General features: G+C 57.5%; 112 protein-coding genes, 1 tRNA gene and 1 pseudogene. 73 read left to right on the top strand and 41 right to left on the bottom strand.

Annotation, left to right across the window (positions count from 1 at the left end):
• Positions 1 to 86 precede the first annotated feature (86 nt).
• The 4 genes from VEH04_06785 to VEH04_06770 are packed head-to-tail and all read right to left on the bottom strand — an operon-like array spanning position 87 to position 5,414.
• Positions 87 to 848 (bottom strand): type II secretion system protein, encoded by a 762-nt coding sequence (locus VEH04_06785; GenBank protein ID HYG22473.1) that lies wholly within the window; start codon positions 846 to 848, stop codon positions 87 to 89.
• Between the two features lie 13 nt (positions 849 to 861).
• Complete coding sequence (locus VEH04_06780) at positions 862 to 1,581, bottom strand: PEP-CTERM sorting domain-containing protein (protein ID HYG22472.1); 720 nt, start codon at positions 1,579 to 1,581, stop codon at positions 862 to 864.
• Between the two features lie 57 nt (positions 1,582 to 1,638).
• The gene (locus VEH04_06775) at positions 1,639 to 2,286 is read right to left on the bottom strand and encodes a response regulator transcription factor (GenBank protein HYG22471.1); all 648 of its coding nucleotides are present in this window, start codon (positions 2,284 to 2,286) and stop codon (positions 1,639 to 1,641) included.
• Positions 2,283 to 5,414, bottom strand: a complete 3,132-nt coding sequence (locus VEH04_06770; protein ID HYG22470.1) for an ATP-binding protein — start codon at positions 5,412 to 5,414, stop codon at positions 2,283 to 2,285. Before VEH04_06770 ends, VEH04_06775 begins: the two co-directional genes overlap by 4 nt.
• Positions 5,415 to 6,076: 662 nt before the next feature.
• On the opposite strand from VEH04_06770, the gene prsK reads away from it, so the two are divergent.
• The 3 genes from prsK (at position 6,077) to VEH04_06755 (ending at position 10,571) form a co-directional block, all read left to right on the top strand.
• Positions 6,077 to 8,188, top strand: coding sequence for an XrtA/PEP-CTERM system histidine kinase PrsK (prsK, locus tag VEH04_06765; protein ID HYG22469.1), 2,112 nt, complete (start codon positions 6,077 to 6,079; stop codon positions 8,186 to 8,188).
• The gene (gene prsR / locus VEH04_06760; GenBank protein ID HYG22468.1) at positions 8,188 to 9,573 is read left to right on the top strand and encodes a PEP-CTERM-box response regulator transcription factor; all 1,386 of its coding nucleotides are present in this window, start codon (positions 8,188 to 8,190) and stop codon (positions 9,571 to 9,573) included. The genes prsK and prsR overlap by 1 nt, the downstream gene beginning before the upstream one ends.
• A 440-nt stretch (positions 9,574 to 10,013) precedes the next feature.
• Positions 10,014 to 10,571, top strand: coding sequence for a VPDSG-CTERM sorting domain-containing protein (locus VEH04_06755; protein ID HYG22467.1), 558 nt, complete (start codon positions 10,014 to 10,016; stop codon positions 10,569 to 10,571).
• Positions 10,572 to 10,645: 74 nt separating this feature from the next.
• Here VEH04_06755 and VEH04_06750 read toward each other — a convergent pair whose 3' ends face one another.
• From VEH04_06750 to gatB, 3 genes are all read right to left on the bottom strand, one after another.
• The gene (locus VEH04_06750; GenBank protein ID HYG22466.1) at positions 10,646 to 10,945 is read right to left on the bottom strand and encodes a YdcH family protein; all 300 of its coding nucleotides are present in this window, start codon (positions 10,943 to 10,945) and stop codon (positions 10,646 to 10,648) included.
• Positions 10,946 to 11,199: 254 nt separating this feature from the next.
• Positions 11,200 to 13,218 carry a SpoIIE family protein phosphatase gene (locus VEH04_06745; protein HYG22465.1) on the bottom strand — a complete coding sequence of 673 codons (2,019 nt, stop codon included), beginning with the start codon at positions 13,216 to 13,218 and terminating at the stop codon, positions 11,200 to 11,202.
• Positions 13,219 to 13,228: 10 nt separating this feature from the next.
• Complete coding sequence (gene gatB, locus VEH04_06740) at positions 13,229 to 14,713, bottom strand: Asp-tRNA(Asn)/Glu-tRNA(Gln) amidotransferase subunit GatB (GenBank protein HYG22464.1); 1,485 nt, start codon at positions 14,711 to 14,713, stop codon at positions 13,229 to 13,231.
• A gap of 159 nt (positions 14,714 to 14,872) precedes the next feature.
• Between gatB and VEH04_06735 the strand changes: the two genes are divergently transcribed.
• From VEH04_06735 to VEH04_06700, 8 genes are all read left to right on the top strand, one after another.
• Positions 14,873 to 16,357, top strand: coding sequence for a Gfo/Idh/MocA family oxidoreductase (locus VEH04_06735; protein ID HYG22463.1), 1,485 nt, complete (start codon positions 14,873 to 14,875; stop codon positions 16,355 to 16,357).
• A 238-nt stretch (positions 16,358 to 16,595) separates the two neighbouring features.
• Positions 16,596 to 17,648, top strand: a complete 1,053-nt coding sequence (locus VEH04_06730; protein HYG22462.1) for a helix-turn-helix domain-containing protein — start codon at positions 16,596 to 16,598, stop codon at positions 17,646 to 17,648.
• Positions 17,649 to 17,672: 24 nt separating this feature from the next.
• Complete coding sequence (locus VEH04_06725; protein HYG22461.1) at positions 17,673 to 17,861, top strand: hypothetical protein; 189 nt, start codon at positions 17,673 to 17,675, stop codon at positions 17,859 to 17,861.
• Between the two features lie 112 nt (positions 17,862 to 17,973).
• The gene (locus VEH04_06720) at positions 17,974 to 19,635 is read left to right on the top strand and encodes a PAS domain S-box protein (protein HYG22460.1); all 1,662 of its coding nucleotides are present in this window, start codon (positions 17,974 to 17,976) and stop codon (positions 19,633 to 19,635) included.
• A gap of 16 nt (positions 19,636 to 19,651) precedes the next feature.
• On the top strand, positions 19,652 to 20,104 hold the full coding sequence (locus VEH04_06715) for a response regulator (GenBank protein HYG22459.1): 453 nt from the start codon (positions 19,652 to 19,654) through the stop codon (positions 20,102 to 20,104).
• Positions 20,105 to 20,117: 13 nt separating this feature from the next.
• Positions 20,118 to 21,566 carry a response regulator gene (locus VEH04_06710; GenBank protein ID HYG22458.1) on the top strand — a complete coding sequence of 483 codons (1,449 nt, stop codon included), beginning with the start codon at positions 20,118 to 20,120 and terminating at the stop codon, positions 21,564 to 21,566.
• The gene (locus VEH04_06705) at positions 21,529 to 22,215 is read left to right on the top strand and encodes a response regulator transcription factor (GenBank protein ID HYG22457.1); all 687 of its coding nucleotides are present in this window, start codon (positions 21,529 to 21,531) and stop codon (positions 22,213 to 22,215) included. The genes VEH04_06710 and VEH04_06705 overlap by 38 nt, the downstream gene beginning before the upstream one ends.
• 56 nt (positions 22,216 to 22,271) lie before the next feature.
• A complete protein-coding gene (locus VEH04_06700; GenBank protein ID HYG22456.1) occupies positions 22,272 to 23,942 on the top strand; it encodes a cellulase family glycosylhydrolase in 1,671 nt (556 codons plus the stop codon).
• Positions 23,943 to 23,962: 20 nt separating this feature from the next.
• Here VEH04_06700 and VEH04_06695 read toward each other — a convergent pair whose 3' ends face one another.
• From VEH04_06695 to VEH04_06680, 4 genes are all read right to left on the bottom strand, one after another.
• A complete protein-coding gene (locus tag VEH04_06695) occupies positions 23,963 to 24,595 on the bottom strand; it encodes a response regulator transcription factor (protein HYG22455.1) in 633 nt (210 codons plus the stop codon).
• A complete protein-coding gene (locus VEH04_06690) occupies positions 24,592 to 26,844 on the bottom strand; it encodes a histidine kinase (GenBank protein HYG22454.1) in 2,253 nt (750 codons plus the stop codon). Before VEH04_06690 ends, VEH04_06695 begins: the two co-directional genes overlap by 4 nt.
• Before the next feature lie 58 nt (positions 26,845 to 26,902).
• Positions 26,903 to 27,709 carry a DUF1559 domain-containing protein gene (locus VEH04_06685; GenBank protein HYG22453.1) on the bottom strand — a complete coding sequence of 269 codons (807 nt, stop codon included), beginning with the start codon at positions 27,707 to 27,709 and terminating at the stop codon, positions 26,903 to 26,905.
• Positions 27,710 to 27,799: 90 nt separating this feature from the next.
• Positions 27,800 to 30,655, bottom strand: coding sequence for a DNRLRE domain-containing protein (locus tag VEH04_06680; GenBank protein ID HYG22452.1), 2,856 nt, complete (start codon positions 30,653 to 30,655; stop codon positions 27,800 to 27,802).
• A 190-nt stretch (positions 30,656 to 30,845) separates the two neighbouring features.
• Between VEH04_06680 and VEH04_06675 the strand changes: the two genes are divergently transcribed.
• Complete coding sequence (locus VEH04_06675; protein HYG22451.1) at positions 30,846 to 35,192, top strand: autotransporter-associated beta strand repeat-containing protein; 4,347 nt, start codon at positions 30,846 to 30,848, stop codon at positions 35,190 to 35,192.
• Between the two features lie 75 nt (positions 35,193 to 35,267).
• Here the strand turns inward: VEH04_06675 and VEH04_06670 are convergent, their stop codons facing one another.
• On the bottom strand, positions 35,268 to 36,053 hold the full coding sequence (locus tag VEH04_06670; protein HYG22450.1) for a TlpA disulfide reductase family protein: 786 nt from the start codon (positions 36,051 to 36,053) through the stop codon (positions 35,268 to 35,270).
• 221 nt (positions 36,054 to 36,274) lie between these two features.
• Here VEH04_06670 and VEH04_06665 point away from each other — a divergent pair, with 221 nt between their 5' ends.
• On the top strand, positions 36,275 to 37,099 hold the full coding sequence (locus tag VEH04_06665) for a hypothetical protein (GenBank protein ID HYG22449.1): 825 nt from the start codon (positions 36,275 to 36,277) through the stop codon (positions 37,097 to 37,099).
• Between the two features lie 129 nt (positions 37,100 to 37,228).
• Positions 37,229 to 38,725, top strand: coding sequence for a mechanosensitive ion channel family protein (locus tag VEH04_06660; GenBank protein ID HYG22448.1), 1,497 nt, complete (start codon positions 37,229 to 37,231; stop codon positions 38,723 to 38,725).
• Positions 38,726 to 38,739: 14 nt separating this feature from the next.
• Here VEH04_06660 and VEH04_06655 read toward each other — a convergent pair whose 3' ends face one another.
• Complete coding sequence (locus VEH04_06655; protein ID HYG22447.1) at positions 38,740 to 41,946, bottom strand: family 78 glycoside hydrolase catalytic domain; 3,207 nt, start codon at positions 41,944 to 41,946, stop codon at positions 38,740 to 38,742.
• A 166-nt stretch (positions 41,947 to 42,112) separates the two neighbouring features.
• On the opposite strand from VEH04_06655, the gene VEH04_06650 reads away from it, so the two are divergent.
• Positions 42,113 to 42,736 carry a hypothetical protein gene (locus VEH04_06650; protein ID HYG22446.1) on the top strand — a complete coding sequence of 208 codons (624 nt, stop codon included), beginning with the start codon at positions 42,113 to 42,115 and terminating at the stop codon, positions 42,734 to 42,736.
• Between the two features lie 7 nt (positions 42,737 to 42,743).
• Here VEH04_06650 and VEH04_06645 read toward each other — a convergent pair whose 3' ends face one another.
• Positions 42,744 to 44,090 (bottom strand): DNA methyltransferase, encoded by a 1,347-nt coding sequence (locus VEH04_06645; protein ID HYG22445.1) that lies wholly within the window; start codon positions 44,088 to 44,090, stop codon positions 42,744 to 42,746.
• Positions 44,091 to 44,273: 183 nt separating this feature from the next.
• Between VEH04_06645 and rpsP the strand changes: the two genes are divergently transcribed.
• From rpsP to rplQ, 33 genes are all read left to right on the top strand, one after another.
• Positions 44,274 to 44,522, top strand: a complete 249-nt coding sequence (rpsP, locus tag VEH04_06640) for a 30S ribosomal protein S16 (GenBank protein HYG22444.1) — start codon at positions 44,274 to 44,276, stop codon at positions 44,520 to 44,522.
• Positions 44,523 to 44,534: 12 nt separating this feature from the next.
• Positions 44,535 to 44,774 (top strand): KH domain-containing protein, encoded by a 240-nt coding sequence (locus tag VEH04_06635; protein HYG22443.1) that lies wholly within the window; start codon positions 44,535 to 44,537, stop codon positions 44,772 to 44,774.
• A 32-nt stretch (positions 44,775 to 44,806) separates the two neighbouring features.
• Positions 44,807 to 45,478, top strand: a complete 672-nt coding sequence (trmD, locus tag VEH04_06630) for a tRNA (guanosine(37)-N1)-methyltransferase TrmD (protein HYG22442.1) — start codon at positions 44,807 to 44,809, stop codon at positions 45,476 to 45,478.
• Positions 45,479 to 45,510: 32 nt separating this feature from the next.
• On the top strand, positions 45,511 to 45,891 hold the full coding sequence (gene rplS / locus VEH04_06625) for a 50S ribosomal protein L19 (GenBank protein ID HYG22441.1): 381 nt from the start codon (positions 45,511 to 45,513) through the stop codon (positions 45,889 to 45,891).
• Positions 45,892 to 46,120: 229 nt separating this feature from the next.
• Entirely contained in the window at positions 46,121 to 46,429 is a 309-nt protein-coding gene (gene rpsJ, locus VEH04_06620; GenBank protein ID HYG22440.1) for a 30S ribosomal protein S10, read from the top strand.
• A gap of 6 nt (positions 46,430 to 46,435) precedes the next feature.
• Positions 46,436 to 47,143 (top strand): 50S ribosomal protein L3, encoded by a 708-nt coding sequence (rplC, locus tag VEH04_06615; GenBank protein ID HYG22439.1) that lies wholly within the window; start codon positions 46,436 to 46,438, stop codon positions 47,141 to 47,143.
• A 13-nt stretch (positions 47,144 to 47,156) separates the two neighbouring features.
• Positions 47,157 to 47,783, top strand: a complete 627-nt coding sequence (gene rplD / locus VEH04_06610; GenBank protein ID HYG22438.1) for a 50S ribosomal protein L4 — start codon at positions 47,157 to 47,159, stop codon at positions 47,781 to 47,783.
• Between the two features lie 45 nt (positions 47,784 to 47,828).
• Complete coding sequence (gene rplW / locus VEH04_06605) at positions 47,829 to 48,110, top strand: 50S ribosomal protein L23 (protein ID HYG22437.1); 282 nt, start codon at positions 47,829 to 47,831, stop codon at positions 48,108 to 48,110.
• 371 nt (positions 48,111 to 48,481) lie between these two features.
• Positions 48,482 to 49,336 carry a 50S ribosomal protein L2 gene (rplB, locus tag VEH04_06600; GenBank protein ID HYG22436.1) on the top strand — a complete coding sequence of 285 codons (855 nt, stop codon included), beginning with the start codon at positions 48,482 to 48,484 and terminating at the stop codon, positions 49,334 to 49,336.
• 55 nt (positions 49,337 to 49,391) lie between these two features.
• Complete coding sequence (rpsS, locus tag VEH04_06595) at positions 49,392 to 49,673, top strand: 30S ribosomal protein S19 (protein ID HYG22435.1); 282 nt, start codon at positions 49,392 to 49,394, stop codon at positions 49,671 to 49,673.
• A gap of 3 nt (positions 49,674 to 49,676) precedes the next feature.
• Positions 49,677 to 50,009, top strand: coding sequence for a 50S ribosomal protein L22 (rplV, locus tag VEH04_06590; GenBank protein HYG22434.1), 333 nt, complete (start codon positions 49,677 to 49,679; stop codon positions 50,007 to 50,009).
• 12 nt (positions 50,010 to 50,021) lie between these two features.
• Complete coding sequence (gene rpsC, locus VEH04_06585; protein HYG22433.1) at positions 50,022 to 50,702, top strand: 30S ribosomal protein S3; 681 nt, start codon at positions 50,022 to 50,024, stop codon at positions 50,700 to 50,702.
• A 22-nt stretch (positions 50,703 to 50,724) separates the two neighbouring features.
• Complete coding sequence (gene rplP, locus VEH04_06580) at positions 50,725 to 51,147, top strand: 50S ribosomal protein L16 (protein HYG22432.1); 423 nt, start codon at positions 50,725 to 50,727, stop codon at positions 51,145 to 51,147.
• A 14-nt stretch (positions 51,148 to 51,161) separates the two neighbouring features.
• On the top strand, positions 51,162 to 51,359 hold the full coding sequence (gene rpmC / locus VEH04_06575) for a 50S ribosomal protein L29 (GenBank protein ID HYG22431.1): 198 nt from the start codon (positions 51,162 to 51,164) through the stop codon (positions 51,357 to 51,359).
• Positions 51,360 to 51,444: 85 nt separating this feature from the next.
• Entirely contained in the window at positions 51,445 to 51,747 is a 303-nt protein-coding gene (gene rpsQ / locus VEH04_06570; GenBank protein HYG22430.1) for a 30S ribosomal protein S17, read from the top strand.
• Between the two features lie 11 nt (positions 51,748 to 51,758).
• Positions 51,759 to 52,124, top strand: coding sequence for a 50S ribosomal protein L14 (gene rplN / locus VEH04_06565; protein ID HYG22429.1), 366 nt, complete (start codon positions 51,759 to 51,761; stop codon positions 52,122 to 52,124).
• Positions 52,125 to 52,126: 2 nt separating this feature from the next.
• Complete coding sequence (rplX, locus tag VEH04_06560) at positions 52,127 to 52,405, top strand: 50S ribosomal protein L24 (GenBank protein ID HYG22428.1); 279 nt, start codon at positions 52,127 to 52,129, stop codon at positions 52,403 to 52,405.
• A 62-nt stretch (positions 52,406 to 52,467) separates the two neighbouring features.
• On the top strand, positions 52,468 to 53,010 hold the full coding sequence (gene rplE, locus VEH04_06555) for a 50S ribosomal protein L5 (protein HYG22427.1): 543 nt from the start codon (positions 52,468 to 52,470) through the stop codon (positions 53,008 to 53,010).
• 8 nt (positions 53,011 to 53,018) lie between these two features.
• Positions 53,019 to 53,288, top strand: coding sequence for a 30S ribosomal protein S14 (rpsN, locus tag VEH04_06550; GenBank protein ID HYG22426.1), 270 nt, complete (start codon positions 53,019 to 53,021; stop codon positions 53,286 to 53,288).
• Between the two features lie 86 nt (positions 53,289 to 53,374).
• A complete protein-coding gene (gene rpsH / locus VEH04_06545; protein ID HYG22425.1) occupies positions 53,375 to 53,761 on the top strand; it encodes a 30S ribosomal protein S8 in 387 nt (128 codons plus the stop codon).
• 41 nt (positions 53,762 to 53,802) lie between these two features.
• The gene (gene rplF / locus VEH04_06540; protein ID HYG22424.1) at positions 53,803 to 54,339 is read left to right on the top strand and encodes a 50S ribosomal protein L6; all 537 of its coding nucleotides are present in this window, start codon (positions 53,803 to 53,805) and stop codon (positions 54,337 to 54,339) included.
• Positions 54,340 to 54,374: 35 nt separating this feature from the next.
• Complete coding sequence (rplR, locus tag VEH04_06535; GenBank protein ID HYG22423.1) at positions 54,375 to 54,740, top strand: 50S ribosomal protein L18; 366 nt, start codon at positions 54,375 to 54,377, stop codon at positions 54,738 to 54,740.
• A 23-nt stretch (positions 54,741 to 54,763) separates the two neighbouring features.
• A complete protein-coding gene (rpsE, locus tag VEH04_06530; protein ID HYG22422.1) occupies positions 54,764 to 55,444 on the top strand; it encodes a 30S ribosomal protein S5 in 681 nt (226 codons plus the stop codon).
• 84 nt (positions 55,445 to 55,528) lie between these two features.
• Positions 55,529 to 55,996: a 50S ribosomal protein L15 gene (gene rplO, locus VEH04_06525; GenBank protein HYG22421.1), complete on the top strand. Its 468-nt coding sequence runs from the start codon at positions 55,529 to 55,531 to the stop codon at positions 55,994 to 55,996.
• A gap of 12 nt (positions 55,997 to 56,008) precedes the next feature.
• Positions 56,009 to 57,424, top strand: a complete 1,416-nt coding sequence (gene secY / locus VEH04_06520) for a preprotein translocase subunit SecY (GenBank protein ID HYG22420.1) — start codon at positions 56,009 to 56,011, stop codon at positions 57,422 to 57,424.
• Between the two features lie 36 nt (positions 57,425 to 57,460).
• Positions 57,461 to 58,240, top strand: coding sequence for a type I methionyl aminopeptidase (gene map, locus VEH04_06515; GenBank protein HYG22419.1), 780 nt, complete (start codon positions 57,461 to 57,463; stop codon positions 58,238 to 58,240).
• Positions 58,201 to 58,428: a translation initiation factor IF-1 gene (locus VEH04_06510; protein HYG22418.1), complete on the top strand. Its 228-nt coding sequence runs from the start codon at positions 58,201 to 58,203 to the stop codon at positions 58,426 to 58,428. Before map ends, VEH04_06510 begins: the two co-directional genes overlap by 40 nt.
• Complete coding sequence (gene rpmJ, locus VEH04_06505) at positions 58,425 to 58,538, top strand: 50S ribosomal protein L36 (GenBank protein HYG22417.1); 114 nt, start codon at positions 58,425 to 58,427, stop codon at positions 58,536 to 58,538. The genes VEH04_06510 and rpmJ overlap by 4 nt, the downstream gene beginning before the upstream one ends.
• A gap of 3 nt (positions 58,539 to 58,541) precedes the next feature.
• The gene (rpsM, locus tag VEH04_06500) at positions 58,542 to 58,937 is read left to right on the top strand and encodes a 30S ribosomal protein S13 (protein ID HYG22416.1); all 396 of its coding nucleotides are present in this window, start codon (positions 58,542 to 58,544) and stop codon (positions 58,935 to 58,937) included.
• A gap of 8 nt (positions 58,938 to 58,945) precedes the next feature.
• Positions 58,946 to 59,533, top strand: coding sequence for a 30S ribosomal protein S11 (gene rpsK, locus VEH04_06495; protein HYG22415.1), 588 nt, complete (start codon positions 58,946 to 58,948; stop codon positions 59,531 to 59,533).
• A gap of 33 nt (positions 59,534 to 59,566) precedes the next feature.
• Positions 59,567 to 60,175 carry a 30S ribosomal protein S4 gene (gene rpsD, locus VEH04_06490; protein ID HYG22414.1) on the top strand — a complete coding sequence of 203 codons (609 nt, stop codon included), beginning with the start codon at positions 59,567 to 59,569 and terminating at the stop codon, positions 60,173 to 60,175.
• A gap of 158 nt (positions 60,176 to 60,333) precedes the next feature.
• Positions 60,334 to 61,353 carry a DNA-directed RNA polymerase subunit alpha gene (locus VEH04_06485; GenBank protein ID HYG22413.1) on the top strand — a complete coding sequence of 340 codons (1,020 nt, stop codon included), beginning with the start codon at positions 60,334 to 60,336 and terminating at the stop codon, positions 61,351 to 61,353.
• A 13-nt stretch (positions 61,354 to 61,366) separates the two neighbouring features.
• Positions 61,367 to 61,810 (top strand): 50S ribosomal protein L17, encoded by a 444-nt coding sequence (gene rplQ / locus VEH04_06480; GenBank protein ID HYG22412.1) that lies wholly within the window; start codon positions 61,367 to 61,369, stop codon positions 61,808 to 61,810.
• 51 nt (positions 61,811 to 61,861) lie between these two features.
• On the opposite strand, the gene VEH04_06475 is transcribed toward rplQ, so the two are convergent.
• Genes VEH04_06475 through cutA form a run of 4 tightly spaced genes read right to left on the bottom strand, consistent with a single transcriptional unit; the run spans position 61,862 to position 63,972 of the window.
• The gene (locus tag VEH04_06475; GenBank protein HYG22411.1) at positions 61,862 to 62,203 is read right to left on the bottom strand and encodes a zinc ribbon domain-containing protein; all 342 of its coding nucleotides are present in this window, start codon (positions 62,201 to 62,203) and stop codon (positions 61,862 to 61,864) included.
• A gap of 29 nt (positions 62,204 to 62,232) precedes the next feature.
• The gene (locus VEH04_06470; GenBank protein ID HYG22410.1) at positions 62,233 to 62,817 is read right to left on the bottom strand and encodes a GNAT family N-acetyltransferase; all 585 of its coding nucleotides are present in this window, start codon (positions 62,815 to 62,817) and stop codon (positions 62,233 to 62,235) included.
• 49 nt (positions 62,818 to 62,866) lie between these two features.
• Positions 62,867 to 63,616, bottom strand: coding sequence for a hypothetical protein (locus tag VEH04_06465; protein ID HYG22409.1), 750 nt, complete (start codon positions 63,614 to 63,616; stop codon positions 62,867 to 62,869).
• A 59-nt stretch (positions 63,617 to 63,675) separates the two neighbouring features.
• Entirely contained in the window at positions 63,676 to 63,972 is a 297-nt protein-coding gene (gene cutA, locus VEH04_06460) for a divalent-cation tolerance protein CutA (GenBank protein HYG22408.1), read from the bottom strand.
• 59 nt (positions 63,973 to 64,031) lie between these two features.
• On the opposite strand from cutA, the gene VEH04_06455 reads away from it, so the two are divergent.
• The 6 genes from VEH04_06455 (at position 64,032) to VEH04_06430 (ending at position 68,188) form a co-directional block, all read left to right on the top strand.
• On the top strand, positions 64,032 to 64,523 hold the full coding sequence (locus VEH04_06455; GenBank protein HYG22407.1) for an SET domain-containing protein-lysine N-methyltransferase: 492 nt from the start codon (positions 64,032 to 64,034) through the stop codon (positions 64,521 to 64,523).
• 176 nt (positions 64,524 to 64,699) lie between these two features.
• Entirely contained in the window at positions 64,700 to 65,020 is a 321-nt protein-coding gene (locus VEH04_06450) for an RNA-binding protein (GenBank protein HYG22406.1), read from the top strand.
• A gap of 104 nt (positions 65,021 to 65,124) precedes the next feature.
• Positions 65,125 to 65,568, top strand: coding sequence for a hypothetical protein (locus tag VEH04_06445; GenBank protein ID HYG22405.1), 444 nt, complete (start codon positions 65,125 to 65,127; stop codon positions 65,566 to 65,568).
• Positions 65,569 to 65,610: 42 nt separating this feature from the next.
• Complete coding sequence (gene trxA, locus VEH04_06440; GenBank protein HYG22404.1) at positions 65,611 to 65,943, top strand: thioredoxin; 333 nt, start codon at positions 65,611 to 65,613, stop codon at positions 65,941 to 65,943.
• A gap of 75 nt (positions 65,944 to 66,018) precedes the next feature.
• Positions 66,019 to 67,035: a type II secretion system F family protein gene (locus VEH04_06435; protein HYG22403.1), complete on the top strand. Its 1,017-nt coding sequence runs from the start codon at positions 66,019 to 66,021 to the stop codon at positions 67,033 to 67,035.
• Position 67,036: 1 nt separating this feature from the next.
• On the top strand, positions 67,037 to 68,188 hold the full coding sequence (locus VEH04_06430; protein ID HYG22402.1) for an aminotransferase class V-fold PLP-dependent enzyme: 1,152 nt from the start codon (positions 67,037 to 67,039) through the stop codon (positions 68,186 to 68,188).
• Here VEH04_06430 and VEH04_06425 read toward each other — a convergent pair.
• From VEH04_06425 to VEH04_06405, 5 genes are read right to left on the bottom strand one after another with little or no spacing between them, the layout of a single operon-like run.
• Positions 68,175 to 69,167: a metal ABC transporter permease gene (locus VEH04_06425; GenBank protein ID HYG22401.1), complete on the bottom strand. Its 993-nt coding sequence runs from the start codon at positions 69,165 to 69,167 to the stop codon at positions 68,175 to 68,177. The two genes, VEH04_06430 and VEH04_06425, sit on opposite strands and share 14 nt — an antisense overlap.
• Positions 69,164 to 70,624 (bottom strand): iron chelate uptake ABC transporter family permease subunit, encoded by a 1,461-nt coding sequence (locus tag VEH04_06420; GenBank protein ID HYG22400.1) that lies wholly within the window; start codon positions 70,622 to 70,624, stop codon positions 69,164 to 69,166. The genes VEH04_06425 and VEH04_06420 overlap by 4 nt, the downstream gene beginning before the upstream one ends.
• Positions 70,621 to 71,451: a metal ABC transporter ATP-binding protein gene (locus VEH04_06415; GenBank protein ID HYG22399.1), complete on the bottom strand. Its 831-nt coding sequence runs from the start codon at positions 71,449 to 71,451 to the stop codon at positions 70,621 to 70,623. The genes VEH04_06420 and VEH04_06415 overlap by 4 nt, the downstream gene beginning before the upstream one ends.
• 6 nt (positions 71,452 to 71,457) lie before the next feature.
• Entirely contained in the window at positions 71,458 to 72,303 is an 846-nt protein-coding gene (locus tag VEH04_06410) for a transporter (protein ID HYG22398.1), read from the bottom strand.
• Between the two features lie 17 nt (positions 72,304 to 72,320).
• Positions 72,321 to 73,268: a zinc ABC transporter substrate-binding protein gene (locus tag VEH04_06405; protein HYG22397.1), complete on the bottom strand. Its 948-nt coding sequence runs from the start codon at positions 73,266 to 73,268 to the stop codon at positions 72,321 to 72,323.
• A gap of 194 nt (positions 73,269 to 73,462) precedes the next feature.
• Here VEH04_06405 and VEH04_06400 point away from each other — a divergent pair, with 194 nt between their 5' ends.
• The 3 genes from VEH04_06400 (at position 73,463) to argF (ending at position 78,720) form a co-directional block, all read left to right on the top strand.
• The gene (locus VEH04_06400; GenBank protein ID HYG22396.1) at positions 73,463 to 76,327 is read left to right on the top strand and encodes a glycoside hydrolase family 9 protein; all 2,865 of its coding nucleotides are present in this window, start codon (positions 73,463 to 73,465) and stop codon (positions 76,325 to 76,327) included.
• A 163-nt stretch (positions 76,328 to 76,490) separates the two neighbouring features.
• Positions 76,491 to 77,783 (top strand): acetylornithine transaminase, encoded by a 1,293-nt coding sequence (locus VEH04_06395; protein HYG22395.1) that lies wholly within the window; start codon positions 76,491 to 76,493, stop codon positions 77,781 to 77,783.
• A 37-nt stretch (positions 77,784 to 77,820) separates the two neighbouring features.
• Positions 77,821 to 78,720 (top strand): ornithine carbamoyltransferase, encoded by a 900-nt coding sequence (gene argF / locus VEH04_06390; GenBank protein HYG22394.1) that lies wholly within the window; start codon positions 77,821 to 77,823, stop codon positions 78,718 to 78,720.
• Between the two features lie 20 nt (positions 78,721 to 78,740).
• Here the strand turns inward: argF and VEH04_06385 are convergent, their stop codons facing one another.
• Positions 78,741 to 80,261 carry a mechanosensitive ion channel domain-containing protein gene (locus VEH04_06385; protein HYG22393.1) on the bottom strand — a complete coding sequence of 507 codons (1,521 nt, stop codon included), beginning with the start codon at positions 80,259 to 80,261 and terminating at the stop codon, positions 78,741 to 78,743.
• Positions 80,262 to 80,880: 619 nt separating this feature from the next.
• On the opposite strand from VEH04_06385, the gene typA reads away from it, so the two are divergent.
• Both typA and VEH04_06375 read left to right on the top strand, forming a co-directional pair.
• Positions 80,881 to 82,737: a translational GTPase TypA gene (gene typA / locus VEH04_06380; GenBank protein ID HYG22392.1), complete on the top strand. Its 1,857-nt coding sequence runs from the start codon at positions 80,881 to 80,883 to the stop codon at positions 82,735 to 82,737.
• 111 nt (positions 82,738 to 82,848) lie between these two features.
• Entirely contained in the window at positions 82,849 to 83,379 is a 531-nt protein-coding gene (locus VEH04_06375; protein HYG22391.1) for an acyloxyacyl hydrolase, read from the top strand.
• Between the two features lie 4 nt (positions 83,380 to 83,383).
• Here VEH04_06375 and VEH04_06370 read toward each other — a convergent pair whose 3' ends face one another.
• From VEH04_06370 to VEH04_06350, 5 genes are all read right to left on the bottom strand, one after another.
• Complete coding sequence (locus VEH04_06370; GenBank protein ID HYG22390.1) at positions 83,384 to 83,836, bottom strand: response regulator; 453 nt, start codon at positions 83,834 to 83,836, stop codon at positions 83,384 to 83,386.
• Positions 83,811 to 85,100, bottom strand: a complete 1,290-nt coding sequence (locus tag VEH04_06365; GenBank protein ID HYG22389.1) for an ATP-binding protein — start codon at positions 85,098 to 85,100, stop codon at positions 83,811 to 83,813. Before VEH04_06365 ends, VEH04_06370 begins: the two co-directional genes overlap by 26 nt.
• Positions 85,075 to 86,580, bottom strand: a complete 1,506-nt coding sequence (locus tag VEH04_06360; protein HYG22388.1) for an ATPase domain-containing protein — start codon at positions 86,578 to 86,580, stop codon at positions 85,075 to 85,077. Before VEH04_06360 ends, VEH04_06365 begins: the two co-directional genes overlap by 26 nt.
• 116 nt (positions 86,581 to 86,696) lie before the next feature.
• Complete coding sequence (locus tag VEH04_06355; protein ID HYG22387.1) at positions 86,697 to 87,581, bottom strand: hypothetical protein; 885 nt, start codon at positions 87,579 to 87,581, stop codon at positions 86,697 to 86,699.
• Positions 87,581 to 88,309, bottom strand: a complete 729-nt coding sequence (locus VEH04_06350) for a sugar transferase (GenBank protein HYG22386.1) — start codon at positions 88,307 to 88,309, stop codon at positions 87,581 to 87,583. Before VEH04_06350 ends, VEH04_06355 begins: the two co-directional genes overlap by 1 nt.
• 313 nt (positions 88,310 to 88,622) lie before the next feature.
• On the opposite strand from VEH04_06350, the gene VEH04_06345 reads away from it, so the two are divergent.
• Both VEH04_06345 and VEH04_06340 read left to right on the top strand, forming a co-directional pair.
• Positions 88,623 to 89,099: a (2Fe-2S)-binding protein gene (locus VEH04_06345; GenBank protein HYG22385.1), complete on the top strand. Its 477-nt coding sequence runs from the start codon at positions 88,623 to 88,625 to the stop codon at positions 89,097 to 89,099.
• Positions 89,096 to 91,297 (top strand): molybdopterin cofactor-binding domain-containing protein, encoded by a 2,202-nt coding sequence (locus tag VEH04_06340; protein HYG22384.1) that lies wholly within the window; start codon positions 89,096 to 89,098, stop codon positions 91,295 to 91,297. The genes VEH04_06345 and VEH04_06340 overlap by 4 nt, the downstream gene beginning before the upstream one ends.
• 73 nt (positions 91,298 to 91,370) lie before the next feature.
• Here the strand turns inward: VEH04_06340 and VEH04_06335 are convergent, their stop codons facing one another.
• From VEH04_06335 to VEH04_06320, 4 genes are all read right to left on the bottom strand, one after another.
• Positions 91,371 to 92,747 (bottom strand): ABC transporter permease, encoded by a 1,377-nt coding sequence (locus VEH04_06335; protein HYG22383.1) that lies wholly within the window; start codon positions 92,745 to 92,747, stop codon positions 91,371 to 91,373.
• Positions 92,744 to 93,454 (bottom strand): ABC transporter ATP-binding protein, encoded by a 711-nt coding sequence (locus VEH04_06330; protein ID HYG22382.1) that lies wholly within the window; start codon positions 93,452 to 93,454, stop codon positions 92,744 to 92,746. Before VEH04_06330 ends, VEH04_06335 begins: the two co-directional genes overlap by 4 nt.
• An 11-nt stretch (positions 93,455 to 93,465) precedes the next feature.
• Positions 93,466 to 94,662 (bottom strand): efflux RND transporter periplasmic adaptor subunit, encoded by a 1,197-nt coding sequence (locus tag VEH04_06325; protein HYG22381.1) that lies wholly within the window; start codon positions 94,660 to 94,662, stop codon positions 93,466 to 93,468.
• A gap of 154 nt (positions 94,663 to 94,816) precedes the next feature.
• On the bottom strand, positions 94,817 to 95,218 hold the full coding sequence (locus VEH04_06320; protein HYG22380.1) for a c-type cytochrome domain-containing protein: 402 nt from the start codon (positions 95,216 to 95,218) through the stop codon (positions 94,817 to 94,819).
• 162 nt (positions 95,219 to 95,380) lie between these two features.
• Between VEH04_06320 and VEH04_06315 the strand changes: the two genes are divergently transcribed.
• The 3 genes from VEH04_06315 to VEH04_06305 all read left to right on the top strand — a co-directional run bounded on the left by VEH04_06315 (position 95,381) and on the right by VEH04_06305 (position 97,405).
• On the top strand, positions 95,381 to 95,767 hold the full coding sequence (locus VEH04_06315; protein ID HYG22379.1) for a hypothetical protein: 387 nt from the start codon (positions 95,381 to 95,383) through the stop codon (positions 95,765 to 95,767).
• Between the two features lie 80 nt (positions 95,768 to 95,847).
• Positions 95,848 to 96,708 carry a J domain-containing protein gene (locus VEH04_06310; GenBank protein ID HYG22378.1) on the top strand — a complete coding sequence of 287 codons (861 nt, stop codon included), beginning with the start codon at positions 95,848 to 95,850 and terminating at the stop codon, positions 96,706 to 96,708.
• A 49-nt stretch (positions 96,709 to 96,757) separates the two neighbouring features.
• Entirely contained in the window at positions 96,758 to 97,405 is a 648-nt protein-coding gene (locus VEH04_06305) for a hypothetical protein (GenBank protein HYG22377.1), read from the top strand.
• A 3-nt stretch (positions 97,406 to 97,408) separates the two neighbouring features.
• Here VEH04_06305 and VEH04_06300 read toward each other — a convergent pair whose 3' ends face one another.
• The gene (locus tag VEH04_06300; GenBank protein ID HYG22376.1) at positions 97,409 to 98,560 is read right to left on the bottom strand and encodes a deoxyguanosinetriphosphate triphosphohydrolase; all 1,152 of its coding nucleotides are present in this window, start codon (positions 98,558 to 98,560) and stop codon (positions 97,409 to 97,411) included.
• A gap of 34 nt (positions 98,561 to 98,594) precedes the next feature.
• Positions 98,595 to 99,830, bottom strand: coding sequence for a 4-hydroxy-3-methylbut-2-enyl diphosphate reductase (locus tag VEH04_06295; GenBank protein ID HYG22375.1), 1,236 nt, complete (start codon positions 99,828 to 99,830; stop codon positions 98,595 to 98,597).
• 191 nt (positions 99,831 to 100,021) lie between these two features.
• Between VEH04_06295 and VEH04_06290 the strand changes: the two genes are divergently transcribed.
• Together VEH04_06290 and VEH04_06285 are read left to right on the top strand one after the other, a co-directional pair.
• Positions 100,022 to 100,099 (top strand) — tRNA-Pro (locus VEH04_06290).
• 33 nt (positions 100,100 to 100,132) lie between these two features.
• A complete protein-coding gene (locus VEH04_06285) occupies positions 100,133 to 100,684 on the top strand; it encodes a hypothetical protein (GenBank protein HYG22374.1) in 552 nt (183 codons plus the stop codon).
• Here VEH04_06285 and VEH04_06280 read toward each other — a convergent pair.
• The gene (locus VEH04_06280) at positions 100,668 to 101,627 is read right to left on the bottom strand and encodes a LysR family transcriptional regulator (GenBank protein ID HYG22373.1); all 960 of its coding nucleotides are present in this window, start codon (positions 101,625 to 101,627) and stop codon (positions 100,668 to 100,670) included. The genes VEH04_06285 and VEH04_06280 overlap by 17 nt on opposite strands.
• A gap of 378 nt (positions 101,628 to 102,005) precedes the next feature.
• Between VEH04_06280 and VEH04_06275 the strand changes: the two genes are divergently transcribed.
• Complete coding sequence (locus tag VEH04_06275; protein HYG22372.1) at positions 102,006 to 102,344, top strand: P-II family nitrogen regulator; 339 nt, start codon at positions 102,006 to 102,008, stop codon at positions 102,342 to 102,344.
• Between the two features lie 225 nt (positions 102,345 to 102,569).
• Positions 102,570 to 103,775 (top strand): ammonium transporter, encoded by a 1,206-nt coding sequence (locus tag VEH04_06270; GenBank protein ID HYG22371.1) that lies wholly within the window; start codon positions 102,570 to 102,572, stop codon positions 103,773 to 103,775.
• 156 nt (positions 103,776 to 103,931) lie between these two features.
• On the opposite strand, the gene VEH04_06265 is transcribed toward VEH04_06270, so the two are convergent.
• A complete protein-coding gene (locus VEH04_06265) occupies positions 103,932 to 105,344 on the bottom strand; it encodes a choice-of-anchor tandem repeat GloVer-containing protein (GenBank protein ID HYG22370.1) in 1,413 nt (470 codons plus the stop codon).
• 189 nt (positions 105,345 to 105,533) lie between these two features.
• On the opposite strand from VEH04_06265, the gene VEH04_06260 reads away from it, so the two are divergent.
• From VEH04_06260 to VEH04_06245, 4 genes and pseudogenes are all read left to right on the top strand, one after another.
• Positions 105,534 to 106,343, top strand: coding sequence for a penicillin-binding transpeptidase domain-containing protein (locus VEH04_06260; protein HYG22369.1), 810 nt, complete (start codon positions 105,534 to 105,536; stop codon positions 106,341 to 106,343).
• A 259-nt stretch (positions 106,344 to 106,602) separates the two neighbouring features.
• Positions 106,603 to 107,283 carry a GDSL-type esterase/lipase family protein gene (locus tag VEH04_06255; protein HYG22368.1) on the top strand — a complete coding sequence of 227 codons (681 nt, stop codon included), beginning with the start codon at positions 106,603 to 106,605 and terminating at the stop codon, positions 107,281 to 107,283.
• A gap of 70 nt (positions 107,284 to 107,353) precedes the next feature.
• The gene (locus VEH04_06250) at positions 107,354 to 107,719 is read left to right on the top strand and encodes a hypothetical protein (protein ID HYG22367.1); all 366 of its coding nucleotides are present in this window, start codon (positions 107,354 to 107,356) and stop codon (positions 107,717 to 107,719) included.
• Between the two features lie 69 nt (positions 107,720 to 107,788).
• Positions 107,789 to 109,275: pseudogene (locus VEH04_06245) on the top strand (FumA C-terminus/TtdB family hydratase beta subunit).
• 138 nt (positions 109,276 to 109,413) lie between these two features.
• Here the strand turns inward: VEH04_06245 and rpiB are convergent.
• A complete protein-coding gene (gene rpiB, locus VEH04_06240; GenBank protein ID HYG22366.1) occupies positions 109,414 to 109,890 on the bottom strand; it encodes a ribose 5-phosphate isomerase B in 477 nt (158 codons plus the stop codon).
• 72 nt (positions 109,891 to 109,962) lie between these two features.
• On the opposite strand from rpiB, the gene VEH04_06235 reads away from it, so the two are divergent.
• On the top strand, positions 109,963 to 110,346 hold the full coding sequence (locus VEH04_06235; GenBank protein ID HYG22365.1) for a DCC1-like thiol-disulfide oxidoreductase family protein: 384 nt from the start codon (positions 109,963 to 109,965) through the stop codon (positions 110,344 to 110,346).
• A gap of 106 nt (positions 110,347 to 110,452) precedes the next feature.
• Here the strand turns inward: VEH04_06235 and rfbB are convergent, their stop codons facing one another.
• The 3 genes from rfbB to rfbA are packed head-to-tail and all read right to left on the bottom strand — an operon-like array spanning position 110,453 to position 113,355.
• Complete coding sequence (gene rfbB / locus VEH04_06230; protein ID HYG22364.1) at positions 110,453 to 111,487, bottom strand: dTDP-glucose 4,6-dehydratase; 1,035 nt, start codon at positions 111,485 to 111,487, stop codon at positions 110,453 to 110,455.
• 27 nt (positions 111,488 to 111,514) lie between these two features.
• Positions 111,515 to 112,474 carry a sugar nucleotide-binding protein gene (locus tag VEH04_06225; GenBank protein ID HYG22363.1) on the bottom strand — a complete coding sequence of 320 codons (960 nt, stop codon included), beginning with the start codon at positions 112,472 to 112,474 and terminating at the stop codon, positions 111,515 to 111,517.
• Positions 112,471 to 113,355, bottom strand: coding sequence for a glucose-1-phosphate thymidylyltransferase RfbA (gene rfbA, locus VEH04_06220; GenBank protein HYG22362.1), 885 nt, complete (start codon positions 113,353 to 113,355; stop codon positions 112,471 to 112,473). Before rfbA ends, VEH04_06225 begins: the two co-directional genes overlap by 4 nt.
• Positions 113,356 to 113,594: the final 239 nt, after the last annotated feature.

The following is a 113,594-nucleotide window of genomic DNA, read 5'->3' as shown; positions in this document are numbered from 1 at the left end:
AACATGGTTTGGAATTGTGCGATGGAGAGCCGTTATCGCTTATTTTGGGATAGGCTGCCAGCCTGCCAAATGTATGGTTTTTGGCTTTAGTAAAACGCAGTCGTATTCCCGTAGTATTGCCACTGGATCTGCTTGAAAGGCCGGGTTTCCACGTGCCCGTCGGCAAAAGCGAGGTTGACGGACAAGACCTTGTTGCCAATCGAATGCCCGGCGCCGGCCCGCGCAGTGTCCTTCTGTTCCCCGGGTGCAAAGCAATAATCTGTCAGGATCGGCTGAATCGCGGCGCTGGCATCCTCGATCCGGGTTGGCCAGCCATTGGTCAGTCGCGCGTTCGCCCCGGGAGCCGGAAACAGCACGCCGCCACTCCTCCGCGGAACCCACCAGGCATGGTTGAGGATGGCGAACGTGTTGTTGAAGCGGGACGCAAGATATCGATTGAGGTCGTTGATGGATGTGATCGGCCGGTTCAATGTGGATTGGGACCAGCGGTTGGCTTCATCGAATTCCGCGGGCCGCGTCGGACAAAACCAGAGTGGGGCTGTCAGGCCATAGGGCTGCAGGCCTGGCGCCATGTCGATCGACACGTCCCATGCATTCCGGCCGGACCCTGGCACAGGGTACGAAGGGAACCTGCCTTGCTTGTCATCGCCCGCATACATGCTCGTGACGATGCCCCATTGGCGATAATTCGAGGTGCAGCTGATTTCCTTCGCCTTGAATTTCGCGCGTGAGAGTGAGGGCAACAGCATTGCAGCGAGCACCGCAATGATGGCAATCACTACCAGCAGTTCAATCAGGGTGAAGGCCAGGCGGTTTTTCAGGACCACGCCGTTGAGCAATGGATTCACGATCTTCAAAGGATTAGTTCAGGCGCCGACGCAAGAACAGCAGCGCGCCAGCGGACAGAAGGCTCAACGCGCCGGGTTCAGGAATCGCCGCAATGGTGTAGGGGAGGACACCCGACCCCGAATCGTAGGGAGCACTGTTCCATGACAGCGGGGCGTTGCTGCCCAAGGCGTCGAGAACGTTGTCGCCACCTGAAGTTGAGGAATAGATGTCGAAATTGAAACTGTCGCCAGGGCTGAGTCCGAGCGCTGCGTATTCGAGCGAGATCGTCACAGCAGTCGTGTCAACGGCAGCAGTGATGTTGAACGGGTTTGCTCCGCCCGTGGACGTGACGGCATTCCACGCCGCGCCATCCCAACTGTAGAGTGTCGCGCCGGCAGGATTGCCGCCGCCGTTGTTCAACCAGTTCCCGATGAAAAAATTCATTCCGCCGCTGCTCATCTGGATGTCTTTTCCCCAACCGCCAGGGCCGCTGATGTTGCCACTTCCAGCCGCCGCCGTATCGAAGCCGATGAGGTGCGTTGCCCAATCATTTCCAGAAACCGACGGATCGGAAGCGAGATTGATCGTGAACGTCAGCACGCTGGCATCGTTGTTCACGGTTGCTGAAGTCATGTCCAGAAAGCCGGATCCCCCAGTAAAATCACCAGTGGCGTCCGGGTAACTGGCGGCGGACGCGAGGGAGATGGAGCAGGCGAGCGCGGCTGCCGACAAAGAGGCGGTTGCAGGTTTCATTGGCATCAGACTATCGCCGCCTGCCGCGTGGCGCATAGCCTCACAAATGTGTGGTTCTCAGTTGCCCGAACGCGCCGAGTGGAACTTGAGCGCAGCCTCCGTGCGCGAGCGAACATGGAGCTTGTGGTAAATGTGACGCAGATGCCAGCGCACCGTTCCGTCGCTGACGCCGACGCGCTCAGCGATTTCCTTGTTTGAAAAGCCCTGCGCTAGAAGCTCGAGAATCTGCGTTTCGCGCTTCGAGAGTTCCTCGACTTCCGCCGCGGCGGCCACCGGTTCCTGAAACGAGAAAATCACCTTCCGCGCAATTTCCCGCGACATCGGCGCGCCCCCCTGCCGGACTTCCCGAACGGCCTGCACCACCTCGTCAGGACTGCAGCGTTTCAGAAGATAACCACAGGCGCCAGCGCGGAGAGCCTTGAAGATGCGATCGGTGTCTTCGTAAACCGTTACCATGATGATTTGGAGCGCGGGCAGCATTTGCTTCAGCTGCGCGGTACATTCAATGCCAGACATGCCCGGCAATTGAATGTCCATCAGCACCATGTCGGGTTGATGTTTTGGAATGGTTTTCAGCGCTTCCTCGCCCGTGGCGCAGACGCAGACGCATTGGCATTCGGGATCGCCCTGGACAAATTCCGCGAGGCTCTCTCGAATAATCCTGTTGTCCTCCACGATCGCGATGCGTGTGACTCCGGGTTTCATAGTGTCGGCAGCGAGAATTCAAGCACCGTGCCTGCGGGACTGGTGCTCGCCATCCTGAATGAGCCACCCATTCGCTGCATGCGATGGCTCATGTTCGCCACCCCGTCCATTCCGTCCGCGCGACCCTCAGCGGGAATGCCGTGGCCATTGTCCGCGATTCGGAGTTCCAGCCGTCCAGCAACGATCCGAATGGCGATTGTCACCTCAGATGCATCCGCGTGGCGGACCACGTTGTTCAATGCTTCCTTGAACGCAAGAAACAATTGATGGCGCACGCCGGAGCTGACCACCTGATCGCCTGGACTGCCGCCATCATCAAGGCGCCACGAAATCCCCGCGAGCCCCAAAAAACGATCGGCGTAGAGCGAGAAGTAGCTGATCAACGAAACGAGGGAATCATGCTTCGGATTCATCGCCCATACGATTTCATCCAATGCCGTGACCAGTTCCCGTGCGCGCGCGCTCATCTGTTCCAGGTATGCTGCGCGGCGTTCCTCAGGCGCCGTCGCAGAGCGTGAACGGGCGGCGAGCATTCCGATTTCGGTGATCCCGGAGCCCAGTTCGTCGTGCAGGTCGCGCGCGATGCGTGAACGTTCCTGTTCCATCTCGCGCTGATGTTCGACACGCTGCCGCTCCTGGATTTCTGCGCCCAACTGCACGGTGCGCTGTTCGACTTTGCGATGCAATTGAGTGATCCACAGCATCGTTGCCGCCAGTCCTGCCAGCAGCGCGCCAACAATGATCAGCAAGCGTTCCAAAGTCCACCAGGGAGGGCGCGCCAGGATGGCAATGGCATTGGCATCCATCACCAGGAGTTCAAAAGACGAGATCGCCGGTTCACCCGCCCGGGTTCCGCGCTGTGCCACGTACACGCCTGTCAGCGCCAGCCGGCTTCCTGGATCCAGCGACGGCAACTTTGCCTGGCTGGCGATTCGGGCGAGGAAAGTGCGGATCCCACTTTGCATTTCGAGCAGCCACTCCTCAGGCGTTTTTCGAACATCCACGAGAGTTCCCTCAAGTCGAACGAGAGTCGCATCAAGCTGGGCGTGCAGGACGTTGTCGGAACGCAAGGTCGTCGGCGCGGCAAGTGGCGCCGTGCCGATCTTGCGGATGAACGCCTCATGGAGCAGGGGCGCCGCACCTGATACATCGGGAAATCCAACGGCCTCGACAAGATCGCCCGCTGCATGTGCTACGGGCGATCGGCTGATGAGCCGGATTCCGTAACCTCCGTTGGAGATGTACGCCTCGTTGCCGCGGGCGTAGAGGATTTGTCCTCCGACCTTGACCCGCTGGAACGCGCTGGCTTGAGGGTCAAAGAGGCGAAGCTCGGGCGCAGTTTTGGAGGGAATCGAAAAGAGGTCCTCAGGCGCGGCAGCGTCGACGGTTATGGTTGCAGCGTAAATCCGAACCTCGCCTGGCCGCACCTGATGCGTGACATAATCCCACGATGCGAACAGGCAGCCGCGAAGGCGGATGAGTGCGTTCTCGCAGGAGCTGAGATGGTTGGTGTCATCGCTCGCGAGACGCAGATCCACATGCACGATTCCGCCCTGGGTTCTCATTGAAATGCCATTGGATTTCACCTCCGTCACGATTCCCTGCATTTCGACGAACTGAGCGTCCAGACTGCCGTTTATTAGTTGATCCCAATTAGGCCGCACGGGTTCCGGCGTCAGCGCGCTGCCAAGCGTTCGGACGCGTCGGGCGTTCACGACCGGGGCGAACAGGCTGGGGTCCGTAACGCCTTCCACCTCCAGGAATTCGTTAAGCTCGGGTGCGAACGGCCGGCTGTCGGAGAAGTCGACGACGTAAATACCGCGTGACGCGTCTTGCAATGTGAAAGCCTGATGTTCGGGCAACACGGATGTTACAACGCCGCGCAGGTGAACGGGATAGCCCCGCTGGGCCTCATCGCGTTTCAGGCGATGCACTTCAGCAGCCGTGGTGAGAATGGGTAACTCCCCTTCGCGAGACACAGCTGCGAACTTCGCGCCGGTTTGCGTTGGAGAAACAATGCGAATGGATCGTCCGTTTGAAACCAGCATGGCACCCGCGAGAACCTGTTCGTCCGCGGAGTGCGTTTGTTGGCAGACTCCTGTCACCTCGACGCGGCGGTTTAATAATGCTGCGGGTGAAAGTCCGTTGGCATCGGCAACGTTCACCCGCATTTGTCCCGTGCCCGCTTGCAATTCGAAGATCATGCCCGTGCCCTGTTCGGCCGCGAAAACCACGGTCCCCGTGGACCGCGCCCATATACAGTCCTCGGAAACCGGCTGACCCGGAATAATTTGGATGGGAATGGGAAACGTCGCTTCGCCGATTGGGGTGAGCGTCACCGTCGGACCGCCGACGCGAAGGCGGCTTCCATCGTCGGATCGCAGCCAGAACGTGTAGACGCCCTCCTGTGCCGCGTGGAGAAAGCCAGAAAACGTGATTGCGGCATGTTCGTGGCGGGTGCGGATACTAATGTCGAATCCGTCCGCGACGCCCGAAGCGATTGCGGGAAGTGAAGCGAAATCAGGCAACGATTCCCAGTTGCCTTCGAAGCATTGGTAGCGAACGCCATGGGTGTTGCTGCCAATCGCATTCGTCGGATCGATTGCATGGTGTAGAACGTCGTACGGAAGCGGCTCGCGAGCGAATCCCGGTCCCGCCCATTCCAGCCGAAGGTCAGCGCCTTCAACCCCATTGAACCATTCAAGGCGGATAGGCTGCATTCCCGATCGCAGGAACACCGTGCCGGATTTTTCGACAACGGCGTGAACTCCGTCATTGTTGATGATCGGGCCGGCGGTGCCGAACCGAAAACCGGATCGCGTTCGCAACACGGTAGTTTGGCCCTGAAGCCGAATCGCTTGCCCGGAGTGCAGCGGGTATTCGTGTTCCAATTCCAGTTCGCGCGCACCGCTGGAATCGTGGAGCACAAAACGGGTGTTTGACGTATCAGCCCAAAGCACGGTTCCCGACAGGGATATAGCAAGAGCGTTTGTGGGTCCGTGGGCAACCGCGGCGGACAGCTCAGAGACGCGGGTCAACAGAGGAGCATCGCTCTGCGCGAATGCGTTGAAGACCGGCAAACACGCCACGAGGCTGAACAACTCGTTCCGGAGATTCAGCGCGCGCACGATTGCAGGATAGCGGGGACCTCGATTCAGGCAATCTTGGGATTGTGGAGTTTCAGCGCGGTTAAAACTTTTTTAAGATTTTTTGAAAGTTCCGTGAAACCGGCCCGTATATAGGCCACGAGCGGGCGGCATGGGGAGATGTTGGCAGGGGGGCGAGGAGAAACAACATTGTTGCCGCCTGCTCATACAACTTCGGTTCGGTTAAGACAGGATCAGAGTTGCAGAATGCTGGTGCGGTTCTTGAGCTTGGAACAGATTTCACGGTGGTTCCGGACGCCAGGCTCAACCCGCACCGGCATTCAATTTTTCGCCTCGGAATTTCCCCGTTGAATGGGCAGCCATTGGTCCGCCGTTGTCCTACCCCGCTGAGTAGGCTTCCACGCATGAGACTTAGGCACCTTGTTCAATCCAATTCGCATCGCACAGGACGGTTGATCGCCACCTTTGGCAGCGCGGCCTTGATCCGAAGCCGCCGGGGATGGCATTTGGAGGGCGGTTCGAGGTCGGATCGCCTGGAAGCGCGCGAATGGATCAGTCTATTTCTTCATGAGGCGGTGGTTGGCGACGACACACAATGCCCGAGGACGCGTCGGTAGCGGCCCAATTCGTGCTGGTTTTTGCGGTTCGCCCCGCCCATTCTTACGCGGGACTAAAAACCAACGATGACTAGCACCGCGACGGTATCCCTGGCGAGCGCTCTGGTGAGCGGGTTGCTCGCTTTGGCGGTCATTGTTCGCGGGCGGCGCTCTCCGGCGAACTGGCTCTTTTGCGGCGGGATGGTTGGATTGGCCTGTGACAGCCTGTTTTTTGGATTGAGCCACCGGTCGGCCGCGCCCGATGAAATCCTCTTCTGGCACAAACTTTCCTTTGCTTCCAAGGCCATTCTGCCCGGGCTTTGGCTCGGCTTCAGCCTCACGTATTCCCGTGGAAACTATCGCGATTTTCTGACGCGATGGCGTTTGCCCTTGATGCTGGCGTTCTTTCTTCCTGTCGTGCTGGTAACCGCATTCTGGGACGATCTCATCCGCGAACTGAAGCTGACGGAGGATGGGCGGCCGTATTGGCTCGGTTGCGGGCTTTCGGGAAACGCGTTGCACGTCGTGCTTCTCGTTTCCCTGGTCGTTGTCTTGATGAACCTCGAAAAGACGTTCCGCACTGCTGTCGGCACGCTGAGGTGGCGTATCAAATTCGTGGTTCTCGGCCTGTGCGTGATCTTCGGCGCAAAGATCTATACTGCGAGCCAGGCGATGCTCTATTCGGCGGTTTTGCTTTCGTATTCGGGAATTGAGGCGGCAGGTTTGATTATCGGCTGCATCCTGATCGCGGTTTCCTATATTCGCGCGGGGCGCACAGAGATCGACGTCTACCCTTCGCATGCGGTTCTTTACAACTCGATCACGATAGTCGTTGCAGGCGTTTATTTGCTGACAATCGGTTTGCTGGCAAAACTCGTCGCACAGATCGGTGGCGATACCGGTTTTCCCGTCAAGGCGCTGCTTGTGTTGCTGGGAATCGTCGGGCTTGCCCTGGTTCTCATGTCTGACAGGGTGCGTCAGAAAATGCGGCATTTCGTAAGCCGCCATCTGCAACGTCCGCTTTACGATTACCGCACCGTCTGGAAAAGCTTCACCGAGACGACCATTTCACGCGTGGAGGAAAATGACCTGTGTAATGTGGTCGTGCGGTTCACGTCGGATCTTTTCCAGGTGCTTTCAGTGACGATCTGGCTGGTGGACCGCGATCGTGATGTGCTGGTTTTTGGATCGTCCACTTCCCTGCAGGCCGAAGAGGGGCGTCGCCTGGCGCCGCAGGCCGGAGACACGGGTCCAGTGCTGGAAGCTTTTAGGAATCGGCCCGAGCCGGTGGACATCGATTCGACCAACGAAAATTGGGCGGTCAGCTTGCGCAGCCTTACGCCAGGAGAATTCCGGAAGGGAGGGCATCGGGTTTGCGTTCCTGTGATTGCGGGGGGAGACATCCTGGGCCTGATCAGCATTGGAGATCGCGTGAGCGGGGTTCCGTGGTCGGTGCAGGACACGGATCTTTTGAAGTGCATTGCAGACCAGACAGCGGCGTGCTTGCGTAACATCCAGCTGTCGCATCGGCTGATGCAGGCGCGCGAAATGGAGGCATTTCAAACGATGTCAGCCTTTTTCGTCCATGACCTGAAGAATACGGCGTCGACGTTGTCCCTCATGTTAAAGAATCTTCCTGTTCATTTTCATGATCCTGCGTTTCGGGAAGACGCGCTTCGCGGCATTGGCAACACTGTCACCCATATCAACAGCCTGATCGAGCGCCTGACCATGCTGCGCCAGCAGCTGGCAATTCATCCCGCCCCGTGCGAGGTGAACGCGATTGTCACCCAGACGCTGCAGGGATTTTCCACCGATACGAGCGGTGTCCGCGTCGTCACTGACCTTGGATCCGTTCAGCCTGCGCTTCTGGATCGGGAGCAGATCCACAAGGTGATTCTCAATCTGCTGTTAAACGCGAGGGAGGCTTTGGCGGCAGGCGGGGAGATTCGCGTGGAAACACGCCAGCAAAATGGTTGGGCCGTGATCGCGGTGACCGATAATGGGTGCGGAATGAGTGAGGAATTCATGCAGCGCTCACTGTTCCGGCCGTTTCAAACAACGAAGAAGCGGGGGATTGGAATCGGGATGTTTCAAAGCAGGATGATTGTCGAGGCCCACAAGGGCCGCATGGAAGTTCAAAGCTCGGAAGGCAGGGGAACCACGTTTCGTGTGCTCCTGCCCAGCAACGCACAATGATGAAGCCGAAATTACTGATAGTTGACGATGACGAAAGCATTCGGACCCAGATGAAATGGGCGCTGGCGGATGAATATGAAGTAACCCTGGCGGAAGACCGTCCCACCGCGATTGATGCGTTTCGGGCGACGAGCCCGATGGTGGTGCTGCTCGACCTTGGCCTGCCGCCGCGCCCCGCAAATCCGGACGAAGGATTGGAAACGCTTTCTGATCTGCTGGCCATCGATCGATTCACCAAGGTGGTCATTGTCACGGGTCAGAGCGAAAAGGAGAACGCGTTGCGCGCGATCGGGACTGGTGCCTACGACCTGCTTTGCAAACCCGTGGACATGGATGAACTCAAGCTGCTCCTGAAACGCTGCTTCCACCTGACCCAGTTGGAACGTGAGTTTCACCAGGTTCAAGCAGCAGTTTCGACGGACGGATTTGAGGGCATGCTGGGGACGAGTTCCGTGATGCAGAGCGTGTTTGCCTCCATTCGCAAGGTTGCGACGACCGATGTCCCCGTGCTGATCCTGGGTGAGAGCGGTACTGGCAAGGAAATGATTGCGCGCGCAATTCACCAGCGCAGCGGCCGCCGCGGCGGGCCATTCATCGCCATCAATTGCGGTGCAATTCCTGAGAACCTCCTGGAAAGTGAATTGTTCGGACACGAACGCGGGGCCTTCACGGGCGCGCACGTCCAACGCAAGGGGCGCATCGAGCATGCGGACGGCGGAACGCTGTTTCTGGATGAAGTGGGCGAACTGCCGTTGCCTCTGCAGGTGAAGCTTCTTCGTTTCGTCCAGGAGCAATCGATCGAGCGGATTGGCGGGCGCAGCACCATTCACGTGAATACGCGCGTTGTGGCGGCCACCAATGTGGATCTTAAAAAGGCGATGCTGGAGGGAAAGTTCCGTGAGGATTTGTTTTACCGTCTCGCGGTCGTGTCGGTGAAACTTCCCCCTCTGCGTGAGCGCATTAATGACATTCCCGTGCTGGCCAAGGCATTCCTGCAAAAGTTTGCCAAGCAACAGAACCGCAACTCGCTGGACTTCAGCGCCAAAGCCCTGCGCGCCATTCAATGTCATCTCTGGCCCGGCAACGTGCGCGAACTCGAAAACAGAGTGAAGCGTGCTGTCATCATGGCGGAGGGACGATACGTCGGCCCTACAGACCTGGAACTGATCGATGATGCAGCGCCGACCACCGGTTTGACCCTGAAGCAAGCACGTGAAAATGCCGAGCGCGAGGTCGTCCTCGCCGCGATGCAACGTAGCGGCGGCAAAATCAGTCGCGCTGCTGAGGAATTGGGAATCAGCCGGCCCACGCTCTACGAGTTGCTGGAAAAGTTGGGAATTGATCGCGGCAATTCGGAAGAAAAGGTCGAGGAAAAGGAGTCCTGACCGAATGCCGACGCATCCGTCCGGCGTCTGCGATGCCTCGGTTTGACCGCGTTCACGCACGATCTCCGTAATCTCCGGGTTTTGCGGCGTAGAAATACAGAGGCAAAAACACAGTAAAAGCCCTGAGTATCAACAACTTACGTCGCAAAAAGTGTAAAAAACCCCAGAATTCAGGCTGAACTTGTAAGTGTCTGATAATGCGGGAGTTGCGTTTTTTTCTGAACGGAAAACGTCGGGTTAGCTCACAAACACGGGAAACGCCCCTGGTGCGTCTCGCACCCGTTGGGTTCTGCTTTGGCTTCGCTTGTTGTTCCCAATCAACAACATACGTCGTATGGCAACCCAGCAGCTCCTTCTTTATTTCCCGATTGGCACACCTGCTGCGAGGAAGGACCGTGGAATCATCGTGCAAACCGCACGAGGAAAGTGGAACGAAAACTATGGAACTAAAACGGATTTTCAGCGTCGCTGCGATGGGGTTGGCGATCAGTTTGAATGTGCAGGCCTTGACCGTCACCCCGGCTGGCGCGCTGCAGCAATTCAACGGCAGTGAAACCACGCCCCTTACCGCGGGTGACTTTGCCAGCATTATCGGACCCGGGGGTGTCGATCTCTACGTGCAACCTCTTGGAGGAAGCGCCGACGGCTGGTTCAAGGATTCATACCAGACGCAGTTCATACCCGAGCTCAATCCCACAGGAGCCATTGTGAGCCTTATCGGCGGCCAAAGCTCAATCAGCGGATATGACAGCTTGTACCTGTATGTGAAGGATGGAGATCTCGGCGAACCCGCCTGGTACCTGTTCAACATCACCGGCTGGAATGGAGTTGAAAGCCTTGAGCTCGACAGCTTTTGGGGCGGCCGTGGGGGTTCCATCACTCACATCGGCATCTTCGGAACCGGCGGAAACTCCGTCCCTGATGGCGGCGCGACATTGTTGTTGCTCAGCGCAGGACTCGCCGGAGTGGCATCCCTGCGGCGGTCCTTGAAGCTTTAAGAGCTTTTCGTGGTGGTGGGTAAAGGCCGTTGGGGTTTTCCCCGACGGCCTTTTTCTCGCGCGCGGGCGTCAGCTCATGTCGCTCGTGGTGAAAACTGCGCGGAAGCTGCGGTCGTGTTTATTGGCAGTCCGACGATCGGCGCGTGGCGGATCAAGTGATAGATGTAATCCTTGAGCTTTGCCCGGCGCATTTTCATTTCTTCTATTTCCTGGTCCGTCGCAAAATCAATGTCTTCTTCAATGCGATAAATGGCGTCATCCAGCCGATGGTACTCGTCATAAATATGCCGGAAATGTTCATTCGAACTTTTCAATCGGCGAACCGCGTCGCGATATTCAGGAAATTCACGGAGGATGGGATGATGCAGGTCCATGGGATGTGTGCCTTTCGTTGTTGAGGTGAGTGGATGAATGCGCCTGAAGAGACTCGGCGACAAAGGGCGGGGCAGAAGGACGTCTTGGAGGAGAGCCGGTTTGCCGTAAGCACCCGGCTGGTAGACACTTTTCAACGTGTCGCTTCAGGTCCATTCGCGGAACCGTCCTTACGATTCCGAAGTGATCCTAGCCCACAATAAAGGACAGTAAAGGAGTCCTTTCAACTTTTACGAGGGGGCGGGGCGGCATTCCCTCAGCCTTCCGCCTCTCCAACGCGCACCACTTCAATTCCCACCAGGCAAACATCGTCGGCAAAACGTCCGTCTGCCGAGAACTTCTCGACGTGTTTGATCAATCGGTCAAACAGGACCGAGGCCGGCAGCTTGATGTGCCGCTGGATTTCCTCCGTCAGCTGCCCCTGGCTGTAGAGTTCCTGATCAGAACCGTGAACCTCATACAAGCCGTCGGTGAACAGCAAAATGAGATCGTCGGGGGCGAGCCCAACTTCCGACGTTTGATAGCTCGCCTGTTGAAAGAGGCCGAGTGCCGGCTGACTCTTGCCTCCCACATTCACGAGCGTCTCGACCCGGTTCTCGCGGCGCCGAAGGTGCAGCGGCTTGGGATGTCCCGCGTTGGTGTAACGCATGCGCCCGGCGCGGTAATCGGCGACGAGATAAAACGCAGTAGTGAGCAAGGGCGTGCCAGCATGCTTGAGAATCGAATACAAATCGCTGTTGAGCTTCGTCATGAACTCGCCCGGATCGGCCCCAAGCGGTTTCAATTCCTCCACGAGGGCGCGAATCATCGCCGTGACGAGCGCAGACCGGACACCGTGCCCCGCCACGTCGCAGATGAAGACCATCGCCTCGTGGCTCGAGAGCGATGAGATCGAGAAGAAATCTCCGCCCACGGCACCTGTCGGTAGGTAGCGATGAGAAAATTGCAGGGCGCTGTCGGCGGCCGACGCGCTGCGCGGGAAGACAGGATATTGTTGGGGCAGCATCGTCAACTGGATTTCCCGGGCCATCGTGAGGTCCTCTTCCAGTTGCCGGTTCTTCTCGCGCAACGCTTTTCGACTGCGGGCGAGCAGTTCGTTGGATTTGCGAATTCGCTCCTCCGCCATCCGCTGCTCCGTGATGTCCCAGAAGATTCCCTGCAAGCCGATGATTTTCCCATCTGGCCCGTACAAAGGTGTCTTCACGACCTGCGTGATTTGCTTCTTCTGTCCGATCGGGTGGTGCTCCTCGATGATTTCGCAGGTCTGGCCAGTCTCCATCACACGCCAGTCGTCACGCCGATACTTTTCAGCCATCTCAGGCGGGAAAAAATCGAAATCGGTTTTGCCGATGATGTCCTCAAGCCGGCAGTTGTAGTGACGGCAGTACTGCTGGTTCGCGAAGGTGAAACGTCCCTGGAGATCCTTGCGAAAAACATTCTGGGGCATCGTCTCGACGAGCGAATGATATACGGATTCGGAGCGGCGGAGATCTTCCTCGGCCTGCCGCCTCTGGGTGATGTCCTCAACCGTTCCCTCAAAATAAAGGATCTTTCCCGAAGGATCGCGAATGGCCCGGCAATTCTCCGAAATCCAGATGATGCTCCCGTCCTTGCGATAAATCTGTGATTCGAAGCCCGACAGAGTGTCGTGCTCCTGCATCAGGCGGACAAACTCGTCACGACGCCCTTCCTGAACATAGAGAGTTTCGGCGATGTTCGTCAGGGATTCAGCCAGTTCGTCCGGGCTGGAATAGCCATAAATCCTGGCAAGGGCCGCGTTGGCGAGGAGGTAGCGGCCTTCCGGCGTGGTCTGGAAAATTCCCTCAACGAGATGATCGAAAATTCCATGGTATTTCTGCTCCGCCGCCAGCAGGCTGAGATCCATGCGATGCCGTTCGATTGCGTATCGAATGGATCTTTCCAACCAACCACATGTGAGCTGATCTTTCACGAGGTAATCCTGGGCGCCCGCTTGAACGGCTTCCACTGCAACGGTTTCGCTGTCGGCATTTCCCGCGGCGATGATCGGCAGCCTCGGTGCCTGGGCTTTCAGAAGTGAAATATTCGCCAGACCGGCACCATCGGGAACGGCGACATCGAGGACAATTACATCGAACTGGTTGCGGTTCAGGACCGAAAAACCGGCATGCAGATTGGGCGCCGAGGAGAGCTCAGCTGAAATGTCGCGCGCCTGCTGCAGCATCTCGGTGATGGCGCGGGTAAATCCTGGATCATGCTCGATGAGCAGGATTTTGAGTCTTTGCTGATGCGACATACAACACCGGCTACGCCTCTTTCAATTTGCGTTCGAGGATTTCGCCGACCACGGATGGGTTCGCCTTTCCCTTCGAGAGCTTCATCACCTGGCCCTTCAGGAAGTTGAGTGCGGCGGCCTTGCCTGCTTTGAAATCTGCAGCGGGACCGGGATTCGCCGCAATGGCGCTATCGCACAGTTCCTCAATTGCGGCGGTATCACTGACCTGGGCGAGTCCCTGTTCCTGAACAATGACTTCCGGAGCTTTCCCCGAAGCAAACATTTCGGCAAACACCTGCTGGGCCGCTGAATTGCTGATGGCCTTGGTTTCCACCATTCCGATCAGCGCGAGCAATGCCTGCGGCTGAAATTTAAGCGAATCCAAACCGGAGAAGCGGACATCTGCACATTCCACTCCCATTGCGGATTGTTCCGCGAGTTCCTTCTGGTTGAGCTCGCCGAGTTTCGCCTGGAGATTGTTAATGATCCAGTTCGCGGCGAGTTTCGGATTCTTTGCCGATTTCGCGATGCCTTCAAAAAAGTCACCCAATGCCACGTTGCTCTTGAAGACCTCCGCGTCGGTGGCGGGCAGGCCGTAGGTGCTCATCAATCTCTGTTTCCGCGCGAGCGGCAGCTCAATGACGCGACGCGATACCTCCTCGAGCCATGACTCTGATGGCTCCAACGGCATCAGATCCGGATCGGGAAAGTAGCGGTAATCATGTGCGTCTTCCTTGGTGCGCATCTGCTCAGTCACGCCCGTGACGTCATCCCAGCGGCGGGTGGATTGAATCAGCTTTTCACCACGCTGCACGGCTTCGATCTGCCGCGGAATCTCGTGCTCAAGCGCTCGCCGGACTCCCGAGAAGCTGTTCATGTTCTTGATTTCGATTTTCGCGCCGAGTTCTTTGGAACCTTTGGGCCTGACGCTGACATTGACGTCGCAGCGCACCATTCCCTTTTCCATGTCGCAATCGCTGATGCCACCTTGGACGAGGATCTCCTTGAGTGCATTCAGGTACGCATAGGCCATGTCGGCGCTCGTAAGATCCGGTTCCGAGACAATCTCCATCAGGGGCACGCCAGCGCGATTGAAATCGACCCCGCTGTTGCGCTCGTAGTGCGTGCTCTTTCCGACGTCTTCCTCGAGGTGAGCGCGGGTGATGTGCACGCGCGCAACTCCGCCCGCAAATTCAAAATCCACATGTCCGCCGCTCGTCGAAGGGCGGTCGTACTGCGTGATCTGGTAGTTCTTGGGCATGTCGGGATAGAAGTAGCTCTTCCGATCAAACTTGGCGAAGCGCGGAATCTGGCAGTGGAGCAGGTACCCGGTCAGCACCGTCAGGCGGAGCGCTTCGTCGTTCGGCACGGGCAGTACTCCAGGGAGGCCGAGGCACACAGGACAGACATTCGTATTGGGTGCAGCCCCGTATGCGTTGGGGCATCCGCACCACATCTTGGACCTGGTCTTCAGTTGAACGTGAGTTTCCAGGCCGATGACGGCTTCGTATTCCATAGGACGGCGAAAGCTTAAGCAGCGGCGGCGGCAGATGCACCGGAAATTTGCGCCGGGCGCGCTTCCCTTTTTTCATCCATAAATGCAGCCCCGTGGCACGAAACCAGATTGACCATGAACGCGTCTTGCCGGTTACAGTTCCGCATCAACCATACTGATATGACATCCGGCTCCAATTCCAACGGCATCAATCGACGGCAATTCATCGCCACGACCTCCATCGCGGGCGGCGGCGTTCTGCTTGGCGCGTCGGCGCTCGCGCAGTCGAATCCCACGATCACTTCTTCGCCACGCCGGAAGCGTTATGCGCTGGTCGGGGTCGGCGGCCGCTCGGGGATGTACCGCGACGCGGTGCTGCGCACGTATGCGGAGCACTGTGAGATGGTGGGTTACTGTGATGTGAACCTTGGCCGCTTGCAGCTTGCGCAGGCGCGGTCGCGAGCGGCTGCGAACGTGGAAGTCCCGATCTTTGAAGCAAAGGATTTCGACCGCATGATTCGTGAGACGAAACCCGATGTCGTGATCGTCACCACCAAGGATTCCGCGCACGATGAATATGTCATTCGCGCGATGGAACTCGGGTGTGATGCCATGACCGAGAAGCCGATGACGACTGACGAGTCGAAGTGCCGCGCGATCCTCAAGGCGCAGCGCAAGACCGGGCGCAAATGCACCGTGACTTTCAACTACCGCTATTCCCCCCATCGCACCCAGGTGAAGGATCTGCTGATGAGCGGAATCATCGGCGATATCCTTTCGGTCGATTTCCATTGGCTTCTGGACACGGTGCACGGCGCGGATTACTTCCGTCGCTGGCACAGCCGAAAGGAGAATTCCGGCGGCTTGATGGTGCACAAGGCAACGCATCACTTTGACTTGGTGAACTGGTGGTTGTCAGCTGTGCCGACGACGGTGTTTGCGAACGGCAAAAGGGACTTCTACACGCCGCAGATGGCAAAGCGAATGGGTCTCCAGAGTCATCATGAACGCTGTCTGACCTGTCCCGAGAAGGACAAATGCACCTTTTACCTCGATCTCCGCGCCAACCGCAATTTCCGCGAGCTCTATCTGGAGAATGAGAAGTATGACGGATATCACCGCGACCAATGCGTGTGGCGGCCGGACATAGACATTGAAGACACAATGAATGTCGTTGTGCGTTACAACACGGGCGCAACGCTCAGCTATTCCCTCAACGCCTTCAACGGTTGGGAAGGCTACCGCATCGCCTTCAATGGAACCAAGGGCCGGCTCGAGCACGGGATCCAGGAAAAGGTTTATGTCTTCGGCGATGGCTCAACACCGGGCGCCGTTGCCAAGGAGGGAACTTATATCCGGCTGTTCCCCCTCCGGGCGCCGGCGAGAGAGGTCGAGCTTTGGCCTTCCGGCGAAGGCGGTCATGGCGGCGGAGACCGCGTGATGCTTGACGATCTGTTCCTCCCGCAAAAGCCCGCGGACAAATACCTCCGCGCAGCCGATCATCGGGCGGGGGCCTATTCGATCCTGACAGGTGTCGCGGCAAACCGCTCGATCCGCAGCGGCAAACCAGTGGAAATCTCCGGCCTCGCCGGTGACATCGCCCTGCCTGACTACGCGCCAATGCCTTCGCATCGCCAGCCTTTGCCGATGCCCCCGCGTTCTTAACCGGGTTAGACCACAAGATACGGTCAGGATGTGATGGGCCGACGTGGAACATTCCGCGCCGGCCGGCGCGGTTTTCCTTCTGTTGAATCACAGATCGGCACAAGCAGCTGCCTGCTATTTTGGCTTGGGTCCCGAGGGTGAGTAGGGGAAACTCCTAGTCTCGTTAAGCCTTTGTGCCAATGTGCAAACAGGGGGCGTCCCAATTGTTGTTTTTGCGTGGTATCCCTAATTTGCTGTCATGCAAACAACAATTGTACGACAAGAAACGCTCGGTCAGGCAGAACCTGCTGAGGTCCGGAAGGACTCGGTGCTTGGCCTTCGTCCGGAACTCAGGCCAGTAGAGAGCGGTCTTCGTCGGGAAGCCGCCTTCAAGTCAAAGAGCCCGTATGCCGCTCCCGGCAATGGCACTGGCAACGGCAATCGCGCCCTGGTTGAGGCGCTGGCGAATTCAAGAATCTACCAGGAGTACGAGCGCGCATTCAGCGATGCCACGGGCCTTCCAGTCGCCCTGCGCCCGGTGGAATCCTGGCAGCTGCCGCATCACGGCAAACGGAATGAGAATCCATTCTGCCAGATTCTGGCCCAGAAAAGTCGCGCCTGCGGGGCATGTCTGCAGGTGCAGGAAGCTCTTTCACAACGGTCGACAATGGAGCCTCAAACCATCGCATGCGCTGTCGGCATGTGCGACACCGCCGTCCCGGTCCGCCTGGGCGACAAAGTGATCGGATTCCTTCAGACAGGGCAGCTGTTCCGCAAGAAGCCCACGCCCGCGCAATTCGCCCGCGCCGCCAAGCTGGTCGCCAGCTGGGGTGTCGAGGCGGATCTCCAGACCCTGCGCAAAAGTTATTTCGAAACGAAGGTTGTTCCGGCCCGGCAGCACGATTCCGTCGTCAAGCTCCTGTCCATCTTCGCGCAGCATCTGTCGATGCTCAGCAACCAGGTCGTTGTTCAGCACGAAAATGCCGAACCGCCCGTAATTACGCGCGCCAAGGAATTCATTCACGAGCACCAAACCGAGGAACTTTCGCTTGGCCAGGTCGCCCGCGCGGTGAACACCAGCACGTTCTATTTCTGCAAAATGTTCAAGAAGGTGACTGGGATTAATTTCACCGATTACCTTTCCCGCGTGCGCATCGAAAAAGCGAAGAACCTGCTGCTGAACCCAAACCTGCGTGTGAGTGAGATCGCGTTCGAAGTCGGGTTCCAATCGCTGACGCACTTTAATCGCGTGTTCAAGAAAATCCTCGGCCAATCGCCCACGGAGTATCGCGCGCACCTGCTGGGCAAGTGACTCAGGCAGGGCAGTTGCATCCCTATGAACAAGACCAGCAAGCAGATGAAACCCGACCCCAATTTGCCCCTCGCCGTTCCGGTTTACGTCCAGTGTGGCGGCGAGCGTTTCCTTGCGTATCGCGATCAAACCAATGTTTGGCGCGCATTTCCTTCAGGGCAGATCCTGCGCGGACAGGTCCATCGGGTACCCTACCAGGAGCCGTTTCAATAACAATTTGGGCGCGCGGAAGGCGCCCGTCCCCCACATCCCTCCTAAAGCCACGAGCGGAAGCGTTCGTGGCTCTTTCTTTTTTCCACTGGATGCTTATCGTCACCACGCCCATATGACGCACCCGCCAATGCCGCCATCGGATTATTCGAAGCTTTCCCGGATCGAACTGATTGAACGTTTGAAGTCGCTGGAAAGCCGGGAGAGCGCCATCCCGCCGAGCGACGTCCGGCAACGGCTCGCGGGCACCGAACTTTTCGACAGTGAGGAACGACTGCGCGCAATCCTCGACACAGCCGTTGAGGGAATCATCACCATAGACGAGCGCGGTACCGTCGAATCGATGAACCGTGCCGCAGAGAAACTTTTCGGATATGACGCGCCCGAAGTCATGGGCCGCAATGTCAGCATGTTGATGCCGTCACCCTATCGCGAAGCGCACGATGGCTACCTGGAACGCTATATCCAGACAGGTCATGCCAGGATCATTGGCATTGGTCGTGAAGTGGTTGGGCTGCGGAAGGACGGCAGCCAGTTTCCGATGGAACTTTCCGTGAGCGAAGTGCGGCTTGCGAAACGGCGTTTATTCACGGGTTTCGTACGCGACATTACCGAACGGAAGGAAGCAGAGAAGCGACTCTCTTACTACGCCGCGATCGTGGAATCGACTGAAGATGCGATTGTCGGCAAGAGCCTGGATGGGATTATCAACAGTTGGAACCGCGGTGCAGAGGCGCTGTTTGGATACGCCCGCGAGGAAGCTCTCGGACAGCCGATCTCCATGATCATTCCCGAGGATCGGCTCGGTGAGGAACAGGCCATCCTGACGACGATCAGGCAAGGTCTGCCCATTGAGAGATTTGAAACTATACGCCGCCGCAAAGATGGTGTTCTCATCAATGTTTCAGTCACGATTTCTCCGATCCGCTCCCCCGACGGCAAGATCATCGGGGCGTCGAAGGTCGCGCGGAACATCACGGATCGAAAGCGCGCCGAAGCCCGCCTCGCATCACTCGCCCAGACATTGGCGGAGAAGAACCGTGAATTGGAAACCATCGTGTATATCGCGTCGCACGATCTTCGATCGCCGTTGGTGAACATTCAGGGCTTCAGCCGCGAATTGTCGCATGCGTGTGAAGGCCTGCGGATGCGCCTCTCGACCGAGGCCCCCTCAGACGCCGACCGTGCGGAAGCGCAGCGCTTGCTGCGTGATGACATTCCCGAGGCGCTCGAATATATCCAGGCCGGCGTAACGAAGATCGACAGCCTGCTTTCGGGATTCCTCCGTTACTCCCGCCTCGGAAGGGTTGCCCTGAAGGTCGAAGCGATCGACATGAATGAGCTGCTCACAGGAATTATCAATGCGATGGAATTCCAAGTAAAACGTGATGCGGTAAACCTGAACGTGGAGCCCCTCCCGCCGTCCGAGGGAGACGCGACCCTGATCAGCCAGGTGTTTGCGAATCTGCTGGAGAACGCCATCAAGTACCGAAGCCCCGACCGTCCCTGCAGGATTGTGGTGAGCGGCACCGCAAACGCGGACGCAACGGTATACAGTGTCAGCGATAATGGCATCGGCATCGCCCAGGAACATCAGGCGAAGGTGTTTGAAATCTTTCATCGCCTGAATCCAAACCACAGTGAAGGCGACGGACTGGGATTGACGATCACCCAGCGGATCATGGAGCGCCACGGCGGCCGCATTTGGATTGAGTCAGCTGCAGGAAAGGGTTCCACATTTTTTGTTTCCCTGCCGAGAGCAGCGCAGGCACAGTAACGAGAGCCATCCACCTATGACGCTTGCTCGGGAAATGATGATCTTGATTGCTGAGGATGACGCGGGCCACGCCCGATTGATTGAAAAAAACCTGGCCCGGGCAGGATTGCACAACAGTTTTCAACGGTTCGACAACGGCCAGGCATTGCTCGATTTTCTTTTTCACCGCGGCGCTGGCCCCCACCGCCTTCCCGAGGCGCCGTACTTGATTCTCCTCGATATTCGCATGCCTCAGGTGGATGGCGTTGAGGTGCTGCGCCAGGTTAAAGGCGATCCGGAATTGCGCCGCATTCCGGTTATCATGCTGACCACCACGGACGACCCGCGGGAGGTGGAACGCTGCCATGACATCGGCTGCAGCAGCTATATCGTCAAACCCGTGGACTACGACAAATTTGCCGAGGCGATCAAAAGTCTTGGTCTTTACATCTCGCTCGTGCAGGTGCCGGAAGTGGGCAGCGGCAAATAACCGTTTACCGGTTATGCAAGACGCGACGCGCCAGCATTTGATTCTCATCGTGGATGATGATCGGGGTCTGTTGCGCCTGATCCAAAAAGCGCTGGAGCGCGGAGGATTTCAGACCGCCACCGCTGCCTCGGGCGAAGAGGCTCTGGCCTGGCTGTCCAGCCAGCGGGCGGATCTGCTCGTGCTCGACCTCAAGCTTCAGGACATGGAGGGCAAGGAATTGATCCAACGCCTCGAAACCCTGGAGCGTTCCTTGCCGTTTGTCATCATCACGGGGCAGGGGGATGAGCGCGTGGCGGTGGAAATGATGAAACGGGGCGCGCGAGACTACCTCGTGAAGGATGTCCGGTTCCTCGATTTTGTTCCCGAGGTCGTGGGGAATGTGGTCGAGCAACTCGAGACCGAACGGCGGCTTGCAGCGGCCGAGGAACGGGTGAACCTCGTTCAAAGCGTAGTCATTCAAGGGTTCAGCGCCGTCCTCATCGCCAGCGCCGAACTTCCAGACCTGCAGGTGCTGTTCGTCAACCCCGCCTTCGCCAAATTGACCGGCTACAGCCCGGACGAGGTGGTCGGACGCCCGCTCAACCGTTTGAAAGGATTAAGCGCAGTTCACCAGCGCCTGATCCATGGGATCCCCCCCGACCGCAGTTTCGATGAGGAAATCTCGGCATACGACAGTGCTCAAGGCGAGCGCTGGGTTGAGCGGCGCATCAGTCCTGTCAGAGATCGATCGGGCCGGATCACGCACTGGCTTGTCATCCTTCGTGACATCACAGAACGCAAACGCCTCGAAAAGGAAATCCTGGAGATCAATGACCGTGTGCAGCGGCGCATCGGGCAGGATCTCCATGATGGCTTGTGCCAGCAGCTTGCAGGAGTCGAGTTGATGTGCGAGGTGCTGGAACAGAAAGCCGCTGCCAGGTCAAAAAGCATCGCCACCCGATTGGGCGAAATCGCGGGCTACGTGCGGGACGCCATCAGTCATGCGCGGCTTATGGCGAGAGGATTGTCGCCGATCGTGCTTGAGTCGGAAGGCCTGATGTCCGGCCTGCAGGAACTGGCGTCGAACACTGAAAAGATTTTTGGGGTGGAATGCCGTTTCGAGTGCGGCGTTCCTGTTCTTGTTAATGACCACGCGATGGCTACGCACATTTTCCGCATCGCGCAGGAGGCCGTATCGAACGCGATTCGGCACGGGAAGGCGTCGCGTTTGTGCATCCTGCTGGAGTCGCATCCCGGAAAACTTTTGATGATGGTCACCGATAATGGACGCGGGTTGCCAGCGGCGCCCGCGGGAAACGGCATGGGTCTTCGCATCATGCAGTCCCGGGCCTCTATGATTGGTGGGAATTTGACCGTGGAAAACAGATCCGAGGGCGGAGTGCGCGTGACATGCACGATTGCTCTCGCCAGCGCCTCAACGCAACATGAGCAGAGTGGCTCCCAGGAAAACGCAAAAGGTTAGGAAGCGAATCGTCATCGTGGATGATCATCCCATGATGCGCCAGGGGCTCGCGCAGTTGATCAATAACGAACCCGACCTCATTGTGGCCGCCGAGGCTGACAACGCGGCCCAGGCGCTTAGCCAGGTGGGAATGCAGACCCCCGATCTGCTCATTGCCGACATTTCTCTTCCCGACAAAAACGGGCTCGAGCTCATCAAGGACCTTCGCGCGATGCATCCTGCGATCCTGATCCTGGTGGTGTCCATGCATGATGAAGCCCTTTATGCGGAGCGCGTCCTTCGTGCCGGCGGACGGGGCTACGTGATGAAGCAGGAAGGGGGGAAAAAACTCATGGAAGCCATCCGTCAGGTGCTGGAGGGCAAGATTTACGTCAGCGAAAAGATGTCGGCAAAAATCCTCGAGATCTTTTCCGGGCGTCGGGATGGAGGCGGCGGTTCGGGGGTGGGGCGGCTTTCTGATCGCGAGTTTGAAGTGTTCCAGATGATTGGCGAAGGAAAAGGAACGCGCGAAATTGCAGATCACTTGCATCTCAGTGTGAAGACCGTTGAAGTGCACCGCGCCAATATCAAGGAGAAGCTGCAGTTGAAGACTGCGACCGACCTCGTCCGTTACGCAGTCCGATGGATCGAAGCCGATGGGGCAACGTGAAAAGATCCCCTCGAACGAGGGATGCAGAACCTTTGGCGCGGGCGCATGCTTTCCTAGTGAAACTTATAATTTCCTTTCGGCGCCATAAACTGCCGTCCACAAGTGCTCCGCTCTTTTTAGCGGTCGTGCTGCTGATTCAGGCGTCCCTGGGGGACGGAATTGCGGCGCAACTCACATTTCTGCGGACGCACGGGCACGACATCATCAACGAACGGGGCGAGACGATTCTGCTTCGGGGCGTGGGTCTCGGGAACTGGATGCTGCCTGAAGGATATATGTGGAAATTTGGCAGGGACGGCGATCGGCCGCGACGCATCGAGAAAATGGTTGCTGACATGATCGGCGACGAGCCGTCCCAGCATTTCTGGGAGGCTTTTCGCCGCAACTACATCACGGAAGCCGACATCCGACGAATTGCCGATCTCGGATTTAATTCCGTCCGGCCCGCCTTGAATGCCCGATTGTTCCTCACTGAAACCGGCCCGCCAGTTCGCGTGGAAGAGGGTTATCGATTGCTCGACGACTTGGTTGCATGGTGCCGGAAACACCAATTGTATGTGATCATCGACATGCATGGTGCCCCGGGTGGCCAGACGGGACAGAATATCGACGACAGCCTGGATGATCAGCCGAGGCTGTTCATGGATACTCACTATCAGGATCGCCTGGTGGATCTGTGGGTTTCCATTGCGAACCGATACAAAAATGAACCTGCTGTCGCCGGTTATGACCTGCTGAACGAACCCTTACCCGAACGCACGGGCGCGGCTGCCAAATACAAACACCTGGTCGAGCCGTTGTATCAGCGGATCACGCGCGCCATTCGCGAGGTTGATTCGCGGCACATGATCATTCTCGAAGGCGTTGATTGGGCCAATGACTGGTCGATCTTCACGAAGCCCTTCGATGATAACCTCGTGTATCAATGTCATTATTACTGTTGGGACACGCCCGCGGTTGTGAAGAACATTGATCGGTATGTGCGACATCGCGAACGTCTGAACGCGCCCGTCTGGGTGGGGGAAACGGGCGAACGCGATGGCGGGATTTATTGGGCGACCACGGCGTATTTTGAAGCCAACAACATTGGCTGGTCGTTCTGGCCGTGGAAAAAAGTGGATTCAGCCAATGCGCCGTTCTCGATTCGCCGGCCGCAGCATTGGTCGGAGCTTGTCGCATATTCTCAGGGCGGGAAACGTCCTTCCCGTGAAGTTGCCCAAGCGGCACTGGACGAACTGATCTTGAACCTGCGAATTGAAAACTGTGATTTCTTTCCGGGCGTGGTGAACTCCATCCTGCGCCAGACCCCCGCGCGAATTGAAGCTGAGAACTTCGGATTCGGCGGCGCCGGCGTGTCTTACCATGTCCGCGATCGCTCGACAAAATCTGCCCACTATCGACCCGATCAATCGGTGAAAGTCACTGCGGCCAAACCCGAACAAAGGAGTTCCGATGTTTACGTCACTTTGTCAGAAACGGAATGGACTTCGTATTCGATTCACAACCGGAACAAAGGAACCTTCGACTTGATCGTGCGAGCCCGCGCTCCTTTCGGAGCGGGGGTAGCAACGCTTGTCCGGGATGGCCGCTCGTACCCGCTTCGATTTGAGTCGAAGGATTGGACAGAGCTCAACCTGGGCAAGGCACCGTTTGATAGTGGCTTGCAATCTCTGAAGTTGGAAGTGAAGCGGGGACTGCTCGATTTCGATTGGATTGATGTGCGGTGAAGTGACGCCGAAATGGGACGTTATCCAAGCTGGATGATCCCGCGTTGCAACGCGGCCGTGACCGCTTCGGTGCGATCTGCAACGCGCATTTTTCCGAGGATATTCTTCAGGTGATCTTTGACCGTATGTTCGCTGATCCGCAGCACCTCGCCGATTTCCTTGTTGGCCAGGCCTTTCGCCATTTGCTGGAGGACCTGCACTTCCCTCGGGGTAAGTTCCTCGAAGAGGTTCCGTGAAGCCAGGCGCGTGGCAATCTCGCGTGGAATCCATTTCTGCCCGGATGCCACAGCCCGCAACGCCGGAATCAGCTTGTCGCCCGTTGTGTTCTTCAACACGTAACCGCGCGCACCAGCCTCGATCGCGCGATGAATGTCGGTGTCTCCGTCAAATGTGGTGAGCATTAGAACACGCGCGTCAGGAAACTTCTCGCGGATTTCACGTGTGGCTGCAATGCCGTCCTTCACGGGCATCCGCAGGTCCATCAGGACGAGATCTGGCCGCAGCCGGTTGAACATTTCGATTGCCTGCTTTCCGTCGGCAGCCTCGCCCACCACCTGCATATCCGGTTCCGTATTCACAAGAGCGATCAGCCCCATGCGAACAACAAAGTGGTCGTCAGCGACCAGCACCTTGATTCCGGGCTTATCGTTCATGAGGCGAGCGGGGCGATGAGAGCGTCCTCCACTGTCACATCGGGGCTGACGGCAACTTGGACGGACAGCAGCGTGCCAGCGCCGGGTGCGCTTTCGATGTTCAATTCCCCTCCGAGCCGCTTCACGCGTTCGCGAATGCCGAGAAGTCCAAAATGTCCTTCAGCCGGCCCCGCGCATTCTTCTTGCAGGAAACCGCGCCCGTTATCGCGAATCCGCATTCCCACGGTGCGCGGACCGTAATCGAGTTCGATCTCGGCGTTGGACGCCTGGGCGTGCTTGATGATGTTGGTCATGGCTTCCTGAGCAATTCGAAGCAGGTTGTCCTCGATCGTTTCCGGGAGCGGCCGAACGCGTCCCTTGGCGCACACTTCAAAATGGATCGATGTTCCATCAGTCAATTGCCGCGCGCTCGTAATCAGCGCGCCGGAAAGATCAAATTCTTCCAGCGCACGCGATCTCAGATCCCAGACTGAACGGCGGATGTCCACCTGGCTTTGGGAGAGGAGATCCCTCGCGAGCTCGAGGTGGCGGTTTGCCACCTGCGGTTTTTGTTCAAACAATTTGGCTGTGGTATCGAGCTGCAGGGCGATTCCGGTCAGGGATTGTTCCAAGGTGTCATGCAATTCCTGCGCGAGCCGCGTGCGCTCCGACAGCACGGCTTTATATTGCAGTTCGGATTCCTTGCGCGCGGTGATCTGGAACTTCAATTGGGCGGTGCGTTCCTTTACGCGCTCCTCCAACAGGTCGTGAGCCTGCTGGAGTGCGTCCTGCGCCGACTCCCTGTCGCGAACCAATTGCCTCAGCACGGCGTTGCGCTTCGATACCATCAATGACCATCCGACGGCTCCGATCAAGACAACGAGGAGCAGACTCACCCCAATCAGCATTCGCTGAGGCGTCAACCAGTTCGGCTTCTCAACAATCCGGAAGCTCTCGGGACTGGGAAGCAACAGTTGCAGCGATTGCAGCTTCTTGTCTTCCCCATTTTCCGTGAAGCAAATCCCCGTGACCTCGACGGCGCTTCCCAGTGGAATTCCCATCAGGGGATTTTCGCTGTCTGGCGATTCCGCTTCGGCTGTGAACACCTGATCCTCGTGCTGCAGCATGAGGACGGTGCGCGACCAATGCCGTCCATTTCCGCGCGGCCTGCCATGGCGTGTGCTCCGATCCAGCAGTTTTGCCGTCAGCCGAATGAGATCGGCATGATGCAGGCCGGCCTGGATCTCCGCCATTGTCACCGACTTCGGCTCGGCGGGCGCATGCGGATCGCCGGTCAGCCGGAAAACCGCATCCTCCAGGACAGGCAGGAAGTGATCAAAATCGGCGAAGCCCGCGATTTCAACCACATCCCCGATTTCAAAATTCTGCGGTTGGCGGCTGCGGACGTGCAATCCCGCGGTGCCATCCTCAATGAAGAGATCCTCGCCCGGCCGCTGGAAGGTGACGACCCCCTTCACGTGCATCCTTTGGCCGGGAGCAACGTTTCGGCGATACTGAGCGACGCTCTTCAGCGGGAGGATATCTTCGTCGAACGGGTCAACAGCTTCGACTTCCTCCACGATGAAATCGGACTCCTGCGGAATAAAGAGCACGACCGAAAGCATGTGGCGCAGGGTTGCATTGAAAGAGGCTGCGGCGGTTCCGCGCACCCGGACTCTCGCGCCAATCAAGGGCTGTGAATTGAGTGCTGCCGACGCCTTGGGATAGACATGCAAACGGTAGCCCCCAGACGCCAGATAAACATCGAGGTGGGTTTTTCCAGGAATGACAGATCGGACGATCCCCTCGATTTCAACGCGCTGACCATCTTCAGCGCCAGCCATGACGCGTTCGATGGGAACGCGGCGGGCCTCAGGCAGCGGCGCATTGCCGCGAGGCTTCCATTTCGGGCTCGTTACAATGGGCGCATAGGAGCCAGGATGGGTCACGCCGGTGACTTCCACCACGTCACCCGGCTGCGGCGCGGGAACGATGCGATTGCCGACAAACACGCCGCTGGTTTCATCCTGCACGAAGAATTTGCCATTCCAGGTTGGCTCCGCGGCGGTTACGACTCCCGTGATCCGAACTGGAATTTTCTGCGCCGCCGCGGCAGCGTCGAGCGACAGAACCTGGGCGGCGTTGGTGAGGGTTTCGGCAGGGGCTGTGGATGAAGAGGCGAGGAAAAACCAGGCGAGCGCGAGTACAGAAATGACGGAACGGAAAAGGGGCTGCTTCGTTCGCGCGGAAGTTGTTGCACCTGGGATCATGGACTGAGGAGGTCACAGTGTTGCAACAAACCGCTCTTGCCAAGCTTCAAAGCCGCATTCAGAACCAACTCCACCGGTTCTGGGTCCACCGGCACCAGGAATTCATGTCGCGGAATTGCCGCCATTCGACGTGTTGGTCCATGAACAGGATGTTGCCTCCCGCGGGCATTCGTCCAGCCATGTGGCTGCTGTTGTAGCCGCGTGGCAGTTCCGTGGGATTGACTGTCAAGACGCTCACGAACTTGTCCTTTCGCGTGCCCGCGCCTTCCGATACGACGACATCCGTCACCAATTCGGTTTCGGCAACCGTATAGAAATTGGTGTAGACGTTTCCAAGCCGCGTCAGGAACCCCTTGCGCGCGCCAAGCGCTGGATTCGACGGGGGAGGGCCAAACGACGTCCCATAAGTTTGCGTTCCGTCGCGGCTGATCAGCCATTGGTAACTCGTCACGCGGGAACCGTTGGAATAGTTCCACCAGAAGTCCGCATCGCGAACCGTCGTGAAGCCGCCGGGACAATAAACAATTTTCCGCTGCGCCCCGGAAGCCGCCAACTGATCGGCCATGTTATGCGTGAGGTCCCACACAGCTGAACCTGTTCCCGGATCGCTGGATAACCTTCGCGGCAATTGGTTGCGATGCTCGTCAGCGTACATCTGAATTCCCAGCCCGATCTGCTTCAGGTTGCTGATGCAGTTGGTGCGCTTCGCCTTTTCCTTGGCTGTCGCCAGCGCCGGCAACAGCATTGCCGCGAGGATTGCGATGATTGCAATCACGACGAGGAGTTCAATCAGGGTGAACGCCCGCCACAAGGCGTGTCGGAACTTGGATCGGATGACGATAATCGGCGGGGTCGCGATTCTCATAAGAGTGATGTCACGACCTTAGCAAACGCCGAAACGGCGGCATCCCTCTTTCGGGGGAGAGCTAACAACGATCAGTCGAAGCGATCGAGTTCACAGCTGGTTGTTGTTGAATCGAAGAATTACGCTGAAGCGATAGAAACGCTGCGATTCGTCCGCGCGAGGTATGATCGCGGCAACTCGGACGGTATCGTCGAGAGCTTCGAGAAGGTTGAATTGCACACCTTCGGCCGGCAACCATGGAGCGTGCAGTGAGGAAGCTGTTTCGATCACGTAAAAGCTCCCGGGCGGCCAGCGCCTCCGTTGTGGATACGTTAATACGAGACCCATCGCTGTAGCCTCCAGGCCCAAAACAGAAGGCGGATCAGGTACAAATGGATTGAGGCCAAACAGATACTCAGCCGCGTTCGTCCACGCATCTGCATCGGGATTCTCTGCTGGAGTGCCTGCGCCTTCCAGGTGGTTCGTCCAATCGAGATAGGAGAATGCCGCATTGGTCCAAATCAATTCGAGCCGGGGACCTGGGAGGTCAGCCGACTCTCTTGACGCAAAGGAATAAACCGTGTCGGATGGCGCGGAGGAAATCAGAAGTCCGAAGCGAAATGCCAGGAAGCCCTCGGGATCAGGCTGCGCAGATGCCGACACATCGATCCGTTCCAGGCTGTTCTCGGCAGCTGCCCAATCAGCGAGGACATCGCCTATGACAGGCTGGTTGTTCCACGTGATTGAATCCTCCAGCCATGTATTGGTCACTGAATGCAGCGCAAGTCTGAGTCCTTCAGTTGGCGGCGCTGTCCGCGCCGCGAGTTCCAGGACAGCGCGGTCATATTCCGTACGCGGAATTCGAAAGTTCAGGAAGCTGCACCGGTTGAATCCCGGTGTGGAATGCTGTTTGAGGTGGAGTGTTGGTTCTGAGCCGAAGTTGTCATCGGCAAAGGCGCCGTCGCGCACGTAAGCGTCGGCTTCCGGAGAATACGACGCCGACCGTTCGGTTTCGGCCGGAAGCAGGATCACACGGATTCGCGCGGAACTGCTGAATCCGTTTGCGCTTACAGTGGCCTCGAGATCATTCGTTCCTCGGGCGGAAAACGTAACTTGCGGCGCGGGGGAATTCACATTCGAGAATAAAACAGTTCCGTCCGCGGCCACCACACGCCAATGGACATCCAAATCCGCAGCGTTCACGTTGGTTCCCCCCATCGAAACCGTTAGCGGCAGAATCAGGCTGTTGGTTGGAAAGCCGAGGATTCGCGGTTCGCCAAGGGACGCGCGGGGCCCGGTCAATCGGCGGGCGACCTGATCCTGATATAAGGAATAAGGCTCGAGAGTTTCGCCTGTTCCAGCGCCTTCCACGTGATCCACTGGAAAACATTTGCTGCCGCCGAACGTGCCGAGCGAGACCCCGGTGCGTGAGCCTTGGGTGCCAATCACATAGCCGTAACGGCTCTGTTCCGACTGCACGACGTGGGCTGCGCCACTTCCGATGCCGCGTGTGTTCCAGAACACGCTGTGTGCTGCCGTGAGATTATGCAGTGGAGCGCTGCCGTAGGGGCGATAGCGCGCCTCCCAGACGCTCGAATCACCTGTGCAGGCATCGATCAGGTTGGCATGACTGAAATGCATGTGGTGATCGCTGTTGCGGCCCGACGTGGCCTGTGACCCTGTGAGGCCGGTCTGATGCCCGGTATCCTTGTCGATGCATCGGTTGAATACGTTTCCAGTTGCAGCCATTTGCGACAGGACAAATCCGTGCCGTGTGAACGTGGCGCGACAATCCTGGAGCAGAATCTCGCTCGAATTGCTGAGTCGGAACATGTAGCCGTTTCCGCCGCCTCCGCCGTATTGCGATCGCTGCAAATGACAGTTCGTGAGCGTAACCTGTGTGCAATCGTTGATGAGGATCCCATTGCTAAGCAGGTGGCATGTGGCTGTGTTGCCGGGGGGCTGGAATGTTGAGACATTTCGAATCCACGAATCCCGCGCGCGCACCAAACGAATCGCAAACGAGTCGTGAACGTCGTGCCCCGCAGTCCCGGGAATTGTGTAATCACTTTCGTTCCACCCGATGCCCGCATGCTGAACATTACCGATGGAGAAGTTCTCCAGGCCGGTCCCTGTGATCGGACCCGAATTAAGGCGCGTCACTCTCGCGTTGTCGCGGGTCTTCAGATAGTAACGAGTCGGCACGTTCAGCGTCAGTGTGGAATTCTTGTGGTCCACTGCGATGATCTGTCGAAAGTAAGCGATCCCGCGCAGGCTATTCGCATAGCCAAGCCAGGATGTTTCACTGTGTTCCGTCACCCAATCGTCCGTCGCATCCGCGCGCAAGGTGATCCATTGTCCTGCCGCGAATCCCGCCGTGCTGGCCATTGGAATCATCGTGGTTGGGCCGAGGAGATCGCGTGAGAGGGGCACGGGCGGATTTCCTGTCGCATAGAATCCGGCGCCCGAGGGGCCGTTGATCAGCAGGATGCTTTTTCCCCGCATGTTCGTGGCGGTGTTGAGAACAAATGTTTCCGTCGTGCCGGCGCCTCGGAGAACGATGTTGGATGAGTTGATGCGCAGCGCGTAAGTGTTCGGGCCCTGCGGGCTGACTGCATACACACCAGCCGGAAGCCACACAACTCCCCCGCCGGATGCCTGTGCCGCATCAATGGCTGTTTGGATCGCGGCGGTGACATTCGTTTTTCCGGTCTTATCCGCCAGAAACGGCGCGGCCGTGACGTCAAAAATCGGCCCGCCAATTTCCGGCAACGGTTCAGTTCCCGCTCGAAATCCGGCATAGGAGAAATCCTGGATCATCTTGTTGGTCTCGAAGCGCAGGACATTATCTGGAGCGCTCCAATCCGCCGGATACAACACACTGCGCCACGCATGGCTTGAGCTCGCGTGGACTAGAAGGCAGAAGATGAAAATGAATCGGCAGGCAAGCTGGCGGCTTCGTCTCATCGGACTGGGATGGTCGGGACGTTGCTGTTGCTGGGATTCATTCTGCATCACGACATGAAATCACTTCCCGCTTCGACAGGCATCCCTCCTATGGGGGATGCTCGCAACGCACCCCTCGAAAGAGGGATGAGTCGGCCAATCAGCTTTACTAGACTTGCGACACTCCTTCAACAGCCCGGTTGAACAACATATGAAACATTCCCAACTGTCCTTCCGAATTATTGCAGCCCTGCTTGTCGTGTGGTTGGCCATTCCTCCGCTTAATGCGGCCACCACAACATGGAACGCCGCTGGCGGCAACTGGTCCGCCAACGCGAATTGGGATACTCTGCTCGCACCTGAACCGCCGGACGACGTTCGATTGATGAACATAGGAACAGGAACACCCAACGTCGTTGACACAGCACGGACGGTTAACTCGCTGCTCTACGGACAGGACAATCAGGAAACTCACACCACGACGATCGACGCAGGCGAAATTCTCTCTGTCAACCGCGGCAACGCAGGAGATGTGTTGTATGTCGGAAGCACCAGTGCGGCTATCACCTCTGGAACGCTGACACCCGTTACGATTGAAGGCACTGGAACTTTGTCGCTGTCCGGCAGCGGCGACCTCGTGGTCCGGCAGGGTCACTCCACGGCTGGCGCGCATCGGGCAACGCTGGATTTGTCGAACCTGGACAACTTCAACGCTGCGATCGGCCGGCTCCTGGTTGGCCAGGCGACGGCAGGAGCTGCGGTGAATCGCCCGACCGGTACTCTGATCCTCGCCCGCACGAATCACATCACGCTTTCCGGCGGATCGCCTCAGGTCATGGTGCAGGACTCAGGCTCCAACGCGAACGGCGGCACGGCATCAGTTCTGACGTTTGGCCAGGAGACGATCCTGAATGGCGACGTCATGCGCCTTGGCGGGCAGAAGGGAAATGCAAATCTGAACTTTAACGCCGCCTTCACCGCACCTTCGCTGAAAATTCGAAACGCCGATGGTGAGAGCCGTTCCAGTATCATCGATTTCGGCTACAACGGGGCCGCGAACAGCGGCAACAATACCGTGTGCATCGCTGATTTTTCCGCAGGCACGATCGATATTGCTGCGGATCTGATCAACATCGCCATCGGCAACCCCGGGCCGTCGTCAGGAACCTGTTCTGGAACGCTCACTTTCGGCGCCGGCATTGTCGACGCAAACACGATGGAGATCGGTTTTGGAATTGCAACAGGCGCCAATGGAGGGGTGACGGCTGTCGTGAATGTCGACAACAATTTCGTTTTTCCCCAAGCCGCACGGCTCGTCGTCAACAACACGCTTCGGCTCGCGCGTACCAATGGCGGCACCGGTGCTGTCAACGGGACCCTGAACATCAATGGCGGCGTGGCGGCGGCGAATGCGATTGTGGCTGGCGGGGGCAACAGTGTCATCAACGTGAACCCCGGCGGCACACTGGTTGTTTCGAACACGGCGGGCTCGCTCACGACGCCGATCCGCACAATGAGCGTGAGCGATGCGACGCTTGAACTTCCTGCCTCGAATGGGGGCGCCGCCGTCGCAGTTCAGAACTTCAATGCGGGCGGCAGCCAGAATGTGATCAATGTTCTCGCCGTGCCCCCGATTGCTTCTTATCCCGCCACGTTTACGCTCATCGCCTATCAATCCGGCGTCAGTGGCAATTTTGTTCTCGGCACACTTCCCGCCGCGAGTCCGGCTTACAGCGGGGTACTGCTGGACGCTGGCAACGGTCTCGTCACGCTGCAGTTGAACTCTGGTCCGGTCGTGGACCTCTCCATGCGGTGGACGGGTGCGGCCGATGCAACATGGGATTCCGCAACTCCGAACTGGCTGTATCAGGGCAGCGCGTCTGCGTTCTTCGCGGGAGCGGCTGTCACGTTTAATGACTTGGGGCTGCAGCCCGATGTCGTGCTGGCCGAAGCGCTCTCGCCGGGCAGCATCAATGTCAGCAATATCTCGACGACTTATACCTTCACAGGGCCCGGTAATATTGCAGCCGCCGGATCGTTGATGAAGCGCGGTTCCGGCACTCTTGTGCTCGCGAACCAGGGCGTTGATCATTTCGGTGTCGTTTCGATTCTTGCCGGCACGTTGCAGCTCGGCCTCGGCGACGTCGATGGCGGTCTCAGTGCCCTGAGCATAACGAACAATTCTTCCCTGATTATCAACCGCAGTGGAAACCTCGCCTTGAGCAGTGCCATTACAGGGACAGGGACATTGACGAAGAATGGCAGCGGCACGCTCGTGCTTTCGGGGGCAAACGATTACAGCGGCGCGACAGTTGTGAATGGGGGGACGCTGCAACTCGACCAATCCACCGCTGGTGGCGGGTCCGTGACAGCTGCAACGGGAACGGTTCTTTCCGGCAGCGGCGTTGTAAACGGATTGACCACGGTTGCGGGTGAACTTGCTCCTGGAAACGCCAACGCTCGAGGATCGTTCAAGGCCCATGGCGGCCTGGTTCTTCAAAGTGGCGCAACCGCGACCTTTGACCTGAGTGCCTCGAATCCCTCTGACCCTGCGGCTAACGACTCCGTGGACGTCGTCGGCAACCTCACTGCCAACAACAACGTTATTCGTGTCAACTTCAATGGCGCGCCCGCCAATGGTGCCAGTTACCTGCTGTTCACCTACACAGGGACGCGTTCCGGCTCGTTTAATCCAGTGGTCACGGGAACGCACATCCCCGTTGCGCTGGATTACTCCAATCCCGGATCGGTGTACCTGAATGTGACCGGCGATGGTGGAACGGTGTTGAAGTGGAACTCGCAGGCGGGCGGCACGTGGGATGTGCTCACGGCTAACTGGTTGAACCTGGGCAACAACCAGGCATCGGCATTCTTTGCGGGCGACGCGGTGCTCTTCGACGATACGCCAGGCGTGAACACCGTGATCAGCATCGCCGAAGGACTCAGCGTTGCACCGGTAGCGATCACCAATGATTCGGCAGCGAACTTCTTCACGATCGGCGGGCCCGGAAGAATCAGCGGCGCGACAGCCATTTTCAAACAGAACACCAGCACGCTGTCGCTCGGCGGAGCGAATAATTTCACGGGACTTGTTGAGATTGAAGGCGGCGTGTTGCGCACCGAAACCGACACCGCGCTTGGAACCGCAGCTGGAGGAACAACGGTCCATGATGGAGCCACTCTCGATTTGAACGGCCGCAATCTGGGTGGTGAAGTGATCACCGTTTCCGGCGCGGGAGCGGATGGCCAGGGCGCGCTGGTCAATAACAGCACGGCCCAGGCGCAGGCGGTGCGGCAGGTCATTCTGGCGGGTGACACCGTGTTTGGCGGCAGCGGCCTTTGGGCCATCAACAACGGCGGCGGCGCTGCGGCGCTCAGTACGGCGGGAAACCCTTACAAGCTCACGAAGACGGGCGCAAGCCAGATCAACCTCGCCCAAACCGCGATTGATCCAGCTCTCGGCGATATCGAGGTCCTCCAGGGAACGCTCGAGTTTTCCGGCCTGACCTCGACGATGGGAGATTCGTCCAAGACGTTGACTGTTATGGACGGAGCGACTCTGGCTTTCGCAAATGGCGCTGTCGTCTGGAACAAGCAATTCGTGCTGAACGGCAATGGCATCAACAACACGGTTAATAATGGCACGGGCGCCAACACTACCCTCGACGGACCCGTGGAAGTTCACGGAACAGCGCTCTTCAATGTCGGTGGAACTGCCCTTGCGGTTTCGGGAAACATCACAGGTGACGGCGGCATCACGAAGGCTGGCAACTCACCCATGATCCTGTTCGGCGAAAACACTTTCACAGGTGAAACCCGCGTCAACAGCGGCGCCCTGCGATTGAATGGGACTGCCGCCCTGACCACCAGTCCGGTCGTAACGCTTGCGGCCGGGGCCACATTGACGTTGACGGGGCGTGTGGATTCCACCTTCACGGTCGCCAACGGCCAGGTTCTCCGCGGGAACGGCGTGCTCAATGGACATGTGGTTGCGAACGCAGGCTCCATGGTATCACCAGGATTGGATGGGATCGGCGCTTTGACGATCAGCAATTCAGTCACGCTTTCGGGAGCGGTTGAAATGGATTTGGACGAAGCATCGGGAACAAATGACGTGCTGCGTTCCAATACAACCATTACGTACGGAGGAACCCTCAATCTCATTGTTCCGGGAACGCTCGCGTCGGGCAGCAGCTTCAAGTTGTTCGATGCTGCGAGCTACTCGGGTTCCTTCAGCAGCATCACCCCTGCGATACCTGGCCCAGGTTTGGTTTGGGTGACGTCAAACCTTGCAGTATCGGGCACGCTGGCCGTTGGTTCTTCCGCGTTGCCGCAAATCAGCGGCACCTTTTTGCAGGGAGGCAGCCTCGTGTTCAACGGATCGAATGGCGTTCCGTCGGGAACCTATCACGTGCTGGCTTCGACAAACCTGGCAACCCCGCGCGCGGACTGGATCAGAATGGCAACCAACACGTTCTCGGCGAACGGCACCTTCTCGTTTACGAATTCGCTCTCGCCTCAGATGCCACGCCGGTTCTTCCTGATCGAACTGCCCTGATCACCTATCGTTGGATTAACAGCTGCGGAGTGTCGATGACGAGACACTCCGCGGCGATCCATGTTTGAACGTGTATTATTTTTCCCGCAGCAGTTCCTGAATGCGTATTTGGAATTCCGCGGCGCCGGCTTTCACGTTGTCGAAACGCAGGTGTCCGTTGCGATCCAATAGAAGCATGTGCGGAACGCCGATGATTCCGAACTCCCTGGCCAATCGATTGCCGGCCTGGCGCTGGCCATCGAAATATTGCGGCCACGTGATTTCCTGGCGTTTTAAGAATCTGTCCAACGCCTGTTGATTTTCGTCGCAACTCACGCCGATGATCTCGAATCCAGCCGCGTGGAACTTCTCATAGGCAGCTTTGACCTTCGGCAGATCCACGATGCAGGGCCGGCACCAGGTCGCCCAGAAATCGATCAACACCACCTTGCCCGTGAGCTTTGCCAGGTCGACCTCGCTTCCATCCAATGCCGTGAAACGCATTTGCACCGGTTTTCCTAGAAGGCTCATTCGGTTGAGGACGCCTTGGGCGCGCACGCGGAATGCTTCGGGCGCCGGGCTTTGGATCAACGCTTCCGCAAGTTGTCGCGCTTTTGCGGGATCGACAGGCTGGTAGTGGTTAATCAACGAGAGAGACGGATCGTAGCCAGCAGCCTCGGACGGAAAATCCTTCTGCAGCGCGGCAACTTCTTTCTCGAACTTTAGCCAGTCCACAACTTCGGAACGCCGGATCTTCATCACCGATTCCAGTCGCGAGCCGAAGGATTCGTCCGCCGCTCTCAATTCTGCAATCCCACAGATGCAACAAAGGATGATGGCAGGCGCGCAGGTGCGACGAAGGAACCGGGTTGGGCTGATCATGGCTATCACATAAACCCAGTTGGCAAGGTGCTCAAGCGATTCTGTGCGGCTGAAATCTGGACGCTGCTGTTGCGGGAAATTGTGAATAATATTTCATTGACCCCGTTCGGCGCTTCTGGTTGGGTTCGTGCGGTTCGGGGGCAAGGGTTACCTCAACGCTGCGGCAAGCGCAGCAGGGACAGCCGCCTGAAACAAACAACAAGGGAATCAAAGGGAAATATATGAAACGCACATTCGTGCTTCTGCTCACCATCCACATCACATCGACTGCAATTCACCTGCACGGAGTTCCACTCACCGACGCAGAGGTTGTCTACACACAGAACTTCGACACTCTGGCGGAGTTTGGGCCGGGACAAACCTGGGTGAACAACACTACGATCCCTGGCTGGCATCTCTTCAAACAAACGCTCGCGCCAGCCACACTCTACAATTCGACGCCAGGCACCAGCAGTACGGGCACTTTTTACAGCTTCAGCACCCGGGAAACTTCGGATAGAGCGCTGGGTTCGATCGGCTCGGGAAGCTTTTGGGGATGGATTGCGGCGTCATTTCAAAATGCGAGTCCCTCAACGTTTACATCCGTCACGCTCAATTGGAATGGCGAACAATGGCGGAATGGTGGAGCGCTCGTGCCGCAAGCCATGAATTTTGAATATGGCTTCGGGCAAACATTTGAAACGGTCAGTTCCTGGATGGCTCCGGGCGGCTCCTTCGATTGGATGTCGCCCGTGTTCGGCGGGGCCGCGTCTGCGGTGGATGGAAACGCGATCGGCAAGGTTCCCAATGTCGGCGGAGAATTAACCGGCCTGACGTGGGAATCCGGAGACACGCTGTGGGTGCGCTGGATCGAACGAGACGACTTGAATGGCGACCACGGCCTGGCCATTGATGACTTCTCACTCATTCCGCACGTGGCTGCTGCGCAAGCTCCAAGCACGGTTCCTGATTCACTGCCATTCGAGGTGGCTGGTTGCGCCCTGTTGGGAGTGGTCGCTGCCGGTTCAATGCGAGTTCGAAATGAAACAATGACGCTGGGATCGTGACCCGATTGCGCGCCCGGGTATCGGTTTCGGAAACCGGGCCCGGGCGTTCGGTCTGAATGCAAGAAGGTCGCTGAACTGCCACAAGCGTGAGGTTGAGGTTGCGGCGGGCCTTCATTAGGCTTCTGCGCAATGGCCGAACTCAGCGAAGTCTCGAAAAACGTCCTGCTGCTGCTTTCCGTTCCCGGCCTGTACTGCCTCCTCGTCCTGCTGGGCCGCCGTCTTAAACGGGTCCATCGCGTCGACTTGGGGTGGATGTATCACGTCTTCAGTCTCGCGCTTGCGATTTGGATTCCCGCGGCGTTGCTGGATGTTCATTGGACTTCGCGGCGCGAAATTCTGGCGGTTGTCGTCCTGACGGTGCCGTTCTTCATCAATGCGCTGGTCAAGCGCTACGTGTGGGAGGTTCGCTTCAGCCAGCGCCGGGAAACACGGGTGCCGAAGCTCGTGAGCGACGCCACCGCCCTCGCGATTTTCATGGTCGCAATCCTGGTTGTCCTGCGGGTGCTCTACGATGTGAAGATCCCCGGCTTGCTCGCAGGTTCGGGAATTGTCGCGATCATCCTCGGCCTTGCACTCCAGGACTTGCTCGGGAACATCATTGCTGGCTTTGCCATTCATTTTGAGCAGCCGTTCAAGGCGGGTGACTGGCTGCAGGTGAACGAGCACCGCGCGCAAGTGATGGAAATCAACTGGCGCGCAACACGGCTTCGAACGCGCGACGCCGTTTATCTCGACATTCCGAACCGTGAGCTGGTGAGGCAAACGATCGTGAATTATCACTACCCGGATTCGTTGCATTCACTCCGCATCTCGGTTCCGATCGATTATGGCGCTCCGCCGTCGCGAGTGAAGGAAGTGCTTCACCACGCCACTGCGAATGCCAAGGGGGTGCTGCCGGAGCCGCGCATACGAACGTTCCTGAAGGACTACCGCGAATATTACGCTGAGTATGAGATCCAGTTCTGGATCAATGATAACGCCTTGTACAACGACGTGCGCGATGCAGTGCATACGAACGTTTGGTATGGGTTGCAGAGGCACGGGATAAAGATCGCCCTTCCCGTGCGGACCGTAAGGATTGAACGCCCGTCAAGATCGCGCGAGCTGGAAATGCAGACGGCCGCGCGCGGCATTCTGCGCCAGCAGCAACTGTTCAAGTGCCTGTCAGATGAGGAACTTGATGCATTGCTGCCGCGCGGCCGCATCGTGCATTTCGGACAGGGCGAAAAGTTGATTGAACAGGGCGACGAAGGCCAGTCGATGTTCATCCTCGTCGAAGGCCAGGCAAACGTCATGGTGGAACGGAATGAGTTTCAGACTCAAGTGGCGTCCCTCTCGTCAGGGGATTGCTTTGGGGAAATGTCATTACTGACAGGTGAAAGGCGCAGCGCCACGGTTGTCGCAACGAAGGATTGCGAAGTCGTGGAAATCAGCAAGGCAGTGGTCGCAAAGAGCCTCAAGTCAAATCCCGAGCTCCTGCACAAGCTGAGCGAACTGCTAGCCCAGCGTCAGATGGAGAACGAGGGCATCATCGCAAAACAGACCGAGACCCATGTGCTCCACGCCACACATGCCGCCTATCGGGAAACATTCGTTGATCGTCTTCGCAAGTTCTTCCAGATGTGAGGGAGCGGGCGATGTCACTCGCTTCCCATCAGATCCGCTGCGGGAAAGGAGAATCGATACTTTCCCGCCTCAAGGCGGACTCGGGTGCCCGCTGTTTGTGATCGCAAAGGTTTTCCGGATTCCCGAACGCGGCCGGCTTCCAAAGGCAGCTCAAACGTTGCGGAAGAATTCGGCGGGACTGTGACATCGTAGTCGATTTGGTTCCCTCTGATCCGCCAGTGCGATGAGATGGTTCCATACGGCGTCTCCTGTGCGGCTTTGATATACCGAAGTCGGGGGGTGAATTGTGGGCGCAGGAAGAAATGCCGGTAACCGGGCTGGTTGTCGTCCCGATGGATCCCAGCCCCGCTGGAGAACAACCATTCGCCGACTGCTCCGAACGAGTAGTGATTGAAGGAATTCATCGACGAATCCTGAAACCCGCGTTCCGGCGTCCAGCCGTCCCAGCGTTCCCAAATTGTCGTGGCGCCGTTCTTCACGGAAAAGAGCCATGACGGATATGTATCATTCAGAACCAGCCGCCATGCCAGATCGGGCCGGCCAATCTGCGTTAGCACCGGACAGATCAAGCCGACCCCCACAAAGCCCGTTGTCAAATGGCCGCTGGTTTCGATGTTCCGCGCCAGGCGGGCTGCCGCATCGGCACGCAGGTGTTCGGGCAGAAGGTTAAATTGCAGCGCGAGAATGTAGGCGGTCTGGCTATCGCCCCGGACAATTCCGTTCGACGAAACAAAAGCGCGATTGAATGCGGCAACGATGTCTCGATGCAAGGTTTCATATCGAGCGGCGTCGTCAGGTTTTCCCAAGATCGAGGCCGTTCGCGCCGCGATGGAGGCGGAGTTCGCGAAGAATGCCGTTGCCACGACGTCGACGGGTGTTCGCTGCGGCGCAAGGTGGTCTCCCACGCCACCGCTGCGGATGAGATCGCTTGAACTTTCACGACTGAATTCAACCCATCGCACCATGTTGGTATAATGGTTTGCAAGAAATGCAGTGTCCCCATACGACTGATACATCACCCATGGGACGATGACGCCCGCGTCGCCCCACACTGCCCACGAATTGTTCTGGTTCGCGCGGGGAATCACCGTCGGAATTTCGCCGCGGGAACCCTGGGCATCCGCAACGTCAATCAGCCATTTGCTGAAAAATCCAGCCACATCAGCGTTCCGGGCCGCGGTCGAAGCGAACACCAGCGCGTCGCCGGTCCAACCCATCCGCTCATCTCGTTGCGGACAATCGGTCGGAACACTCAGGAAGTTGCCGCGCTGGCTCCAGACGATGTTCTGATAAAGCCGGTTGAGATTCGGATCGGAACTTTCCCAGCGGCCATTGAAAGGTGTGTCGGAACTCACGGCGACGGCGCGAATGGCATCGGAGGATAGGCGCCTGCCAGGAAAGCCGGTGATTTCAACGTATCGAAAGCCATGAAACGTGAAGCGAGGCTCAAATGTTTCGCGCCCTGACTTGCCATTGAGGATGAACGTGTCAGTGGAAAGTGCAGGGCGCAGATTTTCGACGTAGAGCCCGCCATCAGCGTCGAGCATTTCGCCATGGCGTAGCACGATGGTCGTGCCGGCGGGGCCGTGGGTTGTAAGGCGAACAAACCCGACGAGATTCTGCCCGAAATCCACGATCCACCTGTCGCCTCGCCGCTTGATTTCTCTAGGGGCGAGTTCCATCACGCGCCGAACAGGCGGACCGACTTGAGGGGACAATGGGATATCGTGTTTTTCCACCTCCGCACGGGCCCACGAATGACCGTTGAACAGCGGCTCATCCCAACCAGGCTGCGCAAGGCGCGCGTCAATCGTCTCGCCCCACTGCATGTCCGAGCCGGCGATTTGTCCAGCGCCGGCTTTCCACGAGGCATCCGTTGCGATCACTTCTGTAGAACCGTCGGAGTACGTCAGTTCCAGTTGCGCGGCAAAGGCCGGACGCGATCCGTATTGGGCCAAGCCCATCCACCCGACGCGGCCAGCGTACCAGCCATCGGTCAGAACCGCCCCGATTGCATTGCTGCCACGAGAGATAAAACGAGTTACATCGTAAGTCTGCATCATCACGCGTTGCTTGTAGTCAGTCCAACCGGGATTCAGCAGCGAGTCGTGAACACGCCTTCCGTTGATTGAAACGTCATAGGTGCCAAGCGCCGCTGCGTACAGCCGTGCTCGCGCGGGCTGGCGATTCGCCTGGAAATCCTTTCGGAAGTAGCGGGCAGGCCCGATCGTGTGATCAACGAATTGCGAGGGATTGGCCGCATACGTTCCATGCACGATTGCCGGCGCCCATTCTGAATCATCAAATCCGGGCGCGAACCAGTTCGTCGGGGGATTGATCGCCGCTCGCCACGACTGGCCCATGCCTTCCAGCGTTTGGCCCGTGTTGAACTCGATCTGGCTGCCGTCCTCCAGTTCAACAACCCCCCGCGCCGCGATGGCATTCCGGCCTGGTCCCTGTAGATTGCGTCGAACTGCGCCGCGGACCGCGGCTGACCCAATGCCTATGATGTTCGTTCCGGGACGCAACTGTTCTCCAACATCCGCATGCAATGGCGCTGTGCGGCTGCTGCTGCCCTGGCGTGTGGCATTTCCGTTCGCGAAGATCGTCAGCAGTCCGTCGCCTGCTGCGTCAATGCTCGCGCGCCGGACGACTGCCCCCTGCGGGAGAACAAGCGACAATCGCGCGGAGGCCGATTGGGATGCTGTTGATCCTCCGCTGATCCACGAAGCGCTGGTCATGAGGGTCCCGAGAATGTCATGTCGAGGAATCTCGGAAGTGATCCAGTGCGCGTGCCATTCGCTTTTTGGTTCGAGAAGGCCGAGCTCAAAATAGGCAGCGTCGCTCCAGGCGGTCGGCCGATTGTTCTTGTCCCACACGCGGACCTTCCAAAACACGCGGTCGCGGGATTTGAGCATGGGGCCGCGCCACGGAACGAGGACAGATTGGTCCGAGATAACTTGGCCGGAGGTCCACAACAATGCGGCGTCCCGCTGCAAGGCATCGACAGAATCCGCTGCGCGAATTTCGTAAGCTGTTTGAACTTCGCCGCGGCGCGAGGACCGGAGTTTCCATGAAAGGCGGGGTTCGCGAATGCCGATGCCGATCGGATTCTCGGCGTGTTCGCATCGGAGTTGTTCCAGCCGAACAGCAGCGTCAAGGGTTGAGACGAGAAGCAGAAAGAAGCAAAGCCAGCCGCCCAGACGGATCGGTGAATGCATGCGCATAGAAGAACAGAATCATTCAAGGGAACAAGCAGTTCCTGCAGATGCTTTGGCCGTTAGAGCAATGTGCATACAGTTGATAACCGGCCGGAGTGGTTCGGGAAGTTTCGCGATGGACTTGTTTCAAATAGGTGCAAGCTTGCATGCCTGAACCCGCAATGGAATGTCATTCATGAAAGGTTTCGCGCGTTGTGTGATCGCCGTGTTCGGCAGCATTGTCTTCCTCGCTATCCTTGTGTTTACAACGGGGTGCGGGACTGTTGTGAGACATTCTCCAGGCACGCCAGGCGCAGCGGCGAATTTGCCCCGCACCAACGCACACCCGATGGCCGGGCAATGGCATACCGTTGAAATCAAGCCGCGCCGTGAGCACGACATTTGCACGTGGCAAAAATTCAATCCGGTGTGGTGGTTGAAGAATATCGATGATCCGGCTCCGCCCGCGTGGTACCGACCCGGCGAGGGCGGAAGGGAATTCAAATGGGCGATGCGAAATCCATTTCACAACTTCACGTTCTACGTGATCGGAATCGCGGACAAACATCATGAGCGCAGCGGCCGTTACCCCCGGGGCCATCGGAATCCAAACGGCGGCTGGCACTTCTCCGCCGCGAGGCACCGGTTCATCTGGCTGCCATTTGTGGCATACAACCGCCCGAAATTCGATTCGTACTTTGGGTGGCGGCCGCGTGGGAATTTCGGGGTAAAGATCAACTTCAGATCCGAGCCGCGACCCTCTCTCAACCGAGGGAGAAACGGGGAGGCGATCCGTGCTCCGGCAACGTGAGCGCGCGTCAGCTTCGCTTTCTAAATACCACGATCCGGTTCGTGTTGGTTCCCTTGGACATATTGTCCACGCCCCAGCAGTTCGCAGTCTTTGTAAACTGCTGGTCGTTGATCATGATGAGCAACGGTTCCAGTCCTGCGGCAAGTCCGCACGGCAGGACCGCTTCCTCGAGCCGCGTTGCGCCGCCGTGCACTTCGCCGACTTCAAATGCCACGTGGCCGCCGGGCTTCAAGACCCGTTGCAACTCCCGAAAAACGTCCGTCATCGCTGCCTGCCAAACGCCGATTTTTTTTGGGGTTGTAATCGAGACATTATCGGGATCGATATCTGCAAACCAGCAGCGCAGCCAGTTGTCGGTGGCATACTGAACGATATCCAGGAACGGGGGCGAAGTGACAACAAGCGTGATGGATTCGGAGGCGAGATCCCGTGTGGCGGCGGCTGGCGAAGTCAGCAGACGCGCTGAATCCGCCACTGACGAAAGCATCCGACGTACTTCTGGCGTGCAATCGCTCAGCAGCTGTTTCGACTTTTTCAGTAGGATGGCTGTCACGTCCCGCGGTGGCGGAACCTGGTTCCGCTTTGCGTTGATCTTCAACTGCGATTTTACTGAAACGGCCTGGTTAGGCGGCAGCGTGTAAACGGAAAAGAATCCCGGGGAGTGGCCCGTCAGTCGGTTGAGCGAAACCATCTCCAACCAAGCGTCGATCGAATCGAATCCTCCGCTGGCGCGTTGCTGTTTGAAGTATTTTCGCAAAGCGCTGATCCCTCTAAGCGTGTCTGGATGGTAGAACACGAGGAGTTCCTCAGGCATTTCACCCGCATCAGACAAATCAATTTCGCTGACCCGTTTCGCGATATCGGAAAGAGTGGGCGGACGCAATCGCGGCGCAGTCATCAGCACCGAGAGTGGGTTGATATCATTGCCGGAGGGGATTCGCCCCAGCAATGCGGCCTCGACAGGCGTGGTGCCGCGGCCCATGAAAGGATCATAGACCGCGTCGCCAGGCTGAGTCAGCCGCGCGATGAAAAATCTCGGCAATTGTGGTTTGAAGCAGGCACGATAGGAGATTTCATGCAATGAATTGGCCTGTCGCTGGCGCGCGGTCCAGAACTCGTTGACGAAAGTGGGAACATGATGCTTTCGGGATTCCGTTTCAATTGAAGTCACGAGGGTGCGCGTCGCCTCTCCAAACTCGCAAAAGCGCGCGAGTTGGTCTGCCAGGCTCTGGCCCGGCATTTCGGTGGTGACGACTGGGGCGGAGCGTTCCTGGATCTTCCGTGGGGGTAGAGCATCCAGGCCAAGATTCAGTTCGAGGTTGGCGCTCGATGAAAATTGTGGGTTCGACTGCAATGGGGGCGACACCCGTGCATAACAAACGGCGGGGCTCGGGGATGCAAGGAATTTTGATAGAAGTGAGAATCAAATGAGGACTTGCAATGCCTTGTGGCCGGGACTAGGCTCCTCGCTCCTTTTTGGAAATGCCTGATAGGCTTGGCGGCAGCAGCCGTTTGTTCCGGAAAACCAGTATATTTTATGTCAGTTAAAATTCGCATGAAGCGCATCGGCGCGAAGAACACTCCGGTGTTCCGCATTGTCGTGGCCGACAGCCGGAGTCCCCGCGATGGCAAATTCATCGAGGAAATCGGCGTTTATCACCCGTTGAAGCAGGGTGACAATTTCACTTTGAACATGGACCGCGCCAATTACTGGATCAGCAAGGGCGCGCAGCCGAGCGACACCGTCGCGAGCTTCATCAAGAAGGCTGGCAAACCTGCAGCTTAACCCTGCCGGGGAATGCAAGCCTTTCTCGAATACATCGTCAGGGGGCTCGTGCAGAACCCGGACGCGGTGACGGTGACTCCGGTGGAGAAGGAGGGCACTACGATTTATGAGCTGCGGCTGGATCCAAAAGACGTTGGCAAAATCATTGGCCGGCAGGGCATGACGATCAATGCGATCCGTTCGTTACTGCTGGCGGGAAGCGCGAAAAACGGGGTGCGCTGCACGTTGGAAATTGTGGAAGACCGGGCGTAGGTTTCGCCGCTCGCGCTTCGAGCGGATGCCCTGTGAAAATTGATGTCCTGACTCTGTTTCCGGCGATGTTCGCCGGGCCGCTTGATGAAAGCATTGTCAGGCGTGCGCGGGAAGCCGGGTTGCTGGACCTGACGATTCACCAGTTGCGGGATTTCACGCACGACCGGCATAAGACCGTGGACGATCGCCCGTTTGGCGGCGGGCCTGGGATGCTGTTAAAGCCCGAACCGATTTTTGAAGCGGTGGAAGCGATTGCGCGGCAGGAAACGCGGGTGATTTTAATGTCGCCATCCGGCCGCCCGTTCACGCAGGCAATCGCACGGGAGATGGCTCTGCTCGACGATCTGCTGATTGTTACGGGCCATTATGAGGGATTTGATGAACGCATTCGCGAGGAGCTCGCGGACGACGAGTTATCGATCGGCGATTATGTGCTGACGAATGGAGCACTGCCGGCGATGGTCGTGATTGATGCGGTGACGCGGTTGCTCCCGGGAGCGTTGGGCGATGCGGATAGTTCAAAAGACGAATCGTTCAGCCACGGGTTGCTGGAGTATCCGCAGTGGACGCGGCCGGCAGAGTTCCGCGGCATGAGAGTTCCAGACGTGCTCCTATCGGGAAATCACGCGGAAATCGCGAAGTGGCGGGCCGAGCAGGCGGCGACACGTACAAAGACGCGCAGACCGGATTTAACGGGCAGCTGAATGCAGCGGCCAGAAATGAAACGAGTGACTTTATGAATCAGGCATTACAAGAAAAAATCGAATCAGAACAGTTTCGCAAGGATGATGCGAAGTTTGAAGTGGGCGATTCCGTTCGCGTTCACACGAAGGTCGTGGAAGGTGACAAGGAGCGCATTCAGATTTTCTCGGGCGTGGTGATTGGCAAGCGCGGTCGCGGCCTTAACGAGACTTTCACTGTTCGCCGCATCAGCTATGGCGAAGGAGTGGAGCGCGTGTTTCCGCTGCATTCGCCGCGCGTCGACAAGATTGATGTCGAGCGGCAAGGATCCGTGCGCCGCGCGAAGCTTACTTATCTGCGCAAGCGGCTAGGCAAGGGTGCAACGCTGGTGAAGGAAAAGACCGCGAAAGCGCAACCAGCGGCAGCAAAGGCCTGATTTCTTTTTGGATTCAAGCGCAAGAGCGAGGCTGCGGCTTCGCTCTTTTTCTTTGAACCGGGACGCGCGTGCCCGTCAGCAACGGCGCTGACAGGTGAAAACATGCGCTTCGGATAGTTCCACAAAATTCTTCGAAAAACGTATTGCACTGAAAAAGCTCATTGCTATATTTCACGCCCGCTTCGGAACCTGAGGCGGACTTAACCATTAACAGACAATTGTTCTTTGTATGGCTGGACAACGTATTCGTATTCGCCTTAAGGCCTTTGACCATCGTGTCATTGACCAATCCGCCCGCGACATCGCGGACACGGTAAAGCGCACAGGCGCCCGCGTCGCAGGACCGATCCCGCTTCCCACACGCGTCGAACGCTTCACAGTTCAACGCTCTCCGCACTCTGACAAGAAGTCGCAGGAAACTTTCGAACAACGCACCCATAAACGGCTCATCGATATCATCGAGCCGACCGCGAAGACCGTGGACGAGCTGAAGAAGCTCAACCTGCCGGCCGGTGTGGACATCACCATTAAGATCTGAGCTGTTATGCCAATTGGACTTTTAGGAAAGAAACTCGGCCACACCCGCGTTTATGACGCAAACGGTGTGTTGATTCCCGTCACCGTCGTGCTCGCAGGGCCGAACCGCGTGCTTCAGGTCAAAACACAGGCGAGCAAGGACGGCTATAACGCCGTGCAGCTCGGCTTTGATGACCAGAAGGAACAACGCCTTGCCAAGCCGCTTATCGGCCACATCAAGAAGCACAACGGCGTTGCTGTGAAGCGCATCAAGGAATTCCGCAACTTCTCCAAGGAAGTTAAAGCGGGCGATGTGCTTGGACCAAACCTGTTCGCCCCGGGCGATTACATTGACGCGATCGGCGTCACCAAGGGCCGCGGTTTTGAAGGTGTTGTCGCCCGCCACGGATTCCGCGGGGGTGATTCAACGCACGGCGCAAAAGGGTGGCATCGCCGCTCCGGCGCCATCGGCCAGCGCCTGTTTCCCGGAACCGTCATGAGGGGCATGAAGATGCCCGGTCACCTGGGCCAGGTGCAGCGCACCACGCAGAATCTCGAGGTGGTGCAAGTCCGCGAAGCTGAGAACCTGATATTGATCAAAGGCTCGATTCCCGGAGCTGAAGGCGATTACGTCATCATTCGCGAATCAAAGAAGCGCCCGAAGGGTTGGAAGCCAGCGGTGGCAGCCGTCGGCAAGAAAGACACAAAGAAATCCGCTGCCGACAAGAAGAAGTAACTGAGGCGTTGCCATGAAGATTACAGTTAAAGACATCAAAGGACAAAGCCAGGGCGAGCTGGAGGTAAACTTCCAGCTGATCGAAGACGGCCGTGGCACGCAGGCGGTTCACGACGCGGTTGTCGCTTATCAGGCGGCGCAGCGCAGCGGAACGGCATCGACGAAGACCATGGGTGAAGTGGCCGGGACCGGTAAGAAGCCGTGGCGTCAGAAGGGCACCGGCCGCGCGCGCGCCGGTTCATTCGCATCTCCGCTTTGGCGTGGCGGTGGCGTGGTGTTCGGACCCAAACCCCGCGACTTCTCGAAGAAAGTGAACGCGAAGACGAAACAGCTAGCCCTGCGAAAGGCTCTGAGTGAGCGCTTGAAGGCGGGAGATGTGGTGATCGTGGACGACCTGAAGCTCGGTTCCGCCAAGACCAAGGAATTCATCAATGTGTTGAACGCGCTGCAACTTGACGGCACCACGCTGGTTGTTGCGCACGGCGAGGACAAGAACCTGTCACTCGCGTCACGGAATATCTCGTTTGTTTCGGTAACGACCAGCGACACGCTGAATACGTACGACGTTCTGCGGCCCGACAAGCTGGTGTTCACCAAATCTGCGTTCGAAAAAGTCGGCGCGCGTTTGAACAAGGAATGAACGGCGAATCGGTAAGCCAAAAGCCAGAAGCGCAAACAAACTGTTATGAATTCGTTCGAGATAATTAAGACCGTTCGCCTGACGGAAAAGGGGACGCGGCAGGGTGATTCCTTCAACCAATACACGGTTGTGGCAGATCGCCGGGCCACAAAACCGCAGATTCGCGCGGCCGTCCAGGAATTGTTCAAGGTCAAAGTCCTCAAAGTGAACACGCTGAACGTTCGCGGCAAATTCCGCCGCCAGCGCACCGCACAGGCAGGCCAGTCCTCCAATTGGAAGAAGGCGATCGTCACGCTGAAGGAAGGCGACAAGATTTCGCTGACCTGATTGAGTTGATTCATGGAAGCGCGAAGTTGAAATGCTTCGCGCTTCTTTATTCGGGGCGCAGTTCCCAGTAGATGCTGCCTCGAAGCGGTGGATGCAGCAGGAGCCCAGGGTGGCAAGGCGGGAACTTTCGAGGGTTGTGACCGCCCGGCCTGTTTGGTTTTGCGATAGATTGCCGAGTTGGAGAAAGGTTCAAACTTTTTTTAAATATCTATTGCACGGAATGAGGTGTTTACCTATATTCCCGGCTCCGTTCGCCCGACCCGGGCACGGACAGCGTGACCTGCGGAACCGATAACTGATTTCCCAACCGGGACAGGACTGATGGCTCCGCTCTCCAAGTAGCTGACTTGGTTGGTAACTGATTTGATTTTATGCCAGTTAAGACATTTAGACCGTTGACCCCGTCAACGCGATACGTAACGTTCGCCGATTTCAGCGAAATTACGAAGACCAAGCCCGAAAAGAGCCTGGTTGAGATTCGCAAGAAAACGGGTGGACGCAATCATTACGGACGTGCCACGGCGCGTGGCATTGGCGGCGGACATAAGCAGAAACTCCGCATCGTGGATTTTAAGCGTCAGAAACATGGTGTTGAAGCTACGGTTTCCGCGATCGAATACGATCCCGGCCGCACAGCACGGCTGGCACTCCTCCAGTATACGGACGGTGAGAAGGCATACATCGTTGCTCCCAATGGTTTGAAGGTGGGTGCGAAACTTTCCAGCGGCCCCTCCGCTCCCCCTGAAATCGGCAATGCACTTCCGCTGCGGGCGATTCCGGTGGGCATCGCCATTCACAATATTGAATTGACCCCGGGCCGCGGTGGACAGATGGTTCGCACCGCTGGTGGTGCTGCAACCCTGATGTCGCGCGATGAAGGCTATGCGCAGGTGCGTTTGCCTTCGGGTGAAATTCGCAAAATTCACGAGAACTGCTACGCCACGATCGGCCAGGTTGGAAATACCGAGCACGAGAATGTGGTCCTGGGCAAGGCGGGCCGCTCGCGCCATCGCGGCATTCGCCCGATCAATCGCGGTGTCGCTCGTAATCCAGTCGACCATCCGAACGGCGGCGGCGCGGGCAAATCGAAATCGGGCGGCGGCTGGCAACAGTTGACTTCGCCTTGGGGTCTCATCGCAAAGGGCTATCGCACGCGGGAGAAGAAGAAATACTCGAACCGGTTCATTCTGGTGCGCCGCGACGGCCGCCCCATGAAGAACAAGTAGGCCTGACGCGAACCGGCGAAACATCAATCGTAAATCGTAAATCGTAATTTTCCGTATGGGACGCTCCATCAAAAAAGGCCCGTTTGTAGATTTCCACCTGCTGGACAAGATCCAGAAGGCCAAGGAAACGAAATCGAAGTCGCCGATCAAAACCTGGTCGCGGCGTTCGATGATCACCCCTGAGTTCGTTGGCCTGACCTTCAACGTTCATAACGGCAAGGTTTTCAATCCAGTTTTTGTAACGGAAAACATGGTGGGACACCGGCTGGGTGAATTCTCCCTGACGCGCACGTTCAAGAAGCACGGCGCGCACACAGCCAAGGCGGAAGCGAAGTAGCCTATGCAAGTTCAAGCAATTACGAAAAACATCCGCATGTCCGCGCAGAAGATGCGCGAAGTGGTGCGCCAGATTCAGGGATTGCCTGCCCTTCAAGCACAGGCTGTCCTCGCCGTGGTTCCCCGAAAGGGCGCCCGGTTTGTGGCCAAGACATTGAAGTCGGCCATCGCCAACGCGGAAAACAACAACCAGGCCAAGCCGGAGGCGCTCGTGATCAAGGAAGCCGTCGCGCAAACCGCAACCAGCTACAAGCGCTTTACGCCGAAAGCCCGCGGATCCGCGGGTCCGATCATCAAGCGGAACTGCCACGTGAAGATCGTTTTAACCGACGAATAATCCAGATTTGCTATGGGTCAAAAAACTAATCCAGTCGGTCTCCGCATTGCAGTCAACAAGGACTGGCGCTCCAAGTGGTATGCCGGAAAGAAAGAGTTCGGCAAGCTGCTGACGGAGGACCGTCAGATCCGCGAGTTGTTGAAGAAAAAGCTCGAGACCGCCTCTGTTCCCAAGATTTTGATCGAGCGCGCCGCGAATCGCTGCCGCATCACGATCCTGACAGCCCGTCCTGGCGTCGTCATCGGCCGAAAAGGTGCCGAGATCGACAAAATCAAGGAAGAGCTCAGCAAGATGACGGGCAAGGAAATCTACGTTGACATCGTTGAGATCAAGCAGCCTGAAACCGACGCGCAGCTGGTTGCCGAGAATGTCGCCCTGCAGCTTGAACGCCGCGTTTCGTTCCGTCGCGCGATGAAGAAGGCGCTGCAGACGGCCAAGGACTTCGGTGCCGAGGGCATCAAGATTCGCTGCGCCGGCCGGCTTGGCGGGGCCGAGCTCGCCCGCGTTGAACAATATCATTGGGGCCGGGTTCCGCTGCACACGCTGCGCGCCAACATAGATTACGGTTTTGCTGAGGCACTGACCGTTTATGGAAAGCTGGGTGTGAAGTGCTGGGTCTGCAAGGGCGAGAACAAGCCAACCCGCGCACAACAGCCGTCCGCTCCGCAACCGGAAGCATTGCCGGTGAAGTAACTTTGTAGAAGAGAGATTCGATATGCCTTTACAGCCAGCAAGAGTTAAGTTTCGGAAGATGCACCGCGGCAACCGCGCAGGACTTGCCTATCGGGGCAGCACGGTGGCTTTCGGCGAATACGGTTTGATGGCCCTCGAACGTTGTTGGATGGATTCCAAGCAGCTCGAAGCCGCCCGCGTCGCCATTGCCCGCAACATGAAGCGCCACGGAAAACTGTGGATCCGGGTGTTTCCCCAGAAGTCATTCACGAAGAAGCCTTTGGAAACGCGAATGGGTAAGGGCAAGGCCCCGCTGGAAGGCTGGGTGGCCGTGATCCGTCCTGCGAACGTGTTGTTCGAAGTGGACGGAGTGACCGAAGCGGTAGCTCGTGAGTCCTTGCGGCTCGCCGCGACCAAGCTGCCGATCAAGACCAAGTTTATCGCCCGTCATCAGGCGACGGCGTAAGGGGCAAAGAGTTTATGAAGATGTCTGAAATTCAAGACCTGTCGCTGGTGGAGCTGGCGGCCAAGGGCCGTGATCTGCGGCAGGAGATTTTTAACCTGCGTTTGCAGCAGGCCAGCGCTCAGCTCGAGAAGCCGGCCCGCCTGCGCACCTTGCGCCGCGACATCGCACGCATCGAGACGCGTATTTCCCAAATGCGGAGCAAAGCGGCATGAAAAGCGAGTGAAGCAGTGAAGCGTGGAGCGCGGAAGCATACGCCGCGGCCACAGCACTCCCTCACTCCATCACCACAATTTTAACATGGCTGAAGAAACGAAAACTTTGGAACTCGCTCGCGGCAATCGCAAGGAACGCGTCGGCGAAGTGATTTCTAACAAGATGACCAAGACCATCGTGGTTCGCGTGGAACGCCGTTTCCCGCACCCGAAGTTCAAGAAGGTGGTCACAGGTTATAAGAAATTTTACGCGCATGATGAAAAGGCCGAGGCAAAGGTCGGCGATCGCGTGCGCATTGAGGAGACGCGTCCGCTGTCTAAGTTGAAACGCTGGCGTCTGGTGGAAGTGGTTGAACGCAGCTCCGGTGTTGCACCGGTGGCCGCCTGATTTAATTCGTTATGTTGCAGATTCGTTCTCATTTGGATGTTGCCGACAATACCGGCGCAAAAGTCGCCTGGGCAATCGGCGTCCTGGGCAAAAACCAGACGTATGCCCACGTCGGCGACGTGATCAAGGCACACATCAAGGACGCCGCCCCTGATGGCACCGTCAAGAAGGGCGACGTTGTCGATGCAGTGATTGTGCGCACCAGGCAGGCGATCCGTCGCAGCGATGGCTCATATCTGCGTTTCGACAGCAACGCGATCGTCATCATCGACAAGGAACTGAATCCGCGTGGAACTCGCATCTTCGGACCTGTTGCCCGGGAATTGCGCGAGAAGAAGTTTATGAAGATCATTTCGCTCGCTCCGGAGGTAATTTGAGTATGCAACGATTTCATGTGAAGAAGGGTGATGAAGTGGTCGTGATCGCGGGCGCCGAAAAGGGCAAGCGCGGCAAGGTCATCTCCATTGAGGCGGCCAAACAGCGCGTCATTGTCGAAGGCGTCCAGATGATCAAGCGCCACACACGCCGCACGCAACAGAACCAGCAGGGCTCGATCGTGACACGGGAGGGTACCGTTCACATCTCGAACGTGATGAAGGCTGATGCCTTTGATGCGCGGGCCGGCAAACGCTCGGCTGCGGCACCCGCCAAGGCCTGAGTGGTGACAATTTAAGCAGCATAAGAATTTAGAGTTACGGCAATCACCGTGACGAAGACGAAATGAAAGCCAGACTTTACGAAAAATACGTCAACGAGGTGGTCCCCGCGTTGAGAACGAAGAACAACTACGGCAACGTCCATCAGATTCCGCGGTTTGAAAAAATCGTCGTGAACATGGGTGTCAGCGCCTCCCTGGAAAAGAGTGCGATCGATGACGCGGCCAAGGATCTCGCTGCGATTACAGGCCGCAAGCCCGCCATCAGCAAGTCGCGGCACAGCATTGCGAACTTCAAACTGCGCGAAGGCCAGCCGATCGGTTGCCGGGTGACGTTGCGCAAGGATGCGATGTACGAGTTTTTCGACCGTTTGGTTGCGGCGGCACTGCCCCGCATTCGTGATTTCCGCGGCCTCTCACCCCGGAAATTCGACGGACGCGGCAATTATACGTTTGGTGTCTCGGACCAGACGATCTTCCCTGAAATTGAGCTCGACAAGATCAAGCGCACGCAGGGGATGGACATCACGATCGTGACCACGGCGCAGACGGATGCAGAAGCCTTGGAGTTGTTGAAGATGATGGGCATGCCGCTGGCTGAAAAATAAGAATTTTTATGGCGAAGAAATCATGGTTGGAGCGCAACAAGCGCAAGTCGGAAACGGTGAAGAAGTATGCGGCGTTGCGCGCCGAGCTGAAGGCAAAGCGTGATTACGCCGGCCTTGCGAAACTCCCTCGCGATGCCAGCCCAACGCGCGTGGTGAACCGCTGCGCGATGAGCGGCCGCCGCCGCGGCTACTGGCGAAAGTTTGGTTGCTCGCGCATGACGTTCCGGGAAGCCGCATTGAACGGCCTGGTTCCGGGAGTGACGAAGGCGAGCTGGTGAGAAGATGAACGGAATACTGGGCCCGGATGGCGAGCGACAGGAAGGAATGCTCGCGAAAGCCGGAACCCAAGACTCCATCTGAATTTATGATCGACCCGATTTCTGACATGTTGACCCGCATTCGCAACGCCCAACGCGCGTTGCTGCCGGCGGTCGAAATTCCGCACTCCAAAGTGAAGGAGAGCATCGCCCACATCCTGAAAAAGGAAGGCTATGTCGCGGAAGTCGCCGTGGACGGCAAGGGATTCAAGACCCTGAAGCTGAAGTTGAAGTACCAGGGCAAGAAGAGCGTCATCGAAGGCATTCGCCGTGTGAGCCGCCCGGGTCTTCGTCATTACGTAGGTGCCACTGAGATTCCACGCGTGCGCAATGGCCTCGGCATTGCCGTGGTATCCACGCCGGAAGGCGTGATGACTGGCAACTCGGCCCGGAAGAAAAATCTTGGTGGAGAATTGCTGTGTTACGTGTGGTAAGCGGCTCCCGCCTGAGCAAGAGCCAAAACTGAATTGATTTTATGTCGCGAATTGGAAAACAACCGATTGCTGTTCCTCCGAAGGTCAAGGTGGAGGTCAAGGGCCAGCAGGTTCTCGTGGAAGGTCCGAAAGGCAAACTGGCCTTCGATCTGCCCCACCGCACCAGCTTGAAAGTCGAGAATGGAAGCATTGTGGTCAGCCGCAACGGCGACGACGCCCAGGCCAAAGCATTGCACGGACTGAGCCGCGCCCTCGTCAACAATATGGTCAAGGGCGTCAGTGAAGGATTCGTCAAGAAGCTCGAAATCCAGGGCGTCGGATTCAAAGCCGCCGTGCAGGGAAACGTGGTTAATCTGAACCTCGGTTTCTCGCATCCCATCAATTATCCAATCCCTGCGCAGATCAAAGTGACGGTCGAAGAAAACACCAAGGTGACGATCGAAGGGCCGGATCGGCAAGTGGTCGGCCGTGTGGCGTCGGAGATTCGCAGCTTTTACCCGCCTGAACCCTACAAGGGCAAGGGTGTGCGGTATGCTGGCGAACATGTCCAACGCAAGGAAGGCAAGACCGTCCAATAACCATTACAGCCACGGCAAATCCGTGGCGCTACACGATGAGAACAGACAAGAAGCAGAGATTGGCGCAGCTCCGTCATTGGCGCGTGCGAAAGAAAGTGAACGGAACCACTGAACGCCCCCGCATGAGCGTGCGGTTCACGAACGAGCACATTTACGTGCAGTTCATTGATGACATCAAGCGCGTTACTGTGGCTGCGGCGGCAACGACCGCGAAGGCGACCCCGGATCGCGAAAAGATGGGTGCAAATGTCAGCAGCGCCAAAGCCATCGGCACACTTGCAGCCAAGGCAGCGATCGACAAGGGAATTACAAAGGTCGTGTTCGACCGCAGCGGTGCCCGTTATCACGGCAAAGTGAAAGCGCTGGCTGATGCCGCACGCGAAGCGGGTCTGCAGTTTTAACGTTTAACCCGAGAGAAGATATTGTGGCTGAAGAAACCAACATTGTAGAAGGCGCGGGCGCCGAGCAGCAGCAACCGCAGGCGCCACAGGCACCGCAAGCGCCGCAGCAAACCCAACAAAGTCACCAGCATCCGTATCAGCGGGGTGGGGGACGCGGCCAGGGTCGCGGGCGACGCAAACCGCCCGAGGACTCCGGCGGTCAGGGCGGGGAAGAGTTAATGGAGAAGGTTGTCTTCATTAACCGTTCCGCCAAGGTGGTCAAAGGCGGCCGCCGCTTCAATTTCAGCGCGCTTGTAGTGGTCGGCGACCGCAAGGGCAAAGTCGGCGTCGGTCTCGGCAAGGCTGGCGAAGTGGCTGACGCCATTCGCAAAGGCGGCGAGGACGCACGCAACCATATGGTGCCCGTGTCGCTCAAGGCAGCCACCATTCCGCACGAAGTGTTTTCCCATTACTGCGGAGCCAAAGTTCTCCTTCGTCCTGCGTCACCGGGAACTGGGATCATTGCCGGCAAAACGGTGCGGGCAGTCCTGGAATCCGCGGGCGTAAAGGACATCCTGAGTAAATCGCTCGGATCCAAGAACGCGGCAAACGTGGTGAAAGCGACGCTCCATGCGTTATTGAGCCTCCGACAGGCCGAGGACATTTACAAGGGTCGTGGCATTGAAATGCGGAAGGCGGCTCCCCAGGTGCCCGTTGCGTCTTAACCTGGCAAGTGCGTTCCGCGGCCGCGTGTTCCGTGTTCGGAACAACTCGCGGAGTGTGGGACCGAATTGAGAATCTAAGATTTTATGCGTTTACATGATTTGAAACCCCGTCCAGGCGCGAAGCATCGTCGCAAGCGTCTCGGCCAGGGTGAATCCAGTGGCCGCGGCAAAACCGCCGGGCGTGGTGGCAAGGGCCAGACGGCCCGTTCAGGCAGCTCCATCCGTATCGGGTTCGAAGGCGGCCAGATGCCGCTCATCCGCCGCATTCCAAAGCGCGGCTTCAACAATACGCGGCACGCGACCACTTATATTCCGGTCAACCTGGAATCGTTGAATGTGTTTGAGGACGGCGCCCGCGTGGACGAGGCGGCAATGAAGAGCGTCGGCCTGGCGAATGGCCCCGGCGCCGGGATCAAGATCCTTGGAAACGGCGAAGTGACGAAGAAGCTCTCCGTCAGTGCTCATGCGTTCAGCGCTGCTGCCAAGGCAAAGATCGAGGCCAAAGGCGGCACCTGCGAAGTGATTGGCAAAGTGGAATCCACCAAGGCTTAGTCTTAGGCGCCCATGATTGCCAATATCGCGAACACGTTCAGCAACTGCTTCAAAATTCCGGAGCTGAAGTCGCGGATCCTGTTTACCGTGATGATCCTGGCAATCTGCCGGTTGGTCGCGTACATCACGATTCCTGGTTTGGACGGAACCCGGCTGGCCGAATTCTTCTCGCAGTTGGCCGATCGTGGTGCGGGTGTTCTCGGCCTCTACAGCATGTTCACGGGTGGCGCGTTGCAACGTTGCGCGGTCGGATCGCTCGGGATCATGCCCTATATCAGCGCCACAATTATCGTGCAGCTCCTGACGGCCGTGTACGGCCCTTGGAGCAAGCTGGCGCGCGAGGAAGGCGGACGCACCAAGTTGATCCAATACGGGCGCTATTTGACCCTGCTGCTTTGTGTCGGCCAGGGAATGGCAATGGCGATTGGCTGGGAGAATCCTGAGGCGGTGTTTCAGTCGGCCGAGATTGGGCGTATAGTGTTGTTCCCTGACAGCTGGATCTGGTGGTATCGCATTCAGACGACCTTGATTCTCACGTGCGGAACCATGTTGTTGATGTGGCTCGGCGAACAGATTACCGAGCGGGGTATCGGGAACGGCATCTCGTTGATCATCACGATCGGTATCCTTGCCGAAATTCCGTCAGCGATCCAAGGCTTGCGTGACCTGTTCTTTGCTTCTGGCGACACTGAGGCGCGAGGCAACATTGGACACGCGATTGCGTTGCTGCTTCTGCTTGCAGGCGTGATCGCGGGTGTGATCGCCATCACCCAGGCGCAACGGAAGATTCCAGTCCAATACGCGCAGCGCGCGGTCGGCAGAAAAGTGTATTCTGGCGGAACCTCGTTCATGCCTTTGCGGGTGAATTACGCGGGCGTAATGCCGATCATCTTTGCGCAGGCTATATTGATGTTCCCGCAAAAGATTTTCTACACGCTGGGCCAGAGCCTCCGCGACAGCACCAGTGCGAGTGGCAAATTCTTTTCGGAGATGTTTTCCGCGATCGGCAATGCGCTCGATCACAACAGTTTTTGGTACTTCCTGCTGTATTCGCTGATGATCCTGTTCTTCTCCTACTTCTGGGTGGCCACTCAATTCAATGAATTGCAGATTGCCGACGACCTGAAGAAAAACGGCGGATACATCCCAGGTGTTCGACCCGGCCAGGCGACTTCGGATTACCTGCATAATGCGATGAGCCGCATCACGCTGGCAGGCGCCATCTTCCTGCTGGTGATCGCAATCATCCCGATGATTCTGGCGACCCAGATGGGTATTTCGTATCAGGTGGCCCAGTTTTTTGGAGGCACCAGCATGCTGATCGCCGTCGGCGTCGTTTTGGATACCATGCGCCAAATGGAGTCCCATCTTCTCATGCGCCATTATGATGGTTTTCTGAAGAAGGGCCGGGTCAAGGGCCGCATCTGAGATCCTGTCTGGCCGGTTTGCGGTCAAGCTCCGAAAATGATTGTTCTCAAGAGCGAGCGGGATTTGGAAGCGATGCGGCCTGCATGCACCATCGCAGGTACAGTGCTGAACGATGTAGCGGCTTTCATCAGGCCGGGTTTGACAACCCGGGAAGTGGATGATTTTGCCGCAGAGCGTATCCGAAGCCACGGCGCAAAAAGTGCGTTTCTCGGGTATCGAAAATATCCGTGTCACATCTGCATCTCGGTGAACGACCAGGTAGTCCATGGTCTGGCAGGTGACCGGCAGTTGAAGCTCGGGGACATTGTGAGCCTCGACGTTGGTGTCATTTACAACGGATTTATCGGGGACACGGCAAGGACGGTAGCGGTCGGGGGATGCGGGGTTCTTGGACAGAAGTTGATGGACGTGACCCAGAAGTCATTGTTCGAAGGGATCGCCCAGGCTGTGCCCGGGAAGCGCGTGGTGGATATATCCCGGGCGATTCAGGTTTATGTAGAGCAGAACGGCTTCAGCATTGTGCGGGAGTTTGTGGGACACGGGGTGGGACGCTCGATGCATGAAGAGCCGCAGATTCCGAATTTTGACGAGCGGAAGAAGCGTTCGCCGGAACTGCGGCCTGGAATGACGCTGGCGATTGAGCCGATGGTAAATGCGGGGCTGCCAGGCGTAAAAATCTTGAATGATGGCTGGACAGTGGTCACTCAAGATGGTTCATTGTCCGCTCATTTTGAGCATACCGTTCTGGTGACGGACGGCGAGCCGGAGATCATGACATGGCCGGAGCAAATGCCTTCCAGGTTGAGGGCATCGTGACCGCGGTGCTCCCGAAGCAGTTGTTCCGGGTCAGGCTTGCCAATGGCCACGAGCTGACGGCTTACGCCTTGGGCGCCGCCAAACGAACGTTCGCGGCGCGGGCCGGAGACACAGTGAAGTTGCAGATGTCGCCCTACGACTTGTCGGAAGGGCGAATCGTCGTCGAAACGAAGACAGATTTACAATGAAAGTTCGAGCATCAGTAAAAAAACTTTGCGAAAACTGCAAAGTGATCCGGCGCAAAGGCGTAATTCGCGTCATTTGCAGCAACAAACGCCACAAGCAACGGCAAGGTTAATTTATGGCACGCATCATTGGTGTAGAAGTCCCGCCAAACAAGCGCATCGATATCGCGCTTCGCTACATTTACGGCATCGGCGCGAAGAACGCAGTCGATATCCTCGCGAAGGCGCAGATTGACCCGAGCGTTCGCGCGAAGGATTTGACGGAAGCCCAGCTTTCGCAAATCGTCCACGCGATTCAGGAAGGGAAGTATGTCATCGAAGGCGATCTGCGCCGCGAGATCGGCATGAACCTCAAGCGTTTGCAGGGAATTAAATGCTACCGCGGCATTCGTCACATGCGCGGCCTGCCTGTCCGCGGGCAACGCACACAAACCAATGCCCGCACGCGCAAAGGACCACGGAAGACTGTCGGCGTGCAACGTAATCCGAACGCGAAGACTGGTATTCACTGATTTTTGTTATGGCTGAAGAAACGAAGAAGAAAGCACCCGCTCCCAAGAAAGAGGGCAAATCTGAGGGAGCTGCTGCTGCTGAGGAAACAAAAGTGACCAAGAAGGCGCCTGCCGCTGATGCTGCCACTGCCGCGCCTGCTGCTCCCGCAGCACCGGAAGCACCGGTCGCAGCCGCGGCTCCCACGGCCGCCGAATTGCTTGCCGACGATCTGGCAGGCAAGAAGATTGTCAAGGCCAAGGGCGCCAAGAATATTTCCGTTGGCATCGCGAACATCCTCGCCACGTTCAACAACACCCAGGTCACCATCACTGACATGCATGGAAACCTGCTCGGATGGTCCAGTGCCGGCCGGGTGGGATTCAAAGGGTCGCGGAAAAGCACCGCTTACGCCGCCCAGCAGGTGGCGCAGGACGCCGCCCGCCAGGCCATGTCGCACGGCATGAAGGAGGTCGAAGTGCGCGTGAAAGGTCCGGGTTCCGGCCGTGAATCGGCAATCCGGGCGCTGCAGGCGATCGGCCTGGAAATCACCACAATCAAAGACGTGACTCCGGTGCCTCACAATGGCTGCCGCCCGCGCAAGAAGCGCCGCGTGTAGTCGTAAACTGTAAATCGTTAATCGAAATTTTCTATGGCTCGTTACACAGGTCCTCGCGTTCGAATCAGCCGCCGCTTCGGAATCCCGATCTTCGGCCCGACCAAGTATCTCGAACGCCGCAATTACGGCCCGGGCATGCATGGCCCGAAGTCCCGCCGCAAGCATACTGACTACGGTCTGGGGCTGATTGAGAAGCAGAAGCTCCGTTATTTTTATGGCTTGCTTGAACGTCAGTTTCGTGGCGTTTACCAGAAAGCGCTGCGCCGCCGTGGCGTGACCGGTGAGCACATGCTGCAGATTCTCGAGACACGCCTCGACAACGTTGTGTTTCATCTCGGTTTCGCGAGTACCCGTGCTGCCGCCCGCCAGCTTGTGACCCACGGTCACGTGCAGGTCAACGGCCGCAAGGTCAACATCCCGTCCTACGCCCTGAAGGTGAATGACGTGATCACCATCAAGAGCACCAATGTTTCGCGCCAGCTTGCGACGAAGAACCTGGAAAGCTCCACCAGCCGGTCCATTCCGGATTGGTTGTCCCTCAGCAAGGATGACCTGAAGGGCGTCGTGATGCGCATTCCGACTCGTGATGAGATCAACCCGATCGCGAACGAACAGGCTGTCGTCGAATTTTATTCCCGCTAGTTAACTGAACGGGGTGACGGGTTTTGCAACGCCGGGCTGCCTTTTCGTGGCCGCCCCGGCGCTTCATACTCAAACGCTCCAGAAACAATTATACGGATTGCGCCAGCCAGCGGGAACATACTCTGGCGCAATCAGATTAAAATTGTTGAAAGGATAATATGCCAGTACGTCTAGGACGTTTTGAAATGCCCAAGCGGTTGACCAAGGAAGAGTCTACCGCGACCGAAACCTACGCAAAATTCATTGCTGAACCATTTGAAACCGGCTACGGCCATACGGTCGGCAATTCGCTGCGCCGCGTGTTGCTGTCGTCGCTCGAAGGTGCTGCGATCACTTCCATCAAGGTCGACGGCGCGATGCATGAGTTCGCGACAGTCGATGGCATCGTTGAGGATGTCACTGAGATCGTTTTGAACCTGAAGAAGGTTCTCTTTCGCGCGCACACCCGCGACCCGCAGACTCTGCTGCTTTCCGTGAACAAGGAGGGCGAAGTGACTGCGGCGGACATCCAGCTTAACCAGAACGTTGAATTGGTTAACCCGAATCAGCACATCTGCACGCTCGACAAAAAGAAGAAGTTCGAGATGGAACTGGAAGTGAAGATCGGCCGTGGCTTTATGCCCGGCGACGAGAACAAGAAGCCGAATCAGGCCATCGGAGTCATCGCCATTGACTCCCTGTTCTCCCCGGTTACACGCGTTCGTTACGCGGTTGAGAGCGCTCGCGTCGGGCAGCGGACTGATTATGATCGCTTGTTGATGGAAGTGTGGACCGACGGCCGCATTACGCCGGACGACGCCCTCACGCAAGCCTCCGCCATTCTCGCGCATCATCTGGACGTTTTTGTCGGCTATGACAAGAGCGCGGTGGAGTTCGAGGAAGTTGTGGACAAGCAGGACGAGGAAAAGTCCAAGCTGAAGAAGCTCCTCAATATGAGCGTGAACGAAATCGAGTTGAGCGTCCGCGCAGCGAATTGCTTGAACAATGCCAACATTACCTCGGTTGGGCAGCTGGCGATGAAGACCGAATCCGAAATGCTGAAGTACCGCAATTTCGGAAAGAAGTCTTTGAACGAGATCAAGGACAAGCTTCAGGCGCTCGGACTGGGGCTCGGCATGACCTTCGATGCCGATCTGTTGGACATGCCGAAGGAAGAATCAGGGCTAGTGACCCGATAACAGTAAGTAGTATATGCGACACCTCAAGCGAACTGCCAAGTTGGGCCGCACCGGCGAACACCGGAATGCAATGCTTGCCAACCTGGTTTGCAGTCTGATCAAGCACAAACGCGTTACGACCACGCTGGCGAAGGCCAAAGCGGCCAGGTCGGTGGCAGAGAAGCTTGTCACGCTCGGCAAGAAAGGCACTGTTCACGCCCGCCGTCTCGCGGTGGCCCGGCTTCACCAGGAAGACGCCACCAAGATCCTTTTCAGCGAGATTGCGCCGGCACAGAAGAACCGCAACGGCGGCTACACCCGAATCGTCAAGTTGCATCAACGCCAGGGCGACGCCGCCCAGCTCGCGATCCTTGAATGGGTCGACATGCCGGCTGGCGAAAGCGCTCCTACGGAAACGAAGGCGGAGACCAAGCCTGCTGAAGTGAAGGAAGGTCAAGCAGCCGAAGCCAAGGCCTGAACAAGGTTTTAAATCATTATCAGCCCGTCCTTTCCTGGACGGGCTTTTTTCTTACGCGAGCATCAGCCAGACCAGCGCTGCGATGACGGCGACGGCGGCGATCCACCAAAACCAGGGAAGGCCCGACGGGGAGTTTTTCCGTGCGCCGAACTCGGTTTCGACGAATTTTTCGTAGTTGAAATTTTCCTCCGGAAGATCCAGTCCGCTCGTTTCGGCTTCACTCGACCAGCCGGTCTGATCATCGGATCCGCACTCTGGGCATGCCTTGGCGCGCGCGGGAACGTCAGCGCCACAATTGGGGCAAATCGATGGCATCTGGAAGTGATGATAGAGCTGGATGGTTTGTGATTGAAGATTTGCTGCCGCAGACCTCATCCGTGGCGTCCAAATCATTCATCATCAATCGTAAATCATGCATACCCTCAGCCTCCGACGCCGGCGTATTCCTCGTCGACCTTCAGGTTCAGTCCCATGAGCACGTAGTCGTGCGAAATGGCCTGCATGTCTTTCACGTAGTCGTCGAAGCGGCAGAGATTGCTGAAGCCGAGCATTGCGAACATTTTAATTGCCGCTTCCTGGCTCCCGATGAATTCCGCTTCCAACCGTTCGAGCCCGAGACTGCGCGCCGTTTCGGAGATCTCCTTGATCAACGCGCGCGCGAGGCCCCGCCCGCGGTATCGTGGAAGCACAAGCACGCTGACGCGGCCGATGTGCCTTTTCCATCCTCCCTGCTGCTGGTGCAGTGTCGCCACCCCTGCGAAGTTGTTGTCCATGAGCGCGACGAGGGGGAATTTGCGCCCGAGATCGATGTTTTGGCACCACGCGCGGATCACCTGTGGATCGCTTACACGATGTTTGATGAACATGCGTTCCTGTTCGGGAACGGACTGGAAAAATTCATAGAACTTCTTCTCGTCGTCCTTCTTCAAGGGCCGGAGAGTTGCCTGGAATTGCTCCTTTAAATCGATGCGCCGAGGAAACTTTTGGATCTCGAGGTCGAGTGACATAGGCGTCCTGGGTTGGACGGCCCAGTCATTTCAGAGAAAGCGGCGGCTGTCAATACAGCCGCGGGGGTTCGCCCGCGATTCCAGAGGTCACTTCCAGCGTATGTTCATCTATCGCTGCAGGGTCAATGCTCCATGCCGAGGCGAGCAGGGGGACTCGCTCAGTGTTGGATGCCTCGAAATCCACCGCGTTGAACAACGCGACCGAGGGGCATTCGCAATACTGAAAGCACTTCATGCCCAGGTCGATTTCCGCCTGGGTTTTGACACCCTGATTCCAAAGGGTTCGGCCAGCCCAGCAATAGGCACGAATGACACGCCCATTTTCGGCTCGCACCCACGAGTGATGATTCAACGCGGGGGTGGCGCTGAAAAACTGAACGTGTCCGAGCTTGCGGCTTAAATCCATCAGGAACCTAAACGAAATATCAACGTCCTCAGCAGGATCCGGCAACCCGGACCCGGTGATCAGGATCCAGCCGTGAAGCGGGGGCGTGATGAACAGGCGCAACTCGCCCGTGAGTCCCTGGAAACAGGTGCATGGGCGGGGATTACTCAGGCCCAACGCTGCTTGAACCGCAGGAAGGTTCCGGCTGCGCACAGCCACCCACGCATGAGGACGATGGACGAATGAGCAACGGGTCAGTTGGTCAAACGTTTCCGGATCCAGCACCGGAGCTGCCGCCATGAGTGGCCGCTTTCGCCGCCAATGCATGATCAACAAAATCGTTGCAGCGCCCGCGATCAGCGACAGGCTGAGCAGCGTAAGGAGCAAGACGGGGATGAGATCCTGCGTGTTCACTCGAGACGAACACTAGCGCGTCAAACGGCAACTGCAATGGGGCGGTGACTGGCCGGGTGTTAACCTACGCAGGCGGCTCTCCACCAGGCGAGGTAACGCCGGTTTGCAGCCGATGGATCGAGAACAACAAACTCCGGCGTGTCATACGGATGCTCCGCGACGACCATCTTCTCCAGTTGATTGACGCGGGGCGCGATGGTTTTGAAGACGATGAGCAGTTCGCGGCTGCACTCGATTTTGTCCTGCCACCAGTAAAGCGATTCCACCGCTGGAACAATGTTGGCGCACGCAACGAGTTTTGCTTCGAGGGCTTTGCGCGCAAGATGCCGGGCCACTTTGCGGTTAGGCGCGGTCACGAACACAATTTTAAAACTTTGTGAGCGCATGTCGGCCGCGTTAGAATGTTGGGCATTCGATGGAAATTCAAACTGATTTGGTGATCTATCGCACGTCGGAGATTCACGGAACCGGCGGCTTCGCACGTGTTGACATTCGGGAAGGCACGGAGATCGTTGAATACACCGGCGAAAACATTTCAAAGGAAGAGTCACAGCGGCGCTGCGAGTTAAATAATCCGTACATCTTCGACATCGATGAAACGACCGATCTGGACGGCAACGTGGAATGGAACCTTGCTCGATTCATCAACCACAGCTGTTCTCCGAATTGCGAAGCGCAGTGGGATGAAAAGCACATCTGGATTGTAGCGATTCGGGATATTCGGGCGGGCGAGGAGTTGACGTTCAATTACGGGTACGACCTGGACGATTACCAGGATCATCCATGCCGGTGTGGCGCGTCCAATTGCGTGGGTTTCATTGTGGCTGAAGAGCTGTTCGAGGAGCTCCGCCGCCGAAAAGAAGCGGCCGCTGGTGTTGCACCGCAACAAGTTGCGTCGGGTCCGTGAAACCCGGCGTAATCGTTGTTGACGGCGAAAAACCGTTTGACTAACAATTGCGCCAATCTGATCAAAAGCCAATGCTGTTGGTGTCAGAAGACAGATTGTCAGTGAACCTAAAACGACATTCAGTGATCCTGCCGGTGCAGTCCTCCCACGCGGTCTTTTGATCAGGTACTCGTATTATGAACCCAACCAGGCTCTTCGTAGGCAACCTCTCGTACCAGACTATGGAGAATGATCTTCAGGATTATTTCTCCCAGGCTGGCGTCGTGACCTCTGTCAATCTCATGCTGGACAAGATGACCGGCAAATCGCGAGGGTTCGCGTTTGTTGAATTCGCCAGCCAGGATGACGCGAACAAGGCGATCGAACAATTCCATAACAAGGATTTTCAAGGTCGCGCCTTGACGGTGAATGTCGCGCGGCCGCGAGAAGATCGTCCGCAGCAACAGCGCTGGGGTGGCGCGCGCGAAGGCGGTTACGAACGGCGCGAGCGGAATTAAGAAACATTCAGAAGACTGACACGGGCCGAAGTAATTCTTCGGCCCGTGTCATTTTCCAATAAGAGTTTGACAGGCGAGTGACGCAACTTATCTTGAGGCGAGCTATGGCCGAGAACATCCCGAATATTCCCACTGGCGCTGTTCCTCCGAAAAAGGAAACCGGAAAGGTACAGCCCAAAAAAGAAACGGTCCGCATCAATTTGCCCCCGAAACCGACCGCTGCTCCGACCATCAAGCTGCCGACGCTTCCCCCGGGCGGTCCTACTGGCGCTGCAGGCGTTCCGCCTGCGCCTGGAATCGCTCCCGCTGCAACTCCGGCGGCCGCTCCGCACGCCTCCGCTGCTGCCGCGCCTGCTGCAGCACCCCGGCCCGGCACTGCGATGTCAGCCCCTCCGGCTCCACGCCCGGCCACAGCGCAACGGCCGATGGCAGCTCCCATTTCCGCCGCACCCACCCTCAGCCCGGTCGACTCCGGCCTTGCCATCGCTGCTGCAGTTGTGGGACTGATTGCCGTAGGCAGCACGGCCTATCTTGCTTTCCTACTGTAGCCATCACCGAATTACGCCGGAAGCTACGACGAAAAAATCAATATGGCATCGCCCAACATTCTCCTCCTGACGCAAGAGAATTTCGCAAAAGAAGTGCTTCAATCTCCCACGCCTGTCCTTGTGGATTTCTGGGCTGAGTGGTGCGGCCCTTGCAAGGCAATTGCTCCCGTCCTGGATGAGCTTGCGGATGAGTATGAAGGCCGAGTCCGCATTGCCAAGGTCAACATCGACGAACAACAAGGCATCGCCGCGGAATATGGGATTCGCGCCATTCCCACATTGCTGCTCTTCGACAAGGGACAGGTGGCGGACCAGATTGTCGGATTGCGCAGCAAGCGCGATCTGAAAGCCAGTTTCGATCGCGTCGCGGTCTGATGTTCCTGTTGTCGCCCTCATTCGCTTCCCGGCGCCAACACTGTTGCGGCTCTGGACGGAATTCGGAGGACGACCATGATTGTTACTCCCAGGCAACTCAGCCTTCGCGCGGAGTTGTATCATCAGCTCGGGTCGATGATTTCAGCCGGGATTCCTCTGATCCGCGCGCTGGAGATGGCGGTTTCAAACCCCACCACCCGTGTCTCCCGAGGCGCAATTGAGCAATTGATTGCAAGCCTGAAATCCGGCCTCACGTTTAGCGAAAGTATGACCGCGGTGCACGGCTGGATGCCCGATTTCGACATTGCGTTACTAGGTGTGGGAGAAAAATCAGGGCGCTTGGATGCCAGCTTTCGGCAACTCTCCGCGTATTACGCAGCACGCGCGAAGATCATTCGCGACACCATCGCCGGCTTGATCATCGCGCTGGCAACCTTGCACGTCTTTCTCCTGGTATTTCCCTTGAACATGATGGTCGCCGCGGTGCAGGGACTTTGGTCAAACGACTACGGCCCGCTCATTCGGTTTGCCGTTCAGAAACTTTTGATCTTCGGCACAGCCTATGGCCTCGTGTTTCTTTTCATTTTCCTTGCCCAGGGCAATCGCGCTGAGGTGTGGCGCTCCCTCGTTGAAAAGTTTCTGCGCGTGATTCCGATGTTCGGCACCGCGCGACACCACCTGGTCCTGGCACGGCTCTCCGCTGCGCTGGAAGCGCTGGTCACGGGCGGCATTTCGATTGTGCAATCTTGGGAGTTGGCGGCGGCGGCGAGCGGTTCTCCCGAATTGCGCCGGCGCGTGGCCCGATGGAAACCAGAATTGGAACGGGGCGCCACGCCGGCTGAACTCGTCAACAGCAGCCGGTATTTTCCTGAGACATTTGCGAACCTTTACAGCAGCGGCGAGCAAAGCGGCCAGTTGGACGAGATGCTCGGGAGAATCAAGACCTACTTCGAAGAGGATGGCTTTCGGCGGCTCAGTAATTTCAGCCGGGTCATGAATGGAACGATCTATGGGCTCGTGGTGATGCTGGTGGGGTATAACGTCATCACGTTTTACATGGAGCGTTTCGGGGCCATGTTCGAGGCGTTTTAGAATGACTGTTAACGAAATTCTCACCAACGAGGGGTTGCGGCAGGAAGAATTTCCTGTGGCCCGGAACAAGATTTTTCTCGGTCATGCAGGCGTCTGCGCCTTGCCCAAGCGGGTGACGGACGCGATCTCTGCATACGCCGCCGAGGCCGGAACCGGTGATCAGGAACATTTCGCCATGGCCGAGGTGCTCGGCAAGGGGCGCTCCCTGGCCTCACGCCTTCTCAATTGTGAGCGCGAAGAAGTCGCTTTCGTTGGTCCTACCTCCCTTGCGCTCAGCGTCGTCGCAAGCGGACTCAAGTTTCGCCGCACGGATAACGTGCTGATCTATTTCGATGACTATCCGTCGAACGTTTACCCGTGGATGGCATTGGCGAGCCAGGGGGTTGAGGTTCGGTTGATGAACATCCGCCACCTGGGAGCGATTCGCGCCATCGATGTGATGGGTCAGGTGGACGAAAATACGCGTCTTGTGGCACTGGCTTCCTGTCATTTTATCAGCGGCTACCGGATCGATATTCCGAAGATTGGGAAGTTTTTGCGCGATCGCAAGATCCTGTTCTGCGTCGACGGCATCCAAACCGTGGGCGCATTTCCCACGACGGTGGAATACGTCGACATGCTTGCCGCGGACGCCCACAAATGGATGTTGGGACCTTGCGCTGCGGGACTGCTTTATGTGCGTCGCGAAGTTCAGGAACGCGTCAATCCAGCCTTGCATGGCTGGCACAATGTGCGATGCCCTGATTTCGTGGCACAGGAGGAAATCGTATTTCAGAAGGACGCGCGCAAGTTCGAGCTCGGAACCCACAACCTTCTCGGAATCGTTGGGTTGAACGCCGCGATGGAATTGCTGCTGGAAGTTGGAGTTGAGAACATCGCCGCTGAACTTTTGCGCAAACGCGCGTTGCTCGTTCCTGAATTGGTGGGCAGGGGATATTCAGTTTTGAACGCGGATGGCACGCCCGAGAGCGCGAGCGGGATCGTCTCGTTCAACAAAGCCGGGAGCGACATGCGTGCCCTGCATGACACGTTGACCACGGCAAATGTATCGTCCGCTTTGCGAAAGGATCGCAAGGGCAACGAATACGTCCGGTTTGCACCCCACTTCTACAACACAGACGCGGAGCTGGAGCGAGCGGTCAGTTTGCTGTAGCGCTGCGGGATTCTTCCGCGCCAGCAGAATTTGAGGGCAGCGGCTCAATGCGCTGCTGGATCAGCAGTCGCCAGAGACCTTGCGTTGGGCTGAAAACCCACGCCAGCGTAAACAGAAACCCACCCATAACGACCATCGCCGCTGCAATGGAGCAATCGAGCCAGGTTGCAAGATGCAGTCCGAGAACTGAGCTGGTTGCGGCGTGCACCACGACCACCGTCATGACCCTGGGCAGCCGTTCGCACAGCAGTGATCCCGTCGCGCCTGGAAGAATCAGCATGGCGATCACGAGGATGGCTCCCACAGATTCAAAGGCGCTCACTACCACAGCCGACAGCACTCCCATCAGGCCGTAATGCACCACCGTGGAATTAATGCCGACCGATCGGGCCAGGCCGGGGTCGAAGGAACTGACCAGGAGTTCTTTGTAAAACATCACGATCAACACAACCACGGCGACCGTGACGGCAGCCATTCGGACGACGGGCTCTGGCCCCAGGCGCAAGGTTCCCAGAACAACATCGGGGGCCAGCGTTACGAATCCAATTTCCCCGTAAAGCACGCACTCCTGATCGAGGTCCACCCGCGCAGCGAACAAGCTGATAAGGACTACGCCAATTGCGAACAGGCTCGTAAACGCGATGCCTATGGCTGCGTCCTGTTTGACCCGCGTTTTTCGATGAATCAATTCAATGATCAGGGTTGTTACAACCCCTGCTGCCAGGGCGCCGAGAAACATCGGCAGCGCCCCCCGGCTCGTCGAAAGGAGAAACGCAACGGCGATCCCCGGAAGAATACTGTGGCTGATCGCATCCCCGACTAGCGCCATACGCCTCAGAATGAGATAACATCCGACGAGTCCGCATGCGGTCGTCACCAGAAAGCCCATGGCAACGATCCAGATGGTGCTGTCGAACTGTTCGGTCCACGGAGACATCAGCACCCGCTGCACGTTGAAAGCAGGAATGAAGGAGCTCATATGTTGCTTCCATATCCAACAGATTCCTCAGGCCGGCCTCGAGGCGCGGCGCCTCGCTGGACATCAGCCAGGGTGGGAATCGGGCTTCCGTGCGGGTCACGACTCGCAAATTGCAGGCGCCGCTCGATTTCGCGAACCGTTTCCTCCCCAAGGACGTGCTCGATTTTTTCTGCATCGTCATGAACGTGATCAGCGGGGATTTGCGCGGCATGATTCAGGTATAGCTCCCAAAGTCGATGGTTCCGCACGATGGAACTCGCCGCATGCCAGCCACCTGGAGTCAGGAAGATCATGTTGCCGTCATCATGAAGCGTCGCAAGGCCGTGCCTCCGCAATGTGGCAGCCAGCGCCTGTGCTTGATCGAGGGTTTCCCGCCGTCTTTCAGCAAGTTCGCGAAGTGAAACTCCATCCCCTTGAAATCGCCGGCTTTCGAGGACGTGGTAGATTGACTTGAGCGTGTTTTCCCGTTGTATCCGGCGCGTCCGCGAACGGTATTTCAGCCAACGCATTACGACTCCGTGACGGGGTCCGAAAAGGAATGCGAGCGCAAAGACCAGTGTTGCACCCAGCACCACAAATGGTCCGGTAGGAAGTCCTGGACCCAGGAAAGAAAAGAACGCTCCAGCGCCGCCCGCAAACATCCCGAACACGGCCGCAATGAGCAGAAGGGATTTCAATCGATCGGTCAGCAAGTACGCGGCGGCCGCCGGCGTGATGAGCATCGCAGAGACCAGCACAACGCCGACGGCCTGCAGCGCGATCACGACTGCGAAGGCGACCAGCACCATCAGCCCGTAATGAATCACGTGCACGGGAAAGCCGCACCCGCGCGCGAAGTCGGCGTCAAAACTCGTTACCAGGAATTCCTTGTAGAACATCACGATGGCCGCAATCGAAAGCACCGTGACGCCCGCCATGAGCTTCAGATCACCCGCGCCGATCGCAGCCGCCTGGCCAAAGAGAAATTTGTCCAATCCACCTTTGTTTGCCTCAGGCAGATGTTGAAGCATTGTGAGCAGACAGATGCCGACAGCAAAGAACGTGGCGAGGACAAGCCCCAGCGCGGAGTCTTCCTTGAGTCGCGTTGTGTGCTTTACAGCGTGAACTACCGCTGTGCCAAGCAATCCGGCAATCGTCGCCCCGATGAAGATCGCCATGGGGTTCTTGCTCATGTCCCAAAGGAAACCGAGGACCACGCCAGGCAGCACGGCATGCGACAGTGCATCGCCCACCAGCGCCATGCGGCGAACGACAATGAAGCTGCCGAGCAGCCCGCAGGTGATCCCTAGAAGGAGGCATCCGGCCAACGCATAACGAACGCTCGGATCCTGGAACGTGAAAAATCGCAGAGCCTGCGCTGCGATGTTCGTCTCGGAAATGTCTCCGATCCGCGCCGCCGCCGCGTTCAGGACGCTGGCCATCCACACGATCGCAGCCAGAAAAGGTGCGCGCTTCATCGTGGTTCTCCGCGCTCCCGCTTGCCGAGGACGTGCGCCACTTCCGACAGCACCGTCAACCGTCCTCCATAGGTCTTTTGCAGGAGTTCGTAAGTGAACACTTCCTCCGTTCCGCCGAATGCAACCACACGCATGTTCAGAAGTAGAAGCATGTCAAAGTACTCCCGTGCTGAAGGCAGGTCATGATGCACGACGAGCAGTGTTTTCCCCTGGTCGCGCAGTTCATGCAATAGAGCAATGATGGCGCTTTCGGTCGCTGCATCGACCCCCGCGAACGGTTCGTCCATGAAATACAGGTCACTCTCCTGGGCGAGCGCACGTGCGAGAAAAACGCGCTGTTGCTGCCCGCCGCTCAAGTTGGAGATCTGGCGGTTCGCATACGGAAGCATCTTCACCTTCTCGAGGCAATCCAGGGCAACTTCCCGGTCCTTGCGCGAGGGACGGCGCAACAGCCCAAGCTTGCCATATCGTCCCATCATCACCACGTCCATGACACTGACGGGGAAATCCCAATCCACGGATTCCCGTTGTGGAACGTAGCCGATGCGCCGCAGGTTGCTTTTCAACGGTTCCCCGAAGACTTTGATCCATCCACTATTGATGGGAATCATTCCCATCGCAGCCTTGATCAACGTTGATTTTCCCGCGCCGTTCGGTCCAACGATTCCGACCAGCTTGCCTTTGGGGACGGCAAGGTCGATGCCCCAGAGCACGGGCTTCTTGTGGTAAGACACGGTGAGATCGTGGATTTCGAGGCATATTTCCCCGTTCCCGCTTTCGGTCTTGGGAGTTTCGCGAGGGGATGGAGTCAGGTTTAAAGGATTCATGCGCGGTTATTCCGGGCGCTTCAACGCATGTTCGAACGAGACGTATACGAACGCGCCAATATCCGGCGCGGCGCGATTCAGCCCGAAGGGAATGGCAAACCCCGCGACGCACTGCGCGCCATTCTGAAAGTTGAACGCCTTTCGCACGCCGGGGCTGATCACATGCGAGTAACGATGCGCGAGCCGCCCGGAAGTCCGCGCGGATTGTTCCCATCCCCCGACCCATTCCAGCATCAAGTGAAGATCGGAACTGATCGCATAGATCGCGCTTGCGCCGACATTATAATGCCACAGGTCCCGACGATCCGCGGACTGTGCATCAGGAATCAATGTGGTGCCAACATTCAGGTGCGCGTACCAGCGATCACCAAGCGCCATGCTGAAGGGGACATTAACCTCAAAACCAACTGCGTCTTCGCCGAGTCCGCGATCTGCGTCTCCGGTTGGCAGAATGATCCCGGCGCGCGGGGAGAGCGCGAGCAAGGAGGTTTCGTCGAACAGCAATTGATAACGGTAGTCCAGCTGCACATCTCCAATGCCATGCTGGTCCGTCCTTCCGTTCAAGAAATGGTAGGGGACGGTATAACTGAATTGATGGTCCTGGCTGAAGACGGGCCACTCCTGCGTGAATCCCAATTCCCACACGCCTTCGTCGATCGAACGCTTGGACGTGTGATAGAGCGCCGTCATGATGTGTTGCACAACTCCCGGTTCCTGGTTGTAAGCCTCTTCCACGAAGAAAGAGTTGTCCGCGATACCTTCTATCGGCCTGCGGTTTATTTCCTCTCCGACGGAAGGTGCAACGACAAATCCATACCCCAGCAATAGCGACAGAATAGACAGCCTTTTCATACAATGCATGTTCGGGTTCAGCGCAATGCGTTCACAATGGTTTCCAGATTGTGCCGGATCATGCCTTCGTAAGTCCCCACATCGTAGCCATTCTCCATTTTGCCCGCCTGGCCCAGCGCGTCCGAAAACAATTCGCCTCCAATCGTGACGCCTGCGTCCTGACTGACACGTTCGATTGTTTTTGGGGAAACGCTGGATTCCACGAACACGGCATTGATTTTGTTGGCTTTAATGTATTCCACCATCTTGACCACGTCTGCCAGGCTGGCTTCCGTCACTGTTGAAATGCCCTGCAGGGCCACGACCTTGAAACCGTAGGCGCGGCCAAAATAATTGAAGGCGTCATGGCTCGTCGCGAGAATGCGCTTTTCAGGCGGCAGTTCGGCCGACTTTTGAATAGCCCACTCATGCAGCGCCTTCAGCCGGATTTTGTAACTTTCTCCCTGCGTTGCAAAATAAGCCGCATCGGCTGGTCGGGCCTCGCTTAGTCCCTTAACGACTGCATTCACGCAAAGAATCCACAGTTCCACGTCAAACCACACGTGCGGGTCGGGATGGCCCTCAAACTCCGTCGGCTTCAGGAGTCTGGCCGGTGGGATGGATTCTGCCACGGCGTATACGCGCTTGGAACGTCCCATCTCGCTGAGCACCGATTGCAACTTGCCTTCGAGCATCAGCCCGCAATAAAACACCACCTCCGCGCGACGGAGCGCATTCAGGTCTGCAGTCGTCGCCTTGTAGAGGTGAGGATCGACGCCCGGGCCCATCAGGCTTGTGACTTCCGCGCGATCGCCAGCGACCTCCGTCACGAGGTCGGCAACCATGCTGACTGTCGCCACCACATGCAGCTTTGCCGACGTTGTCGACTCGGATTCGGGAACGCAGCCGCAGCACACCAACAGAAAGGAAAACCAGCAGGACCGCCCTAGAGCCGACACAATCTGCCTGTTGAGTATAGAATTCATGAGAAAAGTTAGACACAGCTAATTCATGATCGCCATCCTGTCAAGAAGCATCCATAATTCGCGGAGTTCCCTCCTGTTGTGCCTGTGGATTTACGCAGGTTCCTGACGGGATTGCCCGGCTACGGTGTTTTCTCGTCCCGGGTGGGGCGCTCTCCTGATTGTCCCAAGTGTAATGTCTCTCCACAACAGGCGGAATGAACACGTGTCTCGATGTCCCGCAGTTTGGAACGATCTTCATTCGTTGGTGCCTTCTGGCTGTGCTGTCGATCGTGCCGGTGCGGGTTCTTGCAATCAACGAGACGTTCGCGAATCTCCAAATGCCTGCCATCGGGGATCATGCGCTCGAAATACTTTCTCCAACGGTGCTCGAGATGGTTCGCGTCAATACGAAGCCGCCGGGGTTGGCTCCCGTTCAAAACTGGAACTGGATCAATGATGCAGATGAATTTGCTCCTCCCGACCTTTCCAGCATTCGGGTCATTGTCGACGGCATTACCAACACCGTCAGCACCGTAGGGTTCAAGCGGCGTCCCATTTATGCGCCGCTAAACAATTGGGACCTTCGCATCGCGAATCATCTTTATCTCGTTCTCATGCACCCGGTGAATCCTGGGCAGGTTGTCCAGGTCGTCAACGATGGAACCCTGTGGCCCACGAACCTAAGCTTCTTTGCAACTGCCCACCCTCTGCGCCTGAACCCGGCGATTCACGTGAATCATGAAGGCTACCTTCCTGCGCTGCCAAAAAAGGCGATGGTCGGGTACGCAGCAGGAAACCTGGGGGAATTGATGATACCGACAAATCGGTTCCAAATCATTTCAACTGCGACGGGCCTTCCAGTGTTCGACGGATCTCTTCAGCAGCGGCCCGAGATCGGGTTCACGTATTCGCCAGCTCCCTATCAGCAGGTGTATGAAGCCGACTTCGGGAGCTTCAGCACGCCAGGTGAATATCGCCTCGCTGTTCCCGGCATGGGGGCATCGCTTCCCTTCCGCATCAGTGAAGGTTTCGGGATGTTGCTCGCGCGAACGTATGCACTTGGAATGTTTCACCAGCGCAGCGGGTTTGATGTTTCAATGCCGTTCACGCGCTTCACTCATGCAGCGGATCACACCGCACCCGCAGCCGTTGCCACGAATGCATCCGGCCCATTCACGTTCACGTGGAACACCATAGCGGATTACGCCAGCTTCACGAATTTTGACAACCCGCCCCAGCTGGCGCCGCGCCTGACAAGTCCTGCCGCACAGCTTTATCCATTCGTGAATCCTGGCCCAGTCGATGTTTCCGGCGGCCACTTTGAGGCCGCTAATTACAGCAAGCCGGGCTGGAACAGCGCCCAATTAATTCACATCATGATGTTTGCAGTCGATGCGCTCCCAGGTGTTGCAAGCCTCGATAACCTGGGAATTCCCGAGAGTGGCGATGGCATCAGCGATGTGCTGCAGGAGGCGAAGTGGGAGGCGGATTTCCTGGTGAAAATGCAGGACGCTGATGGCGGCTTTTACTACATGATCCATCCGCAGGAGCGGGAGTATGAGTTCGACGTGCTTCCGGAACACGGCGATCCGCAGGTGGTCTGGCCCAAGAACACGGCAACGACAGCGGCGGCCGTCGCTGCGCTTGTCCAATGCGCGTCATCTCCGAGGTTCAAGGCCGCGTATCCACAGGCCAGCAGCAATTACTTTTTGAGCGCACAACGCGGATGGCGGTTCCTGACCAACGCCCTAGCCGTTCACGGCGAAGAGGGGGCTTACCAGCGGATCATGCATTTCGATGATGCATTCACTGATCGAGACGATCTGGCGTGGGCGGCTTGCGAGTTGTTCCTCGCAACAGGAGATCCTGATTATCACACCATTCTGAAGGCCCGATTTCCCGATCCGCTCGATCCCTCCACGATGCGTTGGGGTTGGTGGAAAATGTATGCCGCGTACGGGAACGCTGTTCGATCGTACGCCGCTGCTGTGCGCAGTGGACGATTGCAAACCCACCAAATCGATCTGGCCTATCACGCAAAGTGCATCGAGGCGATCGCCGATTGCGCGGAGGATAATCTCCGCTGGTCACACGAGCACGCATACGGAAGCAGTTTCCCCGAAATCAACAAAACGATCCGGAAGGCTGGCTGGTATTATTCAACCGAGCAGGCCTTTGACATCGTCGTTGCGCACGAATTCGCACCCCAATCCGATTATCTCGATGCGATCCTTCTCAACATCAACTTCGAGACCGGCTGTAATCCAGTCAATGTCAGTTATCTCACGGGGATCGGATGGAAACGGCAGCGCGAAGTAGTGGATCAATACTCGGCCAACGACCATCGCGTGCTGCCGAAAATTGGCGTGCCCATTGGGAACATACAGGAAGGGTTTGTGTGGACGTGGCTGTATGGCGGCGAACTATCTGCATTAACCTGGCCATCGGACGGCCTTGAATCCGGTCCCTATCCGTTTTACGACCGGTGGGCTGATTTCTGGAACGTCAGCACGGAAGCATCGACGGCGAACACTGTGCGAAGCTTCGCCGTTGCTGCGTGGCTGGCTGCAAAAACGGCACTGACAAACCAGCCCTGGCGATCCACAAATGCGGCGCTTTCGGTTTCTTCGATCGCAACCCCGCCAGGCCGGCCAGTGACCGTGACGTTGCAGGTTGCCGACACCAACCTGACAGGCACCAAAATCATCTGGGAAGCACGCGGTGCAGAACCAACGTTCGGGGACACGACGTTTACCTTCACGCCGGGCGAACAGGAGGGTTTGCACTGGATCGAAGCCGAGGTGCAGTGGCCCGATGGACGCCGCGCCTTCGCGATGAATTCAATTCTTGTCAGCACCAATGCCCCTCCGGCGCTGTCCGCCATTTCAGATGGACCGGGCGGTTTTCGCTTTCAAATTACCGGGGCGCCCTGGGCGACCTACTGGATTCAGGCGTCAACAAATCTTTCCCATTGGGAGACCGTAGCGACGAACACGCTTCCCGCCGTGGGCCTGCTGGATATCACCGCCGGCCCGGCTGATCGCGCCCAACGCTTCTTTCGCGCGGTCAAACCGAATTAGAGGCGCGGGAATCGCCAATTCTGCCAAGCCTCAAGTAGGAGGGTTGGTGAGAAGTGCGCTTTGCTGAGCGGGGAGCCTGTTCTCATGCGGCGGCCGCCGGAAAACATTCCGCTTTCATCCGGGGTTACTCCTGCTAAAGATTTCTTCCGTTTCAAAAAAAATAATGAAAGAGATTGTTCCAACTCCGCCGTCCATCGTGCGGAACGACCTCGCGACGGTTCAGGCGCTGTTTAACCAGAATGTCGCGCCGACCTACGGCCGCTTTGACATCGCGTTCAGCCACGGCTCAGGCAGTCACCTGTTCGACGTTGCTGGCCGCCGGTATTTGGATTTTGGCGGAGGCATCGCGGTCACGTCGTTGGGGCATGCGCATCCAGCAATCACGGAAGCGCTGGTCGAACAATCTCGAAAGCTCGTGCACGTTTCGAACCTTTATTTTCACGAGCCCCAGGGGCGGTTGGCTCAACAGCTCGTGAGCCTGATTGCGCCCGGGAAAGTTTTTTTCTGCAACAGCGGTGCGGAAGCCAATGAGGGCCTGTTTAAGCTTGCCCGCAAATTCGGCCACGATGAAGGACGGTTCGAAATCATCACCGCAATTAATTCATTTCACGGGCGGACGCTGGCTGGAATTTCAGCAACAGGCCAGGAAAAGGTGAAGAAGGGTTTCGAGCCCATGGTGGAAGGCTTCCGGCATGTGCCCTACAATGATCTCGACGCCATACGGCAGGCGATCTCGCCCGCGACCGCCGCGATATTGATCGAGTGCATCCAGGGCGAGGGGGGCTTGAATCCAGCCACGCCTGAATATCTGCTCGGACTTCGAAAGATTTGCGATGACCACAAGCTGTTGCTCCTGATGGATGGTGTCCAAGATGGGCATTTCCGCACCGGGCGATTCCAGGCGTTTCAACGGATTCTTGAGCAGGATGACATGGGCCAAAGCGGTTTTCTGCCTGATGGGCTGTCGATGGCAAAATCGCTTGGTGGCGGTTTCCCAATGGGCGCATTTTGGATTCGGCAACCCTACCAGGATCTTCTGGGACCGGGCACCCATGGAACCACCTTCGGTGGAACACCTCTTGGCTGCGCGGTTGCCTTGCGAATCCTTGAAGTGATCCGCAGCGAAAACCTAATCGACAACGTGCGCGTCACCGGTGAATTCCTGCGGAACGGGCTGAAGGAGCTCGCACGAAAATATCCCACAGTGATTCGGGAAGCCCGCGGTTTGGGTTTGATTCTTGGATTTGAACTGGCGGCCGGAATTCAAAGTCTCGCGGGTGATATGTCGAAGCCGCAGTCAATCCGGTTTGTGAACCTGTTGCACGCGGCGGGATTGCTGGCCATTCCTGCTGGATTGCACGTCATCCGCCTGTTGCCCGCATTGAATCTGAAGCCGGGTGAAGCGGAGGAGGGGTTGCGAATCATAGAAGCCACGGCCAGCAAATTGGCTGGTTAATTTCCCCTGTTCCTCGCACACTGCACCCTTTTCGGAAATGAAACATCTGCTGAGTATTGAATCGTTGTCGCGCGCGGAGATGGATTCCATTCTGGCAAACACTGCCGCGCTCAAACGTGAACGCGGAAATCATCAATCACAACCCCTGGCCGGGCAGAGCTGGGCAGTGATCTTCGCCAAGTCTTCCACGCGGACCCGCGTGTCGTTTGAAGTCGGAATCCGCGAGCTGGGCGGCGACGTGATGTTTCTCAGCGCGCATGACATCCAGCTCGGGCGCGGCGAACCGATCAAGGACACGGCGCGCGTGCTCGGGCGCATGGTTCATGGCGCGGTGATCCGAACCTTTGCCCAGCAGGACGTGGAGGAATTTGCCCATTACTCCGGGATCCCTACGATCAATGCGTTGACCGATGACGAGCATCCCTGCCAGATCCTTGCCGATGTGCACACGTTTCAGGAGAAACGCGGATCGATTGAGGGGAAACGAGTGGCGTTCATTGGGGACGGGGCGTGCAACGTTGCCAATTCCTGGATTTGGGCGGCATCGAAGTTCGGTTTCGAATTGCGAATCGCGGCGCCCCGAGCGTTCCAACCTTCGCCTGAATTATTGAAGCGGGCAGGGGGCACGATTTCCGTCACTGACGATGTTCACGCTGCGGCGGAAGGCGCCGACCTGCTTTACACTGATGTATGGATTTCGATGGGCAAGGAAGCTGAAGCCGCCGAGCGGATGGAAATTCTGAGCGGTTACCAGATCAATGCCTCACTGGTGAAGCGAGCGAAGCCTGCCGCATTGGTGATGCATTGCCTCCCTGCGTACAGGGGGAAAGAAATCGACGAGTCCACGTTCGAGGCAAACGCCGGCACGATTTTTGACGAAGCCGAGAATCGGCTGCACGTGCAGAAATCGATACTAAGCTGGGCGGTGCGCAGCTAGTCGAAGCTTGCGCGGATCGGCTAGTCTTTGCCCGTTCCAGGTTCGGTCTTTGCCTGGTCCTGCGATCGCTCCTGCAGCTTCCACTCCGAATCCTGTTTCAAGTAAACCGTCTGCGAAGGGAAGGCGAAGCTGATTCCTTCGGCATCGAAACGCTGTTTGATTGCGAGATTCATCTCCTGCATTCCCGCGAGATACGCGCGAAAGTCGGTTCCTTTCCACCAGTGAACGACCGAGATGTTCAATGCAGAATCGGCAAAGCGATTAAAGCTGAGCATCAGATCGTGCGTTGCGGCATTGCCGCGATAAACATCCTCGAGGATCTTCAAAGCCAGCCGCACCTTTTCAGGCGACGTGTCGTAGGTGATTCCAATGTTAAGCTCGGTCTTGATGTTGGGACGGCGTGTGACGTTTGTGATCGTGGAGTTGCCCATCGTTTTATTTGGCACCGTGATGAGGTGTCCATCGGGATGACGCAGCCTCGTGCTGCGCAATCCGATGCTCTCCACGCTCCCCTTTGTCCCGCCCAGGTCGATGAAGTCGCCGACGCGGAACGGCTTGTCCACGAATACTGAAACTGCGCCGAACAGGTTCGCGATGGTATCCTGCGCGGCCAGGCCGACAGCCAATCCGCCGATCGAGAGGGACGCGATCGCGGCGGTGACGTCGATCCCCACGTTGTCGAGCGTGACGAGCGCGGCAACGACGATGATGAACACCTTGAGGCTCTTGCGAATGATCGGGAAAAGTTGTTCGTCGAAGTGGCGATCCGTATCATGCCGCACCCGGCCACGCCAATAGCCCATCAGCAGATCGATAAATTTCAACACCATGTAGGTCAGGCTGAGCGCCACGACGATAGTGAATGCCTTGGCGAGAACGCGTTGAACCAGGGCTGGCCAATCGAAAACGTCCAAACCGACGCGCAGGAAGATGATGAATGCCACGACTTTGATTGGACCGTTGAGCAGTTCCAGGAGCAGGTCGTCGAATTGAGTGGTTGTCCTGGCGGCCCATCGCTTCAGCCACACTCGCGTAAGGAAATCGAGGAATTTGGAGACGTAGAACGCCAAGAAGATATAAACCAGCGAGAAGATGTATTTCCAAAGCTCGTTTCCCCAGAGGCGGTATCGCAGGAACGGATACTCAACGGAGAGCTTTTGAATCCACTGCGGGGAAGCCATCCCGCGGGTCACCCGGATCGTGACAATGTCGGAGCGGACGACGGGCGCGTTCTCGCGGTTCAATTGGGCCGAGAAGTCATATACGCCTTCGGGAACATTGGTCCAGACGATCGAAAAGGGCGCGTTCGAAGCCGATCCTATAAAGCGCTCATCAGCAAAAAACTCGACGCGCTCCAGTGCATTGGTTTCAGAGACGGAAGCTGTCAGTCGAATCGGCGAGCCAGGTGCAATGCGGGTTCCGCGCTGCGGCTCGATGATTTGAATTTCGGGTGTTGAGCCAAGTACAGCAGCGAACACGCGCTCAGACCCGAGCAGGAGAAGCAGCCCTGCAACCAAAAGCCGCGAAGGGATCAAGGACATAAATTGCATGTTTGAAGATGAAGCCGAAGCGCACAACCCAAGACAAGTACTTTGGAGAATGCGGGATGGGGTAATCGCCGTATCGCTACAGCGTCTTGTTCAACAAACCGGATTACGATCGGGAAGGTGGACGCAAACGGGGGACTCAGCGGGACAGGACAGCAGTGCGAGTTGGGCGAGCCGGCGCGCGGTGTCCGTTCTCGCGCGATGTGCGGGCTTCAATCATTCGGCGAAGGTCTCTAAGATCGTCCGCCAATTTCTTTAGCGCCGCGCTGCTCTCGGCAGCCATGCTGGTCAGATTTATCGTGTCCTTCATTCGAGTCGAAGTGGTCGCAGAATGAAGATCCCTGAGGCGGAAGGAAATGGGGTGAACACCCGAGGGACTGCAGGAGCGCGAGGCAAGCCGGTCTCCCAGTATGCGCGCAGATTTCCAAATCTGCTGTATTGCGGGTTTCCAAATCTGCGCCGCGAATTCTTGCATTTTCGCCCTGCACGGCAGGCTTGACGTTTCGGCGCAAAACGTCATCTTACACGGCCCGGTTCTGCCCTGACTGAAAATTGCGGGATTTTTCCCCTGCGTTTCCCGTTTGCGCCTGTTGGACGCGAACGGACAATTTTAATGGCTCCGGTTATTTACGATATGCAGCACATTCGGAACATCGCGATCATCGCGCACGTCGATCACGGCAAAACCACGCTCGTTGATTGCCTTCTCAAACAGTCCGGCACCTTCCGCGCCAACCAGGTCGAGACTTCGACTGAACGTCTCATGGACTCCATGGACCTGGAAAAAGAAAAGGGCATCACCATCCGCGCGAAGAATGCTGCGTTCAAATACAAGAATTTCCATATCAATATCGTCGATACACCGGGTCACGCTGATTTTGGCGGCGAAGTCGAGCGCATCATGAACATGATTGACGGCGTGCTGCTGGTGGTCGATTCCGCTGAAGGCCCGCAGGCGCAGACGCGCTTCGTGCTGCGCAAGGCGCTCGAAGCCGGCGCAAAGCCGATCGTGGTGATCAACAAGATCGATCGCGAGAACGCGAACCCCAAGAAGGTGCTGGATCAGGTGTTCGAGCTGTTCATGTCGCTGAACGCCACCGATGAGCAGCTGGATTTCCCGTTCATCTATTGCTCGGCCAAGGGAGGCTATGCAAAGACCGAGCTGGAACATGTCACGGGTACGATGGAACCGCTGTTTGATGCGATCGTGAAATTCATTCCGCCGCCCCGCGCGCATGCGGGTGACGGGTTCCAGGTTCTTGTGGCGAATCTCGATTACAGCGATTACCTCGGGCGTATCGCCTTCGGGAAAATTCATGAAGGCAAGGTCAAGCTCGGTGACCCTGCGATTTGCCGCCATGGTGACGGACGAGTCACGAAGAGCAAAATCACGGCGATCTTCCATTTTGAAGGCATGAAGCGGGTAGAGATTCAGGAGGCGCACGCAGGTGATATCGTCGGATTGACTGGGTTCGAGGACGTTTTCATCGGTGAAACGATCTGCGATTCCGAACTTCGCCCCGCGCTGCCGTATATCCCGATCGATCCCCCCACGATTCAGATGGAGTTCGCGGTCAATGACGGACCGCTTGCCGGCCAGGATGGCAAGCTCGTCACAGCACGGCACATTTGGGATCGTCTCGTGAAGGAGATCCGAACGAACGTCGCCTTGCGCATCGCGCAGACCAGCGATCCGAAAATTTTCGCAGTGAGCGGACGCGGAGAAATGCAGATCGCCATTCTTGTGGAGCAGATGCGGCGTGAAGGATACGAGGTTCTCGTTTCGCGTCCCGAAGTCCTTTGGAAGAAGGGCGACAACGGCGAATCGCTTGAGCCGATTGAAAAACTGTTTGTTGAGGTGCCGAATGATTGCCTTGGCGCAGTGATGGAGAACCTGTCGTTCCGAAAGGCCCAGATCACGAACATGAACCACGTCGCCAGCATCGTATCCATCGAGGCGCTTGTTCCGATGCGGGGATTGATCGGATTCGAAACCGACCTCGTGAACATGACCCGCGGCATGGGCGTCATGAGCCATCTGTTTCATGAATACGGCGCAGATCGCGGTGAAATTGCAGCGCGGAAAAACGGTTCTCTTGTCAGCATGGATAACGGCGAGGCGACTTCTTACGCGTTGAACATGATTCAGGAACGCGGACGACTGATGGTCGAGCCTGGTGAGAATGTCTATGTGGGAATGATCGTGGGCGAGAACGCGCGCGAGAACGACATTCCAGTGAATCCCGTAAAGGAGAAGAAGCTCACGAACATGCGCTCGCAGGGGGATGGAAAAGGGATCCAGCTGAACGCGCCGCTGAAGCTCAGCCTGGAGCGCGCGTTGGAGTATATCGACGTCGATGAATACGTGGAGGCGACACCGAAGAACCTGCGATTGAGAAAGAAAATCCTGGACGAAAATCAACGCAAGCGCGCGGAGAAAAGCCGGTCCATCCGGTTCGTCGAGGTTTAATCCCGCGGGGCTCCACGACCTTTGCCCTATTGCCCTACTTGCGAGTCCGCAGGCGGGGTGGCAACCTGCGCTCGCAATCGCCACCATCGATTGCTTGATCCCATCATGAATATGAGGTGCATTCTTAAACTTCTGGGTGTTGTCGTTCTCTTCGCCGCGTTCTCCGTTGCAGCGGGGGAAATCAAAGGACTGGGCGTTGCCGTGCGCGGCGGAACGTCCTTGAACGATCGAACGGAAACATTCCGCCAGGTAATGGGAGCCGTGGAATACGATCTTCCCTGGCGGTGGGATCTCGGCCGGGGTTTCCAGCTGCAGTCCCGTGGCGATCTTGGTGCGGGCTGGCTCAAGGGTGAACGCCAGGATGGTTTCGTCGGAACGCTGGGGCCTTCAGCCCTCCTGACGCGCGACGACTTTCCGCTCTCTTTCGAAACTGGAAGCAGCCCGACCTACATCAGCCGCCATCATTTTGGAAACCGCGACTTTGGGGGGCCTTTTCAATTCACCACCCATGCCGGGCTGAACTGGGATGTAACGGGGCACGTTCGATTCGGATACCGCTATCAGCACATGTCGAACGCTGGAATTTACAGGCGCAATCCCGGGGTCAACATTCACATGCTTTCCTTGTCATATCGGTTCTGAGGCCTCAGGGCAACGCCTCGGTGCATGGCGAAGGAACTGCGTTGAAGCGCAGCCAGTAATCGACAAGTGCCCGGACCATTGCGGCGAGCTCATTTGCGTCCGAAGGTTTGACGAGAAACGAGTTTGCGCCCAGCGCGTAGGCCTGTTGCATGTCGCTGTCTTCCTTCGAAGAAGTCAGCACAATGACAGGCACGCAGTGGAAAGCATCCTGTTCGCGCATCCATTTCAAAACGTCGAATCCCGGAACACGCGGCAATCGGAGGTCGAGCAGAACAATATCAGGCCGCGGGAAATCGGCCCGCCGTCCGAACACTCCATTCCCCGCAAGGTAGTCGAGCGCCTTTTCGCCGTCTTCGGCAACCTGCAATTCCGCCTGGATGCCGGCAAGGCGGAAGGCCCGCTTCATAAAAAACACGTCGTCCGGGCTGTCTTCAACGAGGAGTATTGTGCTGTTCATGGTGTGGTGTAGGCAGTCGTATCCAAAATCGGCTTCCGCGTCCCAGCTCGGATTCCACCCCCACTTCGCCTCCCATGCGTTCAATCGTTTTTTTCACGATGGACAGTCCAATGCCGGTGCCTTCGAATTCCGCGTCACTGTTTACCCGTTCGAAGATGTTGAAAATCCGCTGGTGGTTCTCGGGCGCAATCCCGATGCCATTGTCTTCAAACCAAACCTGCACCGATCCATTCGCGGTTCCGGTTTTCACATGAACGGTGGGCCGGCGGTCAGGCGGCACGAATTTGACGGCGTTGGCGATGAGGTTCGAAATGCATTGGGTGAGGGACGCTTCATGCCCAAGCACGACGGGGAGCGGCTGGATCACCTCGACGTTCGCGCGTGGCGGCTGGAACGACGGATACTGTTGCAGGATGTCACGAACCAGCTTGTCGAGATTGATGGGGACCAGCGGCATCGAAGCGCGGGCGACACGGCTATACGTAAGCACGTCTTGAATCAACCTGTCGAGCCGCTGCGCACCGCGCGCGATCCGGTCGAGGTAATGACACGCGTCGCTTGAGAGTCCTGGGCGGCATTCCTCCAGGAGAATCTGCGAGTACTGCTGCATGGCCCGCAGCGGCCCGCGCATGTCGTGTGAGATGCTGTACGAAAAAGCCTCCAATTGAGCGATCGTCTCGCGCAGCTTGGCAGTGCGTTCCTCAACAGTCTTCTCAAGCTCCTCCGCGTGGCGTGAAATTTTCTCCTTCGCTTGCAACAATTCACGCTGGCTGTATTCGAGCGATTTAGCCCGTTCGCTGAGCTCGCCCATGATCAATTCGCGCTGGTGGATGAGGTCGCGGACCTGGTATTGCCGCCTGCGGGCGCGCAGGCCGGTCTTGATGGCGCTGACCAGGGTGACAACGCGCAAGGGGCGTTCCAGGACAGTGATCGTGCTGCTGGATCCAAGGGCGCGCAGGGAGTTCAAACCGGGAGCCGTAGCTTCGCCGCCGCTGGCCAGCAAAATGACTGGAATGTCAGACCATGGGGGCTGCTCGTCGAGCAGCAGGGCGAGATGGTTCAGGCTGTGCGTCGTGAGGCTTTCCTGCGTGAGAAGCAGCGTTCCCACGCCGCTGCGGGCCAGCTGGCATAGCTCTGGAAGATCACTGCAGACACGGGAATCCATCCCTTCCTTTGCAAGAACCTCCGCCGCATTGGCCGCATCGTTGCCGGTCGGCGCAACTATAAGCACCCGCTCTTCAAATGATGGCACCTTTCCGGACATGGGAGTTTGTCAAAATCTGGCCGGCATCGCCTGTGAACGTGGGCACGCCTGTCAACACGCCGTGAAAGTCACGCAACGGCTCACCCACGCGAATGCCAGCCGGCTCAATCCGGAACTCGCGAATGGTGTCCTCGGGGCATCCCGTGCGCTTCTTGATCACGGAGATCGCTTTTCGGACGGAGCCCTTTGCTTCGAAGAATCTCAGCAGGATCACGGTGTCTGCCAGGTAAGTCACATCCACCGGCCCTTGCATCGGCCCCATCATCCCCATCTGTGCAACCGTCACAATCGTGGTCACACCCTGGTGACTCAGAAACGCCAGGAGTTCATGAAGGTGAATGTTGAGAAATTTTTCACTGGGCGCGGCGTTCATGTAGCCGTTGAGACTGTCGATGACCACAACCCGGATGCCCTCCTTGAGCACCTGCTGCTTGATCCGATGCACAAACTGGCCAGGGGTGAGGGAGGCGGGATCGACCTGTGCGACCTTGATCATGCCTGACTCGACGTGATTCGAAAGATTCAATCCGAGCCGGTCCCCGCGGCTTGCCAGCGTCCCGACGTTTTCATCGAAGGTGAACACTGATGACTTCTCGCGACGCGCGGCACAGGCTGCTGCGAACTGAAGTGCCAGGGTCGATTTCCCAGTGCCGGCAGGGCCGACGATGAGAGTGCTTGTCCCGCGGTCCAAGCCGCCAGCGAGCAGATCATCGAGTTGCCCGATGCCGGTCGGCATCGCGTCGCGCTCGAACTCGCCCGAGAATTCAGCTGCAACAAGACGGGGAAAGACATCGATCCCGCCCGGGCGAATGACGAAGTCGTGGTAACCGCCGCGGAAATTAACTCCGCGCATCTTGGTGATCTTCAGGCGCCGCCGCTCCATCCCATAATCCAGCGACAGCATCTCCATGCCGATAACCCCGTGCGCCACGCTTTGCACCTGCAGGTCGCGTTGCTCCGTCATGTCATCGAGCATCAAAACCGTAGCCTTGCGTCCGGCGAAGAATTGTTTCAGGGCGAGCATCTGCCGCCGGTATCGCAGCGGCGTCTCGGACATCAGCCTCAATTCCGCGAGGGAATCAAGGACGAGCCGGGCAGGTTTTACGCGGTCGATTTCCCGCGTCAGGAAATCCGTGGTTCGGTTCAGCTCGATTTCCGACGGATGAAACAAAGTGTCAGGCGCGAGGGTTTGAAGGTGTTTCTCGATGGTTGAGAGTTCGAGCACCTCGAGATGATCGAGGGACCACCCGTGTGATTCCGCCACCTCCTGGAGTTCTTCCTTGGTTTCCGAAAGTGTGATGTAGAAGACCTTCTCGCCTCTGCGAATTCCTTCGAGAAGAAAAAGAAGCGCCAGTGTCGTTTTGCCGACACCAGGATCGCCTTGGATCAGGAAAAGCCGGTTCCTGGGAATACCGCCGCCTGTGATTTCATCCAAGCCAGAGACACCCAGCGGGCACCGGCTTTCCGATTCGGGTTGCATCTATTGTTATTTCGCAATCGGGAGGCAGGCCATGGTCGTTGTGGCCTTAGACCCCTTTTTCGCGGCACGAAAAATTGCAAACCACGCGTGAATTCACAACTGGGGTCCCAACCCTATTATAGTTTGTCGTGTGTCGAAGCGTTGTCTTCCTTGTCGAACAGGAAGTGTTTCCAGAAGGTTTGCAGCTCCTCTTTGTTTTTCGCATACAGCTGCGTCACTTTCCCGATCAGCTGGCTGGGATCGCCGCCGAGTCCCGGGCGGCGAAGCGCGGACAGCACGAACGACTCAGCCACCTTGAGAAAGGCATTGGTCTTCCAGTTGATGAGCAAGCTGCCAAGCGCGAACGCTTCCTGAAGCACGGCGCGTTGTCCGACAAATGTGTCCGGCCCGACGAAGCAGCTGTTCACCTGGGCCTTGGGTTCAATGAAAGTGCGATCTTCAACTACAGCCATTGGGCCGATCACAGCGCCCGCGCCGACGTAAACATTCTGGCCGATCCAGCATGGCGCATGCAGTTTTGCCTCGGGAGAGATTTTGGAATGCAATCCCACCCAGATGCCCGGCTGCAGTTCGCGCAGTCCGAGACGATCCGGGGTGAGCGCCTTCGGCATCCATTCCAGCACACCGGCGAAGAGATCGGCGTAGCTCGTGAACAGCGGCTGGACTGAGCCCGGGAAGTGGTCCAGGACCACAATCTCGTGCGTGCCCGATGTGATCTCACGAGCAAATTTGATCTGAGCCTGGGCGAGGGTGAGTTCGCGGGTTTCGGGGATGACTTCCGCCTTGAGACCCCAGCGGGCACCGTTGCCCACGAGCGCTGCAATATGCTGCGGGCGATCGTTCGCGAGAATATGCACTTCCTCCGCGCCATTGATGGCAAGGTGCGTGAGCCAGTATTCAACCAATCCCTGGCCGAGCAGGGGTAGGGCCGCGAGAGGTGCGAGGGTCGAAAGATGTTCGACGCCCGGCCGGGTTGACGGACAAATGAGAATGGCGTTCATCAATAAGCGCCCTTTCCTGAGATCACCGCTGGAACGGTGCGTAACAGGATCTTTACGTCCATCCAGAAGCTGAGGTTTTCGATGTAATCAATGTCCAATTGAACCTGGCCGGAGAAATCAATCTCGGAGCGGCCGCTGATCTGCCAGAGGCAGGTGATGCCGGGCTTGATGGCCAGCCGGCGGCGATGGACCAGAGAGTACTTGGAAACTTCGCTCGGAATAGGAGGGCGAGGGCCGACGAGAGACATGTCGCCCACAAGGACATTGTAGAACTGGGGGAGTTCATCGAGGGAAAATTTGCGGAGCCAGCGGCCGACGCGGGTGATGCGAGGATCGTTTTTAATCTTGAACGTCACGCCATCCTTGTGCTGATTCTGGTCGAGCAGTTCCTTCATCTTCGCTTCGGCGTTCATGCACATTGAACGAATCTTGAACATCTTGAATTCGCGTCCGTGCTGTCCGACGCGGCGCTGCGCAAAGAAGACGGGGCCGCCGTCCTCCAGCTTCACAAGAATCGCGATCAACAGGAACACGGGGCTGAGCAGGACTAGGAACAGGGCGCTGCACACCACGTCAGTTGTGCGTTTGAGTGTGGCTGTGCTGCCTGTGATCCAGATTGCACGAATGCGTTGCACCTGAAAGAGGAACGTCAGCATGGCTCGATACAACAGCGCGTCGGCCGTTCCGGGAGCCTGCGCACTTAACAGGGGGGTGATGTGTGAATTCATAGCTTTACAGGGTTTCGGAGACCGGCACGTTGCGCAGCAATCTCCGCCGCGCGGAACTTTCGTCCGCGGACTGCGTAATTTTTTCGCAACACTTCTGTGACATACTGATGCCGATTTCCACGCATGAGCTTACGGATGCTCGTGTTCCCTCCACAGTGGGTGAAAGCAGCAAGGCCCCGGTATTGATACCCTAAGCAACAAACCCCATTAATATTGGGCTTGAAACCATGCCGGGAAACTGCGCGTCCTGAGTCTCGTAACCCTGGACCTCCTCGCGGCGCTTCTGGCGCGCGGGTTTCAGCTGTTATCGCCTATGCCGAGAGTGACCGAATTGCACGTCAACGGAAGCCCCGTCAAGCTCGACGCGGATGGGGAAAGAACCCTCCTCAGCGTTTTACGGGACGACCTGGACCTGACCGGCACCAAGTACGGTTGCGGTGAAGCGCAGTGCGGCGCATGCACGGTCCTGCTGGATGGAATCGCCACCCGTTCGTGCATTGTGAATCTCGGGAGTGTTGGCAAAAGGAAGATCACCACCATCGAAGGCCTGGGGAAAAAAGGGGCCCTGCATCCGTTGCAGGCAGCATTTCTGAAATGTGACGCGTTGCAGTGCGGCTATTGCACGTCAGGGATGATCATGAGTGCCTTCGCATTGCTCCAGCGAAAGCCCGACCCATCCGACGCTGAAATCGTTCGCGCCATGAACGGCAACATCTGCCGTTGTGCCGTGTACAGACGCATCCTTTGCGCGATTCGTGAAGGAGCCCAAGCGATGAAGGAGGCAAAATGAGTGCGCTTCGGAAGCCGCGAAAGGCAATGCACAAGGGCACAACCTCACGCGTGGGATTCAAGGGGCAAGCCGTTCACGTGGATATCGAGCCGGAACGTTACGAACTCGCTGCGGCGCCCGTTTACAGATTCGATGTGGATCGCCGCCAGTTCTTCAAAGTGCTTGGCGCTGGCGTTGTGGTGCTTTTGTTCGTTGAGGCCGCGATTGCGCAGGAGTCGGGCGGAGGTAGCGCGCGAAGTGGACGAGGGGGTTCGCGGCCGACGGAGCTTGGGGCGTGGCTGCACATAGGCGAAGACGAAACCATTTCGGTATTTACCGGCAAAACGGAGGTGGGGCAAAACATCCGCACTTCGCTCGCGCAAGCGGTCGCCGAAGAATTGTCCGCGGCGCTCGACCGCATCGAACTGGTCATGGCCGATACTGACCGAACTCCTTACGATTTGGGAACCTTCGGAAGCCGTACCACGCCTGACATGGCGCTGCACCTGCGTCGAACTGCCGCCGCTGCGCGGGAGGCGCTGTTGGATTTGGCGGCTGAACGGTTTCACGTCGATCGCGCGCAGTTGACGGCAATCGATGGCAAGGTGATTTCGCGGGATCGAAAACAGGAAATGACGTTCGGTCAATTGACCCGTGGACAGCAGCTTGTCCGCACTGTGACGGACGATGTGCCGCTCAAACCTGCCGCGGATTGGAAGGTGGCGGGAACCTCCGCACCCAAAGTGAGGGGTGCGGATTTCGTCACGGGCCGGCATCGTTACACGTCCGACATGAAACGCGAAGGCATGCTGCATGGCCGTGTGCTCCGGCCTTCAGCGTGGGAGGCAACATTGGGCGCCCTGGACGTGACAGCAGCGGAGGCGATGACTGGCGTCACAGTGGTTCGCGATGGCAACTTCATAGGCGTCGCCGCAGCGGATCCATTGCTAGCGGCGCGGGCACTGGATGCGATTCATGTGGAATGGATTCCGAACCCGCAGATTTCGAACGACGACCTGTTCGAGCATCTTCGAAAACACGCTCGAGGAGCACCTGACGCAAATGAAGGCGAGCGGCAAACCAGGGACATTCTGCTCAAGCAGAGCTACACGATTGCCTACATCGCGCACGCGCCACTGGAACCGCGCGCGGCCGTGGCCGAATGGCAGGAAAAGAAATTGACGGTATGGACGGGAACGCAAAGGCCGTTTGGAGTTCGTAGTGAACTCGCCCAGGCGTTTGGCATCTCCGAAGCGGATGTACGAGTGATCGTTCCCGACACCGGTTCCGGTTATGGCGGAAAACATACGGGCGAGGCAGCAATCGAAGCAGCGCGTCTGGCGCGGGCGGCGAAAAAGCCGGTGAAACTGGTTTGGACGCGGGAGGAGGAATTTGCTTGGGCCTATTTTCGACCCGCGGGCATTGTCGATATTGAGAGCGCTGTCCGCCGCGACGGCACCATTACGCGCTGGCACCTGCACAACTACAACTCGGGAACGGCTGGAATCCGATGCCCTTACGAGGTGTCGGATGTGAGAACGGAATTCCATCGGAGCGCCTCCCCGTTGCGGCAGGGTTCGTATCGCGCGCTCGCTTCGGTGGCAAACTTCTTCGCGCGCGAAGTTCATATCGATGAACTGGCAGCCAAGTTGAAGATGGATCCGCTCGCGTTCCGGTTGCGCAATCTGGAAGAGCCGAGACTGCGCGCGGTGCTGGAGGCTGCGGCAAATGCATTTGGCTGGAAGCGCGAGAAACTGGGGCCCAATCGCGGGTTCGGCATTGCGTGCGGAATGGAAAAGGGCGGGTTCCTGGCGACATGCGCGGAAGTCCTCGCCGATCGCGACAGCGGTTCCGTGCAGGTCACACGCATCGTTGCGGCCTTTGAATGCGGCGCCGTGGTGAATCCCGAACATTTGAAGAATCAGATTGCAGGATGCGTGGCCCAGGGATTGGGTGGCGCGCTGTTCGAGGCAATCGAGTTTCAAAACGGGAAAGTGATGAATGGGCGGTTCTCTGACTACCGCGTGCCGCGCTTCAGCGACGTCCCGAAAATGGACGTGGTGCTCGTCGATCGCAAGGATCTCCCGTCGGCAGGCGCAGGTGAAACACCCATCGCAGGGATCGCCCCCGCGATCAGCAACGCAATCTTTGCCGCGTCAGGAATTCGACTTCGCTCATTGCCGCTCGTGCCTGACGGATTGAAGGTTCAGGAGGCTTGAAAGCCGGTTTTTCGTTCGGCTGAACGGATGGCGCATTCACAACGTTCCGCGATTTCCACGCCAGGTCACAGGTCTATTCGTAGCGCAATGCCTGGATGGGATCGAGTTTCGCCGCTTTGAAGGCCGGGATGAGCCCCGCAACGACCCCCACACAGACACTGAACGCGAACGCGATCATGCATGAGGTCACGGTAATTTGCGGGGTGTTGTCCGTTGGTGAAATGGAGGTCAGCAGGTTCACGAGGCCGAGCGACGCTGCGAGTCCAGCGATGCCGCCAATGATCGCGATCACGACGCTCTCGACAAGAATCTGAATGAAGACATCGAGCGATGTTGCTCCAATCGCCTTGCGAATGCCGATTTCGCGGATGCGTTCCGTGATGCTGGCAAGCATGATATTCATGATGCCAATGCCGCCGACGATCAGGCTGATGGCCGCAATGATGCCGCCGCTCATTCGGGCGTTCTTGATGGCGGCCGCGATGTTCTCGGACCAGGTTTCCTGCGTTTCGAAAGCGAAATCCTCAATGCCGTTGTGAGTTCGATACAGCGCCTTGTGCGCCTGTTCTATTGCGGGTTCCAGAGCATCGGCACTGGAGACCTTGATTGACATGCCTGTCAGCCGGGGGTCGGGCGCGGAGTTCGTCCCCGAGGCGGCCCGAAAACGCAGATACATGGTGTTGAGCGGGATATACACCGTGTCATTCTTCATGCGAAACACCCAGCTCCCGCCGCCGCGTCCGCGATTGCGTCCGCGATCCCGGCTCGGTCCGGCCGCGGAGTTGGTCCCGGCGGATGCCCGCGCGAGCGCTTCCTGGAGGCGGGCCTTGCGGTCCTGCTCGCTCTCGTAATGCTGAAACATTCCAATGATCGTGAAGACCTGGTTTTGAATCGTCACCTGCTCGCCAACGGGAATGTATTCGTAACCGATTTCATCAGGTGAACCGAACAACTCGTCGCGGACCTGGGTGCCGATTACGCAGACGGGGCGGGCGGTCTCCTCATCGATTTCATTGAACATGCGTCCGTGCGCGATGCGATGCTCGTTCATCTCCATAGCGCTGGGCCATGTGCCCAGAAAATTCCATGGCGATGACGTCCTGCCCCCGCGGGTGAGGACAAGGTTGCGCACGCGCATCTCAGGTTGGATCAATTTCGTGAGACTCGCATTTTTCTGCAGGGCGTAGACATCGTTCATTGTGAGGCCGACCGCCTGGTCGGCGCGATGCTGTTGCTCCGGGGGAATGTCGCTCTCCTGGATGCGAACGCGTTCGACGCCGCCGATTGCAACCAAGGCCTCGCGCATTCCGTTCTCCATGCCCTTCACCAGGGCCGACATGCCAATGAGGCTGGAAACACCGAGGATGATCCCGAGCATTGTCAGGAGGGAGCGGAATTTATGCGCCCAGATTTCCTTGAAACCCACCAGGATCGCATTGAGCAGGTTCATGCCACCGTCGCTTTCTGCCCAATGAATTCAGGCGTGAGGGTTTGCGCCACCTTGCCATCGCGAATCTCAATTTTCCGCGGCGTGCGTGCGGCAATCTCAGGATCATGCGTCACCAGGGCGATCGTCCGTCCTTCGCTGCTCAATTTGTGGAAGAGTTCGAGAATCGCGTCGCCCGTGTTGGAATCGAGGTTCCCAGTGGGCTCGTCTGCAAAAACAATCCGGGGATTGTTCACAAGCGCCCGTGCAATCGCGACGCGTTGCTGTTGACCGCCGGAAATCTGCATCGGCCGATGCTTGGAACGTTTATCGAGGCCAACCAGCTTCAGCGCATCCATGGCGCGGTCATGACGCTCGCGCGCCGAAATCCCGCTGTAAATCATTGGCAACTCCACGTTCTGGAGAACGTTGAGCTTCGGCAGCAGATTGAAAAACTGGAACACGAACCCTATCTTCTGGTTCCGCAGCCGGGCCAGCCTTGAAGCGGAAGCTCCCTGGATCTCAATTCCGTCCAGCTTCAATGTGCCATGGGTGGGAGAATCGAGGCAGCCCAGGATATGCATCAGCGTCGATTTGCCGCTGCCGGAGGGTCCAATGATCGAAATGAATTCGCCTGCTTCGATATCGAGCGTGACATTGTCCAGCGCACGGATTTCCTCACCGCCAAGGTGATAGATCTTGCTGATGTTCCGAAGCTCGATGAGCGCCATGGCTGCAACGCTTAGCGCAGTTGCGCGGCAGAATTTGTGGGGGCCGCTGTGCGGTTGAGCAAGGCTACGGATCGATCTTGCGTCGGCACCTGCGTGCTCTGCGAACCCGGCCCGGTGACGACGGCCGGCGTGAGCTTTTCCGCTGCAGGCTTGATCAGCGACACAACATCACCGCTCGATAGCCCGTGCAAGATCTGGGCGTGCTGATAATCCGACACCCCAATCGTGATGGGCCGCGGCTGAAACATGTCGGCGCCCACTTTCACGTAGGCGAAACGCTCTTCCTGTTCTGTAAATACGGCCGCGAGCGGAATGGCGAGAACGTTATCCGCTGAAAGGATCGGAATATTGATGTTGGCGGTCATCCCGGGACGAACGCGATCATCAAGCTTGCGGAGGCGCACCTGCGTGGTGAAACCCTTCATGTTGTTTCGGATTGTCGCCTGCGGTGCAATGCGTTCGACCTCTCCCTTAAGCTTCAAGCCGGGCACGGCCTCCACCGAAATCTCGACTTCCTGGCCGGGCCGGATCCGGATGACATCCGCCTGATTGAGGTGCGCGGTGATGATCATCTCGCGCAGGTCGGCGATGGACATGATATCGGTGCCGCTGTTGAATCCGCCCGAACCCGACACGGCCTGGCCGATGGCTACGGGGCGGGTGAGGACGGTGCAATCGAATGGGGCGACAATCCGTGTTTTGGCGAGTTTGTCCTCCACTATTTTCAAACCTTTTTCAGCGCGCTCGAGCGAGTTCTTGGCGAGTTCGTAGGACGTTTCCGTATCCTGGAAAGCTTCCTGCGAAATCAGCTTGCTCTCATACAGCCGCTTGCTGCGTTCAAAGAGCCGCTGCGCCTGCAGCACCTGGAGGCGTGCGCCCTCGATTTCCGTGACGCGCGAGGATCGTTCGGTTTGGAGATCCCGATCGTCCAACGCACAGAGCAAGGCGCCCTCCTTTACCTGGTCGCCAATGTTCACGGGCAATTCAGCGATCCGCCCATTCACTTCCGGCCGCACTGATACCATTTCATCCGGACCGATATCCCCGGCTGCGCCGACGCTCAGAACGATGCTGCGGCTCTCAATGACCGCGGTGGTCAGCGGCGAAGCTTCGGTCCGGGAGACCGACGCCGCTGGCCGTTTCGACCAAAATACGTACCCGCCGGTCCCGGCGGCCAGCGCAACCATTAAAAAAATCCACTTCTTCATTGAATCAAGCCGTCCATACTAATAGCACAAGGTTCCGGCTGCAAACGTGAATCCTGATGGAACCTGGGAGCCAATTGCTCGTTTAGAGCCAGGAACGAAGCAGGGGGTTACAGGCGTATTCGGAACGCCTCGCCCCTTTTGATGCAAATGAAATCTACTTTGCGCCCTGGTCAATCCACGCTCGGATCAGGGAAATCTCCTCGGCAGCGAGCGGTTTGATGCCCTGTTTGTTGCCGGGGGGCGGCATCCAAAGATCTTTGTCGACCTGATGGCCAACCGTAAGAACCAGCTGGCTCTTGGCACTGTCGCCAGGAACGACAACCTTGCCTTCAGAACTTCCCTTCAAGGTGCCTTCGAGGGTATCGAGCCGCAGTTTGGCCTTGGGACGTTCGCCGCTGTGGCACTTCACGCACGATTTCTCAAAGACTGGCAGGATGTCCTTGGCAAAACTCACGCCCTGACGAGACGCCGGCGGCGGCAGGGAGGGCGCCTCTGCGGCCACTGCGAAATAGCAGAACGTTGAGGCCACCAACAGAACAGGTGTTGTCAGATTCATAATGGTTCGAAATTCTTGAGTAAGACGGCTGGAAGGGCAAATGGTTTCCAGCCATGCGGCCGTCGCAATTGGTGCTTGCGTGGATTGCTCTGATGTTTGTTCATTGAAGCACCGCAGCGAAACTGGAAAACCCGGCACGGCTGCGTTGACTCAGGAGCCATTATGGATTTCGCAGGTTATACCGATGAGCAAAAAGCCGTGCTCCTCGATCTCTTGTTGTTTGGGATGTACCTGGACGGCAATCTATCAGCCGTCGAAGACCGCCGCATCGGGCAACTACTCGATACCATGAACTTCAGTTCACCCGACGCCCGCAATCGTTTCGTCGACGCCGCCTACACGCGAACGCGCCAGCGCAGCAGCGCCCCCGAAGCTGTTAGAGCTTATGTCGCAGAGGTGGCCGGGAAGATCACCGACGCCGACCTGAGGCGCCGCACGTTCAACCTGCTCGTCAGCATGATTTCCAGCGACAACAACGTCGCCGCGCCTGAACGCGCAGTGTTGGGAATTGTCCGCGAAGAATTCAAACTGCGATCGTCGCTGCCGTAAGCCGGCCGCAGCCCGCTGGAATCCTAAAGAAAAACTCGTGATCGGGGTTTGATGGAACCGGATTTCGCGTCCGTTCAACAGTGAAATCAGCAACGATCGAACGGTGGCTGGCATCCCGGCGGCGGCGGGGAATGGTTGGTGAAGCGGGGTATGCTGCGCTGACGTTGCTGGGAGGTTCGATTTTCATGGGGCTGACCTTTTGGATCGTCTTCATGGGAGCCAAGCTGGTTCTGCTTTCCGCCTTTCCGCTTGCCGGCTGGATCTCGTTCGCGAGTGCGTTCATTGGCGTTGTAATCATCGGCTTGCTTTGGCTCGACGCCATGTACGCCGCGCGCGATGACATGTCGTTTCTGCCGCTCTGGCTGGTCCGCGAATATGTCCACATCGGCCCTCGCCTTGTGCTGGAGGGATTGCCGCATTTGCGGCGGGCGCGGAACTGGAAGCAATTTGATCTCGCCGCGAATGCGAATCTTCTCCTGTTTTTGGCGGCACGCGAGCGGCCTGTGAGGCGAATGGAATTGGAGAACCTTTTTCCCGAAGTTCAGTGGGATCGGCTTCGATCCGAACTGCGGCTGGTTCCGGGTGTGATTTTCTTTCAACCCGATGAAACCCGTGTTTCGCTTACCCTGCCGTTGCGCCTGCAGTTGAGGGAATTTCGGCGGCGCCAGCGCATTCGCGTTGCTGGCCCGGAGACCCAGCCGGAACCCGAGCCGGCGCCTTCAGTCTTGCCGCAACAACTTGCGCCCGCGGAGATTCTGGGCGTCCGCGCTGGCGCAACGGAATTGGAGATCAAGGCGGCCTATCGCGTGCGGATCAAGGAGTGTCATCCCGACCGCTTCGCCCATATGGATGAACGTTCTCGCTTGTTGGCGGAAGAATGGACCAAGTCCCTGAACGCCGCATATCACACGCTCCTGGAGGAATCGCGGCTGCGGTCCTGATGCCGAGATCCGTGTTGCCAAAACCGTGTGTTCCCCGGAAGTTACGCGCATGAACCCGCAGGGTAAACCGGCTGGACGAGGCTGCCTCTTTTACGCGGGCGTCGCCGTCGCAATCTCGGTGCTGGTATTGGTGGCGGCATCATACCTGGGATATCGTTACGCAAAAGGTTTGGTCATTCAGTTTACGGACACGCAGCCCACGGTCCGGGCCGCGCCCGCAATGGCCGCATCAGAACTGAACGCATTGCACGATCGGATTACCACCTTCATCCATTCCGTTCAGGAGGGCACAGCGCTGGCGCCCTTGCGGATTTCCGAGGCGGAGGCAAACGCGCTGTTTGCCTCCGGCACAAACTGGCGAACCGTTCGCGGCACCGTGGTTTTCGATTTCGACGGCAGCAATGTGCTCGCGCAGTTCAGCATTCCCGCGGAAGACCTGGGCTTGAAGCCGCTCGTGGGCCGCTATGTCAACGCTTCAGGCGTGTTCACCGTCGGTGTCAGCAATGGGCTTTTGAACATCAACGCACAATCGCTTTCATCCAAAGGGGAGCCGTTGCCTGAAACGTTCATGAATCGCATCAGCCCGCAGAACTTCGCGTTCAAGCTGAACCAGGATCCGGAGGCCAAGCCCGTGATTGAACGGATGGAGGCGGTGCGGGTGGAAGACGGGGAGTTGGTGATCATCCCGCGCCCCTGAATCTTACAGCTTGGCAGCGAAGATGCGTTGGTGTTCCTGGATTGCATAACGATCAGTCATTCCCGCCAGGTAATCACACACGGCGCGATGCCGACCAAGGCGCCGCAGCCTTTTGCGACTCTGATCGCCGATCGATTCAGGATGCTTGATGTAGTACGCGAAGAGATCCTTCAACAGCTGTTTGGCTCGCAAGTGAGGCTCGTTGACGACTGCGTTGTAATACAGGTTCTTGTAAAGATACTTCCGCAACTCCACGTTCAGCGCGCGGCGCGGCGGGCTGTATCGCACCAGGAGTTGCGCGCACAAGCGCACCTCATCAGCGGATCGGACACCGGCTTTTGAAATCAGGCGTTCGCTCGTCTCCACAACATCCCGCACCTGCATGTCGATCAGCGTGCGGATCGTGAAATAGCGGCGGCATTCGTCTGGCAGCTTTCCATGCGCATCCCGCACGTGTTTCGCTGCATCAGCCCAGAGACGGACGCTGGCGGCAAGATCGCGTTCTGACAACAAACCCGAATCCAGACCGTCGTCGAGGTCATGGCTGTAATATGTGATTTCGTCTGCGAGATTCGCCACCTGTGCTTCGAGGGAGGAATTCTTCGCCTGGAATCCCTTGCGCCTGCCTGGATGGTCGAATGCCGTGTAATGTTTTACCAATCCCTCGCGTACTTCCCAGGTCAGGTTCAGGCCTGGGAACGTGGGATACTTCTGCTCCAGTTCCTCTACGATGCGAAGGCTGTGCCGGTTGTGCTCAAAGCCGCCATGCCCTTTCATCAACGCGTTCAGAACGGCCTCGCCCTTGTGGCCGAAGGGCGAATGGCCCAGGTCGTGCGCGAGGGCGATCGTCTCAGCGAGGTCTTCGTTCAGGCGGAGCGCGCGGGCAATGTTGCGCGTGATTCCCGCGACCTCCATTGTGTGCGTCAGCCGCGTGCGCAGGTGATCCCCCGTGCCGTTCAGGAACACCTGCGTCTTGTATTCAAGCCGTCGAAACGCGCGCGAATGAATGACCCGGTCGCGGTCGCGTTGGTAGTGGGTGCGCCATTCGGGAGGCTCCTCGCGATGCTTGCGGCCGCCCGTTTCATCGCTGAACTGCGCATAGGCCGCGAGCGAAGTGCGTTCCAGCTGCTCCAGTTCAGTTCGCGTTCGCGGCATCGGGTGTGGCGCTCGCCAGCAGGATGCGAGGCGGCTAATTCACCAGCAGATGCTGGATGGATATCCCCCGCAGCTCGAAGAGCCGGCGGATGCTGTCCTCGATCAAACTGTTTGGGCACGAAGCGCCCGCCGTGATGCCGACGGTCACTCGGTGGTCGGGAAGCCAGTTCGGTGTTTCCACTTCGCTGTGCAGGTGCTGGTTGTAATGCACGATCAGCTTTTCGGAAACCATCTTGGCGGCGTTCTTGATGAAGTAAGTCGGCAGGACTTTCTCACCCATCTCGGCCAGGTGAGAAGTGTTTGAGGAATTGTATCCACCGACGACGATCAGAAGATCCAGCGGCTCTTTCAACATCTTCTGCAATGCGTCCTGTCGATCCTGCGTTGCGCCGCAAATGGTGTCAAAAAACCGGAAGTGTGTGGGCAGGCTTGCAGATCCGTATTTCTTTTCCATCACGGCGCGGATGCGTCGTTGCACCTCTTCCGTTTCGCCCCGCAGCATGGTCGTTTGATTGGCCACACCGACGGCCGTGAGATGCACTTCGGGATCGAATCCCACGGAATACGCCCCTTTAAACTTCTCGAGGAATTCCTGCTTGTTTCCGCCATTGAGAATGTAATTGCAGACGTAATCCGTCTCTGCGAGGTCGAACACCACCAGGTAATGGCCATTGCCGTAGGCGCGGGCCTGGGAGGTGGTTGCCTTCGTTTCCTCGTGCTTGGCTTTTCCGTGAATGATGCTCGTGACGGAGTCCTTGGAATACTGGTGCACCCGCTTCCACACGCCCATGACGTCTCCGCACGTGGTATCGACCAGGACGCATCCTTTTTCCTCGAGTTTGCGCCGGGTGCTCACTTCGGTTCCGAAGGCAGGAATGATGACGACGTCACCCTTCATCAAACGCGAGAGCTCCTCCTCTGTGGGTTTGGGAGAGATGATGATGATTCCCATCTTCCGGATTTGGTCGTTCACCTCGGGGTTGTGAATGATTTCGCCGAGGAGGTAGATCGGGGTGCCGGGAGCGTTCTCAGTGAAATATTTTTTCGCGGCGTAGGCGAGGTCAATGGCCCGCTCAACCCCGTAACAAAACCCGAATTCCTTCGCCAGCTTGATGGTGAGTTCGCCCGCGGAAACCACCCCGCCATTCGCGCGGATGCGTTCCACGAGTTCGCTGCGATAATGCGAAAGGACCTGCGCCTGCACCGCTTCCATGATATCTGGACGGCGCAAATTGACCTTTTTCGGCGCCTGAGGCGCTTCGGTTGACATGGCGGAAAGTTAACACGACGCGCTGAACCGTCGAGACCAAAGCCGCAACGAAGGCACGCCCATTTCGGGAAGTCGACGCCGACCTGCGACGATCGGCTGCCGGCGGGGTCCTCCGAATCGCTTGTCGGAAAGACATTTCGAGAAAGTCATTGCTTATTCGGATGGGGCCGGGGATATTCAGCGCTCCTGATCGGAGCGTAGCTCAGCCTGGCTAGAGCACTTGCTTTGGGAGCAAGACGTCGCAGGTTCAAATCCTGTCGCTCCGACCACTTCTTAAACAATGGAGTCCGCTCACGTGCCACATGAAATTCCTAGCCACCGTCATCATTGCATTGACCCTTACAACCGTCGCCCGCGCCCAGGTTGTCATTTATCGACAAGCCTACACTGAAACGCTGACGGGTCTGGGCGCTACGAAGACAACTCAATACAACGGTTATTGCATCCTGGATCAGCAGGGAACCTTCCGGCAGCTCGACATCGTTCCGAAGCGTAAACGATTCACGATTTGGTCCTACGACACGTTTTGGGTCGATTACCTGCAGGCGGGTGGTGGCAGGGAGCAGATGTGCCTTACGGTGCCGTTCTCAGACATCGGCGGAGTCTACTTCAAGGGAAACGCCGTGAATGTGAACGTGGGAACCCAATACATGTTTATCGCGAAAACGTTGAATATCACTGGCAACTGGATTTCCGGAGAAGGCGCCGACGCCTTGTTTGCGAGTTATCGAGGAACGCTCACGTTCGATGCAAAAGCAACTGCTGCAGCGAACAAGGCGGGCCGCGATGTCCTGAGCGCCATGGACGTGCTCACGGCAGGCCTGACCGCCAGGGGATTCATTGAAGAACTCTGACGTCGTCAACTATGGCAGCTTCGTTCACTCCCTGAAGATCCTTTCGATCCAGCCGAATTCCCGCAGTGTGGGTTCGGCAGAGCCGGCAAAAGGATTCCTCGAGGTAAGTTTTGGGGCGGACTGCGAGCGATACAATCGCCCATTCCCGTTTTAGAGGTTTCGGTCCCATGGGCCGTGCCATCAGGCGCCCACGCACCAATTCATGGCTTATCGTCCAGGGAGCCAGCGCCGCCACTCCAAGATTAAGTTTCACGAACTCCACGATCATTCCGATGTCGTCGGCCTCGGTAATCCAACGCGGCGAGACCTGCATCCCCTTCAGGTAGTCCGCCAGCATGCGTGCCGTGAGAGTGGACCGCGGAAATCCGATGAACGCCTGTTCAGACAATTGGGCGTGTGTAATGGGGCGTCCGGCAGACCAGGGATGCTCCGGCGAATAAACCAGCAGCAGTTCGTCGCGAAAAACAAATCGCACGTCGAACCCCGTGCTGCTCTCCGGCTCAAGGCACAAGGCAACGTCGATTTTTGCACCGCGGAGCAAATCCAATAAATGATCCGTGTCACCCGAACTGATTTGAAGTTCGAGCGAGGGATTCGATTTTTTGAGATCACGAATCACGCCGGGCAGGATGAACTGACACGCCGCGGCATCAGCGCCAAGCCGCAGGCGCGACTGTCCCCATTTCCCCAGCTGCTTGACGTCATCGGCCGCAGTCTCAAGGGCGCGGAGCGGCTGCCGGATGGCGAGCAGCAACTGATCGCCTGCCTGGTTCAACACCATTCGCTTTCCGACACGCTCAAAGAGCCTGCAACCCAGGTGCGTCTCGAGCGCCCGCAGACTGTGGCTCATAGCCGACGGGGTGAGATGGAGCTTGTTGGCCGCCGTGACGAGACTTCCGCTTTCAGCAATCGCGCTGAACACTTTCAAGAGACGAAGTTCCATGGTCACTGCGCCTTCAGCAGTTCCTGAACCTACCGCGCCGCGTGTCGCGGTTGGGCATAATTCCCAGCAATTTCGCAGGTACCCGGCTTCAGCCGCATGAGGCACTGTGGAAAAAGTCACTCGCTGAACAAATTGCACCAACGATTGGTTCAGCGGAACAGTTCAATTTTTTCACCGAACCGCGGGCCGCGCGTAATGAAACAGGGGTAAACGGCGCGTGGCGATCGCCTGCAGCGGTCGTGGCACCACGGGTGCTAAAGCCCACTTCCATTCGAGCTGTTCGCGCAGACAACGAGGTTCGCGGGCTGGGACCAAAACCCGTTGCGGCGAACAACCGGTGCGCAGTGGGCGCAACAACACCCGAACAACGATGCAACTATGAAGAAAATCGAAGCGATCATAAAACCGTTCAAACTGGAGGAAGTGAAAGACGCCCTGGCCGACGTGGGAATTGAGGGCATGACAGTCACCGAGGTCAAGGGTTTCGGCCGGCAGAAGGGCCACACGGAGATCTACCGCGGCAGTGAATACACGGTGGACTTCCTGCCCAAGATCAAAGTCGAAATCGTGGTGGCAGATTCCGCGGCGGCCTCAGTAACCGCTGCAATCGTCAAGGCGGCAAAGACCGGGAAAATAGGCGACGGCAAGGTCTTTGTGTCTGCAGTCGAGGATGCGGTGCGCATCCGGACCGATGAGAAAGGGGAAGCCGCCGTCTAACTCTGAAAATAGAACCTAAAACCAACTATGAAATATCTGATTAAAACTTCCCTGCTGATCCTGCTGATCACCGCTGGGATTACATGCGCATGGGCGCAGGACACAAACGTGATTGCAGCAGCCACGGAGGCGGCCGCAACCGCGGAGGAAGCTCCCAAATATGCCGACCTCGACGCCTTCGCTGCGTCGCCGGGTTATTCGATCTTCACGGCGCACAACCTCTGGATGATGCTTTGCGCGGCGCTGGTCTTCATTATGAATCTGGGCTTCGGGTGCGTGGAGTCCGGCCTCACCCGTTCGAAGAACGCCGTTAACATCATGTTCAAAAACGCGATCGTTCCGTGCCTTGGAATAGTCACGTATGCGTTTGTCGGCTTCAACCTGATGTATCCCGGGTTTGCGGAAGGGTCCGGCTCGTGGTTTGGATTCGCAGGTTTCGGCGTTTCTGTTGCCGACGACGTCGCAGCACTCACCGACTCATACAACGCAGGGTACACGTATTGGACCGATTTCCTCTTCCAGGCAATGTTCGCGGCTACTGCGGCAACAATCGTGTCGGGTGCGGTGGCGGAGCGTATCAAGCTCAGCTCGTTCATCGTGTTCACCATTCTGTTCGTCACGATCAGCTATCCGATCACGGGCAGCTGGAAATGGGGACTTGGTTGGTTGAACGATGCGGGATTTTATGACTTCGCCGGTTCAACCCTGGTTCACTCAGTTGGCGGATGGGGCGCCCTCGCCGGTGTGATTATCCTTGGACCACGACTTGGAAAATATGTGGGCGGCCGCGTACGGCCAATTCTCGGTCACAGCATGCCGCTCGCAACCATCGGCGTGTTCTTGCTGTGGCTCGGCTGGTTTGGCTTCAACGGCGGTTCAGTGCTTTCTGCGAACCCCGCGCTCGTTTCGCTCACCCTTGTGACCACCTGCCTCGCAGCAGCTGCAGGTGCGATCGGCGCGATGATAACCTCGTGGGTTGTTCTTAAAAAACCTGATCTATCAATGGTCCTCAATGGCATCCTCGCGGGACTGGTTGGCATTACAGCGGGAGCCGATCAGATGGCAATGACCTCGTCACTGATCATAGGCCTGGTTTCTGGAATCGTTGTCGTCTTCTCGGTGTTGTTCTTCGACAAGGTCAAACTCGACGACCCTGTGGGCGCTCTCTCGGTTCACCTGGTGTGCGGCATTTGGGGCACCCTCGCTGTTGGAATCTTTGGTGCGAAAGCAGGAGGCGCCCAGTTGATCAGCCAGTTGAAAGGCATTATTGCCGTCGGCCTGTTCACGTTCATCTTCGCCTTCGTTGCGTTCTTCGTGATCAAGATGGTCATGGGCTTGCGTGTATCGGCAGAGGAAGAAATGGAAGGACTCGATATCGGCGAGCACGGCAACCACGCCTATCCGGATTTCCAGCCCATGGCTGAGAAATAACCGAAAGCGGGACATTCACGCGGGCGGCTTTTGAGGAGCCGCCCGCTTTTTATTTCATTCAAATGGGATTTGGCAGTCGAACTCAGCTGCACATGGAAGTCCTGCTTGCCTCGTAAGATCCCGCGCCTGGTTGCAGTCACAACTGCGCGCGTCAAATCAGTGCCGCAATCGAAAAAAGCTTTGCTCACCGGAAATGGATTCGGTCGTCACGTTCTCTCCCTCAACGACGATCGGTTCCTGAGCAACCGCATTCCAAACTACCGGCGGAACCAGATTGGTCGTTGATTCCAGAGCGAATGCTGTGGCGTTTGCCGGCCACCTCAAAACGATATTTGCCTCCGACCGCGTGATTTCCAGCCGTGGAAGTACGAAAAGGCAGAAGATCGTGCCGACACCGAAGCTGCCTCCCTGGGCAGTGCCGTAGAGTGCGCTGCCCGATAAAGCCAGGCCCGCCAATGGAAAGCCGCCATCCGTGCTCGATTGCAGATTGTGGAGGGTCGTAAACGCCGACCCATCCGTGTTCAGTGCAAACACTGTTCCATCGCCAAAACTGCCACCTTGATAGGTTGTTCCGTATAGTGCGCCGCCATTCATCACCAATTCCCCGGATGGATATGCTCCCTCATTTTGCGCGAAGTTATGCAGGTTCGTAAAATTTGAGCCATCGGTACCCACGCCAAACACCGTGCCCCTTCCGAAAAATCCGCCCGCATACGCCGTCCCGTACAGAACATTGCCTGACAAAGTCAATCCGGTGTAGAGCGTCGTTCCATCGGTGTTGGTGAAACTCGAGCCAAAAACAGCCGAGAAAACATGAAGATTGGTAAATCCGCTGCCATCGGCATTGACGGCGAAAACCGTTCCGTTGCCGGCACCGCCGCCGAAAGCGGTAGTGCCAAATAGAACGCTTCCCGACGAAGCGAGGGTGGATGCCGGGTTGGAACCATCGGTTCCTGTCAAGCTGTGGAGGTTCGTGAATCCCGTGCCGTTGGTGCTGATGGAGAAAACAATTCCCCGACCCGATCTGCCGCCATGATAGGTGGTTCCGTATAATGAGTCGCCTGATAAGACGAGACCGCCATACGGATGTGCGCCGTCGCTGTTGGTGGCGGCGAACATCAATGTGAAGCTATGCATGTTCGTATAACCGGTGCCATCCGTCTTAACTTTGAACACGGCGCCGTTCCCGAAAGTGCCGCCATTCCGCGTCGTTCCATACAAGGTGTCGCCGGCCAATACCAATCCGGCCTGCGGATTGGCGCCGTCGCTGTTGAAGGGAGGTCCCGAAGACGGCGTGGCGCTAAAACTATGCAGCAGCGCGAGGCCAGTTCCATCGGTTTTAATTTTGAACACGGTGCCGTTGCCGGAGGTGACGCCACTAAAGGTTGTGCCGTATAGGTAGCCTTCCGATAACACCAAACCAGCCTGGGGATAGGCTCCGTCAGCGCCAGTGAAATTATGCAGATTGGTGAACAGCTGAGCCGCAACGCGATCGGTCAGTGCGAAAGCGAGGATTGCTACTAATGCGGAGAGCAGCAGGTTCGGGGTTAAAGTTTTGTTGATGAGCAATGCTCGACCGGCCGGATCGAAGTTACCAGTGAATTCGATGGGTCAATCATTGGGCCCAGATAGGGCGATTAAAACTTCTTGGCGCGTCGCATTCTGGATCGTGGGTGACAATATTCGTCACATGCGTTCTCGGCGGCTGCGCTCATCTTTTTTTCTTGATCGGCTTGGAACTTCCGTTGTCATTGCGCCATGACCACAAAACCTAGCCGCCACAGGCAGTATTTGATCATTGTGCTGTTTTGGCTGGCTGGAGGTGCTGCGGGATTCTGCACTACGGTCACAAATCGTGACTTCTCCGAGCTTTTTGGCGGCCGCGAGGGCTGCTTTGTTCTATACGATGCGCAGTCGGACAGTTACATCCGTTACAATCCGGGAGGTTGTGCTGAGCGATTCACACCCTGTTCGACTTTTAAAATTGCCAATTCACTGATTGCCCTGAACACGGGGGTGGTGACGGGCCCGGAGTTTTCTCTGAAGTGGGATGGCGTGATGAGGCCCATCACGCCATGGAACGGCGACCATACCATGCGAAGCGCCATGTCCAATTCGGTCCTGTGGTTTTACCAGGAAATCGCTCGGCGAATCGGCTCGGAGCGAATGGCCGACCATGTTCGCCGCTTGGATTATGGCAATCAGGACATAACCGGCGGCCTTACCAATTTCTGGGTGGAAAGCACCTTGCTGATTTCTGCTGACGAGCAGGTGTTGTTTCTTCGACGCCTTTGGGGCAACCGCCTCCCCGTGAGCAAGGAGGCACAGCGAACGACACGCAATTTGATCGAACTGTCACGCAACCGGGACCGGCGAATCTTTTATGGCAAGACCGGGACTGCGGGCGACGCCAAGGCGGATATTGCGCGATTGGGATGGTTTGTTGGCTGCGTGATGGACGGAGAGCGGTCTGTCTTTTTCGCGACCCGCATCACAGGAGAGCGCGATGCCAGTGGGAGAAAGGCACGCGAGATCACTGAAGCCATTTTGAAGAAGCTTCAGATATGAGCGAGGCGTCTGACAGTTCGCCCGGTTAAACAGATTCCCATTCAAATGCGTTCGTTCCCATTGAATCAACAAGGCAGACGCGTAACGCCTGGCTTTTCTTTTTTGCAATCTGTCCGCAGACTTCGCCGTCGGTATCGCGCACCGGCCGGATGCGCGCGGGAGTGAAATCTTCAGAGGAACTCCGTCAGGTGACAACCCTATCCCCCTTCGGGCATTCCCTCCATTGGCCGGGGTACAGGGGTTTTTTATGGTGGCCGCCATGAAGATTCAGAGATTCATTCTGCTCGCGCTTGCTGTTGTCTGCCTGTTGCCAGCTTCCCTCGCCGGTCAAACGCGCATCCTGCCTCTCGGCGACTCCGTCACATCCTCATTTGCCCCGAATTCAAGTTATCGCTACTGGCTGTGGACGATTCTGACACGACGCGGGTTCGATGTGGATTTCGTTGGAACGCAGTGGGGCGTTGCGGGAGGTTCACCCGGGAACACTGATTTTGACCAGCACCACGAAGGCCATCCGGGCTGGACCACCAGTGACCTGCTGTTCAGCATTGAATCCATTGCTGCGGCGACAGTGCCCGACATCGTGCTGCTCGACATCGGCTCGAATGATGTTTTGGAGGGCATTCCTGCAAGCGAGACGCGCAATAATCTTGTCAGCATCATAGATGAATTGCGCGCGGTGAATCCTGCCGTGATCGTGCTCCTTGCGCAAACCACCCCGTACGCGGGCCAAAGCAAGCGGGGCATGTCGATGCTAAAGGCAGCAGTGAAGAGTGCGTGCAAAATTCAAAAACGGAGCGGCGGCAGGGTTGGGATTGTGAACCTCGCGGCCAGCTTCAGCGTTAAGCGCGACACGATCGACGGGGTGCACCCGAATGTCAGGGGCGAACAGAAAATCGCTGTTCGTTACTTCAACGTTCTGCGAAAGCTGATTCGCTAAGCGACACGGAGGGTGCGGCGCTTTGGGTGGCAGCGCCGACCAAGCGAGCACGCGGGAGGGAGGATGCCTTATGCGAGCCCGGCAGAAGATCGTTGGAAGCATCCTCACCGTGCTTGGATTCATGCTGTCGCCGCTGTCGTGGTGGAACGATCTCCTCATCAATGTTCCTATCGCGGTCGGCTTCGCGTGGGTCATCAGCCTGCTTCATCCGCCGGCATCTGAAGCCTCCGTGATCGTGGGCTATTGGCTGACAAACGTCGTGGGATTTCTCCTGATGCACAAGGGCGTGCAGAAGCTCATGTGGGCCGGGGATAAACAGTTCACCCGGCGGGGTGTGATCCGCGATCTTGGCATCTCCCTTGTCTACACCGCCGGGATCGTTGTCCTTCTCAAGCTCGGGGTTCTGCAGCCTTTTGAGCAATACTTCAACAGATGATGCAGAAATCTGTTAAACAGGCGGTTCAGTTGACTAGACCCGGGTCCATGCTTACTTTCCGGGCTCGTAATGAACGCGTTGCAAGACTCCCTGCTCGAACTGATCCGCCGAACTTCTGCTGAAATCCCCGAAGACGTCCACAAAGCGATAACCCGTTCGCTGGAGGAGGAGAAGAAAGGGACGATTGCGGAAAGCGCGATCAAGATCATTGAGCAGAACATTGCGCTGGCGAAGAACAAGTCGCAGCCGATCTGCCAGGATACCGGCAGCGTGATTTTTTACGTCGATTGTCCAATTGGATTTGATCAGATCGCGTTTGAGGACACGGCACGCGAAGCTGTGAAGCTCGCGACGAAAAAAGGCTTTCTGCGGCAGAACTCCGTGGATTCCATAACGGGCAGGAATGACGGGACGAATCTCGGGCCGGGAGCACCCACCGTGCATTTTCACCAGCATCGTTCCCCCGAAGTCAGCGTGCGGCTTATTTTGAAGGGTGGGGGTTGCGAAAATGTCGGCGCTCAATACTCCTTGCCGAATGAAAAAATAAAGGCGAATCGCGACCTGGACGGCTGCCGGAAGGCGATTCTCGATGCAGTCCTGCAGGCGCAGGGAAAGGGCTGCGGACCCGGCATACTTGGAATCTGCATTGGCGGAGACCGCGCCACGGGCTATGAAGCTTCCAAGCAGCAACTGCTGCGCAAGCTGGACGACACCAATCCCAATGGGGAGCTGGACCAGATGGAAAAGGAAATCGTGGCAACCGCGAACAAGCTGGGAATTGGACCGATGGGTTTCGGCGGCAAAACAACGCTGCTCGGTGCGAAGATCGGCGTTCTGAACCGCGTGCCTGCCTCGTACTTCGTCAGCGTCAGCTACATGTGCTGGGCCTATCGAAGGCAGGGTGTCTCGCTGAATGGCGACGGCGCCGTGCAAAACTGGTTGTATTGAACCCGCTGCCTCGACCCGAATTCATCAAAACTATGATTTCCCTTGGCACTCCAATTTCGGAAGCCGCCATTCGCAGCCTTAAACTTGGCGATGAAGTGGGCATCAGCGGAACTGTGTTCACAGGACGCGACGCCGTTCACAAATATCTGCACGAAGGCGGCAAGCTCCCGCCCGAAGTGAATCTGCAGGGAGGCATCCTTTATCATTGCGGTCCCGTCGTCATCAAGGACGAGCAGGGGAACTGGAAGTGCGTTGCCGCGGGTCCGACAACTTCGATCCGCGAAGAACCTTATCAATGGCAGGTCATCCGTGATTTCGGCCTCCGCGGCGTGATTGGAAAAGGTGGCATGGGCGACAAGACGCTTGCGGCCTGCCGGGATTACGGCGCGGTCTATCTCCACGCGATTGGCGGCGCGGCGCAGGTGCTCGCTGAATGCATCAAACGCGTGAAGAACGTTTACATGATGGAGGAATTCGGCGCGCCCGAAGCGATCTGGGAATTCGAAGTCGAGAACTTCCCGGCCGTGGTGACCATCGATTCTCACGGCAAGTCGCTGCATAAGGAAGTGCTGGCGGCCAGCCAGGCTGAGTTGGCGAAGTACGTCTGACACAGCGCGGGAGAGCGGGAACCAAAGCGGTAAGGGGGAAAACGGGTTTACGCGAATTACGCTAATCTTCGCGAATTGAAGGGGGGAAGTTTAACCACGGATGGAGACGGATGAACACAGATTCGGACGCCGCGATTTTCAACTCTGAACTCGATGGGCCGGAAATCCCGGGGTTGCGAGGCTGGGTTCGTCGATAAGTTGAATACGCCGCACGTGACGGCCGCCTTCAAACGGCGTTTCCAGCCAGACTCGAACAATCTCCAGCGCCGCTTCGAGCGAGATCATCCTCTGGCCGAGCGATAGAACATTGGCGTCATTGTGCTGGCGGGCCAGGCGCGCGGATTCCAGGTTCCAGCAGACCGTGCAACGGATTCCCTGGACGCGATTGGCTGTAATCGCTTCGCCGTTTCCAGACCCACCGAGGACAATCCCGCGCTCCGCTGTTCCGTTTTTCACTGCTTCAGCCACAGGGCGGATGAAGGTGGGATAATCCACCAGGACCGCATCAGAGTCGCATCCGAAATCGTCAACGGCATGGCCGCGGGATATTAGCTGGCGCTTGATGGCTTCCTTGTATTGGAAACCTGCATGATCGGAGCCAATCGCGATCTTCATAAGGATGGCAGAGAATGGCACGTTCAAACCCTCTTGGCCAGAGGTACCGTGCGCAGTAATCTCAGAGTGAAAATGATCCGTCACGTTGCGCAACGGCCCTCCCGCCCCGTCCTGATTTACGATGGCGAATGCGGTTTCTGCCGCCGCTGGATTCAACGCTGGCGTCGGGCAACCGGGGCAGGTGTTGATTACCTTCCTTCGCAGGGCAGGGAAGTGGCCGAACGCTTTCCGGAAATACCCGCAGCCCAGTTCGACGAAGCTGTGCACCTGGTCTCAATTGACGGCTCGGTGAGCCGGGGAGCTGAAGCGGTGCTGCGGTCGCTTGGTTCGTCAAACTCGGGATCCGCCGCCAGATGGTTGCGCTGGTATCAACGATTCCCATGGTTTGCGGCTGTCGTGGACTGGGGATATCGCTTTGTCGCGCGGAATCGGAGCTGGCTGTCGAAGCTATTCTGAACGCTGCAACTGTTTCACCGTCAGCCTTGCGAGAGTCGAGCGACCTTCTCCCGCACATTTCAATGCCTGTGCTGAGGCGCTTCGCGTCGGCACAGGGCGTTCGCTTTTATCCGCGCTTCAGCACCTGGTTCACCCAAGGCTGGTTTTCGAGGTACCACTTCACGGTTTCGCGGATTCCTTTTTCAAACGTGTGGGCGGGCACCCAACCAAGTTCTCTTTCGATCTTCGAAGCATCAATCGCGTAGCGACGGTCATGGCCTGGACGATCTTTCACAAATGTGATGAGGCTTTGTGAGGTGCCGCCGACTTGGGGCGCGAGTTCATCGATCAGATCGCAGATCAGGCGAACGATGTTGATGTTCGCCCATTCGTTGTGTCCGCCGATATTGTAGGTTTCGCCGAGTGTGCCGCGACGGATCACGGTCCACAGGGCTTCAGCGTGGTCGCGCACATAAAGCCAGTCACGGACATTCATGCCATCGCCGTAAACCGGAACAGGCTTGCGAGCGAGGACGCTTTGAATCACGACAGGAATCAACTTTTCCGGGAATTGAAACGGCCCGTAGTTGTTGGAGCAATTGGTGATCACCGTCGGCATACCGTACGTGTGATGATAAGCCCGGACCAGCATGTCACTTCCAGCCTTGCTGGAAGAATACGGGGAATTCGGAGCGTAGGGCGTCGATTCGGTAAAATAACCCGTGGCTCCCAGGCTGCCGTAGACTTCGTCTGTTGAAACGTGGTGAAAGCGGCATTCCGTTTGCAGGTCGCGGATTCCGGATTGCGCACTAAACCAAAGGTCGCGGCATGCCTCCAGAAGGTTGAATGTCCCCACGACATTCGTATGGATGAAGTCGCCAGGCCCGGAAATGGAGCGGTCCACGTGTGATTCCGCTGCGAGATGCATCACGTGCGTGATCCTGTGTCGATGCACCACATCTGCGACAGCCGCCTTGTCCCGCAGGTCAACCTTTTCGAAAACGTATTTCGGATGCTTCGATACGTTTGCGAGATTTTCGAGATGGCCTGCGTAGGTGAGGCAATCCAGGTTGACAAGGCGCGTCACGGCCGGGTCGTCGATGATGTGATGAATCAGGTTGGAACCGATGAATCCGGCGCCACCAGTAATGAGTAGGTTCATGGGAGAACTGCGAAATTTGCGATCCGTTTACTTCTCAGGGGTCCAACGATTCAGGGAATCCTCGAGGGCGTCGACGACCGGGCGTATCTTCACGCCGGCGTTCAACAGCTTGGAAATGTCGAGGACGCAGTTGGATCGCGGAGTCTTGGCAGCGACTTTGTAGAATTCCTCATCGCTTTCCCAAAACTCGAATTTGCGGTCTGGCTTCAGGATTTTCTCCAGCAGTTCAACCACCTGTCGCGTCGTCACGAATCCGGGATTGGTGACATTGTAGGTGCCAAACGGTGCGCGCAATTCCCAGGTATCCAGGCAGGCTCGGACGAAATCGAGCCGGTGCGAGATCGAGTTCACGTTGTCGTAAACCTTGGAGTAGCGCTGAACCTTGCTGAGATAATTGCGGGGGCTGTCGAACTCATCAAAGGGAATGCGCAGCCGCCAGACGTAGCTCTGGCCGGTGTTTGCCATGGCCTCTTCACCCAGGGCCTTGGTGCCGCTGTAGAAACTGCATGGGCTGTCGCGGAAGGAAAAGTTGGGCGCGTCGTCCTCGGTAAACCCGCGGACCTTTTCGGGGGATTGCTCAACCAGGCGCCGCAGCACGGGAAGGGTGAGGTCCTTTTCGGCGCGGACGCTTCCGTTTTCAACGATCTTCGCTCCTGAATAAATGCAGCCTGAAGACACATGTCCCCAGGGAACGCCCGCGGCGGCGCAGGCGTGCGCCATCGTTTGCGGCAGCAGCGTATTCCCGGCAAGGGTGTCGGCTTTTGCAGTTTCGCAAGCATCGACATTCGGTTTTCCCGTGTATCCAGCGGCGTTCACCAGGAAATCCGGTTTGCGTTCCTGCAGGAAATTCAGGAGCCGATCGAACCGGGTGTAATCGACCTCCTTGCGGGTCAGCGGAATACAGGTGTGTCCGCGGCGTTTGAGTTCAGCGGCGAAAACCTGGCCGACATAGCCGGTCGCGCCGGCGAGTGCAACAATTGAGCTCATGAATTTGCTGCGAGCCGTGTCGCCTCGCTGATAACATTCTCCAGGTAATGGCGGTACTCGCAGTTTGGGAGCTTCCCGGTAAGCGCCTGCAGTTTGGCGAGGGACAAGAATCCCTGGCGATAGGCAGCTTCCTCGGGGCAGCCAATCTTGACGCCCTGTCGTTTCTCAATCGTTTGCACGTAGGCTGACGCCTCATGGAGGCTGCTGCTGGTGCCGGCATCCAGCCAGGCGAAGCCGCGATTGAGGCGGCACACGCGGAGTTTTCCCCGCTTCATGTATTCGACATTCACGTCAGTGATTTCCAATTCGCCGCGCGCGGAGGGCTTCAGTGCCTTCGTAACCGCCACGACTTCGTTGTCGAAGATATAAAGTCCTGGCACGGCGTAGTTGCTTTTCGGTTGCTGAGGCTTTTCCTCAATCGAAATTGCGCGCCCGCTCGCATCAAACTCCACAACGCCATAGCGCTCGGGATCGTTGACATGATATCCAAAAATCGTCGCGCCCTGCTTGAACTCGCTGAATGCCCGTTGAAAACTGTCTCCGCCGTAAAACACGTTGTCGCCGAGGATCAAAGTCACCGCGTCATTGCCAATGAAAGATTCGGCGATCAGGAACGCCTGCGCAATACCCTCCGGCTTCGACTGTTCGCGATAATCAATCGATAATCCCCACGCGCTTCCGTCCCCAAGCAACTGCCGAAAACGCGGCAGGTCATGGGGGGTCGAAATCAAGCAAAATTCGCGGATGCCGCCTTCGATGAGCGTCGTCAGCGGATAATAAACCATCGGTTTATCGTACACGGGTTGCAGTTGCTTGCTCGCAACCAGTGTGAGTGGAAACAGCCGGGAGCCTGCGCCACCAGCCAGGATAATGCCTTTCATTCGGCGCAAAAACTACGCGGAGACGACGACGCGGAGCAAGATGCAATTGGGCTTGCGACCTCCGGAGTTACATCAATGGAACTCCGCAGAATCCGCAGGGTCCGGTCCTGAAATAGGTTGTCACTCATATGGCAAAACGAGCAGGGCAAAATCATGGTATTCGGTATAGCGAGGCGTTCAAGATGGGCGTTGTGCAGAAGATTGAAGCGGAGGATTTGCCGCTGGAGCACGTGCGGCGA

This window comes from Verrucomicrobiia bacterium (assembly GCA_035629175.1).
Lineage (GTDB): Bacteria > Verrucomicrobiota > Verrucomicrobiia > Limisphaerales > DASXHY01 > DASXHY01.
Note: the sequence above shows the minus strand (reverse complement) of the source record. Positions and strands in the feature narration are given on the sequence as shown.

Coding starts and splice junctions, on each gene's coding strand:
- VEH04_06780 (HYG22472.1), bottom strand. CDS start 1,581: ATGAAACCTGCAACCGCCTCTTTGTCGGCAGCCGCGCTCGCCTGCTCC.
- VEH04_06775 (HYG22471.1), bottom strand. CDS start 2,286: ATGAAACCCGGAGTCACACGCATCGCGATCGTGGAGGACAACAGGATT.
- prsK (HYG22469.1), top strand. CDS start 6,077: ATGACTAGCACCGCGACGGTATCCCTGGCGAGCGCTCTGGTGAGCGGG.
- prsR (HYG22468.1), top strand. CDS start 8,188: ATGAAGCCGAAATTACTGATAGTTGACGATGACGAAAGCATTCGGACC.
- VEH04_06755 (HYG22467.1), top strand. CDS start 10,014: ATGGAACTAAAACGGATTTTCAGCGTCGCTGCGATGGGGTTGGCGATC.
- VEH04_06750 (HYG22466.1), bottom strand. CDS start 10,945: ATGGACCTGCATCATCCCATCCTCCGTGAATTTCCTGAATATCGCGAC.
- VEH04_06745 (HYG22465.1), bottom strand. CDS start 13,218: ATGTCGCATCAGCAAAGACTCAAAATCCTGCTCATCGAGCATGATCCA.
- gatB (HYG22464.1), bottom strand. CDS start 14,713: ATGGAATACGAAGCCGTCATCGGCCTGGAAACTCACGTTCAACTGAAG.
- VEH04_06735 (HYG22463.1), top strand. CDS start 14,873: ATGACATCCGGCTCCAATTCCAACGGCATCAATCGACGGCAATTCATC.
- VEH04_06730 (HYG22462.1), top strand. CDS start 16,596: ATGCAAACAACAATTGTACGACAAGAAACGCTCGGTCAGGCAGAACCT.
- VEH04_06725 (HYG22461.1), top strand. CDS start 17,673: ATGAACAAGACCAGCAAGCAGATGAAACCCGACCCCAATTTGCCCCTC.
- VEH04_06720 (HYG22460.1), top strand. CDS start 17,974: ATGACGCACCCGCCAATGCCGCCATCGGATTATTCGAAGCTTTCCCGG.
- VEH04_06715 (HYG22459.1), top strand. CDS start 19,652: ATGACGCTTGCTCGGGAAATGATGATCTTGATTGCTGAGGATGACGCG.
- VEH04_06710 (HYG22458.1), top strand. CDS start 20,118: ATGCAAGACGCGACGCGCCAGCATTTGATTCTCATCGTGGATGATGAT.
- VEH04_06705 (HYG22457.1), top strand. CDS start 21,529: ATGAGCAGAGTGGCTCCCAGGAAAACGCAAAAGGTTAGGAAGCGAATC.
- VEH04_06695 (HYG22455.1), bottom strand. CDS start 24,595: ATGAACGATAAGCCCGGAATCAAGGTGCTGGTCGCTGACGACCACTTT.
- VEH04_06690 (HYG22454.1), bottom strand. CDS start 26,844: ATGATCCCAGGTGCAACAACTTCCGCGCGAACGAAGCAGCCCCTTTTC.
- VEH04_06685 (HYG22453.1), bottom strand. CDS start 27,709: ATGAGAATCGCGACCCCGCCGATTATCGTCATCCGATCCAAGTTCCGA.
- VEH04_06680 (HYG22452.1), bottom strand. CDS start 30,655: ATGAGACGAAGCCGCCAGCTTGCCTGCCGATTCATTTTCATCTTCTGC.
- VEH04_06675 (HYG22451.1), top strand. CDS start 30,846: ATGAAACATTCCCAACTGTCCTTCCGAATTATTGCAGCCCTGCTTGTC.
- VEH04_06670 (HYG22450.1), bottom strand. CDS start 36,053: ATGATCAGCCCAACCCGGTTCCTTCGTCGCACCTGCGCGCCTGCCATC.
- VEH04_06665 (HYG22449.1), top strand. CDS start 36,275: ATGAAACGCACATTCGTGCTTCTGCTCACCATCCACATCACATCGACT.
- VEH04_06660 (HYG22448.1), top strand. CDS start 37,229: ATGGCCGAACTCAGCGAAGTCTCGAAAAACGTCCTGCTGCTGCTTTCC.
- VEH04_06655 (HYG22447.1), bottom strand. CDS start 41,946: ATGCATTCACCGATCCGTCTGGGCGGCTGGCTTTGCTTCTTTCTGCTT.
- VEH04_06650 (HYG22446.1), top strand. CDS start 42,113: ATGTCATTCATGAAAGGTTTCGCGCGTTGTGTGATCGCCGTGTTCGGC.
- rpsP (HYG22444.1), top strand. CDS start 44,274: ATGTCAGTTAAAATTCGCATGAAGCGCATCGGCGCGAAGAACACTCCG.
- VEH04_06635 (HYG22443.1), top strand. CDS start 44,535: ATGCAAGCCTTTCTCGAATACATCGTCAGGGGGCTCGTGCAGAACCCG.
- rplS (HYG22441.1), top strand. CDS start 45,511: ATGAATCAGGCATTACAAGAAAAAATCGAATCAGAACAGTTTCGCAAG.
- rpsJ (HYG22440.1), top strand. CDS start 46,121: ATGGCTGGACAACGTATTCGTATTCGCCTTAAGGCCTTTGACCATCGT.
- rplC (HYG22439.1), top strand. CDS start 46,436: ATGCCAATTGGACTTTTAGGAAAGAAACTCGGCCACACCCGCGTTTAT.
- rplD (HYG22438.1), top strand. CDS start 47,157: ATGAAGATTACAGTTAAAGACATCAAAGGACAAAGCCAGGGCGAGCTG.
- rplW (HYG22437.1), top strand. CDS start 47,829: ATGAATTCGTTCGAGATAATTAAGACCGTTCGCCTGACGGAAAAGGGG.
- rplB (HYG22436.1), top strand. CDS start 48,482: ATGCCAGTTAAGACATTTAGACCGTTGACCCCGTCAACGCGATACGTA.
- rpsS (HYG22435.1), top strand. CDS start 49,392: ATGGGACGCTCCATCAAAAAAGGCCCGTTTGTAGATTTCCACCTGCTG.
- rplV (HYG22434.1), top strand. CDS start 49,677: ATGCAAGTTCAAGCAATTACGAAAAACATCCGCATGTCCGCGCAGAAG.
- rpsC (HYG22433.1), top strand. CDS start 50,022: ATGGGTCAAAAAACTAATCCAGTCGGTCTCCGCATTGCAGTCAACAAG.
- rplP (HYG22432.1), top strand. CDS start 50,725: ATGCCTTTACAGCCAGCAAGAGTTAAGTTTCGGAAGATGCACCGCGGC.
- rpmC (HYG22431.1), top strand. CDS start 51,162: ATGAAGATGTCTGAAATTCAAGACCTGTCGCTGGTGGAGCTGGCGGCC.
- rpsQ (HYG22430.1), top strand. CDS start 51,445: ATGGCTGAAGAAACGAAAACTTTGGAACTCGCTCGCGGCAATCGCAAG.
- rplN (HYG22429.1), top strand. CDS start 51,759: ATGTTGCAGATTCGTTCTCATTTGGATGTTGCCGACAATACCGGCGCA.
- rplX (HYG22428.1), top strand. CDS start 52,127: ATGCAACGATTTCATGTGAAGAAGGGTGATGAAGTGGTCGTGATCGCG.
- rplE (HYG22427.1), top strand. CDS start 52,468: ATGAAAGCCAGACTTTACGAAAAATACGTCAACGAGGTGGTCCCCGCG.
- rpsN (HYG22426.1), top strand. CDS start 53,019: ATGGCGAAGAAATCATGGTTGGAGCGCAACAAGCGCAAGTCGGAAACG.
- rpsH (HYG22425.1), top strand. CDS start 53,375: ATGATCGACCCGATTTCTGACATGTTGACCCGCATTCGCAACGCCCAA.
- rplF (HYG22424.1), top strand. CDS start 53,803: ATGTCGCGAATTGGAAAACAACCGATTGCTGTTCCTCCGAAGGTCAAG.
- rplR (HYG22423.1), top strand. CDS start 54,375: ATGAGAACAGACAAGAAGCAGAGATTGGCGCAGCTCCGTCATTGGCGC.
- rplO (HYG22421.1), top strand. CDS start 55,529: ATGCGTTTACATGATTTGAAACCCCGTCCAGGCGCGAAGCATCGTCGC.
- secY (HYG22420.1), top strand. CDS start 56,009: ATGATTGCCAATATCGCGAACACGTTCAGCAACTGCTTCAAAATTCCG.
- map (HYG22419.1), top strand. CDS start 57,461: ATGATTGTTCTCAAGAGCGAGCGGGATTTGGAAGCGATGCGGCCTGCA.
- VEH04_06510 (HYG22418.1), top strand. CDS start 58,201: ATGGCCGGAGCAAATGCCTTCCAGGTTGAGGGCATCGTGACCGCGGTG.
- rpmJ (HYG22417.1), top strand. CDS start 58,425: ATGAAAGTTCGAGCATCAGTAAAAAAACTTTGCGAAAACTGCAAAGTG.
- rpsM (HYG22416.1), top strand. CDS start 58,542: ATGGCACGCATCATTGGTGTAGAAGTCCCGCCAAACAAGCGCATCGAT.
- rpsK (HYG22415.1), top strand. CDS start 58,946: ATGGCTGAAGAAACGAAGAAGAAAGCACCCGCTCCCAAGAAAGAGGGC.
- rpsD (HYG22414.1), top strand. CDS start 59,567: ATGGCTCGTTACACAGGTCCTCGCGTTCGAATCAGCCGCCGCTTCGGA.
- VEH04_06485 (HYG22413.1), top strand. CDS start 60,334: ATGCCAGTACGTCTAGGACGTTTTGAAATGCCCAAGCGGTTGACCAAG.
- rplQ (HYG22412.1), top strand. CDS start 61,367: ATGCGACACCTCAAGCGAACTGCCAAGTTGGGCCGCACCGGCGAACAC.
- VEH04_06475 (HYG22411.1), bottom strand. CDS start 62,203: ATGATTTGGACGCCACGGATGAGGTCTGCGGCAGCAAATCTTCAATCA.
- VEH04_06470 (HYG22410.1), bottom strand. CDS start 62,817: ATGTCACTCGACCTCGAGATCCAAAAGTTTCCTCGGCGCATCGATTTA.
- VEH04_06455 (HYG22407.1), top strand. CDS start 64,032: ATGGAAATTCAAACTGATTTGGTGATCTATCGCACGTCGGAGATTCAC.
- VEH04_06450 (HYG22406.1), top strand. CDS start 64,700: ATGAACCCAACCAGGCTCTTCGTAGGCAACCTCTCGTACCAGACTATG.
- VEH04_06445 (HYG22405.1), top strand. CDS start 65,125: ATGGCCGAGAACATCCCGAATATTCCCACTGGCGCTGTTCCTCCGAAA.
- trxA (HYG22404.1), top strand. CDS start 65,611: ATGGCATCGCCCAACATTCTCCTCCTGACGCAAGAGAATTTCGCAAAA.
- VEH04_06435 (HYG22403.1), top strand. CDS start 66,019: ATGATTGTTACTCCCAGGCAACTCAGCCTTCGCGCGGAGTTGTATCAT.
- VEH04_06430 (HYG22402.1), top strand. CDS start 67,037: ATGACTGTTAACGAAATTCTCACCAACGAGGGGTTGCGGCAGGAAGAA.
- VEH04_06425 (HYG22401.1), bottom strand. CDS start 69,167: ATGAGCTCCTTCATTCCTGCTTTCAACGTGCAGCGGGTGCTGATGTCT.
- VEH04_06420 (HYG22400.1), bottom strand. CDS start 70,624: ATGAAGCGCGCACCTTTTCTGGCTGCGATCGTGTGGATGGCCAGCGTC.
- VEH04_06415 (HYG22399.1), bottom strand. CDS start 71,451: ATGAATCCTTTAAACCTGACTCCATCCCCTCGCGAAACTCCCAAGACC.
- VEH04_06410 (HYG22398.1), bottom strand. CDS start 72,303: ATGAAAAGGCTGTCTATTCTGTCGCTATTGCTGGGGTATGGATTTGTC.
- VEH04_06405 (HYG22397.1), bottom strand. CDS start 73,268: ATGAATTCTATACTCAACAGGCAGATTGTGTCGGCTCTAGGGCGGTCC.
- VEH04_06400 (HYG22396.1), top strand. CDS start 73,463: ATGAACACGTGTCTCGATGTCCCGCAGTTTGGAACGATCTTCATTCGT.
- VEH04_06395 (HYG22395.1), top strand. CDS start 76,491: ATGAAAGAGATTGTTCCAACTCCGCCGTCCATCGTGCGGAACGACCTC.
- argF (HYG22394.1), top strand. CDS start 77,821: ATGAAACATCTGCTGAGTATTGAATCGTTGTCGCGCGCGGAGATGGAT.
- VEH04_06385 (HYG22393.1), bottom strand. CDS start 80,261: ATGTCCTTGATCCCTTCGCGGCTTTTGGTTGCAGGGCTGCTTCTCCTG.
- typA (HYG22392.1), top strand. CDS start 80,881: ATGGCTCCGGTTATTTACGATATGCAGCACATTCGGAACATCGCGATC.
- VEH04_06375 (HYG22391.1), top strand. CDS start 82,849: ATGAGGTGCATTCTTAAACTTCTGGGTGTTGTCGTTCTCTTCGCCGCG.
- VEH04_06370 (HYG22390.1), bottom strand. CDS start 83,836: ATGAACAGCACAATACTCCTCGTTGAAGACAGCCCGGACGACGTGTTT.
- VEH04_06365 (HYG22389.1), bottom strand. CDS start 85,100: ATGTCCGGAAAGGTGCCATCATTTGAAGAGCGGGTGCTTATAGTTGCG.
- VEH04_06360 (HYG22388.1), bottom strand. CDS start 86,580: ATGCAACCCGAATCGGAAAGCCGGTGCCCGCTGGGTGTCTCTGGCTTG.
- VEH04_06355 (HYG22387.1), bottom strand. CDS start 87,581: ATGAACGCCATTCTCATTTGTCCGTCAACCCGGCCGGGCGTCGAACAT.
- VEH04_06350 (HYG22386.1), bottom strand. CDS start 88,309: ATGAATTCACACATCACCCCCCTGTTAAGTGCGCAGGCTCCCGGAACG.
- VEH04_06345 (HYG22385.1), top strand. CDS start 88,623: ATGCCGAGAGTGACCGAATTGCACGTCAACGGAAGCCCCGTCAAGCTC.
- VEH04_06340 (HYG22384.1), top strand. CDS start 89,096: ATGAGTGCGCTTCGGAAGCCGCGAAAGGCAATGCACAAGGGCACAACC.
- VEH04_06335 (HYG22383.1), bottom strand. CDS start 92,747: ATGAACCTGCTCAATGCGATCCTGGTGGGTTTCAAGGAAATCTGGGCG.
- VEH04_06330 (HYG22382.1), bottom strand. CDS start 93,454: ATGGCGCTCATCGAGCTTCGGAACATCAGCAAGATCTATCACCTTGGC.
- VEH04_06325 (HYG22381.1), bottom strand. CDS start 94,662: ATGAAGAAGTGGATTTTTTTAATGGTTGCGCTGGCCGCCGGGACCGGC.
- VEH04_06320 (HYG22380.1), bottom strand. CDS start 95,218: ATGAATCTGACAACACCTGTTCTGTTGGTGGCCTCAACGTTCTGCTAT.
- VEH04_06315 (HYG22379.1), top strand. CDS start 95,381: ATGGATTTCGCAGGTTATACCGATGAGCAAAAAGCCGTGCTCCTCGAT.
- VEH04_06305 (HYG22377.1), top strand. CDS start 96,758: ATGAACCCGCAGGGTAAACCGGCTGGACGAGGCTGCCTCTTTTACGCG.
- VEH04_06300 (HYG22376.1), bottom strand. CDS start 98,560: ATGCCGCGAACGCGAACTGAACTGGAGCAGCTGGAACGCACTTCGCTC.
- VEH04_06295 (HYG22375.1), bottom strand. CDS start 99,830: ATGTCAACCGAAGCGCCTCAGGCGCCGAAAAAGGTCAATTTGCGCCGT.
- VEH04_06285 (HYG22374.1), top strand. CDS start 100,133: ATGAAATTCCTAGCCACCGTCATCATTGCATTGACCCTTACAACCGTC.
- VEH04_06280 (HYG22373.1), bottom strand. CDS start 101,627: ATGGAACTTCGTCTCTTGAAAGTGTTCAGCGCGATTGCTGAAAGCGGA.
- VEH04_06275 (HYG22372.1), top strand. CDS start 102,006: ATGAAGAAAATCGAAGCGATCATAAAACCGTTCAAACTGGAGGAAGTG.
- VEH04_06270 (HYG22371.1), top strand. CDS start 102,570: ATGATGCTTTGCGCGGCGCTGGTCTTCATTATGAATCTGGGCTTCGGG.
- VEH04_06260 (HYG22369.1), top strand. CDS start 105,534: ATGACCACAAAACCTAGCCGCCACAGGCAGTATTTGATCATTGTGCTG.
- VEH04_06255 (HYG22368.1), top strand. CDS start 106,603: ATGAAGATTCAGAGATTCATTCTGCTCGCGCTTGCTGTTGTCTGCCTG.
- VEH04_06250 (HYG22367.1), top strand. CDS start 107,354: ATGCGAGCCCGGCAGAAGATCGTTGGAAGCATCCTCACCGTGCTTGGA.
- rpiB (HYG22366.1), bottom strand. CDS start 109,890: ATGAAGATCGCGATTGGCTCCGATCATGCAGGTTTCCAATACAAGGAA.
- VEH04_06235 (HYG22365.1), top strand. CDS start 109,963: ATGATCCGTCACGTTGCGCAACGGCCCTCCCGCCCCGTCCTGATTTAC.
- rfbB (HYG22364.1), bottom strand. CDS start 111,487: ATGAACCTACTCATTACTGGTGGCGCCGGATTCATCGGTTCCAACCTG.
- VEH04_06225 (HYG22363.1), bottom strand. CDS start 112,474: ATGAGCTCAATTGTTGCACTCGCCGGCGCGACCGGCTATGTCGGCCAG.
- rfbA (HYG22362.1), bottom strand. CDS start 113,355: ATGAAAGGCATTATCCTGGCTGGTGGCGCAGGCTCCCGGCTGTTTCCA.